Below are 115343 nucleotides of genomic sequence, written 5' to 3'. Positions count from 1 at the left end.
ATTCAAACTTGACGAAAGACCTATTTTCACATCACCACCAATATTAAATTCAGATTTATAACCTGTTTCATCAACATCTTCAAAATCTCTTAAACCACCTGCAATCATGTACGGAATAAATGAAAGATTCTTGCCAGGATCCGCCAAAGGTTTATCCCAAACAATATCTGCCATATAATTCAGATTCATTAAATTATTTTCTCTAGGAATATTAATAAAACAGCTAGTTTCATTGGTTTGAGCATCATTTCGGTAACTATTAAAACGCCACTTGGTAGTACCTTCTTTATAGCGAATAGTACTAAACGGAATAGCCAATTCACATATCCAATAATCATCATACATTTTTGCGTTACCAGCCCATTTATTGTCCCACGAATTATCTAGTGCATCACTAGATTTACCTCCACTAGATATAAGTCCTTCTTTCTGAACGCCAATTGCGTTTATACTAAATTGATAAGCGTTTGTATTGTCATTATAGGTGTCAAAAATGAAGTTAATGTTATCATTTCTAGCAAAACTAAAATCGCGTTTTAAAGATTCTATTCTAAAATTGTTTCCAGTAGAATAACATTTAGCTGCTATATAAAAATGACTTTCATCATAGCTCATATAAATTTCTGTATCACCAATAGCAGGTATACTATCGGTAGGGAAGTATTGACTAAATTGGGAATTTTTCTCCGCTTTTAGCCAAGTATCTTCATTCAAAATACCATCTAATACAATATTATCAGACTTTTTTTGTAGATGGATTTGCAGAGGGTTGCCATCTTCTAAAATGACATTTGTATCTTGAGAAAATACATTTCTACCTAGAAAAACAAATAAAATTAGAATTAAAAACCGCATGACAATTCTACATTAATATCAATAATTGATTATTCTATATATTTAAAATTTTGGGGATGTCTTTTTCAGTTTATATTTCAAATTACTCCTTATTTTTTTAGCCATTATAGCCTCAAAACAGATCTAATTAATCTCACACTAGATCTAGTTTTTTATATATCAATATGCAACTGACTCTTTTTTATTGGACTAAATATTAATGCACCGATTGAAATTCAATACCTGTCCACCGACCTCTAGAATATGCAAATCCGTCCCCTTCTGGAATTTTATCATTCGAATGAGAATTGAATTTGATAGTTATATCCTGACCTTTTTCTAGTTGTACATTTTCTAAAGTATAAGTATTCACTTCATAATCTATTGTAGTTTCTGGATTTTGAAAAGCCCCTATTTCTTTTCCATTCACGATTATTTTATACGTTGATTCTCCATCTAACTCCATAAGACTTGTAAATTTCACATCATAATTACCACTTTCACCAGTAAATTTTACTGTGGCAGATGAAAATACACCTTTGTAATCAACTGCATTTATCGCTAGTGCATTTCTAACACTATCTCTATAAAATGGAACACTGTTATCATCTGCTTTAAACTCAAAATCTTCTAAAGCATTATAAACAACCTTTGTAGTTGTTGTTTGGATAGAGCTTTCTTTCTTTTCTTCTTTTTTCGGTTTACATGATAAGGCAATTAACCCTCCTAGAACCATAACCGTAATTAATTTTTGTAGTTTCATTTTGTAGTTTCTTTATGCTAATTAATATTTAATAACCATTTTTAAATAAACTCATATATAGTATAATTTTGTTTACTAATATGCTTTATGAGCTGATGACACCCTATTAAATTTTACCCTAAACATATCCAAGTTACCTCACCTGTAGTACTCAGACCATGTTCAACCCATGGATCAAGGATGATAAGATCATTTGCTTCCACTTCAAACTCTACTCCATCAAGAATCACAGTGCCTTTTCCGCTCGAAATAAACCATAATTCAGATTGTTCATGTTTATGTGGTTTAAAAGGATTTTCGGGAGTAGTTTTACGTACTGCAAAATGTTTAGTGCTAATTTCACGCCCTGCCAAATCATAAGCTCGTCGGCCCTTTAACATTTCAATAGACCCTCCTTTAATTATTCTTGGTGATACTGATGCGTTGGTTTCACTTTTATTCTCTTTCTTTAAATCTTGTGATTTACAGGATTGCGTTACAATTACACTTAAAACTAAGATTATAAATATTTGATACTGCTTCATTGTTTTGTTCTTTACTGTTAATTACTAAAATTTGCTCCCTCAATATTGTTATTTGTGTATGAATGTTTTGATCAACTTACTGCTTATTTTAGACCCAAATTTTTCTTAAGCCATCTGTTGCACCCAAGAGTGGATCAGCACTAGGTATTGGCAAAGCAGCAATATTTTCATCGGCTTTTGGCCGTTCACCTGGCAGACCTTTTTTTATATCCCAACTGCGCCCATCAGGATAAGCACCTACCACACCTAAATTTTTACCACCTAAATTCTTATGCCCCACGCCAGCAGGAATAATTATGATATCACCAGCTTCTACATTAACTTTTTCACCTTGTTCACCACCCAAATGCACCAGAGCACTTCCCGAATAAACACCCAACACCTCGTGTGAGGTACTGTGATAATGATGAAATGAATAAATTCCATTTCGCCAGGAATTTGTCCAATTGTTTTCTGCAAACTTTTTCTCTAACCACGAAGCACCACTATTAGATCTTTCTTTAAATGCATTTTTATACAACAGCAATGGATATTTACTATTTGGTATTTTGCCGTCATCATCAAAAAGCAACTGCTCTGATTGCTGGTCAGTTGCCCAAGTGCTTGTAGGTAGAAAAATAGCCAAACCTAACTGGCCCGCAGTGGTTATAAATTTTTTACGATTCATATCAGCTTTTTTTAAGGATTAATCTAGATGAAACACAATCTCAATTATCAATAAATTCACTATTACAAAGTTCCCACACCTTTCAAAGGTTGATCAAATGCTGTTCATAGTGCATCACAAGCGTATGTATATAAAAGCAAAACAGCTATGATTTGCGTGAAATTTATTTTAAGGCAGCATACGAAACTTTATAAGTCACTCCTGACTCTATATCAAGCTCATATCGATTTCCATTTATTTTTCTGATTGTTCCAAAATCAGAAGATGGTTTTCTCTTACTTTCGAACACCAACAACCCTTGCCCATTGGCACCTGTTATTTTTATTTCTTTCTCAGAACAGTAAACCGCTACATCACCTTTTGGCGTAGGCACTTTTCCTTCTAACCATTTTAACCCACCTAAGTGTGGTTCAATTTCATACTTCTCATAGCCAGGTGCTGTTGGTTTTACACCTAGATAATATTTACCAAATAGATAAATAGGACTAGCACCCCATGCATGGCACAAACTCTTTCCATAAGGTCTACCGTACATAGCAAGATGTTCTACTCCCTTTTCTGAAGGATTGTATTTTTCCCAAAATGATGTCGCTCCTAATTTTAACATATCACCCCAATAAGAACGAACCTCATCGAGTACAAACTCATGCTCACCCATTGCACAAAGCGCCTCCAATTCATAGAAACGCATATAAGGGGTTGTGATCTTTTGAATATCATCATTCAATAACACATGTTCTTTAACTCCTTGCTTTTGAGCTTCCGTAAAATAATCGAAAAAGATACCAAACATATTAGCATAGCGGGTTACGTTATCTAACACCTTTCCTTCTACTCGTTGGTGCATCAATGCCTCCTTTTCATCAGACCAAAAAACATCAAAAAGTTTTGTTCGCAATTCATCAGCTAATTCATTGTACTCTTTTTTTCCATCTTCATCACCCGAAATTCCTGCACTAACAGCCATAGCTTCTAAACTTCTCGCCAATAGCATTTGCTCAAAACTCACTTCACCAGTTTTACCTAAACCATCAGCCCAATCAATAAAAACCCAATCACCAGGAAGTGGTGACAACATTCCATCTTCATTACGTCGTGCAAGACAGAAATCCATCATACTTTTCATCCGTGGATAAAAATTCTTGATAAAATCTTCATCTCCTGTATAGAGGTAATAATCATAGATACCAACAAACCAATAGAGCGAATAGTCCATAATGGTATTTATGTGCGCTGTAACCGGTTCTTTACCGCGAAGAGCTAACAAAGTTCTACGGACTGATGGTGAGTCAAAAAACAAATAGTAGTTCATCAAATAACTTTGATGTGCATCACCTGACCATATCCATCGATCACGTTTTATACCATCTAGAAAAAATTCACGTGTATTTAAATGCAGTGTATAGGCTGAAACATCCCATATTTCATTCAATTGTTCGTCTGAAGATTTAAACTCTCCTCGGTAATCTACCGGCAAATATTCATAAAGCATTGATATAGAATCAAACTGCACTCCACTGTCAGCTTGCACCTGTACATAGCGAAAAGCCTTTGATTTATCTACTGTAAATTCAGATTCTTGATTGCCATCAAAGTTTAAATAATCAAGTGTTTCACACCGTAATGAATCTAAAGCTTCTTCTCTTGATTCACCATAATACAAAGCTATTTTCCCTTTACCCTTTACACCATGCAACTTAACATAACCAAAGGTTTCCTTTCCAAAATCGACCAATTGCCCTGACCCAACAGGTTCTATTTTTTTTGCATTCCAAAGTTCTGTATTAAGTTTAAATTCAGATGGCTTACTTTCGGGAGTATTAAAATTCCAAGTACCGACTTGAACCCATGGGGTTCCTGATTGATGCGGCACTCCATTTTCATCTATCCATTGTTTATCTTCATGTGTTGCCACCCAAGAGCTATCCGATCTTAGGTGCTTTCCTTTTACATAAATTGAAGGTACCGCTTCTTGATTAAAAACTCGTAATACAATTTTATGCTTGCCAGCTGACAGTGAAAACTTTTTGGGTTGACCATGAACCAAAACATCATCTATTAAAAGCATAAACGAACCCTCTGTTTGCAGTATTACTTCATCAGCTTCAGGCAAGTCTAATTCTTTCTGAAAAGTCACTAATGAATACGGACTATATAATCGCCAAAGTGGTGGAAGAACAGCCTCTCTTTCAGTTCTTCTAGCTTGCATATTATTGCTTAACCAAATTTCATAGTCACCAGAATACCATATCCATGTAGCATCTTGTTCTGTTTCTTGTGCAGGCAGGGAACTGGGACAAAAAAACATGAATGAAAGCACCCAAAAAGATATCATAGAAAGTAGTACTGGAACTTTATTTGTAAGCATATTGGTCATTCTATTCTAAAAATTTTCAGCTTCTATTTTTAATAATTAAAGCCATAATCTATTATCAAATTTCTATTCAAAACCTTCACTAACTAAAACACACAAAACTAATCGTTCTTGTTTCTAATAAGTTCTAGCCATACTGCATAAGAATCAAATATTTCAGCTGAATCTTTATTAGGAATATAGGTTTCTAATCCTTCATAAGCGGGCTTTGGCAACTCTTCTAGGTTCTGCCAAAATTCTACACCTATTCCTGAAATTAAGGCTGCACCTCTTGCTGAAACATCGGTAATGCCGATATTAGTTACAGGTGTTTGTAAAATATCAGCTAAATATTGCATCAAAAATAGATTTGAAGTAATACCACCATCTACTTTTAATTCTTTCAATTTCTCTTGAGTTTCACTTTCAATAGCACCAACAACATCTTTAATTTGAAAAGCGATAGATTCTAAGCCCGCTCTAATGAGATGGGCTTTTGTAGAATTAAAGGTTAAACCATGAATTGAAGCTTTCCAATCTTTTTTCCAATGCGGCGCACCCATACCACTGAATGCCGGAATGACATAAACACCTTCGTTACTCAGGACCGATGTAGCCATTGCTTCAATCTCATCATTAGATGTAAAAAGCCCGAGTTGCTTTTTCATCCATTCTAAAGTAGAGCCGCAACTTACAATGACACCTTCAAGCGCATAATGTACATTATCATGCATACTCCAACCTATTGTTGTCAAGATTCCATTTTTATCTTGCTTGGCAACTTGGCCAGTATTCCAAATAATAGATGACCCGGTACCTAGGGTGGCTTTAGCCATACCTGATGTAAAGCATTCTTCACCAAAGAAAGCAGCATGTGAATCTCCTATCAATGCAGTAATAGGAATTTTATTTGGTAAAGACCCTTCAAAATCTGATTCACCATAATTTACTGAAGAACATTTGACCTCAGGAAGATTCAATCCCTTAAGATTAAATATTTCGAGTAATTCTTCATCCCATTTTAAATCGAAACTATTGAAAAACAAAGTTCGAGATGCATTCGTATGATCCGTACAATATTTTTTATGGCCTGTTAGTTTGAATAACAACCATGTGTCGATGGTTCCGAAATAAGCATTCCCTTTTTTTATTGCCTCATCTATTGAGGCATCATTTTGTTGAAGCCACATCATTTTTGTAGCCGAAAAATAGGGGTCTATGGTCAGTCCTGTTTTGGCGTTGACTAATTTCTCATGACCATCTTCTCTCAGTTCATCACAGATAGCCACTGACCGTTTACATTGCCATACTACTGCATTAAAAAGTGGTTCACCATTATTATCCCAAACAACAAATGTTTCTCGTTGGTTTGATATGCCACATGATATTATACTTGAAGCATCTCCTCCATAAACATTGATAAACTCTTTATAGCATTTTTCAACAGCTGTAAGAACATTTTCATAAATCTCTTGAGGATCTTGTTCAACAAAACCAGGTAACGGATAGTAAGATTTTAAGGTTGCTGTAGCCTTTACTACAATTTCTCCATTTTGATCAAAAATAATAGCTTTTGTGCCGCTGGTACCTTGATCAATGGATAAAATATAAGATTTAGACATTCTTTTAAAATTGGTTAATTCTTGGCTTTATTCTTCGTTCGGATGATTAATTCTATCAAGGATTACAGCTATGAGTATTACAAACCCTTTGATAATTTGCTGCCAGAAAGGCGAAACATTCAATAAAACCAAACCACTGTTTAATACACCAATTATAAGTGCCCCTTGAACTGTTCCCATAATGGAACCTCTTCCTCCAGAAAGAGATGTACCCCCAATGACTACAGCAGCAATCGAATCAAGTTCATAGCTAATACCTGCATTGGGCTGCGCAGAATCTAAACGCGAGGTCAAAATAATTCCACCTACCGCAGCTAAAATACCAGCAAGGGCATATACCCAAACCTTTATTTTTGTAATGTTTAAGCCAGATAAGCGAGCTGCACTTTCATTTCCGCCAATGGCGTAAATATATCTTCCGAATTTTGTTCTTTTGGTTACCACAACTGCGATAGCTACTACTACAATGGTTATCCAAACTGGCATAGGTACACCCAAAAACCATCCGGTGCCGATAAATGCAAAGTTATCTCCTAGTCCGGTTATAGGGAATCCTCCAGTCCATAACATTGTTGCTCCGCGCGCAATGGTAAGCATCGCCAATGTTGCTACAAAAGATGGCACTTTGAATTTAGTAATCATCCAGCCATTGAAAAAACCTAATCCTCCGCCCACAAATAATCCCGACAAAATTGCTCCGAATACCGTAAATCCAATATAAAGATTCATGGAAGGCAAATCTATGCCGAACTTAAGAAGGCCTGCAGCAACAGCTCCACTTAAAGCCAATATTGAACCTACAGACAAATCAATACCTCGCGTTAAAATCACAAGTGTCATTCCTACCGAAATACATACATTCACTGAAATTTGACGCATAATATTCCACCCGTTTTCAGGGGTAAGAAACTTATCAGAAAGTATCGCCAAAACAATGCAAAGCACCAATAGGGCGATAATGGACTGAAATTTTATTAAAGTGTTTTTTATATCCATGATATTAGGCAATTGCAGCTTTCATTATTTTATCTTCATTGGCTTCACTTTGGGTGAATTCGCCGGTGATTCGCGATTCACTCATCACAATAATTCGATCACTAATCGCCATAATCTCAGGCAACTCTGAAGAAACCACCAAAACCCCAAGTCCGTTTTTAGCTAAATTATTTATCACATGATAGATTTCGTTTTTTGCATTAACATCTATACCACGTGTGGGTTCATCTAAAAACAAAATTTTTGGTGCTGTGGCTAACCATTTTGACAACACAACTTTTTGTTGATTTCCGCCACTGAGATTCTTAGCACTTTCATTATAAGAAGGCGTTTTTATTCTTAAGTCATCTATATACTTTTTAGCTAGTTCGCTTTCCGTCTGTGCATTCAAAAATCCATTTTTTACCACCTGGTTGACACTTGCCATGCTAATGTTTTTAAAAATTTCCATCGGCAACACTAGACCATCTTCTTTTCGATCTTCAGGTACTAGTCCCATACCATTTTCCACAGCGTTCATCACTGATTTAATTTTCACCTCTTTACCCGCTATATAAATTGTACCAGTCATTACCTTGGGGTGGAGACCAAAAATTGTTTCTAACAATTCCGTTCTCCCGGCACCCATCAAACCAAATATTCCTAACACTTCACCCTGGCGTATTGTAAAACTGACATCCTTCACCAAGAATTCTGATTTATCATATATTTTCGGAAGTGAAATACCATCAACTCGTAGCACCTCATCACCGAAGTCAGTTGATTCTTTCACGTACATGTTTTTGATATCTCTACCCACCATCAGACGAATTAAATCATCTTTGCTTGCTTCAGATACGTTTTCGATTGTACCAACCATTTTACCATCGCGCAAGCCAATAAAACGATCTGCTATTATAAAAAGTTCGTCTAATTTATGCGAGATATATAGAATAGAAACTTGTTGTTCTTTAAGGGACTGAATTATTCTAAACAGCACTTCAATTTCAGAATCTGTAATTGCAGAAGTTGGCTCATCCATAATCAGAACTTTAGCATCTTCTAAAAGTGCTTTAGCTATTTCTACTAGTTGTTGTTGCCCAACCCGTAATTCAGAAACCAATGTTCGTGGAGATATATCACATTCCAGGCGTTCTAAAAGATTTTTGGTCACTCGATTCATCTCCTTGAAATCTAGTATTCCAAAAGAATTTACGATTTCACGACCTAGAAAAATGTTTGCGGTTATACTTAAGTAAGGGATAAGATTTAATTCTTGATGAATGATTGCTATACCCTTTTTCATTGCTTCTTTAGGATTAGCGAAATTCACCTCTTCACCTCGCAACAGTAAAGCACCTTCATAATCTGGATAAACACCAGATAAGATTTTCATTAAAGTAGATTTACCCGCACCATTTTCGCCCACAATCACATTTACTTTACCAGTATGGACATCCAAATTCACCCCATCAAGTGCCGTAACGCCGGTAAACTTTTTGGTAATATTCTCTGCCCGTAATATGATGTGTTCTTCTGCCAACTACCTATTGTTTTATGTTTAAAACTAAGGGGACAATTCGCAACTTTTCTATGCTGGGTGACTTTACATTCACTTTTACAGCGCCTTTAAAATAGATTTCATCACCTGCTTTCACTTTGGATACAAAAGGAGGTATAATATTATCTCGTATACTATTATTAAGTTCTACTGATATATTATTAAAGTCCATTGTATTTTGATAATCACCTATTTCCGCAGCCACTGTAGCTTCACGTATGGTATTTCCGAATATAAAATCTGTTGCAATGTTCATTTCATCTTCTGAACCATCTTTTATTTTGACTACAACATTCTCGGCCTCTATTGCAAGCACAATTGCTTCACCTTCTACTGTAAAATAGTAATCATTACTTATACCTAGTTTCTTTCCTTTTTCGGAGGTTGTCTTATTTAAATCGATTTTGAGTTCATCTAATAAAGTGCCAGCATTGAATGCCTCAACACTGCTAATTTTATTCTCAACAAAATCTTTAGCATACAAAGCAGCATCAAAAACACCTTCACTCTGTGTCTTTTTCACTTCATCTAAAGGTTTAAAATACACCGAATTATACAGCGCTAGACCTATGATGATTATTGATACTACGTATTTTATTGCTTTATTCATTTTATTGAGTAGTGCTGTATTCAGAGATATTCTCTTGCGTTATTACTTCAACAGCAATCGGCATTTTTTTACTAATATCTCGTTCTCCCTTAATATATTTATCGGCTAATTCTGCAGCAATTTTTGCCATAAACTTTGGCGATTGCATGGCCGTAGCTTTAATTTTATTTGCCTTAATAGCATCCATTACATCTTGCTCACCATCAAACCCAAAAACCATTACACTGTCTTGCTTACCAGCTGACACAAGTGCTTGGTATGCACCCATTGCCATGGCATCATTACCACAAAAAACAGCTTTTATATCAGGATCTGATTGCATTACTGATTCTAAAACCTCCATAGCTTTACTTCGGTCAAAATCGGCACTCTGTTGCGCTACCATTTCTAACTCAGGAAAATGATCAACTACACTATGAAACCCTTTTGAACGGTTCCACGTATTATTATCACCAACCAAACCTAAAAGCTCAACATATTTTCCTTTTTTATCCATCTGACGTACAAAATATTCACCCAATTCAACACAACCGGAAAAGCTATCAGAAATAATTTGTGAAACAGGACCATCCATCGAATTTACTTCACGATCCATACAAAAAGTTGGAATTCCGGCCAGCTTTGCTCTATTGACATTACTTACGGATCCATCTGCATCAGTAGGGTTAAACAATATGGCATCAAAACCTGCGGCAATTAGATTTTCAAAATGTTCCGCTTCTTTAGCTGTGTTGTTCTGAGAATCAAAAATAGTAGTCTCATAGCCGAGTTCTTGTGCTCTATTTGCAGCTGACTCGCCCAATACAACAAACCATGGATTGTTCAGGGTTGAAATAACCACAGCAATTTTTTTTGGTGCATTCTTATTTCTTTCAGCACAACCGAAAAGTATCATTGCAAATGCAACAATGGTGATATATCTTATAATTTTAAACTTCGATTGCTTAACCATTTACTTTGAATATTGCGACATCATTTCTTTGCCCTGATTAAATAAACCTTCTTCTGAAATTCCATAATGACTAAATATCTCTACTTGTGAACCAGTTACGGTATATTCATCAGGAATACCAACTATATGAAATGGATTTCTACTACCTTTCTGAAAAAGATACGAGGCGCAAGCATCACCTAAACCACCATTAACCATGTGTTCTTCAACCGTGATAATTGGTCTGCCGTTAGCAGAAATTCTATCTAACAAATCAGTATCAAGTGGTTTAATGGTATGCATACTGACCACTGTGGTTTTAATACCTAATTCATTTTCTAATTTCTTAGCAGCTAACCATGCTGGGTAAACTGTTTCGCCAATTGCAATAATCGCTAAATCATCACCTTCTCTAACCACTCGCCCCTTGCCAAATTCGAAAGTTTTATCTGCTTCGTTCAGAAATGGCATTTCCTTTTTTCCTAATCGGATATATACAGGTTTCTTTAAAGCCGCAGCATGACGTACCGCTTGTTCCGTTTCAAAATTATCAGCAGGGGCAACAACAACTATATTATTGATAGCTCTTAGCACTGCATAATCATGTAGACTATGATGTGTGGTACCCAAAGCTCCATAGCTTACGCCGGCACTTATACCAACAAGAATTACCGGATTATCTGAATATGTAACATCGTTTTTTATTTGCTCTAAAGCTCTAGCACTAAGAAAACATGCTGGTGAAACAGCAAAGGCTTTTTTACCTGCAGCTGCTAAACCAGCCGCAACCCCTACTAAATTTTGTTCCGCAATACCAACTTCTACAATCTGATTGGGATACTTTTCACCAAATGGAACTAATTTTCCGGAACCTCTAGAATCACTAGTTACAGCAATAATTGAAGTATCATTTGCTGCCAACTCTTGCAATGTTTCTGAAAACACTACTTGATTGGCTTTTCCTAACTTCAACTCTGTTTCGTTTATTTTATCCAATTCCATAATTAGCTGATTAATGCTTGCATTTCATTTAATTCAGACATTGCTAAAGCATACTGCTCTTCGCTTGGTACACCATGATGCCATTTTAAAACACCTTCCATATAACTTATTCCTTTTCCTTTAGTAGTATGGGCAATTATAAAATTTGGTTTACCCTCTTCAAAAGCTCCACTATTTAAAGCATCTTCTAATTGTTCAAGGTTATGACCGTCAACTTCCTTTACCGCCCATCCGAAGGATTCTAATTTTTCTCTCACCGAATCGGTGTTCATTACGTCTTTGTTGCTACCGGTAATTTGCTGTTTGTTATAATCTAAAATTGCATATAAATTATCCAGCTTATAGTGCGATGCTGACAAAAATGCTTCCCAATTTGAACCCTCTGGCAACTCTCCGTCACCTAATAAAGTAAAAACACGATGCTTTTTATTGTCCAATTTTGCAGCAATTGCTTCACCTACACAAATTGGCAGACCATGACCCAACGCACCAGTGTTCTGCTCAACGCCATGCACTTTTTTCGTTGGATGCCCAATATAATGTGATTGATACTGGCATAAAGTTTCTAAATCAGATTCAGGAAAAAAACCTCGATCTGCCAAAGTAACAAACAGTGCCTCTACACAATGCCCTTTACTTTGTATATAGCGATCACGATTTGGGTTTTTAAAATCATCCGGATTAACATTTAAAACTCTATTATATAGCACATTCAAAATATCTACGCATGATAAACTTCCACCGGTATGACCTGCTTTAGCTATGTAGATATACTTGAGAAGATTCTTTCTCAGAAATACCGATTTTAAATTTAATTCTTTGTTTGTCATTATTTACTTACTCAAATTACACGCCTTTTCAATACTGAAAGCACTGAGGCATAAATCAGGTCAATATTGTTTTATTAATTAGAATTGTTATGATTGTACACATCCCACCCCATATAATTACCTAGAGCCTCCTCTAAAATTGCACCAGTTTTAGATGCATTCATTACAACATGATGTTCAAAACCATTTCTACATATGTGTTTCATTAAACCTTGTAAATCTGAAATTTCGGCTACTGCTCTATTTCCAAAAGTTTTTAAGGGGTCATCAGTTAACTCGCCTTCACCTAAGTATGCTTTAATAATCCCTTTAGGATCATCTGTACTTATCCTTCCATAAGTAAGTGGATTTGCCGGTGTTCTTCCGTCGAGAGCACCATAAGTATTTTCGACTCCTACAGTTGTTCCTAAAATTGGAGCGGTATCCATTTTTATATCTGGTAAAAATGATTTAGCCCAATTACCACAATGAAACAAAACGCACTTATTTGGATCATCAGCATAATTATTATTCCAATCTACTAATGCACTTGGTGACCCTGAGGCCAATTGCATAGCATACATAGTCAAAGTACCAGTAACATCTACCTCACATGCTGATGGCAACATATTTTCAGACATAATACTCATGCTAGTACAAACATTACAGCCATAATTTTGCTGTAGTGATGTCCAACATTGAATTGCAGTAGCATCCAAAGCGTATTCTTCCATAAAATCTTTTAGAACCACATCTAATTTTGCAATTTGCAACATTGCCTCATTAGGAGTTTTACCCTGAGGTACATAAGCATTTATTGATTCTATATGTTGCTTAACTGAAGCATCGTCTTTAGTAAGCTTATTTGCTTTTCCTAAAATTTCAGACAAGTCAACAGTGGTTACGGTTATACCATTACGTTGCAATATTTTTTCAGAATAACGTACTGTATTAAATGCACCAGGCCTAGCCCCTACAGCACCAATTCTAACATTTTTTAATCCTTTTACTACTCTACATACAGCTACAAAATCATTTAAATCATTCTGAAAAAGCGCATCAGAAGGAAAAGAAACATGTTGACTTGTCAACGAATATTTGATACCATATTGATACAGATTATTACAAACCGATATTTTACCACACCATGAATCGCGACGATTCACGACGTTCATCTTAGATAATTCATCAGGATAAGCCTGAACTAAAACTGGAACATTGAGGTTTGCCAACTTCAAGGTATCGGCCACACCTTTCTCATCACCAAAATTCGGCAGCAATACTAATACACCCGCTATTTCTTCACTGTGTTTTTTAAATAATTCAGCACATTTTTGAGCTTCTTTGTATGTCTCAACACCACCGAGTTTAGTGTCTGTTGTATCTAATAAAATTGGTTTTATGTTTAGCTTAGAAAAAACTTCGATAATTTCTGTTCTTGCTTTCTCTACTAAACTATCAGGGAAAAAATCACGATTCCCTATTATTACCCCAATACTCATTACTGCTTCTGACATATGTACTATATATTATTCTATTTTAATTATTACTTAGGCTAAAATCACTTCAATTTCATTGTCCTTAAAAACCTCTTTATCCTTTTCTTTCATACCTGAATCAGTAATGAAATAATCTATTAACGAAAGCGCACCCAAACTAGCCAAAGCATTAACTCCTATTTTAGTACTATCAGCTACTAAATATGAAACATTCGCAGCGTCTAACATTGCTTTTTTCACAACTAAATCACTAATACTGGGGTATGTTAAACCAGATTTTAAAGAAATACCTGCTGTAGCCAAAAACAACTTCTGCACATTCAATCCTTCAAAAAAATCAGCTGCTTTTTGACCTGTCAATGATAAAGTGGGCGGTTTAAATTCACCACCTGTCATTATCACCTCTATACCTGGCTCTGTACCTAACATCAATGCGATATTTAAAGCATTTGTAATAACAGTTAGATTTTTAAAACCTACTAATTTCTTCGCTATTTCAGTAGTTGTACTACCAGAGTCTAAAATAATAGTGTCACCCATTTCAATAAAATCGAGACACTTAAGTGCTATAGCTTCTTTTAATTCTAAATTTTCTTGGTTTGTTAATGAAAAATTTCGCACTTGATCCTCCATATTCTTAAGAAAAGCCCCACCGTGCTCTCTAACAATCAAACCTTTTTTTTCTAATTTTTCTAAATCTTGCCGAACTGTAACCTCGGTAACCTTAAACAATTTTGCCAAGTCCGCAACTTTTGCGGATCCATCTTCCTTTAATAATTCTAAAATTTTTTCTTTACGTTGATTCGCTAGCATGTAAGTTTTAAATTTAAAAGTTCAAATATAGGTAATTCCGTTTATTTTTCTTTATTTTCGTTTACTTTGTTTTTAATATTGCAATTAAAGCCAAAGCTAAATTACTTTACAATAAAGGAAAAATAATTTGTAACATAGTATATTTTAAGTATTTCATCGTTAAATCGAAATTTATGTCTTTTAAATACTTGACAAAGAAGAGTAGACTTTGTCTTATCACAATAGTGGCGTCACTATCATTGATTCAATGTGGTAATTCTGAAGAGAAAAAACTAAAACCACGTATTTTAATTAGCTCTGATATTGGAGGAACAGATCCTGACGATTTTCAGTCAATGATACACCTATTAATGTATGCTGATCTTTTTCAAATAGAAGGCCTCGTTTCATCACCCTATGGACCCGGTAGAAAAAAAGATTTTTTAGATATGATTGACCTCTATGAGCAAGATTTGAACATGCTTACTGAACATTCAGATGACTTTCCTCAACCCTATTCTCTTCGAGATGTTTGCAAACAGGGAGCTATTTCTGGGGCACCATATAAAGGTTTCAGTACTGCAACCAAAGGATCAGACTGGATTATCAAAAGCGCTAAAACACCAAGTGATCAACCTTTATGGGTTTTGGTTTGGGGTGGTTTGGAAGACATTGCCCAAGCTTTACACGACGCACCTGAAATAAAGGAAAATATTAGGGTCTATTGGATTGGAGGCCCTAATAAAAAATGGAGCGTAAATGCATATGCATACATCGCAGAAAACCATCCTGACCTATATATGATAGAAGCCAATGCTACCTATAGAGGCTGGTTTATGGATCCAGATTCACCTAAAAATATAAAAAGCAAAGCTTACTATGACAACTTTATTCAAGGTCGCGGCGCAATGGGTGAAAATTTCAAAAACCATTATGAGGGCGAAATAAAAATGGGTGATACACCATCACTTGCCTATGTGATGAACGGTGATGTAAATGATCCTACTAGCGAAAGTTGGGGTGGTAGCTTCACTTCAATCAATCGTAGTTCTCGTCATATTTTTGAAGGCAATACAACAACGAATGATACTGTATCTGCTTATGCAGTACTAGAATGGAGATTCAAAGGACCTGAATTAGACATACCACAAGACTCTACGTGCTTTACAATGGAAATATCGAATCAGATTTGGCCTGGATATTATCTCGGAAATGGTGAATATGGCGTACGCTATTCTTCAAAAAAACCAGAAACGGGTTCTTATACAACAAAAAGTAGTATTGCTGAATTGGATGGACAAACTGGTCAATACGTAAGCACGAATCCTTGGCCAGGAAAACCTTCTCCTGATGATTATTCAGTAGGGCCTAATTGGTATGGAGATAAAACAGAATTAGAATTATACATTGACGAACAACAAGGTGCAAAAACAGTTGCTAATCATCGGCAAGCCTTTTTAATGGATTGGGCAAAAAGATGGGAATGGTTCACTAAATAAATGAAAAAATGAAAATTATTAAACTCGTAGTAAAGCTTTTTATAGTACTAATAACAATTACCAGTACTGCTCAAGAAAAACCAAGAATTTTTGTGCTAACTGATATAGAAAACGAACCCGATGATGCAATGTCTTTGGTTCGCTTTTTGGTATACGCCAACCAATATGATGTAGAAGGATTAGCAGCAACAACTTCAATTCATCAACAACATGAAGTTGCAACGTATCGCATTAAAGAAATAGTTGATGCGTATAGCAAAGTCAGAAATAACCTCGAAAAACATGAGTCGGGTTTTCCGACTGGAGATTTTATGAAATCAATTATTACTGAAGGACTCCCTGAATATGGGATGAAAGCTGTTGGTGCAGGAAAAGATTCACCAGCCTCTGAACTTTTAATAAAATCTGTTGATAAAAACGATTCTAGACCGTTATGGGTTACTGCATGGGGCGGACCAAATGTATTAGGACAAGCATTATGGAAGGTAAGAGAAACACGTTCAAAAAAAGAACTTGCTACTTTCATAAGTAAAATTCGTGTTTATACTATTTCTGATCAAGATGATAGTGGTCCATGGATTCGTAAAGAATTTCCTGAATTATTTTATGTAGCTAGTCCAGGATTCAATGCTGGTGGCGGTTATCATCATGCAACTTGGAGTGGTATTAGTGGGGACTTTTTTCACGCGCGATGCGATGGCGCAAATGCTGCAGTTGTATCAAATGAGTGGTTAGACAAAAATGTTAGAACCAAAGGTCCTTTAGGTGCTGAGTATCCGTTATGGGAATTTTTAATGGAGGGTGACACCCCTTCGTTTCTAAACCTTATAAACAATGGATTAAACAATCATGATCACCCTGAATGGGGTGGCTGGGGAGGTCGATATGAGTTATACACTCCGAGAATGCAAAAATGGTTTCTTCATCCAGAAAGTAGACCTTTCTATTCTGATGCCGTCGATGAAGTTTTAGGCACCGATGGTAGATGGCATTCTGGTAACCACGAAACAATATGGAGATGGAGAGAAGCATTTCAAAACGATTTTTCAGCTCGAATGGATTGGACAATCAAGGAAAAGAATGAGGCAAACCACGCACCTATTGCTAAAGTGGCACACGCAACTAAACTTTCTGCAAAAAAGGGAGAAAAAGTTCTTTTAAGCGCCAAAGGCTCTAGCGACCCAGATGGTGATGCCATTTCTTACAATTGGTTTTTATATGAAGAAGCTGGTACTTTTTCTGTATCAAGTGCACGAAGCGGACAACCCTTAGAAATACACAACTTTGATCAATCTGAAGCTTGGTTTACAGTGCCTACCAGTAGACTGGGAGGCGACGGAACAGGAACTATGCACATCATTTTAGCCGTTACGGATCATGGAGCTCCAAGATTAACTCGCTATCAACGTATTATAGTCAACATTGAATAATTGTAAAATGAAAAAAATAGCACCCATATTTTTTGCGCTTGTACTTTTCACAATTCAATTTAAAGTACATGCGCAAAATCAAAAACCTAGAATAATTGTAACCTCTGATGGTGAAATAGATGATGAATGTTCAATGGTTCGTTTTCTATTATATTCCAATGAATGGGATGTAGAAGGCATAGTCACTTCAAGTTCACAATACCATTGGCATGGGCATAAATGGGCAGGTGATGATTGGATTGATCGTTTTCTGGATGCCTATGAAGAAATTCATCCGAATTTAATTAAGCATGACAAAGCATATCCCACAGCAGCATATTTAAGATCCATCAACTTTCTTGGTAATGTAGAAACTGAAGGTGAAATGGAAAAAATCACTCCAGGATCCGAACACATTGTTAAGGTTCTTTTAGATGAATCAGATAATAATCCGATATGGCTTCAAGCTTGGGGCGGTACAAATACTATTGCCCGTGCATTAAAATCTATTGAAGAAAATCATCCTGAAAAAATGGAAGAGGTCGCCAAAAAACTTCGTTTTTTCTTTATCTGGGAGCAAGATGAAACATATCAAACTTACATTAAACCTCATTGGGGTAAATACAACATAGAAACCATCATCTGTGATCAGTTTTGGGCAGTAGCTTATCAATGGGATAAAATAATACCAGCCGATAAATTACCATACTTTAAAAGTGATTGGATAAAATCGAATATTTTAGAAAACCATGGTCCACTCTGCTCTTTATACGAAGCCTATAAAGGTGGTGACGACAATGAAGGTTTTTTAGCTGAAGAAGGCAAAGCCAAAGGCGATTTCAGATCCGAAGGTGATTCACCTGCATTTTTCTATACTATTCCAACAGGATTACGATCACTAGAATCTCCAGATTATGGAGGTTGGGGAGGCCGCTACTTGAATGTTCGTGAGAATACTTGGCTTGATTCGGTTCCTGAGTCAAATTATAATTATCCTGAAGGCAGATGGTATACAAAAACGGCATGGGGTAGAAATTATATGCGAAATGTATATCCTGAAAATAAAAACTTAATGACAAAGTATTTTACGCCCATAACTCGCTGGACAGATGCATTGCAAAATGATTTTGCAGCGCGCGCTGATTGGTCGGTAAAATCGTTTGATGAAGCAAACCACCCCCCAATAGTTAAGTCATCAAATAAATTAGACATAGATTCAAAACCGGGCAGTACAATTAAACTAGACACCAAAGGAACAGTTGACCCTGATGGTGATGATTTAACTTTCTCTTGGTGGCAATATCATGAAGTTGATTCGTATCCAAGAAAAGTAAACCTATTAAATGCAGCAAATAAAAAAGTTGAATTTGTTGTTCCAAAAGATGCTAAAAAAGGCGAAACGATTCATATTATTTGTGAAGTAACTGACAATGGTTCTCCTAAACTTACTAGATACCAACGCATAATTATAACTATCAAGTAAGTAGAAGAATTGGTATTTTAATGATTGCTAAACTGGAAATTGCAATAAGACGATGAAGTGTCGAACAATTCTTAAACTCTTTGTTACCCTTGTTTACATCAACGTAGGTGCGCAAAACGATATTTCACCTTCTCACACTAATATAGTGTACGGTAATGCCGCGAATGAAAAACTGCATTTAGATATTTACGAACCTAAAGGTGACGGTCCGTTTCCTATTGCAATTTACATTCATGGTGGTGGATGGACGGTTGGTGACAAAGCCAATCCTGATGATGCTCCAGCAATTGAAATACTTCAAAAAGCTGGATTCATCGCTTTCTCAATAAACTATCGTCTTGCGCCTGAACATCGATGGCCTTCTTGTTTAGATGATATTAAAACTGCAATTAGGTGGGTTAAAGCTAATGCAGTGAATTATAATGGTGACCCCTCTACCATGGTACTTGCAGGATATTCAGCAGGTGGTCATTTGGCAACTTTTACCGCAACCTTAGTTGATGAAAGTATTGCTGTAAAAGCAGTAATTGGTTTGGCACCACTCACCGATTTTGTTCAAGAACTACCTAAACGAGGAAATATTCTTGGTAGAGCTCAGCGTGGACTTTTAAATAGACCGCAAGAAATAACTCCCGAATCTCTCGGCATGCTGAAAGCAATTTCACCTATCAATTATGTTCGACCAGGGTTACCCCCTTTTTTATTACTACATGGTGACAAAGATCAATCGGTACCTTTTGAACAATCAATACTATTTCAAAAAAAACTACAAGATAATGGTGTGCAGTGCGATATCATTACAATTCCCGGAGCGCCACATCGACTAACCGAATGGAATGACTTCCTACCTGACTATAGTGGTCAGATTATCAAATGGTTAAATAAATATATTACTAATAAATAAAAGAAAACTCACTATATTAATGGGTAATCAATATAAAACAGAGTACCATATGCTAAAAAAGTTATATTTCTTCATTCTGGTTTGCACAACAATAACCATAAACGCACAAGCACCTTGGCAACAGGGTGAACTTGAAGTTTCATCGAATGGACATTATATTCAACACAAAAATGGAAATCCTTTTCTATGGGTCGGTGATACTGGTTGGGGAATGATTCAACAACTTACAAGAGAAGAAATAGATCAGTATTTAGACAACCGAAAAGCAGCTGGGTTTACCGTCATTCAAACCGTTGCACATTGGTCGCCTCATGGTGGAGGCATGAAAAGAAGTCCTGATAATGCAGCCAATGCCTACGGGCATCGTCCTTTTACTGGAGATGAAAAATCACCAAATACATCAGAACCTTTAGTAGTAAAGGGTGGTAGATCTGTTGCACCCAATGATTATTGGGATCATATGGATTATGCTGTTGAAGCTGTTAAAAAACGCAATATGTATCTCGCTCTTCTGCCTTGTTGGGCGTCTGAACTTGTTACGAATACAAAGGAATATACCGCTGATGAAGCTAAGTCTTTTGGTACATTTTTAGGCAACCGTTACAATAAAGAACCTAATATTATTTGGGTAATGGGTGGTGATACAAAAGCACAATTTGCTGCTTATGATAAAAATCAAAAGTACAGTGAATATGATTTTCGAGCTATTTACCGAGCAATGGCAGAAGGCATCGTAAAAGGTGTTACAGGCAAAAGTCCAGCTTGGAATGAAAAACATTCTGCTTGGGATAAGGTGTTTTTAACGTATCATCCAAATGGAGATTCCCCTTATGGCTCATCACAATGGTTTCATGAAGATGTATGGCAAGATGTAAACGGTGTAGAAGTATGGAAAGAAGTAGACGATGTTTACAGAATGATGCTAAACGATTATCAATTAAAAAGCCCAAAACCTAGTTTATTTTTAGAAGGCTCGTACGAATATGGAACGTATCGCCATGAATGTGGATGGGTTACACCTGTTCGCGTTCGAAGACAATTTTACCAAACATTTTTTGCTGGCGGAGCGGGACATACCTATGGTGCTGGACCAATTTGGGCAATGCGCGGAAATGAAGGCGATTATAATTGTGGATATACTTGGCAACAAGCTTTGGATTTTCCAGGAGCTAAACATGTTGCTGAGATTGGTAAGCAATTTTTAATACATCATAAATGGAGCGAATGGGTGCCAAACGGAAATGTAATTTCGAATGTTGGTGAAAGCGAAAGCCTAAAGACAGCAGTTACTACAGAATCAAATAATATGGCTCTTGTCTATTTTGCGAATAATTCAGCCTGTACAGTAACCAACATTTTAAAAAATGAAGCAAAAGCCTATTGGTTTTATCCTAGAAATGGAAAGAAAGTAAACATAACATCTTTTAAAGAAAATGAATCACGTGATATGATTCCACCCAATAAATGGGAAGATGCAATATTGGTACTTCAAAGTGACATGTAAGGCCAAAATTGAATACTGATGTTAATAGAATAGCACAAAGCAAACTATAAACATGTTATGAAAATTTTAGTTGTAGAAGACGAACCTGAAATGAAAGAATTGATAAAACAATTCTTAGAAGGTGAGAATTATGTGGTGGAAACTGCTACTAATTTTCACTCTGGTTTAGATAAAATCGTTTCCTACGACTACGACTGTATTCTTTTAGATATTTCTTTACCAGACGGAAATGGTCTTGACTTATTACAAGAATTAAAGAATCTAGATAAAGAAGATAGTGTAATAATCATATCTGCAAAAGATTCAATTGAAGACAAGGTAAAAGGACTGAATCTTGGTGCTGATGACTACCTCATAAAACCTTTTCATATTACCGAATTAAACGCTCGAATAAAATCTGTTATTCGGCGAAAAAAATCTGATGGGCGAACGCTTCTAGAGTTGGAAAATGTAAAAATCAATATAGAAGAACGTTTAGTATTAATCAACGACCAACCAGTAGAACTCAACAGAAAAGAATTTGATATCCTCGTTTTTTTTACAATGAATAAATCGCGGATTGTAAGTAAAGCTGCAATTGCCGAAAATATTTGGGGCGATTATATTGACCAGGCTAACGACTTCGATTTTATTTATTCTCAAATTAAAAATCTACGAAAAAAACTTCGCGCACATAATGCTGAAATTGATATCAATTCGGTGTATGGAATGGGCTATAAATTAAGCTTGAAATGAAGTTAATAAATCACACTTTATTAATTCTTTCCACCATACTTTTTACTACAGTGGGGCTTTGGGCTTTTCTTTTTTTTTTCCAACTTTTTGACCAAGTAAAAAACACAATTGATGAAGGTCTTTCAAATCATAAAATTGCCATTATTGACAATTTAATAAACGAGAATTCTATTGCCGATCAAATTAGTTTTCAAGACAAAAGTTATAGCATAAAAAACATTAACGAAACGTATGCACTTCAAATTAGGGATACGTATACCGATACTTTAATCTTTTCTAATCTCAAGAATAGCAACTATGAAGCGCGTTTATTAACCACCGCATTTGTTGCTTCTGATGGTAATTACTATGAGTTAAAAGTGCTTTCTCATGAAATAAATAAAGGGAATTTGATTGAAAAAATAATTACCTCGTTGCTCTGGCTTTTTCTGTTTTTAATTATTAGCACCTTGTTTGTAAACAGATTTGTCTTAAAAAATACATGGAAACCTTTTTATGAAATATTGAACTTTCTGAATGATTTTAGAATTGACAAAAAAGTTCCCCAAGAACTGACTAAGACGAATATAAAAGAATTTAACTTACTCAATAAATCGGTTAAGAATCTACTAAATAAAAACGTTGAAATATTTAACAGTCAAAAACAATTTATAGAAAACGCATCCCACGAATTACAAACACCACTAGCAATTGGCATAAACAAACTTGAACTACTTGCCGAAGAACCTAGTTTATCGCCTGAACAAATCAATAAAATTGGTCAAATAACCGAATCATTTCAACGACTGTCTGGCTTAAACAAATCACTTCTATTACTTTCAAAAATAGAGAACCAACAGTTTAATCTTACTGAAGAAGTAAATTTCAACAAGCTCATAAGCCGAGTGATTCGTGATTTTTCAGATTTTACAGCCCACCAAAATATAAAAATCACCCATCTTCAAGAAGGAGACTGGATAGTGAAAATAAACAAAAGTCTTGCTGAAATGCTGGTCTTAAACTTGATTAAAAATGCAATTGTTCATAACCAAAAAGACGGCGAAATAATAATTCAATCTACATCATCCTCTTTTATGATTAAAAACCAAAGTGAATTAAAAGAAATTCCTTCCGATAAGATTTTCATGAGGTTTAATAAGAATTCAAATCAGAAAAATTCAACAGGTTTAGGGTTGGCCATTGTCAAATCAATCACCGAAGTATCAAACTTGGTAATTACTTATTATTACAATGGGAGGCATGTATTTAAAGTATCTGAAATTTAGTTTAAAGACAGCTTAAAATAGCGAGCTTATTACTCCAAATATTGGACGAAATAGAATTAGAAATCACGCATATATTCAGCATAATAAAGCACATAAAAAAATTATTCTTATAAAATAAAAACTAGAATTGAAATGGAAAAATTAATCGCAAAGCTTCATTATTTACAATTTTTTACTATAAAGAAACATACTATACAATACACATTTAAGAACTTACTATTTGTATTTATTGCGCTTACAGCAGGTTCATCTATAGCACAAGAAAAAAATCGTCTAGTAGTTTTAACGGATATTGGTGGTGATCCAGATGATCAAATGTCAATGATACGTTTATTGACCTATGCCAATCAATTTGACATTGAAGGACTAATTGCTACCCCATATGGATCAGAGAATGCTGTTGAAAAAGTATATCTCCATAAAATAGTTAATGCATATGGAAAAATTCAAAATAACCTGGAAATTCATGAAAAAGGCTATCCAAGCGAAACACAATTATCAGCAAGTATTTCAGAGGGAATTCCGTTTCGTGGCATGGATGGTGTAGGTGAAGGAAAAGATTCTCCAGGTTCGAACCAACTAATACAAGTTGTTGACAAAGAAGATAAGAGGCCTTTATGGGTAACAGTCTGGGGTGGTCCAAATGTATTGGCTCAGGCTCTATGGAAAGTGCGTATGACAAGATCAGCTAGTGAGGTAGCCAAATTTGTAGCAAAACTTCGCGTTTATGCAATATCAGATCAAGATAATAGCGGCCCATGGATACGCAAAGAATTCCCAAACTTATTTTATATTGTAACACCAGGTGTTAATGCGGGTGGAGGTTTTCACCATGCAACATGGATTGCTATTGGAGGCGATAAATTTCATGGACGATTCGACGGGGCTGATTTTTCTTTAGTTACAAATGAATGGCTCGATAAAAATGTACGAAGTAAAGGCCCGTTAGGTGCTATGTATCCGCATTGGAAATTTATGATGGAAGGAGATACACCATCCTTTTTCAATCTAATAAACAATGGCTTAAGCAATCCCGAGCGCCCAGATTGGGGTGGATGGGGTGGCCGTTATGAACTATATACCCCTAAAAACGAAAAATGGTTTTTAGAACCAGAAACAAGACCAATTTGGACGAATGTTCAGGATGAAGTTTTTGGCTTTGATGGTGAATGGCACACCACCAATCATGCAACAATCTGGAGATGGCGTAGTGCTTATCAAAATGATTTCGCTGCACGAATGGATTGGACCATAAAATCATACAACGAAGCAAATCACCCACCTGTGGTTCAATTGGACCATCCAGAATATATAATAGCAAAACCTGGTGACCGAATAGAACTTAGCGCTACAAGTTCAACGGATCCTGATGGTGACGCACTTTCGTTTGAATGGTTTTGTTATGAAGAAGCAGGTACTCGCGCTATGTCAAACTCCAACACAGGAATAAAGCATAATATTAATAGCTATGATCAATCCAAAGCTTGGTTAAAAATAAAAAGGAGTCGAGTGATGGCCCCGGGTACTGGAACCATGCATATTATATTAGCGGTAACAGACCACGGTACTCCTCGCCTTACAAGATATAAACGCATTATAATTGATGTTCAAAAATAAGATTTAACAACATTACTACAATCTTGTTTTATAACAAGTAAATTCAAGGTTAAAAGTCAACTATTTTGGCTTGTTAATTTTGACCGCAACAAAATGTTCGGAACAAATTACTAAAGTTGAATGTTTTTAATTTGGCTTGGAAAGGTATATTTTGCGAATTATTGTTGCATAAATTTATTCTACTTTACGTACTAATGAATCATTGAAAACAACTACCACAAACTCTTGTTCTACATTTAAACTTAAGTAGTACTATAACTAATTTAACAATTCCAGATTGTTTCCAGAATCTTTCCCAATTGTTTCCAAATTCGTGTTGTTCATTTGTTTTAAATTAAATAGGACAGATGAACAGATCATTTACATTTCTAGCAATGTTACTCTTTAGTATAAGTGCATTCACGCAGAAAATCGACCAAAATAATGTACCCGCAGTAATATTAAATTCATTTCACTTAAAGTTCCCAAACGCCAAAGAAGCCGAATGGAAAATGGATGGCGGCTTCTACAAAATCGCATATGAGGTAAATGGTAAGTCGCACAATTTAAAAATGGATTCTAGAGGTAGCATATTGGAGCATTCACAAGATTTATATGTGAGCGAAATACCAAAATCAGTTTTAAAAACTATTCGTGACAGAGCTGTTTATTTTGATGTGAATGATGCGGACAGATATGAAAGAGATAGTAGGATTACTTACGAAGTTAAATTCAAAATTGACGGAAAATACCAATTCTTTTGGGTAAACGAAAAGGGCAAATTACTTAAATATAGAAAAGAATTAAAAGATAGTGAAGTTCCTAAATTGATTGTAGATGTTATTACAAACAACCATGGCCAGATTGATATAGATTATTCTAAATATGTAGAAGAAGGAAACAAAAACATCTACATCATAAGAGGTGAAATCAATGATTCAGACTACAATTTTACCATTGACGACAAAGGAAAAATACTGAAATACACCCAAGACCTCAAACAAGCAGAAATTCCACAGGCTATATTGAATACTTTATCTAGTGATTATAAGGATTATGATATTCGGGATGCAGACCTCAAAAAAGAAAATGGAAAAGCAACTTATGTCTTAAGAATAAGAAAATCAAAAGATCAGATGTATGTGACTTTTGGCGAAAATGGAAAAGTACTGAAAGTAAAAAAACGATGATAGTATAGAAATTTGCACTGCATATCTATTCAAAAACTAACCTTTTACTCCAAAACAATTAGATCAATTTAAATAGTCACTCCGTACCTAAACACAACCATGAAACCATTATTTTTAAATATTCTATTTGCTTTTATATCCATATTCGGCTATTCACAAATTGATTCTAACAATGAATTTTCTGATGAACCAACAAATGGAAAAATCAAGATTTACCTTGATTGTAATGATTGTGATTCTTCATTCTTTCGCAATAATCTCGAGATTACAGATTTTGTCAGAGACCAAAAATTAGCCGACATCCATCTTTTTGTAACAGAACAAGGTGCAGGAGGTAGTGGAACCGAATACACTATAAATTTTATCGGCGCAAATCAGTTCTCAGATTTAAACTATAAATTAAAAGTAATGTCTCCACAAGATGACACCGATATTCTAAATTGGGAACGTTTATTAAAGTTAATCAATATTGGTCTTCTACCTTATTTGTCTAGAACCTCAGACATTTCTGAAATAGAAATTCAACATCATATCGAAGAAACTCATGAACTTGAAGAAGAACTTGACCCATGGGACTATTGGATTTTTCGCACTGAGATAGGCACTGAATTTGAAGGGGAAAAAACTAAAAAAGAATATTCTTTTAGTACTGCTTTAAAGGCTGATCGAGTTAATGATTTGTACAAATTTAAGTCGGAAATATCATATGATTTAGACGTTGAAATTTTTAGTGATAATGATGAAGAAATAACAAGTAAAAGAGAAGAAGCTGAACTAAAATCTAGATTAATATATTCAATTGACCCACGATGGTCTGTGGGTATTTTTGGAGAACTTTCAACCTCATCTTATCTTAACATTAATACTGAAACCACTTTTCAACCTGCCATAGAATATAATATTTTTCCTTGGGATAAATCAGACAATAAAGTGTTTACGTTTGCTTATCATCTTAAGGCCAGTTATTTAAATTATAACGAAATAACGATTTACGATAAATATGAGGAGTGGCTAGCCTCCGAAGCTCTTAGAATATCATTGATACTCCGACAACCCTGGGGCGCAATTGAAAGTCAACTAGAAGGTTCGCATTACTTTCATGATTTTTCAAAAAACAGATTATCCTTTGAAACAGATATTTCGGTAAGGGTCGCAAGAGGGTTGTCCTTTTTCGTAGAACTAGAGACTGATTTAATTCATGACCAATTATACCTTCCTGCAGGTGAAACATCAAGAGATGACATACTGTTGCAGCAAAGAAAATTAGCAACCAATTTTGAAATGTCTTATGAGCTCGGAATACGATATACTTTTGGATCTAATTACAATAACATCGTCAATCTAAGATTATAAACCATATAACTATCATCAAAAAAACAACTCTTATGAAATTCTTCTCTTTTACTACACTTACATTTTTATTATTTTTTACGACCACTTGGTCTCAACAAATCGCATTTCCAACTGCTGAAGGGTATGGAAAATTTACCGTTGGAGGACGTGGTGGTGACGTATACGAAGTCACTAATCTTAATGACTCAGGTGAAGGAAGTCTTCGCGCTGCAGTTGAAGCTTCTGGTCCAAGAACCGTTGTATTTAAATTATCTGGAACCATTGACTTAAAAAGTGATTTAGAAATTAAGAATCCAAACATCACGATAGCGGGACAAACTGCACCCGGAGATGGAATAACTTTAAAAGGACGACCATTGATGATTCGTGCAGATGAAGTAATCATCCGCTACATTCGGGTAAGACTTGGCGATGAGTCTGGTGACGCAACAGATGCTATATCTAGCAGGTATACCAACAATATAATATTAGACCATGTTTCGGCAAGTTGGAGCATTGATGAAACACTATCGATTTACCATTGTAAAAACGTAACCGTACAATGGTCGGTAATCTCAGAAAGTCTTTATGAATCTAACCACACTAAAGGTAGTGATCACGGTTATGGAGGAATTTGGGGGTCTGACTATAGCACCTACCACCACAATTTAATTGCCAACCATTCTAGTCGAAATCCGCGTTTCGCTTCGGGCTGTGGCAATACTGATTATCGAAATAATGTGGTGTACAATTGGGGATACAAAAGCACCTATGGTGGAGAAGTTGTACAATTGAAAGCAGAAGACCGTTTTAATTTCACCAATATAAATATGGTGGCAAATTATTACAAACCAGGACCTGCCACTGTAGTGGGAGAAGTTTCATACCAGTTAGCCAACCCATGGTCTCGTAATGGGGATAAAGATTATGGCAAATGGTATATCGCTGAAAATGTAATGGAAGGCAGCCAAGAAGTTACTAAAGATAACTGGAAAGGCGTTGTTCCGTCATTAACAGCAATCAAAGGCATACAAGAATCCAAAGCTCGAAATCTAGATGCAATTCCTGGTTTAAAACTCAATAAACCATGGCCAGCAATGCCAATCAAACAGCAAAAACCTGAAGATGCTTATAATTCAGTTCTTGAACATGCCGGAAGTAGTTTGCCTAAAAGAGATGCTGTAGACCTTCGTATCATTGACGAAGTTAAAAATGGATTTGCCACTTTTGAAGGACCAACATATGAAACCGACCACAAAGTAAAAGACGCATCTAAAAATTCGGGTATTATTGATTCTCAAGATAATGTAGGTGGGTGGCCAAAACTGAAAAGTATCTCTGCTCCTACTGACACAGATCATGATGGTATGCCAGATAATTGGGAAAAGAAAAACAAGCTCAATCCAAAAGACGCTAAAGACGGAAACAAAATTGGCAAAGACGGATATACGATGCTAGAAATATATTTAAATAGTATTAACTAATAGACTCCAACCTTATGGTCGATAAATAATCAAGAGTCATTTGAATAGTTAGTATAACACAACAAAATATTTTAAAATGAAAAAATTAGGTTTCAGTATTATACTATTTCTAATTGGAGTCAATTTTTATGCTCAACAATTAGCATTTCCTACAGCCGAAGGATTTGGCGCTTACGCTAAGGGCGGACGAGGTGGTCAAGTTTTTTACGTTACCAATCTAAATGATAATGGGCCGGGTAGTCTGAGATGGGCGATTGAAAAAGAGGGGCCACGTACCATCGTTTTTGGCATATCAGGCACTATTGAACTAAAGCAAAGATTAGATATCAAAAACCCTTATATAACTATAGCAGGCCAAACAGCACCTGGCGATGGAATTTGCTTAAAAGGTGAAACCTTGAAAATTTTGACACATGATGTTCTCGTACGATATATTCGTGTTCGACCGGGAGATGAAAAATTTGGAGCGGGCGGTACTAATCAAGGTAAAGATGCAATCGATATATCTGTTGGAGAAGATATTATAGTTGATCATTGCTCAGCTAGTTGGAGTTTAGATGAAGCTGTTTCTACTTCTACTAGAAATCCAACATTAACCCGTGTTACAGTTCAATGGTGCTTTATTACCGAAGGTTTGAATGTTGACAACCATGGTTATGGATCATTAATTCGTGGAACTGGGGATGCTAAATACAGTTATTTACATAATCTCTATGCGAATAATCATGGTCGAAACCCTAGACCAGGAAATTATAATGTGAATTCGTATGACAAAGACCCCATGGGATTGTTACTAGATTTCCGAAATAACGTTATTTATAATTGGGGTGGTAATCATGCGGGTTATAACCAGGATTCTATTAGTGTTACTCGTCTAAATTATGTTGGAAATTATTTAATACCAGGATACGATTCAAAAGATACAGGAATTGCTTATTTAACAGGATCAACTTATAACAAGGCCTATTTTGATGGAAATTACTACAATGAAAAAATTCCTACCAACCAATGGAACTTAGTAAAGTTTCGTGATCATTGGACAAATGAAAACATTGAAAATTATAAGCAAATAAACCTATTCGAAACTGGCATTGTAAATAAAGAAGATGCTACTGTATCGTACCAACGCGTATTAAAAGAAGGAGGTGCTATTCTACCCAAACGTGATGCTGTTGATACGCGTATTGTAAACAACGTAAAAAACCGTACGGGCAAAATCATTAAAAGTCAGGATGACATTGGTGGATGGCCCGTTTTAAAATCACTTCCAGCTCCGATTGATTCTGATAAAGACGGAATCCCAGATGATTGGGAAAAGAAAAACAGTCTCAATCCTAATGATGCTTCAGATAGAAACAAAATTGGCAAAGATGGATATACTATGCTAGAAACTTATTTGAACGATTTTAAAAACTAATCAATAAAATTACTTCCAGTCGTTCGGGTCAAAAATTGTAGCGGCAATATATCGGTACGGTTTTGACCCTTCAATCAGCGTATTATTCCAATAATATACCAATATCAACTTACCGTCTGCCCTTTGTGCTATTCTCGGATAACCAACATCTCTATTTGCCCCTTCACCACTACGAAGTGTAATTTCATCACTCCAAGATTCTCCGTTGTCGTCACTAAATCTAACGTGTACACGAGAGCCATATTCACTTCGATTAATATAACCCAAAGCCAATCGGCCGTCTTTCAATTTGGTTAATGCTGGTGGCGAACCTCCTCTACCAGTGTCTGGAGCTGGATCTTTTAGTCGTTTCCAAGTTTTACCGTTGTCATTTGATTTATAGCTAGAAATTAGGTTCAATCCGTTTTTCATTCGACTTCTAATAGTGGTTAATAATTCCGATTCTGAAAGTCGAATTGAAGAAGGCATAATATCAAACCCTTCGTGCTCTGGTGTAATATACGATACCAAATTCCAGGTAAGACCGCCGTCCGTGGTTCTAACTAATGCAACTCTACCTTCCCTTTTATTTGATTTTGCTGTTGTTACAAAAACGCTTAATGATTGTTTTCCGTCCACAACATAATCTGTACGGTTTGCAATTCCCGGCAATCCTACATTAGGAAACTTAAAAGCCCCCTCCCACGACAAGCCTTTATTGTTAGAAAAATAGAAATGAGAAGGTCCGTCGTGATTATTATGCCTTAGAAAAGTTAGTAGAAATTCTGGGTTTGTAAAATCCTTTATCGGCTTTGTTAACACAACAGGATCCACAGCTTTTTCTGGAACTATATCATTATCATGACCCCAAGCTTTCTGTCCTATTTTATAGGCATCGGTAATTTTCCAAGTAACACCACCATCCAAACTACGAGCATATCTATTTCTAGAAGAAGGAATTTCATAGGTATGCAAACCTTTAGTAGACTCATTATAATCAGCCAAAACAAAACCAATTAAAATTTCATCTCCCCATGACCAAACACCATGATTTGCTGGCCATCCGGCATATTTTCCATCTTCTGCAAAAACAATCTCATGCTGAATTTGTTTACCATCGGTTTGCCCAAAAACATTAAAGCTACTAGACATAACAATTACAAATATCAGGCTTACTAATTGCAATTTCTTTGGTTGATTCTCTCTATACATTTACATACAATTTTGTCCAATTATTATTTACCTAAAAAAACACTTTCGGAGGGAATATTTAAATATACTGTTATTTTATTTTCAATTAGAATTTATAATTCCCACTACTTAAATACCTTTTCTAAAAAATCATCTATTCCTTTTACCATTGGCTCAAACCAAGGATGATATAACACAAAAGAATGCGGTGCTGTATCAAAAGAAATAATTTCAGAATAGATGTTATTCTCCGTCAAAACCTTTATAAAATCTTCTCTTCCTGCATGCATTCTAGCTACTGAACTATTTATAAATAATGTCGGTGGAGTTTTAGAATTTACATAACTTAAAGGGGAAGCTGCTTTCCATAATACTGGATTTTCTTTTTTTGAATAACCAAACCAGTGGGTGGCAGCAGAAATTCTACGACTATCATCACCCTCACCACTCTCTTGATGTACAAAAGACAAAGTTCCATCCATATCAATAATGGCATTTACGTGTGATGAAATTTCACCATCGCAACCTGCACCTTCAAAAAGAGGCATGTTTGCAGTTGTTCCTAAAAAAGCAGCTAATTCACCCCCAGCAGAGAAACCTGAAACAACTATCTTCTCAGGGTCTATTCTATATTTTTTTGAATTTTTACGAATCCAACGAATTGCCGATTTTAAATCATGAATCGCAGCTGGAAATAAAGCTTCAGTAGACAATCTATATTCAGGGGTGAAACATACATATCCTAAATTAGCTAGCTTTTGCGCTAAAGGATAATGTTGTGTTCGGTTACCTGTGCGCCACCCACCTCCGTGAATGATAATAACCGCAGTTCGCAAACTGTCTTGTTCACCAATATTTTGGAACATATCTAATTGCAGTTTTCGATTACCAACTGAACAATAGGTGATATTTTTTTCTTCCCCGACCATTTCAAAATCAAATGCCTCTACTACTTTAATATCAGGATGCTTTTTTACATCATTTTGAAATGCAGAGGCAGTAGTATATGAAGTATCACGTATACCAGTAACACCTTTATAATTTTGAGATTGAACAGTGTTTAGGCCAAAAACTAGTATAATAATTATACCATAAAATGAAATTTTCAACTTCATAAAATTAGTTTAGAAACAATAGTTATCATTTCAATTCTATTGTCTTATTAATTTAGCTAAAGGAAGATTTAAAGCGGTAATTTCTTTTATAACTAAATCAGAAATTGCTAAAGCTCCTTCTTTCGACAAATGTGTATTATCTTCTTTTCCGTCTGGATAATATTGATGTTCCCCTGGCTTAAAATGAAGGTGTAACTTTTTTGATTCATATGGCCCATATGAAGTCTCTAACACTTCTGTCAAATACTGTAAATCTATAAATGGCACCTCCATTTCTAGCGCTACTAACCTTGCCTCTAATGGATATGCACCGTGTGTATCTATTAAGGTACCATGCTCATTAAAATTTCTACGAACGATTGATGAAAAAAGAATGGGAGTAGCTCCTTTTTGACGAGTTTCATTTACAAAACGTATTAAATTATGACGATATGTTGTATGCGGATTAGTGTATCGACTTGAATCTTTTACCTTCTGATCATTATGACCAAACTGAATAAAAACATAATCTTGAGGTTTTAAAATTGAATAGACTGAATCCCATTTTTTCTCAGTGATAAAACTTTTTGTACTTCTCCCGTTTACTGCTCTATTATCAACAGAAACTTCATCGGTAAAAAACTGAGGCAAAACTTGCGCCCAACCATGTTCTGGGTTAATTTCTGGATTTTCCTTATCAGACATTGTGGAATCACCAATACAATAAATGGTAGTCTGTTGCGCATTACAAACGACAGATAAAAACATGAATAGAATAAAGACGATTTTCATAATGTTACTTTTCTAATTGAAGATACCAAGTTCTTTCTGTTGCGATGTTATCACCTAAAATATTTTCAATGGAATATTTTTGTACTTCTGAATTCGTTAATTGATGTGACCATGAAACCCGTTTTGAAGAATTACTACCCGGACCACTACTAGCATATTCTGCATATAAAGTCTCCTTTTCTGCATTCTTATTTCCCCAATTATTCCAACCTTCCTCACTAATATGCTTATCTAAGTAGCAATTTATAAAAACTGTTTTAGCATAGGTACGCCATGGTCTTCCTAAATACACTTTTGAAATACCATTATCAGCAATTAATTTGCAATTCATAAATACATAACCAAAGTCTATTCTTTTTGGGGTTGAGGCAGCTGTTATATAAGATTCTGACTTACTCTTGATACTGCAATTTTCAAACAAAGCAGTTGCTTGACCAAAAATAAAATCGGTTGTACCTTCTATGTGACAATCTTTATAGTATTGTTTAAACCCCTCACCAGTTGCATATAATGTATCTTGATTACCTACAATTGAACAATTCTCAACCATCACTCTATTGGCATTTACTGATAGCGCTATCGCCTGCCCGACTTCGCCTGCAGAATTTTCAATTGTAATATTTGCCAAATAACAATCATTGCCTTGCACTAAAAAAGTTGGTGTATGAAAAGTGCTATTTCTACCTAAATTTAACTTATCAAAATAATCATCATAGGTTACAATTGTCTTTTCTCGATCTTCACCGATGATACTCATTTTAGAATTCCATTCGTAGACCTCAACTTTCTCTTTATAAACTCCATTTTTCACTTTAATCGTAACACGCCTATCAGGAAATCCTTTAGCACTATTTATCGCAGCTTGAATGGTATTAAAATCACCCGAACCATCTTTAGCCACTACAATATTGTAGATATCAAGTTTAACAGCTATAAAATCACTTTCTTGTTCTTTACAATCGTCTTTTTCACTCAAAGATGAAATATGGTTTTTAGATGTCACCATATCTTTCAAAGAAACCTCGAAATTTTGGTAATGAAAAGTAAACAAGCATGCAGAAAAAACAATTAAATAAAGGTGGAATTTCAAAAGTGGAATTTTAGGTTTTACTTCAAACTAAATCAGCAGCAATTTTAATCAACCCTTTTAACTCTTTTATTTCATCTTGATTTGGCATTTCTAAAGGCAGCCTAACATCCCCGGCTGGTTTTCCGATTAAATGCGCACCTGCTTTTATTAAACTTACTGCATACCCTGCCTTTTTACTTCTTAATCTTATAAATGGAATAAAAAATGATTTGATTATTTCTTGAACTCTAGCCGCATCACCTTTACGTAGCGCCTTATAATATGAAACTGCCAAATCAGGTACAAAATTAAAAACTGCTGATGAATAGGTATTTACCCCAATACTTAAATAGGCTTCAGAAATAATTTCTGCTGTAGGTACACCGCCAATATAAGTCAAGCGATTACCAACCGTTTTTATAGTTTCATTAAGCTCTTGCATATTACCTGTACCGTCTTTTAAAGCGATGAAATTAGGACAAGCATCAGCTAATTGCTTTACTGAATCACTCGTTAAAATTCCATTGGCTCTATTATAATATACAACGGGTAATTTAGTGTTTTCCATGATGGTCTTCGCATAGGCAATAAGACCACTTTGAGGGCAACCCGTTAAATACGGAGGCATCAATAATAATCCATCAATTCCGGCTTCTTCAGCAATTTTAGCAAACTCAATAGCTTCTGGAATACTTCGACCTACACTTGATATTACCGGAGCTTTACCACCTACTGTTTTTGCTGAAATCTTAACAATCTGTTGGTACTCATCTTTTGAAATAGAAAAAAATTCTCCTGTACCACCAGCCACAAAAACTGCTGATATTTCATGCTGCATAAACCAATTAACTCTATCTGTAAAACTATCAGAATCAAAATTACCATTAGCATCCATATCCGTAATTGGGAATGAAAGCAAACCATCACCTAAAGCCCCTTTAATTTCATCAAACATAATCTCGTAATTTTATTTTATTTCAAATTGAATGTAGTTCTCTCTTGTATAAATAATTACACCTAATTTATAAAAACACATTGACAATTAAGAACTAAATATTAAGTCAACGGCCCTGGGTTAAATAACACCAGATCATTATGTAGCCCTAATTTATCACAAGCCACTTCTGTTTTTCCGCTAGCTACATCGATAATAAGATGGAATAACTCCCAACCCAATTCTTCAATAGTAGCCTGACCAGTAGCTACTTTTCCGGCATCAAAATCAATTAAGTCATACCAACGATTAGACAATTCAGAATTGGAAGAAACTTTAATAACGGGAACCATTGATAGACCGTATGGCGTTCCACGGCCGGTCATAAAAACATGTACGTTCATTCCGGCAGCTAATTGTAGCGTTCCGCAAACAAAATCACCAGCTGGTGTTGCTGCAAAATTGAGACCCTTTTTCTTCAATTTATCACCTGGTGGAATAACGTCTACAATAGGACTCGTACCTGATTTAGCAATGGAGCCGAGTGATTTTTCAACTATGGTACTCAAGCCTCCTTTTTTATTACCAGGCGAGGTATTTTCACTTCGATCAACTTGACCAGCTAACAAATATTCATCATACCATTTCATTTCGTTTAACAAAGCCCTACTTACTTCCGGTTCAGTAGTTCTAGGTACTAATAAATGTACAGCATCTCGTACTTCGGTTACTTCTGAAAACAAGACGCTACCGCCAGCTCGCACAATAAGGTCTGAAGCAAAACCAGCTACTGGATTTGCTGTAATTCCAGAAAATGCATCACTTCCACCACATTGCATACCTACAACTAAATTGGAAATGGGATAGGTTTCTCGTTTTCGCTGATTTAATTTTCGCAAATGGTTTTCTGCTATTTTCATTATGCCCTTTACCATTTCTGAGAAACCATGAAAATTTTCATCTTGCATATACAAAATAGTACTCGCCCCTTCTTCGTTTTTATTTTCTGGAACGATACTTTCTGGCCGTAGTTTTTCACATCCTAAACCTAAGACCATTACTTCACCTCCAAAATTTGGGTTGGTTGCAATATTTTTAATGGTACGAATGGGAATAATTGCAGCGGGCGCGTTAATAGCAACTCCACAACCATATGAATGTGTAAGACCAACTACGTCATCTACATTAGAGTACTTAGATAAAAGCTCTTTTTTAATTTTTGAAACAACATATTCTGTAAGGCCCGCAACACATTGCACACTTGTAGTTATGCCAAGAACGTTTTTTGTACCTACTGAACCATCCTTATTCAGGTACCCTTCAAAAGTATATCCGGTTAACTTTTCAATTTTTGGAAACGAATTTTCTCCGATGGAAATTAAATCTAAAATTGGCGGATCAGGTAACGATATATTGAGTTCATTTACCCAACTTCCTGCTTTTAAGGTTTTGATGGCATAGGCAATCTTTTGACCATAGCGTATAATCTCACCACCTGCTTGTATATCTTTTAGTGCAACTTTATGTCCCATCGGAACATACTCCAACAATTTTAAACCGTCAGCAACTACATCATTTACTTGCAAACCTTTTGGGTTTACAACAATACCGACATTGTCAGCATCAGATGCTTTTATAAGAATGTCGTTGCTTGCAACCATTAAACGAAAGGTAATAATTTTGATAAGATCATAACAGCGAACAAACCAGAAAAACCCATAACCATCAACAGAATTGAAAAAAATCGAATTGTTTCCTTTTCTTCCATCCCACTCATTTTAGTTATAATCCAAAAGGCGCTATCATTCATCCAAGCAAATATTTTTGAGCCACAACCAATTGCCAAGGCCAAATAAACTGGGTGAAATGCCAAATCAGCTTGACCTATACTACCAATTACTCCAATAGCAGTTACCATTGCCACTGTTGCAGAACCTTGTGCTGTTCGCACACCTGCAGTTATAAAAAAAGCTAGTGGAAGAATTGCCATTTGATAATTGGCTGCCAATTCTCCTACGCGAATTCCGATACCTGTCTGCTGTAACATTTGACCAAAAGCACCGCCAGCTGAGGTAATCAATATAATCATACCCGCTCCGCTTAAGGCCTCATAAATAAATTTTTTAAATAAGACCATATCCTTTAAACGTTTCCACAGCAAATACAAAACGATAATTGTAGAAATAAACAATGCAATATTAGCATCACCTAATGTTGAAAATATACTGGCAATTTGACGTTGTAAATCACTCGCTTGATTACCTGCGGAATCTAAAGCCATTCGTGAAAATGTATTTCCGGTAATGAGTAAGATTGGTAAAAGAACTGGCAAAAGCGATAACCATAACGAAGGTAGTTCTTCAGATGTTTTTTCTGAAAATTGTTTTAAATCATCAATTTTCATTTCAGGCGTATCGCGCATGGGAAGATCCCACCGTTTGTTAGCCCAGATTGCATATATATAACCACAGATTACTGTAATTGCACCAACACAAAGACCCCCGATAATCATGGCCCCTAAATCTATGCCCATTTCTTCAGCTACAAATAGCGGGCCTGGCGTTGGCGGAATCAGAGAATGTGCCATTACACCACCTGCAATTATGGTCATTAAATACAGCCCGAATTTTTTAGGATTTCGCACACCTACCGCTTTAACCAATGGAATCATCAGATAAAATACAGTATCAAAAAACACCGGAATAGCCAAAGCAAAACTACCTGAAAGTAGTGCCACTGATGTATTTTTCTTTCCGAATAACTTCAATAGTGCCCTAATGATTTTTTCCGCTCCACCACTTCGCATGAGCCCTGCACCTATAATAGAAGCTAATGCTATAAGAATTCCTATTTTACCACTTGTATTACCAAATGCCGAAGCAAGTCGCTTACCCAAACTCATATTCATTAAAGCTTGAGCTTCCTTTTCTCCCATTTCTTGATACGTAGCAAATGCCATGATTTGCTCTGGGGAAGTCAATAGTGCGGTAATCAGTGCGGCGAATAGTAGCGATACAGCCGCATGTAGTTTTAATTTAATTATACAAATAAGAACCGTTGCTGTACCTATTAAAATAATCAATAACGGATCCATGGTTTGTTATTTTTACTATAAATCTAACTCTTTTGCTGCCATCATAAAAGGTCCAGTACCTTTAGGGTCATTTGAGCGAATAATTTCATTTATATAATAATCATATGTACCGTCTCTATAAGGATCTCCGCCCAATCCGGCTACACCACAACATTTGTTTAAATTTATAACTCCATTACTTTCTATGCTAATAAATTGATCTATAATTCCTTCAAAGCCTTTTTTAGCATACGCTAAATAATCATTTGAAATATAACCTTTGTTTGCTCCTTTTGCCAATGTATAGGTAAACATACAAGTACCTGTAGCTTCTAAATAGTTGCCTTCACGATTGGGAAAATTTAAGACCTGCCACCAAGCACCACCTTCATCTTGATATTTTACGATTGCTTCTGCATAGCCATTAAGATAACCAATTATACGCTCTCTACCTGGGTGACTTTCAGGTAAATAATCTAATATATCAACCAAAGCCATACCATACCAACCCATGCCGCGAGACCAAAAATGCTTTGATAGACCCGTTTCTTTATCTGCCCATCTTTGCTCTTTACTTTCATCCCAAGCATGATAATACAATCCCGTTTCAGAACTTTTAGCATACTTCTCTATTAAGTCAAATTGCAATACAATTTTATCTAACACTTTATTCGCCTCATCACCTTCTAAATACTCAAGCGCATACTTCGCATGGAATGGCTCAGCCATAAAAACACCATCTAACCACATTTGATGTGGATATCTTTTTTTATGCCAATATCCGCCTTCTGAGGTTTCAGGCTGATCTTCTAATTGTTGATGCAACGTATCCATAGCCATTTTAAATCTTGGGGTTGGATTTTTCTGCTGAAGCCAAAATATAATATCTCCAGATTTAATCATGTCTAAATTATAATTGGAAATTTTATACGTTTCAATTGTTCCATCCTCTTTGATCATTCTATTTGCATAATCATAGATGTAATCGTAAATTTTTTGATCTCCAGTTTCCTCATACACTTTTGCCATTGCTTGTAATACAAGACCATTGGTATAGCTCCATCTTGATTTCTTCTGAAAATCTAATAAGGTTGGATCTGGAAAACGATATATTTCAGAAAGTGCCATACGTTCTGACCACTTAGCATCTTTTGAAACAACTTCTGTTGTTTTAGATTCTGCCTCGGTGACTGTTTCTTTCTTTGCTTGTTTACAACTAACAAAAGCGAAAGTCAAAATTATAATTGCTATTGAATAATATCTGGCTCTAGTTTTCATTTTTTACTATTTATTACTTAAAATTACTGGTATAATTTGACTATCGAATGGATATATCTTTTATAAGTTGACTGAATTTAAATAATATATTTATTACTCAGTTTCTTTTTGTTGATACTTTTTAATGACAAGGTATTTAAGCATTGTATCACCTACATTACTTATACCATGCATTGAATTGGACGGACAATATAAACTCGTATATGGCCCAACTTTTTTAGTTTTTCCATCTAGAAAAAATTCCGCTGTTCCTTCTAAGACAAAAAAGAATTCATCTTCAGGATGTTGGTGAGGCGCATGTGTAGACTTGTGTGGTTCAACTACACTCATTTTTAAAGTTCTACCGTCAAGAAAATCTTTATCAGCAAACCAATATTGATATCCTACTTTCGTAGGCTTACTGTCATCTACATTAAATTCATTAACGCAATCTTCAAAGGTAAAATCTTTATCTTGAGCATATAAACTGGTACATGCTACGAATAAAAATGCAAATACAATTTTGGTCATAATAGTGGTTATTAATTATTCAATAGGTTCAACTGTTCATCTATATAAGCTATGAATTCAGCTTCGGTTTTGATTCCGTTTTTTTCTTTCTCCCATGCTGCTGCAAAAGAATAGGTAATTGGTAATGCAGTTGGCTTGAAAACTATTAAATGGTCAAACTCAGATTCAGCAAGAGTTTCCACCTCTTCAATTTTATAAAAAATAACCATTCCTAAATTATCAGGAATTAAAGTCTGCTCTCCGTATGTTGCTATATAACCCCAACCGTTTTCATGCTCCTTCTTTAAAAGTTCTATTCCTTCAAACTTTACAAATCCAGTACTAAGTCCGTTAGATTCTACTGAAGGTGTCAAAGTAGCTTTAGTTATACGCGAATCAGGCGCAATAGTAAGATTGCACTTTAAATCAATTTTTTGATCTAACGCTGACCATCCATAATAATTGACGGTAATTCCTGAACTAGTTTCCGAATTATGAATTTGAACAGTGCGTGATTCAAGTTCTTTAAAATGTTCAACATTTTTCTCACCGTCAAACCGACCATAAGAACCAAGACCTAAAGATTTACCAGCTTTCAATATATCTAGCCCCCAAGGAGCTTCTTCATGATATGAATCATAATTATCTAACCCAACTTTTGAAAGTACCATAGTATCAACTTTCTTCCCGAAAATATCAATGGCATTTCGCCAATCAAAATACAAGCGATACCCAACTTTATTACTTTCCCATCCAGGACCTTCATATCGAACAAAATAGGAATGGTCCGTTAAACTATCAGGTGCCTTTAAAAAATCAACATTTTTAAAACTAAAATTATCACCTATATACTCTGTTCCTTCCCAGCTACCACCTTCTTTTATAGAAATTTCGGCATATGTTTTGGCAACTTTTGCAATCTCATCTTTGATGCTTTGCACATCTTGCTTTTTAGATTTCTCTTTACATGAAATTGTTACTAACAAAATCAATACTAAATATAGTGTTCGGTTGTAAATCATTAATGTTGGTATTTTGAACATTTAGGTTTAAAATCTAATTTAAGATTGTACTACTCTAATAAAATGTAAGGGCTAAAAAAAGGGGTTCGACTAAGATTCTCCCGTCAAACCCCATCACAAACTAACTTAAAGAAACTTTCTTCAATTTTATATTATCCAGAACTTCATGAAATTTCAATGTCCACCAATTGGATGAAAGGACTTTTCTAGTTCTAAGATTTGATTAGTTACAGTATATTTTAATAATTATTAATGCAATCGATTACAATCACATTCAAATATAATAGAAATATTAATATAAAACCTAAAATATATTATAAATAATGATTTTTAACAATTGGGATGCAAATTCAAGTTTATTCTCCTACACTACAGTACACTCAATAATATCTTGTAGTATTTATCAATATATTAAGCAATTACATTAATAAATGAAAATTATCATTTCTAAATAAAAATCTTGAATTGCTATTTTAGTACAACTACCCTCTACTATCAACTATTTATTTCAAAACAAAATACTACGAAAAATATTACTGTAATCGATTACTATCAATTCAACATACTTATAATCAACATGTTAAATAATCATATAAGATATATTTATCAAGAATAATGTTTCGATTACAGGAGAAAACTGAAAATTGCCTTCATTTATTCAATAAAAATCATCATTAAGTTGTTTATAATGAGTGATTTTAAATGCTTTCTTTTCAGCCTAACAAAATTCAAGTTGATTCTAGTACAAGAACTAACAATTAGCAATCAGACTATTCCAAAAAAATTCACTAAATAATTAATAGTGCTTATCCTTTTAATTAGTGCATAATTAGAAATGTAAATGTCTCAATCAAACTTTAACTGCAATAAGGTTGGTGAATTTTGTAAAAAATGTTTAGCAGTATTTCTGTCTATATCACCATTAATTTCCATTCCCGTGAAAGATCCTAAAAGTAATTCTGGAAAATTATTTTGATCCAAATCAGTTGTTTCCATAATTAGCCATCTTCCTGAACTAGCTTTATTAAAAGATTTGAGGTCGAATTGAATAACATCGTTAACACTTATATTTTCCATAAAAACAAAACCTTCTTTTGGAGAGTTGACTAAATCCGGAAAATAAGAGGTAAGTGCTATATCAATATCTCCATCTTTATCAAAATCAAAAATTATCGCCTTGTATGCACCATTTTGTTGCTGAAAGAATGTTTCTTGAAAATTATTATCACCATCATTTAAAAATATTCTTAGCCCATGATATGGCTTCGGAAACCTCGAATAATCGGCATTATCTCCATTAACATAAATAATATCTTCATGCCCATCTTTATTCCAATCAACCATAGAAAAAGAAACAGAGCCATATACCGCCGGAAACTCTAATAGCGTTTCAACTTTAAAATCACCTTCACCTTGATTATAGTAAACATCTATTCGCTCTTTACCTTGACTCATCAAGACTACCATATCCTTTAAGCCATCATCATTTATATCTTTAATTTCTACTGCTGCAGATCCAGGGTCAGAATTTAAAACCCGTTTCTCATATTGTCCATTCTTGCTATTAACAAAAAGACTTAATTTTCCCGTATGATTACCATATTCACAAACAATAATATCCTCAAAATTATCTTCATTTATATCAACAAAAGTACTTTGAACAGGTCTTTGAAGGTTTCGTAAAATTGTTTTAAAACCTTTATACTCTTTATCCCCAGGCCTTTTAAAAATTTTAACCAGACTACCTGACGGATTATCTGAGGGTGTAAAACTACCCATCAAAGTAGCTATTATAGTGTCAGATTTATAGTCTATGTGAGAGATAGGCGATGGCAATGCCAAAGTGTTAATTGAATGAAGATTTTTATCTAAAATATTTATAGTGCTAAAATCTGCTTTGGTATCAGCAACCAACACTTCATTCAAATCTGCATTAAATTTAATTGCAGTTACCATTGGTGGCGAAATATGAAAATCAGGTACTTCTACTTTTAACCCACGAATTTTATCTTTTAATTTTTTACTTTCTATTTTAAGCGAGTCAGGAGCACTTTCTATGTAATAATCTTGAATCAATTGCCATTCTTTATCATTTACCAAAGGTTGCTCAGGAAAAATATTATTTCGCTTTACCAGTTCGCCCCCTGCATTTGATTCTATTAGACTTTGTCTTGTAACATCATCGTATATACCCATTCTATGCGCCATTTGAGGTAGCAACCCATATTTCCAAGTTTTTTTGGATAATAATTTAGGTTCTGGAAACAAATGACAACTTGCGCAATATGCTTTTGCTAGACTTTCTCCAGACAAAGACGTAACAGATGCATTCTCTATATTAGAACTATTATTTTCTTTAGCTTTTTCTTTACATGAAATAGTAAGAAAAGCGATTAGAACTAAAAAAACGAGAAGCCTGTACAACATGGTACTTGTTTTGCAGTAGTTGTAAATGTAAAGAAGCTATAAATAAAAATGAAATTAATTATAAACTACTCATATTCTCAATAAATACCCTTCATACTTTAAAAGTATATTATAAAATAAGTGAGTAGAAAGCACAAAAAAGGGGAGATAAACTCCCCCCTCATTTTTATAGTTATATTTTATTGCGGATAACCCGGGTTCTGCGCAAGATTTGGATTTTTATCCAGTGCATCTTGAGGAAGAGGAAAAATGGTATTCCATTCATCCACCTCATAGAACTCTAAGTCTGGCTGATAACGCGCTATACGATCTAAAAGCGCTTGATTTGGAACGAAAACGTTACCATCATCATCAAACATAGGTGGTACCGTATACGTAGCGTAGGCCTCCTTATTTTCAAAAAACTTGCCTTGTCTGACCAATTCTTCATAATCTTGACCTTCGTAGCAAAGTTCTTTTCTAAATTCAAGATAAATAGAATCTCTCAACTGTTCTTTGCTTAACCCCGATAAATCAGGTAAACCAGCTCTATTTCGCACCCTATTCACATATTGATAAGCATTACCTGGCCCTTCAGCTTCATTGGTCGCTTCAGCTGCTGTCAATAATACATCAGCAAAACGTAATACTTTAATGTTATAAGCCATACCATCACTAACCTTATTCAAAGGATCACGGTATTTGTTCACATGCGGGACAGGATATGTATTCTCATACCATTGAACAATAGTATCACCCTCTAAACTTGGAAATTCAGTTAACCATGTAGCCTCTTTTCTTTTGTCATTTTCATCAAACTTGTTGTACCACCACAAGCTACCAATTATTGTACCCCACTGGCCTGGTCCATAACCGTTACTATTTGGTTCAAAATTATTTCCTAATTGATGCCCTTGAGGAGAAACGCCATTATATTGCACTTCAAAAATGCTTTCAATGTTGTTATCTACGTTTCCATTTGATTGCCAATAATTATCTTTTGGATCAGGCATTAAGTCTAAACCAGAAGGTGAATTAATTACTGCAACAGCATTAGTTTTTGCATTGGCCCAATCTTGCCTGTACAATTGAACTTTTGCAAGAAGACCTTGCGCAGCTTCTTTAGATGCACGACCAACATCGTTACCAGAATAGTCTCCAATGTTTGGCAATGACTGCATTGCCTCTGTTAGATCAATTATTATTTGAACATAAACCTCATCAGCTGTATTTCTAGAAACTTGTAATTCACCTATATCAGAAGTTACTGTTTCAGATAAAATTAGCGGAACTCCACCCCATCTTCTTACCATATTAAAATAGGTTAAAGCTCTCAAAAACTTTGCTTCACCAAGAATTCTTGTTTTCAAAGATTCATCCATTTCAATTTCTGGCACATTATCTAACACAGCGTTCGCGCGATTAACAGCCTGCCAAACAGCACCCCAAATAGCTATATTATAACGACTACTTGTTACCATACCAGCATCATTCATTGTAATGATTTGACCACGATCAGAAGTAGCACTTAATCGCGAGAAACACCCATCAGATGCAAGTGTGCTTGAAGTTATCCAGTACCTAGAATAATAATCATTTACCCTTAAGGCAGCATACGCCCCATTTACAGCGGCAACTGCATCTTCTTCTGACTGATAAAAGTTAACAGGAGATATTGAATCTTTAGGGATTTCTTCAAGGTAATCTTCGCACCCCGTAAAGACGGTTGCCAGACATACCAATAGTAAATATATTGAATTTTTCATTTTTTTGATTTTATATTAGAAGTCTAGTTTTAATCCCATTAATATTGTTTGTGCCAATGGATAAGAACTAATGTCCCAACCAAAAGAACCTCTTACATTAGCACGACCATTTGTATCAGGATTATAACCTAAATAGTCAGTAATAGTAAACAAATTCTGCCCAGTCACATATATTGATCCACCAACATCACCGAGAAAATTTTCTGGAAAATTATATGTAAGTGTAATTTCTCTCATTCTTAAGTAGCTAGCGTCTTCAAGAAAAAAATCAGATTCCCCAATATTTCCTGAACCACCTACTAAAGGAGCATTTTGATAAGGCGTTGGCCAAACTGCATCAGTATTTTGAGTAGTCCAATAATCTGCTCGTTCACTTAAAACATTTTGCCCTCTTGTAATGGTTGTGTTAAACCTACGCATGGCGTTGTAAACCAAACCACCTTTTTGACCTTGGAAGAAAGTTCTTAGTTCCAAGTTTTTATAGGTGAAGCTGGTATTAAAACCATATATCAAATCTGGGTGTGGACTACCAAGCACTGTTCGATCCTTACTATCTAAAACATTATCTTGTTCAACATCTACGTATCTAACCATACCAGGTAACACACCATCTTGAAGCACTTGACCTGCATCAGCCTCTGCTTGACTGCGATACAATCCGTCAGTTTTATATCCAAAAAATACCCCTGTTGGTTGCCCAACAGCAACATATGACCTTGGTGTAGATCCTGCAAACGTTGGTTGTGCAATTTCATACGACTGATCGCCATCACCCACTTTGCTAGAATCACCCAAAGAGGTAACTTCGTTTTTATTACCAGACATGTTGAATCCTAAATTCCATCTAAAATTTTCAGTGTCGATAACTGTTCCATCCATAGAAAGTTCCCATCCTACATTCTCCATTTCACCTAAATTTTGAACTGAAGGATCAATAATTCCTGAAGTTTCAGGTAATCTAACCTCTAGTAATAAATCTTCGGTCTTCTTAATATAATAGTCAAATGTTGCATTGACTCTTCCTTTCAAAACAGAAGCATCTAAACCAAAGTTAGCTTGGCTAGTTATTTCCCAAGTCAAATCAGGAACTGGTACTCTAAGTGGTGAAAATCCATTCACATTAGATCCATCTCCAAAATTGTATGGTGCAGATTGCAAAAGTGCTAAAGACCTGTATGTTGGAAGCTCTTGGTTACCTACTTGCCCCCAACCAGCTCTGAACTTTAAATTATCAAAAAAGTCAGATTCAGCCATGAAATCTTCGTTTGAAACTCTCCATGCTACCGCAGCAGATGGGAAGAATGCCCACTTATTGTTTTCAGCAAACTTTGACGAACCATCTCGACGCCCTGTAACAGTTATTAAATAACGGTCGTCAAAATTGTAGTTTATCCTTCCGAGAAATGACATAATACTGAACTCAGCATAGCGCGAATCTACATTTGGCACTACTGATCCACCGCCTAAATCATATGGTCCGGTGATATCAGTTGCAAAACCTTTACTCGAAATTAATCTAAACTCTTCTGTTTCTTTTTGCATTGTAAAACCACCCAACAACTGCAGGTTGTGGTTGCCAAAAGTTTTGTTGTAATTAAGGGTATTCTCATTCAAGAGTGAACTTCTATTAACAGAACTAACATCAGCAGAGTTCAACGGGTTTTCATTGTTGAACTTTGAAGTTCTATATACGTGTCGATCTCTATTCTCAATGTCTGTACCAACGCTCACTTTAAATTTTAAATCATCTACTAGTTCATACTCTCCAAACAGCGTTCCTAATATTCGTGTATTAACACTTTCATCAGAAAATTCATTTATAAATGCAACAGGATTTAAACTTCCTTGAGCATCTGGAGCGTTCTCAACAAACCTGTTACTTGAATATGTACCATCAGGCTGAAAAATAGGTAAAATTGGCGATGTTGAAAGCGCTAAAGCAGTAATACTATTAGTAGCTTCACCTTCTGTTTCAGCGGCATTATTTATAGACCTAGAAATATTTAAGGAAGTACCTATTTTGAATTTTTCACTTGCCTTAATATCTAAATTTGCTCTTAAGGAATACCTTGTAAAATCAGACCCCTTAATAATACCCTCTTGCTCAAACATGCTTCCTGAAAGATTGTATTGTACAGATTCAGAACCACCATTCACACTTAATTGATGATTTTGAATTAAGGCGCTTCTGAAAATTTCATCTTGCCAATCTGTATCATATGCCGGAGCACCAGCAAATACAACTGGATCATTACTATTTGCAGCAGTCATATTATAAATATCTTGATACTCTTGAGCATTCAACATATCCATTTTATTTGAAACCGTCTGTATACCACCATAACCATTATATGATATTCTTGGAGCACCTGTTTGACCTCTTTTTGTTGTTATCAAAATAACACCATTCGCACCTCTTACCCCATAAATTGCAGCAGCAGATGCATCCTTAAGCACTTCAATAGACTGTATATCAGAAGGGTTTAAAGATGATAAAGGATTTTGATTTACAGTATAATCAGTACCTGTACTACTATCTTGCCCCCTACCAGCACTTGTTGAGAATTGTGATTGACCAGTTACTGGAAATCCATCAATTACATACAACGGTTCATTACCGTTCAATATAGAAGTTGTTCCTCTAATCTTCACACTAATTCCACCACCAGGTGCAGATGAATTATTAGTTATATTAACACCTGCTATCTTACCTTGCATACCCTGCTCCATTGATGTAATTGGCTGAGAATTTAGCTCATCAGCTGATATAGAAGCAACTGACCCAGTAAGGTCACTTTTTTTCTGCGTACCATATCCAACTACAATCACTTCACTTAGTTCACTAGCATCTTCAATCATAGCCACATCAATATTTGATTGGTTATTAACTGCTATTTCCTGAGTTTTAAACCCAATGTAACTAAAGACTAAAACATCATCAGAGCTAGCTTTGATACTGTATTTACCATCAAAGTCTGTTGCCGCTCCAGTTGAAGAGTTCTTTATAATTACGGTTACACCCGGCAAAGGTACCCCAGTTCCATCTGAAACTACACCATTAATTGTAGACTCACTTTGCCCATAAAACGATGTGGACAATAGTACTCCAAACAAGAGGAGATAAAATTTAATTCTGGTCTTCATACTTCATAATTTAGGTTGCTATAAAAGTTTTGACTTATTTATTCGTTTAGCAATTCTTTAATAAATATGTATTCTCGCCAATTACGAATAACTTAATGTAATCGATTGCGCAATATAATAATTAATATGATACAGACAAAACTTAACATCAAAATATATTGATTCAGTAATTTTAATCTAAAATTATTCCTACTTTAACAAAATGATTAGCCAAGCCTATTCTTCAGACATGGAAAATTTATGTTTAAAGCATCTTAAAAAATAGTAGTAGATCGTTTTATTTATTTCCTATTCGTCAAACAGCTTTAGTTTATATTAGCGCCACAAATTTTATTTAGTATTTTATAATAGTGCTTAATGAGTAAAAAAACGACGATTTATGACATAGCGAAAGCATTGGACATTACTGCTGCAACAGTATCTCGGGCACTTAACAATAACCCGCGTATTAGTGCAGACACCAAAAAACTTGTTTTAGATACTGCAGAGAAACTTAATTATAAAAGAAATGGGCTAGCTGCAGCACTAAAAAGTGGTAAGAGTAATAATGTTGGCGTAATACTACCATTTATTAATAGAAATTTTTTCTCTACAGTCATAAGAGGTATTGAGGAAGAACTTATACCTAAAGGTTATCATATTATTATATGTCAAACTCATGAAGATGAGAAAAAAGAAATGGAAACTGTTCAAAATCTATTGAATGCACAAGTAGATGGTATTCTCATTTCGCTATCGCGGCAAACTGATAATATTGAACATTTTACGCAAGTATTGAAAAAAAATGTACCGCTCATTTTCTTTGACAGAAAAATGGATATACGGGGAGCAAGCTCAGTGACACTAGATGATTACCAAGGCGCATACAATGCAACACAACACCTTATTGAACAGGGCTGCACTAAAATTGCACATATGACAGTAGATCCTTCGCTGCTAATTTATAAAAATAGATATGAAGGCTACAGAAACGCTTTATTAGACAATGAGCTTGAAGTTTACCCTGAATTCACAGTAAATTTAAAAAGTGAAATTGAAGCAGGTAGAGAAGCTGCAAGAAAACTAATGGATTTAGAAAATCCGCCAGATGCTATATTTTCAGCTACTGATTTAGGAGCTTTGGGTGCCATACAACATCTGAAAAGTATTAATGTTAAAATTCCAGAAGATTTTTGTGTTGTAGGATTCAGTAATGAACCTTTCACCCAATTTATGGAATTACCAATTAGCTCTGTAGACCAATCCCCATTATTAATGGGAAAAACAGCTGCTAAAGTATTCTTAGAACAAATGGATTCTAAAGATGTGAAAATACAAAAAAGCATGGTGCTTACACCAACATTGATGATACGACAATCTTCTACAAAGCTAAAATCATAAGTATATCAATCTTACAATAATATCGATTTAAATATATAGAAGTTTACGAATTTCTAGCAATTTACTTACCTACAAAAAAAGCCTAGTTCTCATTTGATGGCTTACCAATAGTAGCTAAAATACCACCATCAACATAGACAATTTGTCCGTTTACAAAATCACTAGATTTAGAAGCTAAAAATACAGCAGTACCTGCTAAATCTTCTGGGTCACCCCATCTTGCTGCTGGTGTTCGATTGATAATAAATTCATTAAAAGGATGTCCATCAACCCTAATTGGGGCGGTTTGACTAGTTGCAAAATATCCGGGACCTATACCATTGACTTGCACATTATGTTTTGCCCATTCAGTTGCTAAGTTTCGTGTAAGCATTTTAAGTCCTCCTTTTGCAGCTGCGTATGCCGAAACACTATTCCGGCCTAATTCGCTCATCATAGAACAAATATTAATTATTTTTCCGCCACCTTGCTTAATCATTAAATTACCAACTAATTGAGACATAATAAAAGCGCCAACCAAGTCAACTTCTATTACTCTTCTAAAGTCATCTATTGGCATCGTAGTAGCCAATTCTCTTTTAATAATACCAGCATTATTTACTAGAATATCTATCTGACCACCTTCAGCTATGATTTCATCAACCTTTTTAGAAGCTAATTTATCATCTGTTATATCAAAAATATAACCGGTAGCAGTAAATCCTTTTTCTTTATAATACGCTAGTGCATCCTTCATTTTTTCAGGCGTAGTACCCGTAATAACTAATTCAGCACCCGCATTAGCTAAGCCTTCAGCCATTGCCATTCCCAGACCGTGTGTACCACCAGTTACTAAAGCCCTTTTACCTGTAAGATCGAACAATTTCATTTGTATACTATTTAAGTTCGTTTGGAGCAAAGACATCCATATCACTATAATCTAAGTTTTCACCAGCCATACCCCAAACAAAAGAATAACTACAGGTACCGGCGCCAGAATGAATAGACCATTCCGGTGATAATACCGCCTGATTATTCTGCATAAAAATGTGTCTTGTATTTTGAGGTTCACCCATAAAGTGGCAAATAGTTTGCTCTGGTTCTAAATCAAAATAAAAGTATGCTTCCATTCTACGATCATGAGTATGCGCAGGCATGGTATTCCATACATTACCTGGCAAAAGTTCTGTCATACCCATCTGTAACTGACATGTCTCTACAGTGCTATTGACAATAAGTTTTCGCAATACTCTTTTATTTGCAAACTTTTCATCACCAAGATGCACTACTTCAGCACTTTCAGTATCTATTTTTTTACTAGGATAGCTTTTATGCGCTGGTGCAGAATTTATATAAAACAAAGGTTGCTCATCACCTAATTTTGAAAACAAAACTTCTTTTGAGCCACGGCCTACATAAAGAGCCTCTTTACTGTTCAATTCATATGTGGTACCATCTACTACTACCTTACCCTTACCACCGACATTTACAATACCTAATTCCCTACGATCTAGAAAATTTTCAGATTTCAGATATGGAATGGTTTCCAATTTCAACACATTATCAACTGGCATCACCCCTCCTACTATATATCGATCATACATTGAATAGGTTATTTGTATTTCGTCTTTTACAAATAACTTATTTATTAAAAATTCTTTCCTAAGTTCTTCCGTTCCGTAGCTTTTAACATCCTTTGGATTTGCGGCGTACCTAAATTCATGGTTTATCATCGTGCTTATTTATATGTAATCGATTACGCAAATATAATTAATTAATTGTAGCTTCAAAAATATATTTCTTTTCACCTAATTGCTTCAACAAATATGCTTTTCTATAGTTACTATACCCTCCTAATTCACAGAATTAAATCAATTAATATCACACACATTATACGAGCGATATAGAATTAATAGGAAGCATATTTTAAAGTTCTTATAAACCTTTTCACTTGTGTATTAAACATTTGGATGAAAATGTTTGGACTTTAAAATCGACAATAGCATATATTAGAACTATCAATCTAAGATGAGCATATCTTGCAGAATAACCCGCTATGCAAAATGAATGAATTAAACCTAAAAAGAGATGGTTTCGCCATCTCTTTTTAGGTTTAAATAAGGCTGCGCTTATTCTATGACGATAAACTCAGACCTTCTATTTTCTTGATGATTTGCTTCAGAGCAATTTACATTTTTACCACAATCAAATACCAAACGTTTTTCTCCAAAGCCTTTACTTGAAATTCTAGAAGGCTCTATGCCTAATTCAATCATATATGAACTGGTGCTCTCTGCTCGCTTTTGTGACAAAGCTTCATTATAATCATCATCACCTCTAATATCAGTATGCGATTGTACTTCTACTTTTATTTCAGGATAAGCCTTCATATAATCTATAACCTTCCTAATTGATATAGATGCATCGTCTCTGATGTTCCATTTATCAAAGTCAAAATATATTGGTTCTAAATTCAAGTATTTAGTTAAGTCTGTACCTATTGGGGCAGATTTTCTTTCTGGCGCTAAATAAACTACCACATTCTCAACGTCTTCGGTCAAATGTACACTATACATTTTCTCACCTTCTAGATAATCTACTTTAGAGGCAATAGCCTTATAATCACCGTTTTCACAATCGCCCTGCATTGCAAAATTGCCTTCTTCATCAGATAGGCCTTCAGAAATTATAGTGCCAGTTGCATTTAACAACATCACCTTTGCATTACTAATTATCTTATCACTTAGTTGATCTTTTACAACACCTGCTACGTTGACATGGCAATCTAATTCAAGTTCTCTAGTTTGAACAATACCATAGATATCGTCACTACCTTTACCACCAGGTCTATTTGAGGCAAAAAAACCTTTTTGAGTATCACTATTGAAGATAAACGAAAAATCATCTTCTTTTGTGTTAATTGGTTTGCCCAAATTCACAATGAAAGGGGTATTTAGTTGCGTTAATCTAGTAACGAATATATCTAACCCCCCTAAACCTGGATGACCGTCTGAAGAAAAGTAGAGTAAATCTTCTTTTGATACATACGGAAATGTTTCTCGACTCTCTGTATTGATACCAGGTCCTAAATTCTTTGGTGTACTAAAACTTCCATCCTCATTGATATCAACAACAAAAATATCTGACTCACCTATTGTACCTTTCATATCTGAAGCAAAATAGAGCCTACGTTCATCTGAAGAAAGAGTAGGATGCGCCACAGAATGATTTTCACTATTAAAAGGCAATTCTATAATATCAGTCCATTCATCATTCATTAGCGTAGCCCTATAAATTTTTAAGCGACTAACACCTTTATCATCTCTTGCGAAATTACCATTGATAGAATTATTTCTAGTAAAATAGACTGTTTTACCATCTTTGGTATAGGCGGTTGATGATTCATGCGTTTTTTTATTGAAAATTTTTGGTAATTTTTCTACGCTGGTAAAATCACCATTATCATTTGCCAGGGCCTTATAAAGATTGGTAAACGATTCTCCATTCCATGAATGTATATTACGACGGGTTATTCCGCTATCACGTGAAGTAGAGAAAATTAAATCCTGACCTTTAAAAGAAGGAGCAAAATCTGATCGATTTGAATTTATTGCAAGATTTTCAATTTTAAATGTACCTGAATTTTCTTCAATTTTAGTTAGGTAATCGGGCTCTGCTTCTAGTTTTATTGCTCGAACATCATCATTCTTTGCAATCATATACTTATTCATCCAAACTTTAGAATCTTTATAATTACCTGTAGATTTTAAAGACTGAGCATATCGATACATTAATTCTGATTCTACCTCTATTTGGTCTACATTAAAGAGTTTTTCATACCATTGTGACGCCTCTGAATACCTAGCATTTTGATAATTAGCGTTACCCAAATCTTTGTAAATCTGTTCATCTGAATATCCGTCAGCTACAAGTTTCTCATAAGAATCAATTGCAAGAATGTAATCATAGTTGTTATAATCACTCTCTGCTTTTTCTTTCTTTTTGTCTTGTGCGTTTATAAATGTGCACAACAATGACAAACAGAATAATGTATATATTGATTTCTTATTCATGATACCTTTTTAAATTAAAAGAACCTTGGCGCTATAACCCTTCTATACCTGCTTTTAAATTCATATCTTAAAAGCACCTCAAATGATCCATCATTAAAGGCGGTATTACCTAATTCCGTAGTTTCTTTATCATATGCAAGACCAATTAAAAATTGATCAGACACTTGAAAACCAAACATTGCACTTACGGCAGCATCCCACCTATACGCTAAACCCAAATTAAACTTGTCATTCAATAAAAAATTAGCCGATAAATCAACTTGTAAAGGAGCACCACTTACAGCTTTTATTAAAGCTGCTGGTTTAAATTTTAAATTTTGATTTAAATCAAATACATAACCTGTTATGAAGTAGAAATTCATTCGCTCTTGGGCAATTGTTGCACTAGCATTATCAAAATGTTTTGTCTGTAAAAAATTTGGCACTGATAAACCTGCATAAAATTGCTCGGTATGATAATAAACACCAGCTCCAAAATTTGGAGAAAACTTCTTATCAATATTTGACGCACCAATAGAGACTACTTCATTATTGTAATTACGGAGTTTATTAAAATCTAAGTTTAAAAGGTGTCCGCCTGCTTTTACACCAAAAGATAACTTACCGGTATCTGATGTATTGATAGTATACGATACTACGCCATCAAAATACGTGTCTTGATTTGTGCCGTTACCTATTTCGTCATTTACAATTGAAAGTCCTAAACCTACACCTCTACCTACAGGTGAACTTATATTTAAAGTTTGTGTTGTAGGTGCACCATCCAATCCAACCCACTGTGAGCGATGAAGAGCTGTAATACCTAAAACACCTCGTGATCCTGCATAAGCCGGATTTACCGCCATTGTATTGTACATGTACTGGGTGTATTGAGCATCTTGCTGTGCCTTTAAACCCCATAAGGAAAGGACAATAAACAAACCCGATATAACTACTTTTTTCATGTTTTTCTTGAATTGTTATTATTTGATTATTGACCTATTCTTTACTATTTATGTTTTAATGCACGTATTTCACCTTATCACATCATTGTTACTAAAATCGATTTAGTGAAAATTTCAAATAATATATGAACACATATTCCGCAAATAATTCAATTATTTATCTCGTTGTTTAAGGTAAATATTGGCAAGTAGCTCATAGAATAATTGACCAATCTTAAAAACTTAGTTCGCCCATTAATTATTGAAATGCTCTATTATACTTTCTGAAAACGAAATTAAAATTCAACTTTTTAGAATTTCAGTTTAATACTTAAATATCAATTTGCATTATAGGTATACAAAGAATAGATTTCTTTATACTTTATCGAAAATTTTGTTGTGATTAGCACATTTAAATGATGTGAAACACCTCTTTTTTGTTACGTAACAATTTGTAAATAATGTAAATATCATATTTCAATATGTGTAAGATTATTCTTTCGAATGTTAAATATGATTCCTTTTACCACAAAATCATTTATTAATATGCTACGAAAAGATGTTTTGAACATCTTTAATATAGTATAGCTGTGATTCACAGCTATATGATTTGTCTATAAAAATACCAATGGGTATTAATATTTTATCTTTGTAAATCATTAAATAAATTCAAAATTTACGTTTTGGATGATGAGTTGTATTAATTGCCATAATCTGAGTCACACCTAGTATATAAATTGATTCTTTTAATATTACTTCGTTTTAGCAGTTAATCATCATCATCAACTTATCGATTACATAGGTAATTTAAAGACAAAATCTATTTCAGTCTTACATTTTGCATACCTTTCATTCCCCTATTTTATCTAAAAATTACAAAAACAGCTTTTCATGGGTAAATCAGTCGCCAATTCAAAGGAAAAAAAGAATGGCTCTAAACAAGTTATTTCACAAAACAATATTGTCCTAAACAAAGTATTGACAGACTTTAATGACACTAATGTTAGTTTCCCTATTGATAAGACGGTTATCGATTTTTTTATAGAACAAGTTGAACAAAACCCAAATAAATTAGCTGTTGTTTATGGCACAAATCAATTAACATTCAAAGAATTAGATGAATTATCTAACAGATTAGCCAATTCAATTAATCATAAAGTATCTAAAAAAGAAAGTTTTATTGGGGTTTTCATGAACCGTTCAGCCGAGATGATTATTGCTATACTAGGCATATTAAAATCTGGAGCTGCTTACGCGCCAATAGACCCAAAATACCCTAAAGATCGAATAAATTATATTTTAAAAGATTCACAAATCGATTTAATAATATCAGATTCTGATAATTCTGAATATTTAAAGTCCATTTCTGACAACGAGGTAATTGAATTAAATAAAAATTGGTTCGCTTCAAATAACGAACCAATCGAAAAATCTATACAAAGAACTTCACCAAATGATTTAGCATATATTATTTATACTTCAGGTAGCACTGGAAATCCAAAGGGAGTTATAAATCGACATGCTAGTCTTTTAAATTACCTTTTAGCCAGTAGTAGCTACATTGATAAAAATTCGGATTCATCAGGATCTTTTGCCCATCTTTCTTTATCATTTGATGCTAGTATTACAGAAATGTTTCTACCTCTCATTACAGGTAAATGTTTGGTTCTTAGTACCGGAACTGGACTAGCTATTTTTGAGGATCCCAATTTAATCAAATACGCACCTTTCGATTTTATAAAATTAACTCCCGCTCACACAGCATTATTGGCTCCTGTTTTACAAAAAGAACCAAAAAACCAACTTGCTTATAATTACATATTTGGTGGTGAGGCTTTATATAACTATCATATCGATTATTTTAGAGCATCACAAATTGATGCTACAATTATTAACGAATACGGCCCAACTGAAGCTACTGTTGGTTGTTGTATTTATAAATTCAACACCTTAGACGAGGCATATTCTAATGAAAATATACCAATAGGTATGCCAATTGCAAATACTCAAATTTACATTCTAGACCAAAAACAAAACAAACTACCATTTGGTGATACTGGTGAAATATGCATTGGCGGAAAAGGTTTGGCCAACGGATATCTTAATAGAGAAACATTGACCGAAGAGAAATTTTGCACCAATCCGTTTGACTCAAATACGCGAATCTATCGTACGGGTGATTTAGGAAGGTTTTTACCCGATGGTAATCTTGAATTTATGGGTCGTCAAGATGAACAAGTAAAAATTAGTGGTCATCGTATTGAACTTGGTGAAATAGAGGCCGCCTTAATTGCCATACCGGAGATCAAACTAGCAGCAGTGACAGTACATCGCAACCCTGCAACAGTTTCGCGTCTTATTGCATATTTACAACCTGAAGGTGCCAAGCTAGAACTTAACATTATTCGCAAAGTTCTAGCTGATACTTTACCTGATTTTATGCTACCCTCTAATTATATATGGGTTACTGATTTTCCGTTGACACCAAATGGAAAAATTGATAAGAAAAATTTACCTTCTCAAGAGTATGTACGACCTGATTCAGCACCACTATTAAAAAAGCCCAGAACAAAACTTGAAAAGGATATAGCTAAAATCTGGAGTGAACAACTTCAAGTACCAGTTATTGGAATTGACGATAACTTTTTTGAGATGGGTGGTAGCTCATTGTTATCACAGATGGTGGCAAACGCATTGAAACAACAGCTAAAGTTAGAAATACCTGTTGCTAAAATATATCAATATCCTACCATTAAAAGTTTAGCAAATTATATAAAACCCACTAATAAGAAGACTCAAAATTTCTCTGAATTATCAAAAAATAAAACAAAAAAAACTAGTGCCGATGTTGCCATAATTGGCATGGCTGGAAGATTTCCTGGCGCTCAATCAATTGAAGAATTATGGGAAGTTTTAAGTGAAGGAAAAGAAACTATTTCTTTTTTCTCTCCAGAAGAATTAGACTCAGCTATTCCTGAAATACTGCGAAATGATCCATTATATGTGAGCGCTCGTGGCATAGTACCTTCAGCAGAAACTTTTGATGCTAAATTTTTTGGTTTAAATCCGAAAGTTGCATCAGTAATGGATCCCCAAATAAGACTCTTCTTAGAAATTTCTTGGGAAGTACTTGAAAAATCAGGCCACCTACCTAAACATTTTAATGGAAGTATTGGTGTCTACGCCGGTACAGGAACAAATACATATTTCAATAACAACGTACTACCCAATAATGAATTAATAAATCAGGTGGGGTTACTTCAAGCGAACACCCTTAATGACAAAGATTATATAGCTTCGCGAATATCTTATCATTTGAATCTTAAAGGACCTGCTGTTAGTGTTCATTCTGCCTGCTCTACTTCTTTACTGGCAATTGCAGAAGCCACAGAGGCTATACGTAATGGTCAATGTGAAATTGCACTCGCAGGTGGCTCAAACATTACTGCTCCCATGTTTAGTGGGCATCTCTATCAAGAAGGCTCCATGTTAAGCCCAGATGGACATAGTCGCTCTTTTGATGCAGATGCTAAAGGAACCGTTTTTAGTGATGGTGCTGGGGTAGTTTTACTCAAAAGCTTGGAAGCAGCTGAGAAAGATGGAGATATTATTTACGGAATAGTCAAAGGTGTTGGCATAAACAATGATGGTGGTGGTAAAGGAAGTTTCACTGCACCTAGCGTTGAAGGTCAAGCTGATGCCATTTCACGAGCTTTATATGACGCTAAAGTTCCAGCCTCTAGTATAAGCTATATTGAAACACATGGCACTGCTACACCCTTAGGTGATCCTATTGAAATGGAAGGTCTTCATATGGCCTTCGGCGAACAAGAAAAGAAAGGCTATTGCGCTATTGGATCCATTAAAAGTAATATGGGTCATTGTACGGCAGCAGCAGGCGTTGCAGGTTTAATGAAAACTGTTTTAGCAATGAACCATCGTCAGATACCAGCTTCATTGGGTTATGAAAAACCAAACCCTGAAATTGATTTTGAAAACGGTCCGTTTTTCGTTAATGCAGCACTGAATGATTGGAAAATAGACAAGGGCAATCGAAGAGCTGGTATTAGTTCATTTGGCGTTGGTGGTACAAACGTGCACATCGTTGTTGAAGAATATCCTATTAAACCAAAGAAATCAGATTTAGGTAGGCCGGTTCAATTATTACCATGGTCAGCAAAATCAGAAAATAGTTTAAACCAGTATAGCATTGATTTAGGTAATTATATAAAATCAAACTCTGTGCATTCACTTGCCGAAGTATCGTACTCACTTAAAATGACGCGTGATGATTTTAATCATAGACGATTTATTATTGCAAATGATAGTGAAGAGGCAGCTGAACAACTACTGAACCAAGAATTAAATAAAATCAACCTATCAAATTTAAAGGTAGAACCAAGTGAAGTTGCATTTTTATTTCCAGGCCAAGGCGCACAGTATTTACAAATGGGCAAAGCACTTTATACCCATGAAACCGTATATAAGAATGCAATTGATGTTTGCGCAGAAATACTAAAGAAAGACTTAGAATTAGATATACGTGATATAATTTTTCCTGAATCATCAAATGATGCCGCTGAACTAAAACTAAAAGACACTCGTTTTACTCAACCCGCATTATTTGTAACTGAATATGCATTAGCCCAATTATGGATGAGCTGGGGTATAAAACCTACACTAGTCTGTGGGCATAGTATCGGAGAGTTTGTGGCAGCACATTTAGCTGGAGTCTTTAGCTTGGAAGACGCATTACACATAATTGCAACTCGTGGTCGTTTAATTAGTGAACTTCCGGGTGGTAGTATGTTGTCTGTACGTTTGGCAAGTGAGCAACTAGTTCAATTACTTCCTGAGAGACTTTCAATTGCCGCTATCAATTCTGATAGTTTATGTGTTGTATCTGGTCCGGATGTTGAAATTGAAAATTTCAGCAAAACACTAAAAGATCAAAATGTTCCAAATCGATTATTAATTACGAGTCATGCATTTCATTCTTCAATGATGGATCCGGCACTAGATTCCTTCAAAAAAGAAATTGAATTATTAAAACTAAAAACACCTAGGTTACCAATTGTTTCCACCGTTACTGGTGATTGGCTTACCGATAAAGAGGCTACCAGTGCTGATTATTGGACTAACCACCTAAGAGCATCGGTTTGTTTTTCAAATGCAATGGATACCATTTTAGCATTAGATGATGTTTTACTATTAGAAGTAGGTCCTGGTAAAGCACTTACTACTTTGGCACGACAAAAGAAAGCCGCCAAGTCGAAACCCATTATTTCTAGTTTACCAATACCAAAAGAAGATCAAAGTGCATATCATAATGTTTTAAACGCTTTAGGTCAATTATGGCTTAATGGTTTAGAACCTGATTGGCAAGCATTTTATAAAGAACAAGTACAACAAAAAATTGTTCTCCCTTCCTATGCATTTGACCGCAAACCCTGCTGGATTAAACCAATTACTACCCAACCGTTAATCTCGGTTTCAACTTCAGAAGAGAATAGTACAGCCAACACACCAATAGAAGCTCCTATTGTTGAAAATATAAACACTGAATTAGGTAGAGAATCTACTATTCTCAAAAAGATTTCGGCGGTAATTTTAAATGCATCAGGTATTGAAGTTGAAACTGAAGATTACAGCTTAAACTTTCTAGAACTTGGATTAGACTCTTTAATTCTAACACAAATTGCAACTACCTGTAAAAGAGAATTCAACATACCAATTACATTTCGTCAGTTAAATGAGGAATTTGACACCCCGCATCTATTGGCCAAATACCTAGATAAAAGTCTTCCCCCAGAAATTAGTGCGCCAGTACCCAACAAAATCTTACATGGCACTATAGATGGTGATTTGCAAAAAGTAAAAGATAGTATTTCGACGTTTTCTGGTAATAATAACCAAGAATCGAAATTAGAACTAATTCTTAATCAACTTGAGCAATTAAATAAACGTATAGACACATTACAAGAAAATGGTATAATTCAATCCAAAGCCTCAACATTAACTCAGAATAATGGTTTAAATGGGCATTATAAAAATGAAACTACCGAAACTCATTTTACTATTAATGGAAATGCCAATTTTAAAACTTACTCTGATAAATTGAATACTCCGCCAGTAGCTGGTGCCAAATTAGGGCGCGATGAAAATGGAGATCCTGCATGGTTTATATTAGACGATAAAAATGAAGATGAATTCATAAAAATTGATTTGCAGTAAATTATAGCAAAGTAGTTCACTTGAATAATTCTTAAAAAAAAATTCTTTCGAGTATAATAAAAGCACAGGTAGTAAAAATCGCTTAAAATGAAACAATTAACGACCATACCAAAAAAGACCAAATTTGATCCGTTTGAAGGACCCGAAATTGTTCGTGTCATTCATACAACACAATCTCAAGAAGAAATTTGGGCCGATTGTCAGTTAGGTGGCCCAGATGCAAATAGAGCTTATAATTTATCTATTTCACTTTATTTAAAAGGTGAATTAAACTATAAAGCGATTGAACAAGCAATAGAAACTCTTGTTCAACGTCACGAGTCTTTACGTGCAGTTTTTAGTACTGATGGTCGTTATATGAGCATCTTTAAAAACATAGAAACAAAGCTCGATTATCTAGATGCCGCTCATCTTCAAGGGGATGAAAAAAAAGAAACTATAAATACTCATCTTCGAGAAGAAGCTTATCATATTTTTGATTTGGTAAAAGGGCCTTTGGTGAAAGCAGGCTTGATTAAAATTAATGATGGCGATTATCAATTAGTTTTGACAGCACATCATATTATTTGTGACGGATGGTCATTAGGAATAATAATTCAAGAGTTAGGAGCACTATATTCAGCCAATGTCAATGGTGATACTTCAAAAATTCCTGTAGCAGAAAGTTTTAGTGCATTTGCTGACGAACGTAGAGCATTAATAGAAAGTATAGATTATTCAAAGATTGAAAATTATTGGCTGCAACAATATAAAGATTCGATTCCACAGCTAGATATACCTACTGATTTCAAGCGACCAACCCAGCGCACTTACAGGAGTAATCGACTTGATTTTCAATTAGATCCTGAATTACTAAATGCACTTAAAAAAACTGGTTGGCAGGCTGGTTGTAGCTTTGTAAGCACCCTAATGGCGGCTTTTGAAGTGTTTTTGTATCAACTTACAGGGCAAGATAAAATAGTGCTAGGTTTACCAGCAGCTGGGCAATCTGCGGCAGACATGAATCAGCTAATTGGTGATTGTGTAAACCTATTGCCCATTCAAAGTCAACTCTACCCAAATTCATCTTTTAATTCATATTTAAAAGAAAGAAAAACATACTTATTAGATGCCTATGAACATCAACAGCTCAGCTTCGGTTATCTACTTCAAAAACTAGCTATAGCTAGAGACCCATCAAGAATTCCATTAGCACCAGTAATTTTCAATGTTGACTTAGGTATGTCAAATGGTGTAGCTTTTGCCGGACTTGATTTTGAACTAAAAAGTAATCACAGAGCGTTTACCACATTTGAAATTTTTCTAAACGCTAGCGGAACGCAAGACAACCTTGTTTTAGAATGGTCTTATAACAAAGCTCTCTTCAAACAAGAGACAATTGAGAAGATGATGCATTCTTTCGAAGAAGTAATGCGAAGATTAACTGCAGAGCCAACTGAATTACTCACTAATATTACGGATGCTGATAACACCACAGCATATATAGATTTAAACGCAACAAAAGTCACATATACTGACTTAGCCTTACCTGAATTACTATCAAACCAAGCTTTGGTTACTCCACTCAAATGTGCTTTAAAGTTTAAGGATACTGAAATCTCATATAAAGATTTGCAAAAGCAAACCAACCAATTGGCAAATTACTTTAAAGCCAAAGGTGTAGAACCTGGTGATTTTATTGGAGTTTCTATTTCACGATCTTCTGAAATGGTAATTACAATTCTGGCAATTTTACAATGTGGAGCTGCATACCTTCCGTTAGACCCTGCATATCCAAAATCTAGATTAGAATTCATGCTCAATGATTCAGAAGCCAAATTTTTGATAACCACGAAGGCTATTTCTGACACTTTAGATGCCCAGACGGAAATCTTGTTCATTGAAGAGATACAACAAGGTCTTTCTAAATATACTAATGAACCTCTTTCTGTCGATATTTCATCAAACGACGTTGCATATCTACTTTATACTTCTGGATCTACTGGTAAGCCTAAAGGGGTATCAATAACCCATATGAATTTGGTTAATTTTCTAGAAAGTATGGCTATTGAGCCTGGTATTTCAGAGAATGACATATTATTATCCATTACAACTATTTCATTTGATATTGCAGGCCTAGAGCTCTTTTTACCATTATTGAAAGGAGCTACACTTGTAATGACCGAAGATATTATTGCTAAAGATAGTCGCTTATTACTCGAGCTACTTGAGAAAGAAAAATCCACTATACTGCAAGCAACACCTACCACATGGCAAATGTTATTAGACTCAGGGTGGGAGCATCCATTACCGCTCAAAGCATTATGCGGCGGTGAACCATTACCCACAAAACTTGCCAAACAACTTCTGAATTTATGTGATGAATTGTGGAATATGTACGGCCCCACCGAAACAACAATTTGGTCTACTATTAAAAAAATAGAGGTTGATGATCCGATAATTACAATAGGTCGGCCTATTGCAAATACCCAAGTGTATTTATTAAATGAAAATGGAAAACTTGTGGCACCAGGTCGCATAGGCGAAATATGTATCGGCGGTGACGGAGTAGCTCAAGGGTATTGGAAACGCCCAGACCTTACATCCGAGAAATTTATTACCAATCCTATTAATTTAGATGATAAATTACCGATATACCGAACTGGAGATTTAGGCCAATTATTAGATTCTGGTGAAATTCAGTGTTTAGGGCGAATAGACCAACAGGTAAAAATACGAGGGCATCGTATTGAACTAGGTGAAATTGAACAAGCTCTTTCAGATCTAAGCGAAATTCAATCTGCAGTAGTTTTAGCACACAACAACCAACTAATAGCTTATGTTGTACCGCTGACTTCACATGCATCTTTTAGTGAACAAATTCTAGAATGGCGTAAAGCATTGGGTGTAAGTTTACCCGCTACATTAATTCCCCAAGAATTTAAAATTTTAACAACCTTGCCAACAACACCAAATGGCAAATTAGACCGTAAGAAACTACTTGACTCATCTATTGCTGAAAAAGGCAATCAAAATAATAACACCGTAGCTCGTACTAAAGTTGAAAAATTAGTTGCAGAAATATGGCAAAAGTGTCTTAACATTCCAGAAGTTGACATTTTTAGCAACTTCTTTGAAATGGGTGGACACTCTATAATTGCCGTTAAAGTAATGATCTTAATCGAGAAGCAGACCGGTGTAAGGCTTCCATTATCAACACTATTTGAACATTCAACCGTTGAAAAATTAGCTGCATTATTAGAAGATAACATCGATGTATCTTCCAATGATAATCTCGTACCAATAAAACCTAACGGAAGTAAAAAACCGCTGTATATAATTCACGGAGCGGGACTCAATGTTTTAATATTCAATTCCTTAGCACATCATCTTGATGACAATCAACCCGTTTATGGCATTGAAGGAAATGATTTATTTAGTGAAGATGGGCCTTTGCCTACCATAGAAGAAGTTGCCGCCAAATACATACAATATATCATCAATGCTGATCCAGTAGGGCCATATTCGTTAGCTGGATATTCTTTAGGAGGATACATAGCCTATGAAATGGCTCGCCAACTAAAAAAGTTAGGAAAAAAAGTAACTATGCTTACTTTATTTGACACATATGCAGCACCTCATTATTACTATTCTTCACCTTTTCGAAAACAAATGGCTGTATTAGGCTATCATTTTGAGAGACTCTCAATTCTATTTAAAGAAATGATTAGTAGCTGGGGAAATTTCAGATATCACATTAACCGAAAAATAGAAGGTCTAAAAGCAAGAAATTCTGACCAAGCTGAAACTGAACAAGCACTTTTGGAAGGTCAAGGGCACTTTAAAGAAGATCCAAGGGTTGAAAAAATATTGAAAAAGTATCAACTTATACCTGATGATATTGAAATTGATTTATTGAGAGTTGAAAATAAAACCTTCCATTTACATGATCCAATTCATTTAGGTTGGAATAAAATCGCATTAAAAGGAGTAAAAGTATATGATGTTCCGGGTGACCACTTAGATATGTTTATTGCCCCAAATGATGCAATTGCAGGGCGTGTTTTACAAAAAGTAATAGATATTAGAAATTCACAATAAGAAGCAATTATCTAATAAAACAAAAATTTACTTAGAATTCAATACTCGTTCTATGTGAAAAATAACGGCCTATTTATCAGGTATAAGTTTAGCTGCGTTTTTTAGAAAATATACTGTAGTTTTTTAATGAAAAATTCGGTCTGTACATTAGTCGATTTTTTAAGTCGTTTATCGATCAACATTAAATCTTGCAGATAAAATAATTATTAGATAAAATAATTCACAAAAACTCCTAAAACCCTGTTATTTAATATGATTTAACCCTATTACCCATTAAACATAAAGCCATATAATCAGAATAAAACAACATAATAATTTTATTCAATTGTGTGGTTTAACACTAATATATACCTTCGTGTAAAATCAGTAAATACCTTTCCCCAAAACTCCAAGAAACCCTACAGCTTTACGGTCTGATTATTGACAAAAAAACCATTTAAGCATAATTAATTTGGCTCTAAATTAAAATTACAAAGCCATTTATAGAGACACCCTTTTAACTCAGATTATTGTAGGCTGAAATATGAAACAGTATAAAAATTCAGACTTTATAATTCCTATTTCCGTAGTAATACATTTATGTATTATTAATGGAATTCTGGCCTACCTTACACCAGACACCTATTTCAATGTTTATCACATCTTATATTATAATTTATCATGGATCTTTATAATAAATGGGGTTAAATACTACCCAATTGGGCGTAAAGATCGATTTACAACAAAGCTTAATAGTATGCTTCAACTCTATCTTGTCTATGGGTTGGCTTATTTTGCATTGTTTGCGTTTATTGGAAAAATTGAAGATTCAGTGCAATATCACCTACTAGTTTATGCGCTGATTTGCCTCGCATTACTAACCTACAGAGCACTATTCTTTTGGCTCATGAGCACCTATAGAACTGGAGGGGGAAACTCAGCAAAACTTGTTGTAATAGGCGGCAATGGCAACCTTGAAAAGGTAAAAAAGGTATTTGACGAACCAGATTTAGGCTATCGCTTTTTAGGATTTTTTAGTGACAAGCAGTCAAATAATGAAAATTATTTAGGCAAGGTAGAAAATTGCTTTCTATATATACTTGAAAATGATATTGATGAAATTTACTGCGAAGCATCTGAGTTTAACGCTCTAGAACTAAAAAACCTAATTGGCTTTGCTGATAATAATTTAATAAAATTCAAGGTATTACTTGATAATAAAGAAATGTTTTCAAGAGCAATGTCAATTGAATTGTATGATAACATACCCGTATTAAATCTAAGAAACGTACCATTAGACACTGAATATGCCCGTATTACTAAACGAACATTTGATTTGTTTTTCTCATCACTGGTCATAATTACAATTTTATCATGGCTAAGCCCACTATTGTATATATTGATACGATTTGAATCTAAAGGGAGCCTTTATTTTAAACAAAAAAGACATGGCTTTAAACGACGTGTATTTTGGTGTTACAAGTTTAGATCCATGGTTTGCAATCAAAGTTCTGATACTCAAATGGCAATTAAAAATGACCTAAGAGTAACAAGAATAGGAAACTTTTTAAGAAAAACGAGTATTGATGAATTACCGCAATTCTTCAATGTGTTTTTGGGTGATATGAGTGTTGTTGGCCCTAGACCACATATGGAATTACATACGGATCATTATGAAAACTCAGTAGACAAATACCTTGTTCGCCATTTTGTCAAACCAGGTATTACGGGGCTCGCCCAAACAAGAGGTTATAGAGGAGAAATTGAGAATAATCATGACATTGAAAGTAGAGTACGCCTTGATATTTTTTACGTTGAAAAATGGTCGTTATGGCTTGATTTGGCAATAATATTTAATACTATTGCAAATTTTTTCAAAAAAGAAGAAAAGGCATATTGATCATATTTTTAATTATAACTGAAGGACAAGCCATAAATCGTCGCGTTTGACGATCTTATTTTGGACGATTGAGGCGAATGCTTTTATTTGTCTATTGCGGAAAAATGAAAAAACTAAAAAAAATACTGTATTAAAAGAACAAAATGAAAAAGAACTCTATCAATTACGAAACAAAAATTGGGTATATATATCGATTCATTAGAAAAGCATTATTTATTCTAGCTGCCTCTGTGGTATTAGCATCTTGTGGAAGCACTAAAGATGCAACTTACTTCTTTGATACACCTGACACACAATTTACTGTTAAAAATGAAAATCTTGAGCCTATAATTCAAGAAAATGATCTTTTAAGTATTACAGTTAGTAGTATTAACCCTGAAGCAGCTGAAATGTTTAACAAAGCGAACATTTCTGAAGCACAAACAGCAAATGCAGTAGGTAATGTAGCAAACATCTCAGGGTACTTAGTTGACCAAGATGGGTTTATTAGATTTCCAGTTTTAGGTAAGATAAAATCCGCAGGCAAAACAAAGAAGGCTCTTAGAGAAGAAATCACTTCAATCTTAGACGATAGAAAATTACTTATTGACCCAATTGTTGATATTCGGTACTTAAATTATAAAGTATCAGTTTTAGGAGAAGTTAAGAACCCAACTGTTTTGACAGTACCCAGCGAGAAAATTTCAATTTTTGAGGCTTTAGGTCTAGCTGGTGACATCACTATTTATGGTGTAAAAGAAAATGTGGTAATTATTAGAGAAGAAGCTGGTATTAAAAAGTTGAGTAGAGTTGACCTTACAACCGATGAAATTTTTAGCTCACCCTACTACTACCTGAAATCGAATGATGTTGTTTATGTTGAAGCAAATAAAACTAGAATTTCAAGTTCAAGCCAGGCAACCCTATGGGTTCCTGTTTTACTAAGTGCCATTTCATTAGGCATAGTCGCAATTGTAAACTTTAAATAAAAAAAATGGCAGCTTTTCAAAAAAATAAACTAAACGAAGAGGAAAATTTCTTGAGTGAACTATTCTCAAGGTTTTTACCGTTTTGGCCGTTATATGTTTTAATCGCATTGATTGGACTTTTTGGCGCTTGGACCTATTTAAAGTTTACAACACCAATCTATGAAGCTTCTGCAACTTTGCTTATCAAAGATGAAAACAAAGGTGTTGATGATGCTAAAATGATGGAGGCTATTGACCCTTTTGATTCAAAGAAAATTGTTGAAAATGAAATTGAGGTTATTCAATCAAGGTCGCTAATGGACCAAGTAACCAAAGAATTGCATTTGTACGCACCCGTTATGAAAGAGAAATCTTTTGGTGAAGCTTCTGCTTATTCAATTTCTCCAATTTCTATCGAACTCAAAGACCCCGACAATATTCCGTTATACTCAGAAGATGAGCCCGTAAAATTTTATTTTACATATAACGCGAATAAAAAATCAGTACTCGTAAATGGTAAAGAATACCCTACTGATGAATGGGTAACCGTTGCTGACGGAAGCGTTATTAAATATAACACAACCAACAAAATATCATTAGATAATAAAAGCAAATTGTATTATACCTTATACAATCCAAGGCTCATTACTGACTCTATGATAAACAACTTGTTAGCTGGTGCTACAACTAAGCTGTCTACGGTTGTTAAAGTAACATTTAGAGATCCTGACCCAAAAAGAGGTGAAGATATTCTTAATGCCTTGATTCATGCATACAATCAAAAAGCAGTAGATGAACGCAACAAATTAGCATCTAACACTCTTTCGTTCATTGAAGAACGCATGAATAAAGTAAAAACTGAATTAGATGATCTTGAACAAGAAATACAAGAGTTTAGATCAACAAAAGGCGCCATTGATTTAAGTGAACAAGGCAAGCTTTACCTGCAAGACATGGGCGCATATGATCGTCAAATTTCATCTGCCAGACAACAAATTGCAGTTCTTGATCAGGTTGAAAATTATATTCAATCCAATAATATTCAAGGGGGTATAGTACCTTCAAGTTTAGGGGTAAATGATCCAGCGTTAACGCAATTGCTTAATAAATTGTATGACTCTGAAATTCAATACGAAAAGCTACGCAAGACCACAGGTGAAAACAACCCTATTTTATCGTCAGTTGCCAACGAGATTAAGAAGATTAGACCTAGTATACTTGAAAATGTTCAAAACCAAAAAAGTAACCTAGAGGCAAGTTTAAGTAACTTAAATCGAAGTTCTGGATCATCAAGACATGAATTAACAGCTATTCCTGAAAAAGAAAAAGAACTACTTGAAATTACCAGAAGAAAAGCTATTAAAGGCAACCTATTCGCATTTTTACAACAAAAAAGAGAAGAGACTGCACTCACATATGCACCTAGTGACCGAGCAAGCCAAGTAGTCGACTTAGCACAATCTTCTTTTGACCCTGTAAGCCCAAATAGAACTCTAATATATTTAATGGCGTTGGCATTTTCGCTCGCATTAGGTATTTTATATGTTATAGTTAAGGAGTTTTTAAATAGAAGAATACTTTTCCGTTCAGAAATCGAAAGATACACTTCAATTCCGATTATTGCTGAAATTCCGAATATAGAAGAAAAAGACAAGGTTTCAATAATCCTCAAAGAGTTTACTGACATTAAAAAAACAGAAAAAAAGAAAGGATTTAAAAAGACAAAAGAATTAGATAGCTCTTCTGTTTTAGTAGTTCAAGAACAAGCCCTACAAGATCACTTTAGACAATTGGGTGCATCCTTAGGATTGTATAGTAGAAGCTTTACTAAAAAGAGCATTTTAGCAACCTCGAGTATTTCAGGTGAAGGAAAGAGTTTTGTTTGCGCCAATTTAGCGAATTGCATTGCTAAATCTGGCAAAAGAGTTGTATTGGTTGATGTTGATTTTATTAGACCGAACACAACAAAACAATTTAACTTACTAAAAAACAGAGGTGTTTTAGATTACTTAAGAGGAAAATGCGGACTTTCTGAAGTCGTTAATGTTACAACTATAAATAAAAATTTAAGTGTAGTACCTGTTGGTTTACGCGATGGAGAAGACCACACTGATTTATTACTAAATGGTAAACTTGATTTATTATTTGAGTATTTAAAGAATAAGTTCGATTTTGTTATAATGGATGCACCACCAATAGATTTGGTAGCTGATGTAAACCTTTTAGCTGAATATTGTGATGAATCTTTATTAATGGTTAGACATGGTCATACACCAAAACAAGTAGTTAAGCATTTTGAAGATTCGCATATCTTAAAAAGATTAAAAAGTGTTTCAATTGTATTTAATGGCATTAAAAAAAGAGGTGCATTAAATAAAGAAATTGGTTACGGATATGGTTATTCAAACAAATATGGGCATGCATATGAATATATGCCCGATGAATAATTAATTAAATCAACCCTAATCTAAGCAACTGAATTGCCTATATAAAAACACAGCAACTAAAAGCAAGTTCAACATTTTAAAATTATTATGGGCTTTAAAGAAAATTCAAAAGCATCTATAAAAAAACAAAGTTGGCTTACTAAATTATTTCGAAATTACAGAGATGGATATCTCTTTACAAAAACATACCATCGAAATATAAGTGGCAATAACAATACGTTAAAAATTAGTGCTTCAGCTAGACTTATTAATTGCGAATTTGAAATTAACGGCAACAACAATACCATTACTATTGGGGCTGACGCATTTTTTAAAAACGTAAAATTCTTTATTGTTGGTGACGCAAATTCAATTGAAATTTCATCAAATGTAAGTTTCAATGAAGGAGGATCATTATGGATTGAAGATGAAAATTGCGAGATTAACATTGGCATGAACAGTACATTTGAAAACGCCCATTTAGCTGCTACAGAATCTGATTCAAAAATTAATATTGGCAATGATTGTATGTTCGCTTATGACATTGATGTAAGAACTGGTGATTCTCATGCTATTTATGATGAACACACCAATAAACGAATTAATTTTGCGCAAAATGTAACAATAGGAGATCACGTTTGGATAGGCGCACATGCCTCCATTTTAAAAGGTGTAACAATTGGTTCAAATAGTATAGTAGCTACGCGATCGGTAGTAACTAAAAAATATAATAATGAAAACATAATATTGGCAGGCTCACCTGCTAAAATCATAAAAGAAAACATCAAGTGGACAAGGGATCGAAAACCTGATTAAGATAAGGCACTTATCAAAATAATCGAAAACACTAAACCATTAAAATCCGATTAACTTGTTTGACCCATTAAAAAATAGATTCATATCACCCTTATCTAATTTTATTAGAGATAAGATGGGTGGTGGTCATGAACGTAGTGTAAAAGCAAAAAAGAATATAGCTGGATCACTAATAATAAAAGTAGTGAGTATCGCTATTAGCTTAATTGTTGTGCCTCTTACACTTAATTATGTTAATCCTTCTCGTTATGGTATTTGGTTAACCTTAAGCTCAATTGTTGCTTGGTTCAGTTTCTTTGATATTGGTATTACCCATGGCCTACGTAATAAATTTGCTGAAGCTAAAGCCAAAGGTGATCATGATAGTGCTCAAATATATGTTAGTACAACCTACGGAATACTAGCCATAGTTTTTTGCTCAGTTTGGTTGATTTTTCTTCTCGTTAATCCTTTTTTAGATTGGTCTTCCATACTTAAATTATCACCAGAATACGCTGCTGACGTTTCTAAGCTGGCATTAATTGTCTTTACTTATTTTTGTTTACAATTTGTACTACAAACAATTACCACAGTAATCACAGCTGATCAAGAGCCCGCACAGGCATCATTGATTAATGTCATTGGTCAAATAATCACTTTAATTGTAATTGTAATTTTAGTAAAAACCACTGAAGGTTCTTTAGTAAAACTAGGTCTAGCACTTTGTGCCTCACCTTTAATAGCTTTGATTGGGGCTAACTTTTTCTTTTTCAAAGGAAAATACAAAGCATACAGACCCAAAATATCTAAAATAAAGTTTACCCATGCCAAAGGCCTATTTAATCTCGGTGTAATCTTCTTTGTCATTCAAATTGCCGGTTTGGTACAATATGAATCAGCAAATATTATTATTTCAAGAAGCTTCGGCCCCAGTGAAGTCACGTCATACAATATTGTTTATAAATATTTCAATATTCTAAGTATGGGCTTTATGATATTTTTGGCCCCATTTTGGTCTGCCTCGACTGAAGCTTTTATGAAAAAAGAAATCGATTGGATAAAAAACAGCATGAAGAAATACAATTACCTCAATATTGCTTTTTTAGGCGGAGGTATAGTCATGCTCTTGGCATCAGAAACTATATATACACTGTGGCTTGGTAAAGATGTAGTTGATATTAATTTTACACTCTCATTTTGGGGATTTGCATTTTTTATGGTATCTCTATTTGGCTCTAAATATGTTAGTTTTTTAAATGGAATTAGCGCATTACGACTCCAATTTTGGGCTAGTATTTTCAGTCCTGTTTTATACTTAATATTAGCCTATTTGATGATTGATTATTTTAACATGGGCGTGCATGCAATGTTTATTGCTGCCATACTAGCGAATTTCAATGGTTTCATTTTGGCACCACTACAATATCATATGATTATTAATAAAAAGAAGCAAGGCATCTGGATTAGATAAAAAAGCTTCACCGTACAAATGAAATTGAACAATTTTAAAAATAGACTTAAAGGTAAAATCTGGCGCAACATAAAAAATTACTTTTATGATGAGCGTATTGAAGATAGTGCCTTGGTGCAGAACATTAATTTAACAACTACGCGCAATCAAAAAAAGGCCATTATAAGCTATGTAACTTTTAGCCATTTTGCAGATTGGGAAAACAATAATATAGGTCGAACACAACCTTTTGAGATACTCTCAATTGTAAAAGTTCTTATTGATAATGATTATGCTATTGATATCGTAGACTGTCATGACTTAAAAACATTAGAGTACTTAAAAAACAAGAAGTATGATTTAATATTTGGCTTTGGCGAAACTTTTTATCAGTTAACCTTATTACACCCAAGTGCGATAACAGTGTTATACATGACGGAGCATCATCCTGATGTTTCAAAAATTGAAGAACAAAAACGCCTAGATTATTTCTATGAACGAAAAAAAGTAGAAGCAAAAATAGTACGGTCAGGTCACTATTATTGGGACCATCACATGCTTAAAAAATATTCTCATGTTCTAACCATGAGCGAAGTTGAACCTTTTCTCAAAGATTACGCCAAACCCATCAATATTTTTCCAACGGGTATAAAAAACACCTCTTTTGAATTCACGGCTAAGAACCATGATTTAACAAAAAAACATTTTTTATGGTTTGGCTCCTACGGTGCTATTCACAAGGGCTTAGACTTATTATTCGATGTGTTTGAGAATCGAGAAGATATTATACTTCATGTAGCTGGATTTTATGAAGATGACAGAAAACTTATTGGTTTTCCTGATAAAAAAAACATTATCGACCATGGCTACATTGATATCAAATCAGACCAATTTACTTTTCTAATGAAGCAATGCACATTTTGCATTCTACCTTCATGTTCTGAAGGGTTTTCTACAGCGGTTAGCACAACTATGCTACATGGTCTAATTCCGATTGTAATGAGAAACACCGGATTTAATAGACTAAAAGATAATGCCATTTTTCTGAATGATTTCAGTATAGAATACATAGATCAACAGCTTACAGACATTTCAAACAAAGACAGCGAATTTTTAAGGATTTTAGGTGAAAATGTCTTTTATTTTGCGCAGGAAAATTTTTCAATTCAAGCTTTTGAAAATAGGTTTAATTCTATTATGAAAGAAATACATAATTCAAAAACCAATGACTAGGGTTCTACACTTACAAACACACTTGCCCTCATCGGGTAATGCAGCGTTCAGACTACATAGAGCACTCAATCAGCATGGTGTACACTCTACGATGCTTACACTTACATCAGAGATTGAATGGGATAAAAATGTAGAATCACTAGGATTAAAAAATCAAATAGTATCTGCTATAAATGGTAAATTCTATTTACAACAAAGCAAGAAAACAGTGCCAGAATTCGGTCTCTTTTCTTATCCGATTTTAGGAAACAATATTTCAAAGCACCCACTTGTTGAACAGGCAGATATCATTTATTTTCATTGGACACTTGCTGGCTTTTTAAGCATTAAAAACATGAAGCAGCTAGCAAAATTAGGCAAGCCGATAATTGTATTTATGCATGATGTATGGTACATCACTGGGGGCTGTCATTACAATTTTACCTGTGATAATTATCAAACAAATTGTGGCGATTGTCAAGTTTTTTCTGAAGGCAATCAGAATTCTTTATCTGTGAAAGGTTTTCAGAAAAAGAATAAATTTTATTCTGAATTTGAAAATTTGAACTTTGTGGCTCCTAGTAGCTGGCTAACTAATATGGCAAAAAAGTCGGGCCTAACAAAAAACAAACCTGTTTATCACATTCCTAACGTGATTGACCATTCGGTTTTTAAACCAATTGACAAAAATCAAGCGCGTAAGATATTGAATTTAAATGCAGATGAGACCATAATTTCTTTTGGCGCTGCATCACCAAATAGCCCTTATAAAGGTTGGAGTTATTTAAAAGATGCTCTTGGTGTTCTGGCTACTCAAATGGACCCAAGCAAAACATCAATACTACTCTTTGGTAGCGACTATGACCAAAACGTTGTAGACGCAGTTCCGTTTAAGGTGAATTTTTTAGGATACATGAAAGATGATCGCGCAACGGCTTTAGTTTATAACGCAGCTGATGTTTTTGTTGCACCATCAATGGCAGATAATTTACCCACAACAGTAATGGAAAGTTTATGTTGTGGCACACCGGTAACAGGTTTTGATATAGGTGGAATTCCTGACATGATACATCATAAAAAAAATGGATATCTCGCAGAATATAAAAATTCTGAAGATTTAGCTGAAGGAATTTTATACTGTTTAAACAACGAAGTAAAAGGCTACGCACCTAATCAATTTGACACAGAACCTATTATAAATAGACATATAGAATTCCATACTGAACTACTTTCAAAAAAACCGACTGACTAATATGGAACATGAAGAAGAAATCTTTGACCAATTATTAGCGTCAAGAAATTCATATAAGAATCGCCAATTACTAAATGTTTTTTGGATCGGTTTTATAATATATATTTTTGGCTATACGCTTTCTGTAGGACCAGATCCAAATTACATGATTTGTGATCTTTTAAGGCTTGTTGGCATAACCTTGTTTGTAATCTCGTCTACACTAATGATTGCCCTCAAATTTGAAAGTAAATACCTCGCTCTACTATTTCACTTATTTATTTTCTGGCAATTTTTTGTTGTTCTTAGAGGGGTTGAAATGGGTTATGAAGAAATAAAAAACATCTTATTTAACCCACTAAATGGTATGTTTCTATACATAACACCTCTAATATTATTGTTTCCAAGAAATCCACATTCGCTAAAAATCATATTTAAAGTAATAGCGGCTTTCGGTATCCTATTTTTTGTTGGATTTGTGCTAATGTATGCACCCATCATTGATCGAGATAATGTTGATGGTAGAGATATATTTGAAGTGTTAGTTAAAGTTATGGCTTTTCCAACAGCATTTTTGTTGATGACCTATAATTTTCAGTCTAATAACAAAAAATTATTGGCGATAGCTGTGATTTTAGTAAGCTTAGCATTGGCCGCTTTTCGTGTGAGAAGAGGACTAATTTTCATTATCGGATGTGCGCTAATTCTTACTTTCTTGATTTTTCTATATATAAACAAAAGGCAGTCTGTTCTGGTAATACTATCAATCTTCGCAGGATTTCTAATGTCAATTATAGGCTTGGGTGCCTTTGGTAATAGTGACATTGAATTTGTAAATAGAATTAAAGAAAGACTAGAAGAAGATACCAGAAGTGAAGTTGAGCTATATTATTATGCTGACATGGAAGCCAAAGATTGGTTAATTGGCAGAGGTATGAGTGGTTTGGTTGCCGCACCACCCGGAATTGATTCATCTGGCGACACTTCTGGCTATAGAGATGGAATTGAAACAGATTACCTTAATACTATTTTAAAAGGTGGCAGTATAGGGTTAGGACTTCTACTATTAATTGCGGTTCCTGCAATGCTAAATGGTCTATTTTTTTCAAACAATTCATTAGCAAAAGCTGCTGGTTTTTGGATATTATTATGGATTATTTCTTTGTACCCTACTACAGTAACTACTTTCAGTATGAACTATATTTTGGTTTGGGTTTCAATTGGCATCTGCTACTCGCCAATATATAGACGACTAAGCGAAGAAACCCTAATAAATTATTTCAAAGGAAAATTTGAGCCAATTTTAGACGAGCAAAACACTATTCAGTTAAACGATAAATCAACTTAAATGTCTTCTCCTAAAGTATTAATATTAAATCAGCCTTTTGTGTCTGACACAGGTGGTGGCATTACGCTTTCTAATCTCTTTTCAAAATGGAGTAGTGAGCAAATCGCAGTTGCCTGCTCTGGTTATTTATTAAAAGGAGAAATAGAAAGTACAAAATGTAATAAATATTACCAATTGGGTTCTGATGAGCGAAAATGGATATTTCCGTTAAACCTAATACGTCGTAAATATCAAAGCGGAGAAGTTCGATTTACGGATCAGACAAAAGATAAAGTAGTTGCTGAAGAAGATAAATCAGTATCAAGAACAAACTTTACAACAAAATATGTAGAACCGTTCTTTTATTATTTTGGCCTCACACATTTCATTTCTAAAACTATATTATCACCGCAAATACGTGAATGGCTCACCAATTTTAACCCTGACGTTATATACGCCCAAAGTACTTCAAGAGAAGAAATTTTGTTTTGTATCGCTGTTCAAGAATATTTAAAAAAACCCATGGTATTTCATAAAATGGATGACTGGCTGACCTTGTCTGGCAATAAGTCTTTCATGAAAAACTATTGGAGAAAAAAAATTAATAAAGAATTTAAGCAGTTACTCAATCACTCTAAACTTGTAATGAGTATAAGTGATTATATGGGTGAAGAATATCAGAAAAGATATAACAAAGAATTTATCACTTTTCATAACCCAATTGATATCGACTTTTGGAAAACAGGTCAACGTTTATCATACGAATTAAGTTCAAGCCCAACAATTATGTATGCGGGCAGAATTGGCTTAGGTATTGACAATTCATTAATGACAATTGCAGCTGCCATTGATAAAGTAAATGATGAATTGAATATGTCAATTAATTTCATGCTTCAAGCACCCGGATCCCCAGAATGGCTTGGCAATTACAAGTGTACTAAATTTAAAAAGTTTGTACCCTATTCTGAATTACCCAGTGTTTTTGGCGGTGCTGACTTTATGATATTACCGTATGATTTTGATCCAAACGGCTTAGCTTTTATTAAATATTCAATGCCTACAAAAGCTTCAGAATATATGGCTAGCGGAACACCCATAATCATTTTCGCCCCAGAAGACACAGCTCTTGTGCAATACGCTAAGAAAAAATCTTGGGCTGCAGTAGTTACAAATAATGACTGTGATGAACTCGCTAATAAGATAAAAAAACTAGTAGTAGACCTACCATTACGTGAAAATTTTGCGATAACAGCAAAGAAATTAGCTGAAGAAAGACACAACACTGATTTAGTTGCAACTGAATTTCGCGCATGTATTGAAAGTGTAATAAAATAAAACATTACTGAATAATTATTCAGCTTAACCTAGTGAAGTATAAGTTATGAATCATCTAGTAATTGGTATACCAACATACAAAAGGCCAGCAATGCTAGCCAAATTGGTTGATAGCATTTACCAATGTAATATTGACGGCAAGCTTATACAAACTATTGATATTCTAGTTGTTGATAATGATTCAGAAAGGTCAGCAGCAGAAACAGCACAAATATTGAAGAAAAATTGCCCTTTAAATTTCAATTTTATTTACCACAACTATGCTATAAAAGGTTTATCGCATGTTAGAAATGAAATTTTGGCAAAGGCTATTCAATTAAATTCTGATTATATCATTTTTGTTGATGATGATGAATTTGTGACAAAAGATTGGCTGAACGAATTAGTAGGTCTTGCTGATAAAAATAAAGCTGACATTGTTCAAGGACCAAATATTCCTGTGTTTGAAGATAAAATAAAAGACAGTATCGCTGTAAACTTTTCTTATCTTGATTTTGACCATAATCAAGCAATATCAGATTTTGAAAGCAACAATGTATTGCTCAAAACACAATTTATAATTGAAAACGATTTAACTTTTGACGAACGTTTTAATATTACAGGTGGTGAAGATTCTTATTTTGGTGTTGTAGCCACGCAAAAAAAGGCCAAAAATTATTGGTCAAAAAAGGCCATCGTCTATGAAACCATTCCCAGTAATCGGGCAAATTTAAAATGGCTGATTAAACGGACTTTTAGAGGTGCGTCAACCTATACATATATTTTAAAATTGAAGAAAGATTTCATGCAAATGGTTAAAAAGTTTTTTATCAGCCTAGCGTATTTACTAACTGGTATTATAACCCTACCATTAGCCCTAATTCCCTTTAACAAAAGATACTGGGGTATTTTGGCTATTGCTGATAGTTTAGGTGCATTAGCTGGTATGTTTAGCTTGAGGTATAATGAATATTCGTAATAGATAAATATTAAAAAAAGAAAAATAAAATGTGCGGTATTAATGGTATTGTTTCACTCTCAAGCGCTGAAGGCCAAAAGCCTAAGGATACCTTATTGAGTAGAATCAATACCATGAATGATAAAATTGTTCATAGGGGACCAGATTCTGATGGATGTTTTATTGAACACCCCGTAGCTTTTGGCTTCAGAAGATTAAGTATTATTGATTTAGATAATCATGCAAATCGGCGAAGGATTATCAGTAACAACACTATTGATTTTATAGCTAAGAGCAGTATTATAAAACAGAAAATTAAGCTTGTTTCTACGGCTAAAATCTACAATAGCGTGATAAAGCAAATGGCAGTAAAATTAAACGTACGAACAAGAAGGTCTTGTGAACTAAAAATATATTTTTAAAGTTATCAACCTATGCGCACTGCTCTCATTACAAATATACCTGCTCCATATCGATTACCGATGTACGAAATTCTTAATCAAAAATATGGTAAAGATTTCATAGTAATTTACTGCGCGAATACGGAATCTAATAGAAGCTGGAACCTGAATGACCTGCAATTCAATCATACCTTTTTAAAAGAAAACGTGAGACTTAAAAAAGACGGTTTCAATTATGTTCATAATAACCCAGAAATATTTAAAGTATTAAAACAATACAACCCAGACATTGTTATTGCCACAGGCTTTAACCCAACTCATTTATATGGTTGGATTCACACCTTACTTTATCGCAAAAAATTCATTCCTATGACCGATGGTTGGTTAGGGTCTGAAAAAGACTTGTCTTGGGTACATAAGTTTATTCGTAAATCTGTATTTAAAACTTCATCAGCCTATATAGGGGCTAGTAAAAATAGTTTAAAGCTTTTTCAATACTACGGAGTTAAAAAAGAACATATTTTTCAAAGTGCATTGTGCATTCATAATTCAAAGTTTGAAAATGATAAAAAGTTCAATATCAGAAAGTATCACATTATGTATTCAGGTCAGTTTACTGAACGTAAACTGCCATTTTTTTTCGCAGATGTGGTAATAAAACTAGCACAAAAAATTGACGGATTTAAAGTTTTGATATTAGGTAGCGGACCCTTACAAGAAGAATTATTTTCAAAGTTAGATGCGCATAATATTGATTATGATTTTCCTGGGTTTATTTCTCAAGAGAAATTACCAGAATATTATTCAGACGCTAAGCTTTTTTTATTCACAACAAGAATGGACCCGTGGGGAGTTGTTGCAAATGAAGCTATGGCTAGTGGTACGCCCGTAATTACTTCTCCATATGCTGGAATAGTAAATGACCTTCTTGTTGATGACAATACTGGTTTTGCAATTAAAATTGATAGTGACCTGTGGGCGAATAAAGCCTTCGAAATATTAAGCAATAGTGATGAATGGAATAGATTAAGCAAAAATGCAAAAGGCAAGGTACAAGAATTGAATTTTGAGAGTTCAGCGAAAGGTGTAATTGACGCTATTGATCATGTAAGTAAAACCAATTCAAAACAGAACAACAATACATTACAACACGCAACAATTAAATAATGAAATCAAAAATACTATTCATATTACATTTACCACCACCCATTCATGGGGCTTCTATGGTGAGTAAACGTATTAAGGATAGTAGCATAATTAACACAACTTTTTCTGCAGACTATCTTAATCTAGCAACATCATTTAGCCTTGATGACATTGGCAAACGCGGTCAAGGAAAAATTTCTGCTCTTTTTAATATTCTAAAAAATACAACTAAAGCATTAATTAAAACGAAATATGATTTATGTTATATGACCTTAACTGCAAAAGGTCCGGGGTTTTACAAAGATGTTTTTGTAGTTCTGTTGCTTAAATTATTTAGAAAAAAAATAGTTTATCATTTTCATAATAAAGGTGTTAAGGCAAATAGCTATAGCTGGTTAAAGCGACTTTGCTATCGAATTGTATTTCGAAAAACTAAATCAATATTACTTTCCCCTTTGCTTTATGATGATATTTCAATGTATGTTAAAAGTAAAGATGTTTTTTTCTGTCCTAACGGAATACCTGAAGTAGAAACATCAATTAAAAAACAGGATACTACTGACTCATGTAGCTTTCTATTTTTATCTAATATGATGCAAGATAAAGGTGTTTACTCACTTTTACATGCTTGTGAAATTCTATCAAAGAAAGACTTGAATTTTGAATGTCATTTTGTTGGTGATTGGTCTGATATTGATGAAGAATCATTTCATAATATAGTAGACCAATTAGCTATTTCAGAACAGGTATTTGCACATGGTAAAAAATATGGAACAGATAAAAATCCGTTTATGACGAATGCAGATGTCTTTGTACATCCTACTCATGAGGATTGCTTTCCATTGGTTTTATTAGAGGCAATGCAAAATAGTTTACCAATAATTGCTTCGGATGAAGGGGCTATTCCAGAAATGGTAATTAATAACAAATCAGGGTATTTAGTTCTAAAAAAGGATGCTGTAGATTTGGCCAGCAAAATGGAAAAAATCATCAATAACAAAGAGCATGGTATTGAAATGGGCAAAGAAAGTAGACTCAGATATAATGAGTTATTTACCTTTCAAATCTTTGAAAAAAATTTGATTTCAATTCTTAGCGAAATAAACTCAACAGTTAAATAACGTTATGAAAATAGCAGTAATAACAGATGATTTAAATAATTTAGCCAACTGGCAAATGCGTATACTACAGCATTTACTAGTCAGTAAAGAGCTAGAATTATCAGCGCTAATTACTGTTCAAAAAACAACTTGCGAGCATTATCACGAATTAAAAACTCCAAAAAACAACCTCGCTAAGTTCTTTTTAAAATTACAATGGTCACTTGAAAGAAAATTCTTTTTTAAAAAACTAAAAACCATTAAAGCTTCTCAATTATCTGAGCGTTTAAGTCAGGTAAATAAATTTGAGATTAATGAAAATTCTACGAGTAATTCTAAAGATATAGAACAACTTAAATTGCACAATTTAGACCTAATTCTAAAACTGGAAGACACTATACATTGTAAAGAATTATCTGGTTTAGCAAAACATGGTACATGGTCTTTAAAACATAATGCCAAGCATATCACAAATCATAGTCCTACTGGGTTCTGGGAAATAATGAATAAAGAAGCAACAGTGGTAGTTTCGCTTTTAAAAGTTAGTAAAACAGAGGCCCAACCATTGCTACTTGACCAAGCACATTTTAACAAACATTGGTCTTTAGTTAAAACTACTGATATGGTCTTAGAATCTTCAGTGGCACTACTAACTAAAAACTTAAAATCAGTTGCAACATTAGAGCCAACTGAACAAGCATCAACTAAAACGCAAACAATACTAGCCCAACCTAATGCGTTGCAAATAGTTGATTACATGCTAAAATTTTACACTAAAGTAACTACCAAAATTTTAGAGCGATTGGCATCTAAAATTTTAAATTGGAGATATCAATGTTTCACGCTATTCATTGCTAAAGGGCAGTTTAATACTACAGATTTATCAACATTAGAACCAATTAAATTACCAAAAGATGAATTTTGGGCGGACCCGTTTTTGTTTGATTATAAAAATGAAACGTATGTGTTTTTTGAAAATTATCCTTACTCTACCAAACGTGGCAAAATTTCATGTGGTCGATTAAAAAACAACCAAATAGTGGATGTAATTGATATATTAGATTTCGATTACCACTTGTCATACCCGTATGTTTTTGAGGAGAATGGGGAAATTTATCTAATGCCTGAAAGTTCTGAAAACAAAAAATTAGAGATATATAAATGCACCCATTTTCCTGATCAATGGGAACTACACTCTACAGCTTTTGAAGGTGAATTAATTGCAGACGCTTTTTTCTTTGATGATGAAAACAACGAAAAATGGTTGTTTTTAAATAAGGCTGCGACAACAACAGTTCCACTAGAAAATGAACTTTACATATATAAAGTTTCATCAACTGATTTATTAAAAAAACTGATTCCTCATAAACAAAACCCAGTATTAATTGACTCAAGAACTGCTAGAAACGGTGGAGCCATTTTTTCTTATAAAAATAAAATTTACAGACCATCGCAAGCTAATGATCAAGGTGTTTATGGGCGTGCATTAAACATTAATAGAATTACAAATTTAACCCTTGAAGAATATTCTGAGGAAACAATTGAAACCGTAGAGCCTGATTTTTATGAAGGATTAATGTCAGTTCACCATCTTCATCAAACAGATGATCGTTTTGTAATTGATGCTGCTTATAAAAGACATTAGATAGTTTATTACCATACATATGCAAAAAGAACAACATATTGATTGTTTGGGTTACCAAGTTTTTGAAGGAGAATTGTCTAGTGCTTTTTCTTCTCAAAAGACCCTTGTCAATACTATAAATCAATATTCATATTGTATCGCAAAAAAAGATGATGATTTTAGCGAAGCTTTAAAACAAAGTGATATTCTATTACCAGACGGTGTTGGAATTGTTATTGCAGCGAAATTACTTTATGGTAAAAAAATAAGAAAAATAGCTGGGGCAGACATTCATCAATTTTTGCTAAATAAACTAAACTCTGAACATGGTTCTTGTTTTTACTTAGGATCATCAGAAAACACACTATCTTTAATTAACACCAGACTTTCAAAAGAATATCCGAATATAAAATCAGGTTTTTATTCGCCACCTTATAAAGCTAAGTTTTCAGCTGAAGACAATGCTCAAATGACAGAAGCTGTAAACAAATTTAAACCCGATGTGCTTTTTGTTGGTATGACAGCTCCTAAGCAAGAAAAATGGTCGTATGAAAATAAAGAAGCACTTGACACTTCAATTATTTGCTCAATAGGTGCCGTTTTCGATTTTTACGCCGGCACCATGAAAAGACCAAATAAAATATGGATAGATTTCGGTCTTGAATGGTTAGGACGTTTATTTAAAGAACCAAAACGTATGTGGAAAAGGTATATCTATTATGGTGCTGTTTTCGCATGGCACTTAACCAAAGCCCTCTTCAAAAAAGTTTTTTAAAAGATCAAAAGTTCTCCGCTTTTTTTGAATTAGTCAACATGCCTTGTTCAGAATCAACTTTCCAACTTCATTTTTAGTTTAAATTTTTATTAAATCAACATGATTTTATTACATTTCTTAGTTTAAACAAAAAAATAGACCTGTAAAATTTAACTATCATTAATTCTTACTATATTAAATGCCCTTAGGTGAAATGCATTTTTTTCATCTAATGATTTGCTTAAATAATTTTCTTGAAAACCTATTCAAACTTTTGTGTTTTTCAAGAATGTATTAAAAAACAACACTATAACGTTTGCGTAGTTAAATCTTTTACATCATAAACCAACTGAAAATGAAAAACAATTTAAAAGAACTTATTTCAAAAAACAAACAAGAAGAAAAAGCATATGCAGATGCTCGAAAGGCCGAAATTAACAACCCTAAAACTGGTGACAAAAGACGCGATTTTTTAAAGAAAACAGCCTTAGGCGGTATTGCGTTATCTAGTTTCATGGGCTATTCTTTTGAGGATACTGTTGCTGAGACTACTTCAAAAGTAAATCGTTCGTCATCACCATCTGAACTTAAAATTACTGATATGCGCTATGCTTTAACCGCTGTAATGGGCGGCACTGCAATTATTAGAATTGACACCAACCAAGGTATTTATGGCTTGGGAGAAGTGAGAGATGCGGCAGATGTACGATATGCATTAATGCTTAAAGCTAGAATTTTAGGTAAGAATCCTTGCAATGTTGAAAAAATATTCAAAAGTATAAAGCAATTTGGTGGCCCTTCTAGGCAAGCTGGTGGTGTATGTGCTGTAGAAATGGCTTTATGGGATCTTTGCGGAAAGGCATATAACGTGCCAGCATGGCAATTATTAGGCGGTAGATATAGAGATAAAGTTCGACTTTATGCAGATACTCCTGAAGCTAGTTCACCAGAAGAACAACAGCGACTAATAAACTTTAGAGTGAAAGAACAAGGGTATACTTGGTTAAAAATGGATGTATCTATTGGTGAACTTAAAGGCATACCTGGTACTGTAGTAAATGGAAAATTTTGGGAAGACAACAAGGGCAGCTTAAATCAATGGGGCGACCAAAGAAATTATATGTCTTATGGAAACACTGCACACCCTTTTACTCAAATACAAATCACAGAAAAAGGATTGGAACATTTACAACAAGTAGTTGAAAATGTTAGAAATATGGTTGGATATGAAATTCCTATATCAACAGATCATTATGGACATTTTGATCTTAACAACGGAATTCGCCTAGCAAAAGCATTAGATAAATATCGATTAGCTTGGTTTGAAGATATGATACCTTGGCAACACACTGAGCAATGGAAAACCATTTCAGATGCCATTGAAACACCAACCACAACAGGTGAAGATATTCACTATTTAGAAAACTTCAAACCATTAATTCACAACAGATCTGTTGACATTGTACATCCTGATTTAGCTAGCTCGGGTGGCCTTTTAGAAACAAAACGGATTGCAGATTATGCTGAAGAATTCGGAATTGCTATGGCCATGCATCAAGCTGGTACGCCAGTTTCTTTTATGGCAAATGTACATTGTGCAGCAGCAACTCAAAATTTCTTAGCATTAGAACATCACTCTGTAGATTTACCTTGGTGGGAAAGTTTAGTGAAAATGACCGGAAAAGAGAAAATGATTGATAAAGGCTTCTCCCCTGTTCCACTTGATTCTCCTGGACTTGGTATTGAATTAAATTTAGATGTTATCAAAGAACATTTAGATCCGAGAGATAAATCATTCTTTGCGCCAACTGATGAATGGAACGAGCTAAGATCACATGACAGAACATATAGTTAGGTCAATTAAAATAATAGAACACTTATAAAAAAGCATAATGTATAAAAAAGTAATTTTAATGATTGCGGTTGTTGTATTAAGTATACAAACAACCCAATCGCAAGAAGTAGGTTCAAGCCCAGAATATATTAAAGCGCTAACTTCACAGTGGCAAGGAGAACGTTTTGATGATGGCCGCCCGAAAGTTTCAGATGCCCTTTTGAAACGTATGAAAAACATACAAATAGAAGAAGCATGGGGTTACCTTAGAAATAAGGGATACCATGGTCAATATGAGGGTGGATGGAAAATAATTCATCCAGAAGAAGTCATGACGGGTCGCGTAGTAACAGCACAATACATGCCACTTAGACCCGATTATGAACAACTCATAAAGATTACTGGAGGTAAAGAAAAACGAGATACAATTGGAGGAAGTAATTCATGGCCGATTGAAATTTTAAAACCTGGTGATGTTTATGTAGCTGATGGGTATGGAAAAATTATTGATGGCACTTTAATTGGATCAAATCTTGGTAATGCTATCTATGCAAATTCAGGTAATGGTGTAATTTTTGACGGCGGCATACGTGATTTAGCTGGCCTATTAGATATAGAAGGTTTTAATGGCTGGTATAGAGATGAGGACCCTTCATATATTCAAAATCAAATGTTGTCTTCTATCAATGCACCCATAAGAATTGGACGAGCAACTGTTCTACCTGGTGATGTTGTTTTAGCCAATAGACATGGTACCATATTTGTTCCTGCCCATTTGGTTGCTCATCTAGTAATTTCTTCAGAAGTTGTTGGACTACGAGATCAATTCGGATTTCAAAGACTTCGTGAAAAAAAGTTTACACCCGGACAAATAGATATGCGATGGACCAAAGAAATTAAAGCTGATTTTGACAATTGGTTAAAAAATTATCCTGATGAAAAATTACCAATGACCAGAAAAGAATTAAATGATTATCTAAAAACTCAAAAAAAATAACTTTGATTATAATAGATTTCCATTTAATAAATCAAGAAAATAAATTATGAGAAAAATTAAATACTTATTTATAATATTCGTTGCATGCGGATTCGCAGCAACTGCCCAAACTTCAAAAACTAATAACACCGAAATACTTGAAGTTGAAAAAACTATTGACAAACTTAGTCAAGCTATGGTTGATAGAGATGGCAAAACATTACGAGAACTTACGATGGATGAATTGACTTATGGTCATTCTAGTGGTACACTTGAAAATAAACAACAATTTATTGACCAAGTAGTAAATGGTGAATTTGATTTTATCACGCTGAACACTGAAGAGCAAACTATTTTTATTTCTGGAGACGACACTGCTGTAGCCAGACATTTTTTCGTTACCGATGCCAAAAGTGAAGGTAAAGATGTACACGTCAAAATAGGTAACATGATGATTCTAAAAAAGAACAATGGTAAATGGAAAGTTTTAGCTAGACAGGCGTATAAATTATAAGCCTGAATTAATAAACACTGATTATATCAATTAAAATTAGATTAATAGCCTTGTATTTATTACAAAGGCTATTTTTTTATTATCAACTACTTACGATTTTACATAAACTCTAACAACCATTTTGAAATTAAATATGGCGTAGTAATTCGTTTTACATTCTAATGCGAAAATTATGCTTCAAATTTCATACGAATTGCTTCAAATATTATAACACAATACCTTAAAGCAATGTTAATTTTGGATGAAATGTTCACTCGTTTTAACTCGGACGAGATTATTTTCAACTTAATTAATCTAACTAAAAACACTATTTCATGATTAAATTTAAAATGGTATTCTTTTTGCTTTTAGCAATTGGTATCCAAAATGTTTATTCACAATCGAATAGCATTAACGGCACAGTACTAGACGACCAGGGTGTTCCTCTCCCAGGAGCTTCAGTGATTGAAAAAGGAACATCAAACGGTACTCAAACTGATTTTGATGGTAATTTCAACATATCTGTGAATGCAAATGCTGTATTAGTTGTCAGCTATATAGGCTTTGTTACGCAAGAAGCTTCAGTCGGTAATCAATCAAATATTTCTATACAATTAGACACTGACACCAACCTATTAGACGAAGTTGTTGTAGTGGGTTATGGCACACAATCTCGTGCAGAAGTGTCAGGAGCCATCTCAACTATTAAATCTGAAGAACTCACAGCAACACCGGTTACTAATGCAGAATCTGCATTACAAGGTAGAGCAGCAGGTGTGACCGTAATAAGCAACGGTTCACCAGGCTCCGCACCAGAAGTAAGAATTCGAGGTTTAGGAACAATGAACAATAGTTCTCCTCTTTTTGTTATTGACGGGGTTATTTCTACTACAGGATTAGCAGGATTAAACCCAGGAGATATCGATAATATTAACATTCTTAAAGATGCATCAACTACAGCAATTTATGGTTCATTAGGTTCAAACGGTGTGGTAATGGTTACCACCAAAAAAGGGACTAAATCGAATCAGGTTACTGTAAATTTTGAATCGTATACAGGAATCCAATTTATCACAAACAGATATGATGTACTTAATACAGATCAATATCTCCAATACGCAAATGATGCTTATGGTATAACACCAAATACACCAGGAAGCAGATCAGGTTTAAATACAAATTGGCAAGATGAACTGTTTACAACTGGTATCATGCAAAATTATGATTTAAGCATAGCCGGTGGTAATGAAAATAGTAATTATAGATTTTCAGGCAACTTCCAGGATCAAGATGGAGCCGTTATTGAGACTGGTTATAAAAGGTATTCGTTTAGAGCAAATAGTAATTTCACTGTCGGTAAATTAAGTTTAGGCGAAACATTAGCGGTGTCTTTTGACAGACAAACACCAGAAGGTAGTCTTGGCACAGGAAGATCCTTAATTGAACATGCGATAAAAATGCCACCATATTTATCTGTATATAATAGTTCAAATTTAGGAGGTTTTCAAGGGCCAAGTAGTGCAAATGATGGTCAAGATGCTGAAAACCCAGTTAGAATTCAAAGGTTAGGCGAATATGCTAATAAGGGTATTAATATTAATGGTAGTGTTTTTGGTGATTATGAAATTTTAGAAGGTTTGAAATTTAAATCTCAACTTGGGCTAATTTATCAAAACTACCTTAACGAATCATTCACACCTGCTTATAATGATGATAGTGAAAATTCGGGTACAGGAACTCAAGTTTATGCAGGTATTGTAAAGAATACTGGTATTACTAAAGATGTGATATTTACGAATAGTTTAAATTATACGAAATCGTTTAATGATGTTCATAATCTAGATTTTTTACTATTATATGAAAGACAAGACGGAAGCAGGTCTAACATTAACACAAGTAGTAGAAATGAATTAAGCAACACAATCAATGAAATTTCTAATCAAGATTCGCAAATTTCATCACAATCATTTGAATATACACGAGTTAGCTTTCTAGGAAGGTTGAATTATAATTTTGATCAGCGCTATATTTTTGCAGCCTCAATGCGTAGAGATGCCTCTAGTAGGTTTGGTGCTAATAATAGATGGGGATGGTTTCCATCTTTAGCAGCTGGTTGGAATATTGCTAAAGAATCGTTTCTTGAAGATTCATCATTTAGCACCTTAAAACTAAGAGGTAGTTGGGGTGTTGTGGGGAATGATAGAATTAGAGATTACGCCTATACTTCATCACTATCACCTAATTTTAATTATCCTTTTGATGGCGGAAATTCTGTTGGTGTTACAGTTGAAGGAATTGCAAACGCTGATATCAAATGGGAAGAAACCAATATGACTAACATAGGCTTAGATATTGGATTAATGAATGAAAAGGTAACCATGGCCTTAGAATATTACAACAACAGAAGTAATGATCTATTAATGGATTTACAATTACCAGATTCTCACGGATTTTTGGTTAATTCAATTTCTTCTAATGTTGGTTCTGTTGAAACTAAAGGTTTTGAGCTTTCATTAGGTTTTAATGATTTTGAAGGTGACTTTACTTGGTCTGCCAATCTTAATTTAGGAACAGCGAAAAATGAAACTATCTCATTAGGTGGACTTGAAGAAGTTCCTGGTGGTAGCTTTGAAAACGAAAACCTTACACGTTTAGCACCTGGGGAATCACTTTTTCATTTTTACGGTAAAGTAACTGATGGAGTATACGATACCCAAGCTGAAGTAGATGAAGTGTTCTGGTCAAATACAGGTCAAACTGGAGTTCAACCAGGAGATATTCGATTTAAAGACATAAACAATGATGGAGATATAAATGCAGATGATAGAACTGTATTAGGTAATGCCTTTCCTGATTTAACTTACGGTTTAAATTTATCAGCAGCTTATAAAAGCTGGGATTTCAACGCATTCATTAGTGGCGTATCTGGCAATAGCATTTACAATACAAACATCTATGACCTAGAAGGTATGCCACGTCTTTTTAATTCTGGTACAGCAGTTTTAAACCGTTGGACCGGGCCAGGAACTTCAAATACAGTACCACGTGCATTTGGGTCAACACAGAACGTATCTGCTTCAGATCGCTTTATTGAAGATGGTTCATATACTAGACTTAAAAACATCTCAATTGGTTACACAATTAAAAATACTGCTCTTAATGAATACATTAGTAAATTAAGAGTGTACTTGAGCGCACAAAACATGTTGACATTCACTAATTATTCTGGCTTAGACCCTGAAATTGGAAATCCGAATGTTGCTAACGGAGGCACAAATTTTGAGGTTGGTATTGACCGTGGAAATTACCCTCAACCAAAATCAATATTAACTGGTATTCAAGTATCATTTTAAAATAAAAACAATGAAAAAATATAAATATATAACTGCAATTGTTTTTAGTCTACTATTCATAAATTCATGTGATGATAGTGGTCTTGAACTAATTAACGAAAACAACATAGCTCCGGAAACCTTCTTTGCAGATCAAAAGCAAGTGGAAGCTTCGGTAACAGCTATTTATGCTAACCTGCAAACACAAGGACTATATACACGTCACATGTTCTTTATGATGGATAATATGTCTCATGAAAATGCAGGCAATCCTCAATTGGAAGCCGATAAAAGAGAATACTTAGATTTTGCTTTTAATTCCGCACATGGGGCCATTGGACAATATTGGACAAGTTGTTATAAAGGAATCAACAAAGCTAATTTTGTGATAAGCAACCAAGAGAAAATAAATGAGTTGTCTGACAACTTATTATCTCAAGAATTAAAAAATAAATATATCGGGGAAGCAAAATTTATGAGAGCCCTTTATTATTTCTTTTTAGTGACACGATATGGAGATGTGCCATTAATTACTGAAATTCCAGTAGATAATGTTGGTAATCCTAGAAGTCCAAAAGAAGATGTATATCAACAAATAATTACTGATTTAACTGATGCATCTAACACACTATTAGCAAAAGGTGTAGAGGTTAAAGGACGAGCAACTAAAGAAACTGCGTTGGCTTTTTTAGGCAAGGTTCATTTATTTAGAGGCGAACATCAGCTTGCATTAACCAATTTTGAGAAAATTTACAATAAGTATTCATTGGAAGATAATTATTTTGACAACTTTAGAGCTGATACCGAATATGGTGAAGAATCTATATTTGAAGTAGCATATGATGAAGCAATTGGCGGTTCTGGCTGGGGAGATGGTGTCTCTGGTGATCGTTTAAATGAAATTACATTTAGAGGCCAAGAATATGGTTTTAATGATTGGTTCAATGTTTACCCATCAGACGATTTAGTAAACGAATACGAGGTTGACGATCCGCGTCTTAATGATGTTTTTTATAGTGAAGGTGCTGTTTTTCCTGGTGGCACTATTAAATCTGGCACACCACCTGAGGAAGTACCAGAAGGAGAAGTGTATATTCCTTTAAACAGAACACATGTTTGGAAAAAATATCAAAATTATTATCAACGAGATCATGAAAACCAAGCTTCTGGGATCAACTTCAAAGTATTAAGATATGCAGATGTGCTTTTAATGATGGCTGAATGCGAAAACGAAGTAGGTACACAAGCAAAAGCAGTAGGCTATATTAACGAAGTTAGAGCAAGACCAAGTGTTAGTATGCCGGCATTGTCTACTGGTTTATCTAAACCAGCAGTTTTTGATGCTATTGTACATGAGCGTAAAGTTGAATTGGCAGGTGAACAGATTCGATTTAATGATTTAATTCGTTGGGGTAAAGCGGCAGAGTTTTTAGCAGGCACAGGTTTTCAGGCTGGTAAAAGCGAACTTTTCCCAATACCACTTTCTGAAATAACTGCAAATGAAAACATTAGTTCTTCAGATCAAAATCCTGGTTATTAAGAATTCATGATTCATTTTTATAAATATTCAAAGAAGCTACCCTTTTCAGGTAGCTTCTTTTTATTTTATTTAGAATAGCTTAATTTCAAGCACTTATAATAAACATCAACTTATGATTATTGTTAGGTTTTAATTACTATTGAATATGCATCTAAAACAATCAATCTCATAGCTCTCAATTATGTACACTTTAATGCTAGGCAAAGGAAATAATAAAGTATTAATACTTTTCATTTTCTATTTTACCCTACTTACTACTTCATGTAAAAAAAATGAATTTCAGTTATTCACTAAAATATCATCTAATGAATCTGGCATCACATTTAACAATAAAATTGTAGAAACTGACAGCTTCAATATTCTAACCAGTGAATATATATTTAATGGTGGTGGTGTGGCTATCGGTGATTTCAATAACGATAAAAAACCAGATGTTTTTTTTACGGGCAATCAAACACCCAATAAACTTTATTTAAACAAAGGTGATTTTAAGTTTGAAGACGTTTCAAATAAAGCAGGGATTGAAGCTGACAAATATTGGAATACTGGTGTGGCACTTGTAGACATTAACAACGATAACTTACTAGACATCTACCTTTGTTCTGCCATGTTGCCCACTGAAAAAGAACGGCAAAATTTGCTCTTTATAAATCAGGGTATTGATAAAGATGGTAATCCTAGTTTTAAAGAAATGTCTCAACAATATGGTATAGCTGATTATGAAAATAGCATGGGTGCAACTTTCTTTGATTATAATAAAGATGGATTTTTAGACCTATACGTTCTTAATAATGTTGACGTCCACATACTACCAACGAATTATAGAGCAAAAATTACTGATGGCACTGCATTAAGCAATGATAAATTATACCGTAACAATGGTGACGGTACGTTTACTGATGTATCAATAGAAGCTGGTATTACCATCGAAGGTTACGGCTTAGGCTTGGCTATATCAGATTTAAATTATGATGGCTGGCCAGATATCTATGTAAGTAATGATTACCTCTCAAACGACCTCCTTTACATAAATAACCAAGACGGAACTTTTTCAAATCAAATACAGAATTTCATTAAACATCAAAGCAAATTCTCGATGGGATCTGACATTTCTGATTATGATAATGATGGAAATTTAGACATCATAACACTTGATATGTTGGGTGAAACCAATCAAAGATTAAAAACTACGATATCAAATAATTCATATACAAGCTACCAACTAAATGAATCTTTTGGCTATGAATATCAATACAGCCGAAACATGCTTCAAAAAGGTAACGGACCCAATACTCCTTTTAGCGAAATTGGACTCATGGCAGGCATTGCACGAACAGATTGGAGTTGGTCTCCACTATTTGTAGATATGGACAATGATGGCTTTAAAGACATACTCATTTCAAATGGTTTTCCGAGAGACATTACAGACACTGATTTCGGTGATTTTAGATTTAATATGAGTCGATATTTAAGTACTGCAAAAATATTAGATTCTATTCCACAAGTTAAAATTCCTAATTACGCCTACCATAATGATGGTGTTGGCAGGTTTAAAGATGTTGGTGAAGAATGGGGCCTTAATATACCTTCATTCTCTAATGGTGCAGCGTACGCAGATTTAGACAACGATGGAGATTTAGATTATATAGTCAACAATATTAATGATGAAGCTTTTATATTTAAAAACAACATTAACGATATTACTAACAGTAAGCACAACTATATATCTCTAAATTTAGTTGGCCCAAAGTCTAACATAAAAGGTATTGGTGCTAAAGTTGTTCTCAGACTAGAAAATGATGCTATAAAATTTCATGAATATTTCCTTAACAGAGGCTATATGTCAACCGTTCAAGATATAGTTCATTTCGGATTAGGTTCCACAGAAAAAATCAGTGCAGTTGAAATTTTATGGCCTAACGGCAAATACCAAAAAATAGATAATGTTCTAGCAAATCAAACTTTAACTATACAATATAATGATGCCATAAAAACCAATATTGACGCACTCAATTTCCCACTTACGGATAATAAAAACAAAACAATATTTAACGAGATTTCAGAAGAATTAGGTGTTGAATATGTTCATCAAGAAAAAGATATCGTAGACTACTATGTGCAGCCAATTTTGCCGCATAAGTTTACACAAAACGGACCATGTTTAGTAAAAGGTGATTTAAATGGTGATGGTACTGAAGACTTTATCGTCGGAAGCTCCTCTCGTTTTTCCCCCCAAGTTTTTACTCAAAATGAAGACGGTACTTTTAATCAATCCTCGCTAGTAGCAGATGCGGAGAGCATGATTTATGAAGAAGAAGATTTAATTCTTTTTGACTTAGAAAATGATGGTGATTTAGATTTGTATTTAATATCTGGCAGTAACGAATCTATGACGCAAAATGATAGATTGATGTTAAATGATGGCAAGGGTAATTTTGAACTTGCCCAAAATAAAATGCCAGACATCAATGCAAGTGGATCTGTTGCTACCGCATATGATTATGATAATGATGGCTTTGTAGATTTATTTATTGGCGGAAGAACTCCCTATAGCAAATTTCCACTTCCTGAAAAGAGTTTCTTACTTAAAAATGAGAATGGTATATTAAAAGATGTTACCGATTCTGTTGCTCCTGAATTACGAAAAATTGGTATGGTTACTGATGCTATTTGGGCTGATATAGATTCTGATAATATAAAAGACTTAATTGTTATTGGCGAATACATGCCGATAACAATTTTCAAAAATGACCATTCACAATTAAGGCAATTAAAAAACACCAATTTAGATGATTTATTTGGGTGGTGGGAAACCATAGAAACTGCAGATTTTGATGGTGATGGCGATGCTGATTTTATTGTAGGAAATTTGGGAGCAAATAATTTATATCAACCATCAAAGGATAGACCTGTTACTTTAATATCTAAAGATTTTGATACAAATGGCACAATTGACCCCGTAATGTTCGCCTATTTTAAAAATGATTTTAAAAGATCAACATATGAACCTTTCCCTGTAAATTTTTGGGGAGATTTAAATAAACAAAGTCCATTATTTAGATCAAAATTCAACTCGTATAACCACTATGCAAAAGCTACACAGCTAACAATGTTTGATAAAAATGAATTGGACGATGCACATATATTGACGGGTAACTATGATAAAAGTATTTATTTAGAAAATATTGGTGATGGTAAATTTAAATATTCTCAACTACCTTGGGAGGCGCAAATTGCTCCTATTAATAGTATTGTAATTACAGATTATAATGATGATAATAATCTTGATGTAATTCTAATTGGTAATGACTACGGAAACGAAATATTCATTGGCAGATATGATGCATTTAACGGCTGTGTATTACAAGGAAATGGCAACGGAGCATTTACTGCTGTTAAAACGAGTGTATCTGGCTTTAATGTTAACGGTGATGCAAAAGACCTTATAAGTGTCAATAGCAATGAAGAAAAAAAACCATATTATATTGCCTCTCAAAATAGAGGCGAATTATTGATTTTTCAACAAAACTAAAAACAAAATAAAACTCGTATTACCATATTAGTTTATAGCACTATTCTATTAGACTTAATTATAGCCTTGTATTCGTTACAAAGGCTATTTTTTTACTATCAGGTGACCAACTAGGCACATTAATAGTACCTTGACCACCATAGATGTAACCAATCACTTTAGGCTCTCCTCCTTCATAAGGCATAATTCTTAATAGGCAATGTTTGTAAAATGGATGATCATTTGGATCAATATCTGAAGGAAATGAAATAAATGCAATCCATTTTTTATCTGGACTTACATGCGGAAACCAATCATTGTATTTATCAAAAGTCAACTGCGTTTGCTTTTTTCCATTAGCTTTCATGCGCCATAGTTGCATTGTACCAGTTCTAGCAGAATTGAAAAAAATATGTTTTCCGTCAGGACTATATTCGGGACCATCATCAAGCGTAGTCAAATCTGTTAATTTCTCTTCTTTTCCAGAGTCAACATCAACAGTATGAATATTATATGCACCCCCTCGATTTCCTGTAAACACCATTTTTTTATTGTCTGGTGACCAACCATGAAAGTATGATGCCCCTACCCCTTTTTTAGTAACCAACTTAGGCAATGAATCCCCTTCGGTTGGTAAATAATAAATTGCTGAAGTACCTCCATCATCTTGATTATGATTGCTAATTCCCAACAATTTTCCATCAAAAGTTAAAACATGATCATTATTATTATTCACTGCAAATCCCGTATTCAGACTAGAAATCGAATGTGTAGCTAACTCATAATTATACAAGCGTCCTTTTGAATTATATATTAATTTCTTTCCGTCTACTGTCCAGTTAGGTGCTTGTATAGAATGTGCAGATTGATAAATAATTTCTCGCTGACCTGTTTCAACGTCCATTATTTCAAGATTACTACCAATATAATCTCGATATGGTTTAAAGTCTGGCTCGACAGGTTTTATGATTCGAACATTTCTATAGATAGCACTCTCAACAACTTCTGGGTTATGTGAACACATATAAATTCCTATATAAACTTCTGTATCTAATTGAACCGCATCTAGCGTAACACTTGTAAATTCTTCTCCAAACTTGGCGGTAGACATTATAAACGTATTACCCTTTCGCTCTAATTGAATAACATCTGGATGGGTTGCTGTAGAAACCACCTCTTCGGTATCTGCCCCAATCTCTTTTCTGTATTGCAAAGATGTTAGTCCATCACCATGTGTAGATGCATTCACGTGCTTCGAATTAGGGTCCAGACTATTTTTCACTATCCAACCAACTTTTCTATGAGGATCAACACCCTCACCTACAAACGCCACTTCAGTTCTAAGAATAAAATCACCCTGAATTGTTGTCCATAAATATTGAAACTCATCTGAACCAAACCACATATTTGTTCCCGAACCACTAAGGGTGTATGTCTGGTTATCTTCTGAATATGCTACTTTCCCTTCATGTTTACAATCGCCAATAGCTGTGCTTCGATCAAATTGTCCAATTTTGTTTTGTGCTGATACAATTGACCAACTTAATAGTAAAATTAAAAATGCACTTAATTTAATAGTTTTCATATTTCTTGTTTATGGTTGGCTAATTAGTTATTAATTCCATCTGGGGCGAATACCTGGAGCAAAAGGGAATTTTAATGATTGATAATACTCTAGTGTTTCTTTAGGTTTCTCTACACCTTCAGGCAATTCTCTTTGTGAAAAAGTTTGAAAATAAAGTAAGCATGCATCTCGCCACCATTTTGCTTCTTTCAACTGAATTTTTAAAAGCATTACTACTTCGTTAAACTCCTCTTCCGAAAGAAATGATTTCGCATTTTCCCAAGTCGTAATCATAGCCTCAACTTGATGTACACCTTCTTGATATTTTAAGGCAATTCCATCCCATAGTGTATGTCCGTTTTTAAGCTTATAGTCCCACGGCAAATGGTGAAACCATAATAAATATTCCTCTGGTATTGTTTTTGGATTATTGTACAATTTTTCTATTTCCTTAGCATACTGTTCAGTGGCATTACTTCCAGAAGGAGTACGATCAAAACCGATTCCTTCTGTATCCGCTTTATGATAATAAACAGGATTCCAATCAGGTCGACTTAAATTATTAACCCAAGGCCCAGGACCATAATGATGCCCCGTATCAAAAATATGATGTAACCCCAATGGATCCATATAATTTACAACTGCTTCTCGCGAGCTCAACATCATTTTTTTAATTGGCTCTACAAATTCTTTATTAGTTGTATACGTTGCTTTTATCCATTCATCAGCTATAGTATTGGAACTCAAATACGGATCCCATGCCAAGCGACCAAAGCCATACCAATTTGCTTGAGCAAAGGGATGGCCTGTCCAATTTAAATCTGTTCCTATATTAGCAACACCTGCTACTCCCGTTATTTTATTATTATGTAAGGAGCCATCAATTACTTTTGCAACTGTTGAACCTTTCCCTTTTTGATAGGTATCTGAATCTAATACTTCTTCAAAAAGTTTTGGAAGAAAAACTAAATGAGTACTAAAACCAGTATATTCTTGGGTGATTTGAAACTCCATCATTAATGGCGTTTTTTCCATTGCACCGAACATGGGATGAAAAGGTTCTCTTGGTTGAAAATCGATTGCTCCATTTTTAACTTGCACCAAAACATTATCCTTAAACCTACCATCATAAGGCACAAATTCTGCATAAGCTTGCTTTGCTCTGTCTGTATCATCATGTTCAGAATAAACAAAGGCACGCCATATTACATTACCTTTATACGGACTTAAAGCCGTTGCTAACATATTAGCTCCATCTACATGATTTCTTCCATAGTTTTGAGGACCGGGTTGCCCTTCTGAATTCGCTTTTACTAAAAAGCCACCAAAATCAGGAATCTCCTTATAAATTTCACTGACTTTAGTATTCCACCACGTTTGAACCGACGCATTTAATGGGTCAGCAGTTTCAAGACCGCCAATTTCAATTGGAGCCGAAAATCGTGCTGTCAAATAAACCTTAATACCATAATTTCTAAAAACATTAGCTAACGCTTTTACTTTCTCAATATACATTGGCGTCAAAATCAATGCATTTGCATTCACATTTGTTAAGGATACCGCATTGATACCGATTGAGGCATTTGCCCGCGCATAATCAATATAACGTTGATCAATATACTCTGGTAATTTTTGCCAATTCCAAAGTGAAAAACCAGCATAACCACGTTCTACTGTTCGGTCAAGATTATCCCAATGATTAAGCATGCGGATATCGACTTTAGGCGCATCAATTAAATTTATTTCACTTAATGATACCTGTGTTCGCATTAAATGCAGTAATCTAAAAACACCATACAGTATACCGTTATCACTATTTGCGCTCACCAATAATACTTTTCTACCCTTTACTTTAATTGTTTTTATAATAAAGCCTTCTTCACCAAGTTTATCAAAATCACTAGAAATTGAATTTAATATTTCCGTTTTAAGTGCATTTTTCTTGGCTACAATTAGTGTAGAATTCGAATTTAATTCTTTGGTAAAATCTAGCGACTGCCCAAGCATTTTTTCAAGACCGTTTTTCATTTCTTGTTCGGCAACCGTTAACATCTCAGAATCACTTTGAAAATATACTGAAGTAGTAAACGTCTTATATTCTTTTTCAAATTCAGAAACTTCTATGGCTGAGTTACCCAACCATAAATCATATCCATCTGGTGATTGAGCCTGTAATTGAATTGATATTACTGCAAAAAACAGTACAATAAATTTTAATGATTTCATTTTCATATTCAGTTAATAATCATCAAGATACTTATTAAAATAAACTTATTTGCCAACTCCATTTTGAGAAAACAAATTAGTTTGAATTTGTCATATTATATCGTTTTTTATAATCTAGAGGAGTTCTATTAGTTATTGTTTTAAACTGCCTATTAAAATTTGACATGGTCTGAAAACCACTTTCATAACATACTTGCGAGGCATTCATTTTTTTTTCAATAAGTAATTTACAAGCATGACCTATGCGTATTTCACTAACAAATTCTGAAAAGGTTTTGTTTGCATGAGTTTTAAAATATCGGCTAAAAGAAGTTGGTGTCATATTTGTTAGGGTGGCCAGTTCAGCAATAGGAATTTTTCTTTTAAAATGCTTCATCACATAGGCATACACTTTATTCATACGTTCAGTATCACCCTCTCTTAAAGTATTTGTATAGCCTGAACTTGCTAAAAGTTTTATATCGTCAGATTGAGAAAGTAAATTTAAAATATGCATCAAACCAAGAACAGCATCAAAACCTTCAAGTTTTGGCAATTCTAAAATCATCCTACTAATAATATCTGCCGTTTTATTTGTCACATCAAAACCACGTAAACCTTTTCTAAAAAGTTTACGTAACAATATACCTTCCTCTTTATATAACAATGTGTCTCCAATAAAATTCTCATTAAAGTAAACAACAATACCTTCTGCTCCATTTTCACTCTCTTCAGTATCACTTCGCCATAAATGTGGCAAATCTGGACCTAAAAAAGTAATATCGCCGGGTTGAAATGACTTTACGTGATCCCCAATAAATCGAGTTCCTTTTCCTTTTAAAACCATAAATAATTGATATTCCGGGTGAAAATGCCAATTAGGATCAAAAATTGTTTGCCTTAATGACTGAACCACAAAGGCATGCGTTTTAGGGATGGGAGATTTCTGTAAGGCTGATTTCAACTTTTAAAGCTATTTTTAGAATTAGAACAACACTAATCTATCTATAAAAATAGACATTTTACAATTTTGTGATATAATAAAGTCAATATATGCAATAAGACAGTCCTATTTGTGCGATATTAATACTTAAAATTGATAAATATTTAGACCAGAACATTATGAAGACTTTTTTAAGAGGAATTTTCGGTGGCGTATTAACAGTTGTATTATTTATAGGATGCAATAATAAAGCGCCAAAAACCATTGCCGCTGACGATCAACCTAGAAGAATTGAAATGTTATTTCTAGGACACGAATTAGAACATCATAATTCAAAAGAATATTTTCCAATTTTGGCTTCTGCCCTAACCAAAGACGGAATCAATATTACATACACAGAAAATGTAGCTGACCTCAATGCTGATAATTTAAATTTATATGACGGTCTTATTATTTATGCTAATCATGAAAGTATTGAACCCGCTCAAGAAACTGCCTTATTAGATTATGTTTCTGACGGACATGCTTTTATCCCATTACACTGCGCTAGTTTTTGTTTTAAAAATTCACCGGAGTATATCGATATGGTAGGCGGGCAATTTTTAACGCACGAGAAAGGTACTTTTACCGCCAATATTGTTGCCAATCAACATCCGTCAATGAAAAATGTTGAAGAGTTTTCTACTTGGGATGAAACGTATGTACACGATAAAATTGCCGATGATATTGAAGTTTTAATGGAACGTGTTGAAGGTGATCATAAAGAATCTTGGACATGGGTTAAAAATTACGGCAAAGGAAAAGTATTTTATACTGCTTACGGTCATGATGAACGCACATGGAATCAACCTGGTTTTCAACAATTAGTTAAAGAAGGTATTCTGTGGGCTGTTGATGATAATGCAAAGAAAAACTGGGAAGCTTATTCGAAAGACATTCCAACTTTAATGTATGAAGAACGTGATGGTATTCCAAATTATGAAAAACGTGATCCTCCATTAAAATATCAAATGCCTTTATCGCCTGAAGAATCGGCAAAACTAATTCAAGTGCCAGCCGGATTTGATTTACAACTTTTTGCATCAGAGCCAGATATCATCAACCCAATTGCAATGAACTGGGACGAAAGAGGAAGACTTTGGGTTATTGAGACTGTTGATTACCCAAATACTGTAAGAGATGAAAATGGTGTTGGCGATGACATGGTGAAAATTTTAGAAGACACCGACAATGATGGTAAAGCTGACAAGGTTACAATCTTTGCAGACAAACTAAATATACCCACAAGTTTTGCATTTTATGATGGTGGAATTATAGTTTCGCAAGCACCTCATTTTCTGTTTTTAAAAGATACGGATGGTGACGATAAGGCAGATATTAGAGAAATAGCCATTGATGGTTGGGGAACTTATGATACTCACGCCGGCCCTTCAAATCTTCAAAATGGAATAGACAACAACCTGTACGGTGTTGTTGGTTATTCTGGCTTTAAGGGCAATGCATATGGTCAAGATCTTGACTTCAATAAAAATATGTATCGTTTTAATCCGAAGAAAAAATACTTCGAGGTTTTAACAAATACCAGTAACAATACTTGGGGTCTAGGCATTACTGAAGACAATTCACTTTTTGCGTCAACTGCAAACAATACCCACAGTGTTTATTTAGGCATTCCTAATAGAATTATGACGGGTTTAGCTGGTATTCCTGCGCAAGGAAGTTTAAAGATTGATGGGCATTATGCGATGCAACCACTAACACCAAATATTAGACAAGTTGATGTTTTTGGAGGATTTACAGCTGCTGCCGGACATCACTTTTATACGGCAAGAAATTACCCAAGTGAATACTGGAATACGATTGCTTTTGTTTGCGAACCTACAGGTGGTTTGGTGCATATTGCCAAAATTGAGAATGACGGAGCTGGTTATATCGAAAAAGATGGCGGCAACTTCTTTGCAAGTTCTGATGAATGGGTTTCACCTGTTGAAGCCAAAGTAGGACCTGACGGAAATGTTTGGGTAGCTGATTGGTACAACTTTATTATTCAACACAACCCAACACCAAAAAAAGAACGTGGTGGATTTGACGCAACAAACGGAAAAGGAAATGCTTATGAAAATCCGTTGCGTGACAAATCTAGAGGTCGTATTTGGCGTGTAGTTCCTAAAAATTTAGAAACTCAAGATCCCATAGTTTTAAATAAAAATGAGCCAGAAGAATTAATTGAAGCATTTACCAACGATAATATGTTTTGGCGTATGACAGCTCAACGCCTATTAGTAGATAGTGGAAATAGTGATGTGTTACCTGAACTTTTTAAACTAGCCAATAATTCTAAAGTAGATGAAATGGGGATGAATCCTGCTGCGCTACATGCACTTTGGACTATTGCTGGTTTGGTAGATTTAAACACAAACACAGACGCTTATAATGTTGTTAACGGAGCATTACATCATCCTTCTTATGCTGTACGTAAAGCAGCATTGCAAATACTACCTAAAAATGAAACAACAGATGCATCTATTTTAGATTCAAATGTTCTTGAGGATAAAAATCCATTAGTACGAATGGAAGCCCTTCTCTATTTTGCTGAAAGACCTTCCTCTGAAACCATAGGAAAAAAACTATTTGATTTTAGTCAAGAAGATGCAATTGCTAAAGACAACTGGTTGTCAAAAGCTATATATGCTACGGCAAGTAATCACGCTTCAGGTTTCATGAACGCCTATACTGCCGCAAATCCTGATTTTGATTTAAAAGTAGAAGGTGCCAAACAGAGACAAGCTGTAGACTATGATGATAGCAAATGGAAAACCATGAAATTGCCTCAATTTATAGAAGACGCTGGGCTTGATATGGATGGAATTATTTGGTTCAGAAAAGATTTCAATTTTAATGCTACCGGTGCTAGTTACATATCTTTAGGCCCAATTGATGATTCTGATGTTGTATACATTAATGGCCAGCAAATTGGAGCTACGGAGAAAGATTATGCGCGAAATCGGCGTTATAACATTCCTGATAACGTTTTAAAGAAAGGTCGCAATTCTATTGCCATTCGGGTTGAAGACACCGGAGGCGGTGGTGGAATTTATGGTGAGCCAGATCAACTTTTTATACGCTCTGGCAGCAACTCAACCAAGCTGTCAGGTGTATGGAAATATGAAGTTGAAACTGACTTTTCACAACGTGCAATGAATGCGTTTGGTGAAATACCAATTGCCGATGTTTTTGCAAAAAATTATAGTAATGTGAGCACCAATGCTGATAACAATCTAAATGCTACTGACCAAAATAGTACCGTAATCAACATCAAAACAGTTAAAAATGAGATGAAATTTGATATTACAGAATTTACTGTAAAAACTGGCGAATCTATTGAATTGGTATTGGAGAATGTTGATTTCATGCAACACAACCTTATTATCATAGAACCTGGCTCTACAGAAAAAGTAGGTGCAGCAGCAGATAAATTAGCTCAAGATCCTAAAGGGGCTGACTTAAACTACGTTCCTCAATTAACTGAAGTGCTATTCGCTACAGCTTTAGTAAATCCACAAGAAACGGTAACCTTGAAATTCACGGCACCAAGTGAGCCCGGTATATATCCTTTTATTTGTACTTTCCCTGGGCACTGGCGTATTATGAAAGGCGTAATGAAAGTAGTTTCTAAATAAAATCGAAATAAATAATGCAAAATAAAATTTCATACGGTGTAAGCACTTGGCTTTGGCAATCACCATTTACAACAGCATCTATTTCATTATTCCCGAAAATTAAAGCAATGGGTTTTGACGTTGTTGAAATTCCTGTTGAAGACCCAAAATTAATTGATGGCACCATTGTAAAAAAAGCACTAGATGACAACGGATTAACTCCAACTGTTTGCGGTGTTTTTGGACCAACAAAAGATTTAACTTCAGACGATGTCGCTTTACATAAAAATTGTTTCACTTATGTAGAACAGTGTTTTGAGCTTGGTTCTATTTTAGAAGTTGATTTTTTAGCTGGCCCCATGTACTCTGCGGTAGGCAAAGCGAGAATGGTAACTGATGAGCAGCGAAATAATGAATGGGAACTTGCAGTTAGCAATCTGTATAAGGTATGTGAAATAGCAAAAAAATTTAACCAATACATAGCAATTGAACCACTGAATCGATTTGAATCAGATTTAGTAAACACAGCTGAAGATGTAATGTGTCTCGTAGATGATATTAATCATGAAAACGCCAAGGTGTTATTAGATGGATTTCATATGACTATTGAAGAAAAAAACATTCGCGAAGCCATTAATTCAGTTGGTGACAAATTAATTCATGTACAAGTTTCAGAAAATCATCGTGGAATTCCTGGCACAGGTTTAACCCCTTGGAATGATTTTAAAATGGGCTTAGAAGACATCAATTATTCTGGCGCCATGGTCATTGAAAGTTTTACACCTGAGATTAAAGAATTAGCAGGTGCCGTGTGTATCTGGAAGCATCTTGCAAATAGCCAAGATGAATTTGCATCAGAGGGACTTAAATTTTTAAAACAAACATTCAATTCTTAAACCTATAAAAATGAGTGATAAAAAAATTAATATAGCTATCGTTGGACTTGGTTTTGGCGCTGAGTTTATTCCTATTTATCAAAAACATCCGAATGCAAATCTGATTGCAATTTGTCAACGAAACGAATCTAAGTTGAATGAGTTAGGAGACCTTTTTAAGATTGAAAAGATATATACTTCATATGACGAATTACTAAAAGATCCAGATGTTGATGCTGTTCACATAAATACACCTATTCCAAATCATGGTGAACAATCAATAAAAGCGCTTAAAGCTGGCAAGCATGTTGCTTGTACGGTACCAATGGCTACCTCAGTTGAGGAATGTGAAGAAATTGTTCGTTTGTGCGAAACAACAGGCCTAACCTACATGATGATGGAAACTGTAGTGTACGCGCGTGAATTTTTGTACATGAAAGAACTTTATGAAAATGGTGATCTTGGTAAAGTGCAGTTTCTAAAAGCAAGCCATCAGCAAGATATGGATGGATGGCCAAACTACTGGCCTGGCTTACCACCTATGCATTACGCTACACATTGTGTTGGCCCCGTTTTAGGTTTAACCCAATCAGAAGCTGAATATGTTTCTTGCTTTGGATCTGGTACTATTCGTGAAGAGTTAATAAAAGAATACAACTCGCCTTTTGCAGTAGAAACTACTCATATTAAATTCAGAAATTCAGATTTGAGCGCTCAAGTTTATCGATCTCTTTTTGATGTTGCACGTCAGTATCGTGAAAGTTTTGAAGTATATGGTTCTAAAAAATCTGTAGAATGGCCATTAATTGAAGGCAAACCATTAGTGGTTCATACTGCTAAAAAGCCTGAGCCAGAAATACCTAAGGAAACTGAATGCCCTGATTTCGCAAAATTACTTCCAAAAGAAATTCAGCATTTTACAACTAAAGGAGTCTATGATGACGATGAGCATCAACATTTATCATTTACACAAGGTGCTGGCCATGGTGGCTCACATCCACATTTGGTACATGAATTTGTAAATGCTCTAATCACAAAATCGGCACCCTACCCAAATGCTAAACAATCAGCAAATATGACCTGTGTGGGTATTTTATCTCATGAGTCTGCTATGAAGGGTGGTGAGTTAATGAAACTACCAGACTTTACTTTTTCTGATTAAATTTTTAGATTTTTTCGAAATCTAATTCCAAAAAATCAGCAACATAATTCACCCAGAAATTTTGCACAAAAGCAATATGTTCTGGGTGTTTGTTATAAGTATTATAGGCTTCTAGATTATTAAATTGCATGAAGATGCCATAATCATATGTATTCTTTGTACTTATTTGGCGCAAACATTCAAAATTTTGAACCCCCTCAATTAATCGTAGTTTTTCAACCTCAGCAAGAAATATTTTTTCTTCAGAAGAACCAACCGCATACTTCAACTTAAAAACAACACTATGCCGAATCATAATTAATTATTTAATGAAGGGCTTACTTTATCTTTCTGAATTATTCTACTAAAAACCAAAAACAATCCCCCACAAAGTAACCAAGCAGGAAGTGTTACAAACGACAGAAAAACATCAAATTGAACGGATATAAAATAAAATAATCCAAAGCTTATAGCCCATGCAAAAAACACGGCTTTGTTGAATTTGATATTCGCTACCTCAGCATAATTTTTGACAATACCAGCTTGCTTGTGATAAAAATGTTCAAAAACAATTACTGCTCCAAAGGGTGCTAAAATAAATCCGTACAACGCTACAAATCCTAATAATTTCATTGCGAATGCTGGAAATAATCCGGCAATGGTAGCAACAGTTCCAGCAAGTATGGTAACCCAAAAAGTAGACAACTTCGGTAGTATTGCTTGAAAAGCAAGTCCGGCTCTGTAAATTGTCGGGTTAGCGGTAGTCCATCCAGCAAGAACAACAGCAATAATTCCAAAAATACCAATGGCATTATGTGCCAACGGACCTGGAGCTACTGGTGGCGCCTCTCCACTTGATAAAAATGCTTGAGCTTCAGGTGATTTTAAATATACTGCATATAAAAGGGCAGCGGCAATCCAAGCCATATAATGCCCTACATACATACCAGCAGCGGTTGTCCACCCAGAACTTTCTTTTTTCGCAAAACGGAAAACCGATAAATCTGACATACCAATATGCATTGCCGCGTTTGCAAACCAAGACCAAATAAGCACATGCCAAAAAGTATATTTTAATTGGCCTGGAAAAGGTTCAGAACCCTCACCCCAAATATTCCAAAAGTCAGAAAAGCTTTTAACTCCTAATTGACTAAGAGCTACTATTCCACATGCTATAAATGCGAGTACAATAACAGGTGACATCCAATTCGCAGCTTTCGAAACGGTATCATACCCCTTTGATGCGATGAGCGAAATAACTGCACCAAGAATAAGAACAATTACCACCCATGTCATTCCATTTGGCATGGTATCCGTTAATTTAGGCATCTCCATTCCAAACGGAATTCCTACTGCAGTAGCAGAAACAGTAATCATAGATCCCGCCAAGAAACAAAACAAAATTCCATTCGCAAGGTTATAACCGATAACTAATTTTTTTCCTGATATTTTTTCTAATTGATAATAAAGCGTTAGTCTATTTTCAACTGCAATTTTTGCGGTTAAAAATCGCCAACTTAAAACAGCTAAAAGATTACCTAATAAAAGACCTACAATTAAATCGAAGGCGCTTACACCAGCAGTTAAAAACAATGGGCCAATCATAAATTCTGTACCCGCAGCATGTTCACCAGCATACATTCCTAAAAAACTTTTCCAGCTTTTTAATTTACTTTGTGGCACAGGTGTACGTTCAAATTCACCCCCAGCTATCTCTTCAATTTCCTGTTCAATATTGTATTCACTCATGGTTTGGTTGTTGGTTATTGTATCAAATGTTTTGGCAGGTCTTCTACTCGTTCACAGCAAAGCTGATCCATAACTTGTTTGAATTGGGTTTTTAACATTCCTATAGTATGGTCTCCTCCTTTATTTCCAAGTGCTCCTACGCCATACATAAATGAACGCCCCATAAATGTGAACTTAGCACCACTAGCCATTACTCTAGCAATATCTGGCCCTGAACGTAATCCACTATCTAACATAATCTCAATCTGGTGACTATATTTACCTACTACATCTTGTAATGTACCAATAGTAGACTGTGCAGCATCTAATTGTCTTCCGCCGTGATTTGATAATATAATACCATCAAAACCCATCTTAATGGCATCTTGGGTATCTTGCTCAGAAGCAACACCTTTTAAAACTAATTTCCCTTTCCATTTATCACGAATGGGTTTAATTTTTTCTGCGTTCAAGGTTCCTGAGAATGTTTTATCCATAAAGGCACCTAGTTGTTTTAAGTTGAGACCTTCAGGGGTATATGGTTTTAAATTTTCAAAGGTAGGCTGTCCGTATTTTAATGTATTGTAGGCCCAAGTTGGTTTGCCAAGAATCTGCATAATATTACGCACTGACATTTTAGGAGGTAGCGCTAATCCATTTCTAAAATCTCTAGGTCTAAAACCAAAAGTTGGCACATCACATAACAAAACCAAAACTGGGCAACCTGCTGCTTGTGCACGATCAATTACATCATCGCGAATAGCATCATCAACCGGATTATACAATTGAAACCACGCATTACCTTCTGTTAATTCGCTTGCCTTTTCTATATTCATTGTAGTAACTGTACTTAGAATAAAAGGCACATTATGCTTGTGGGCAGCTTGTGCTAAAATAGCTGGAGAATTTGGCCACATCAAACCTTGTAACCCTACTGGAGCTATTCCGAAAGGAGCATCAAATTCCATCCCTAAAACCGTAGTTTTTGTTGAACTTGAACCAAAGTTTCGAAGGTAACGTGGCTGTAATTGCACCTTTCTGATATCTTCAGTATTTCTAGCAATGCTCACATCTTCATTACATCCACCATCTAAATATTCAAAGGCAAAACTTGGTACTCTTGATTTTGCTTTGCTTCTCAAATCAGCCATTGATGGATAATCTGTATTGAAATTCTGAGCCATATTTTATTTATCTATAAATGGAACCTGTTTTTTTAAACTATAATTCTTCTTTAAAAATTTCGGTTTTAATGTTTTATCCGAAATAACAATGGCAGCTCCTAAGGCTGAACCAAGAGACGAATCTGTAGTCTTTAATTTCATTTGTGGCAAATAGTGCGTCAACAATTGAATATAGACATCATTGTCACTAAAACCACCATCTACAAAAATTCGTTTAACATTAGTACTGCTGTTGGCTGATTTAATACTTGCCACTTGTAATAATAATAATTCTATCATCAATTGGTGATATGCATACTCAAATTTATCATAAGACAATTTAGTTTCCGACGGCATGTCTTTACTTATTATGCCGCACCAATGAAACATACATTCAAAATCTTTATCAATTTCCGAAAAAATATTTTTATCAAATTTTATGGTCTTATGATAATCTTCAGGAACATTGTAATGCGATGACAAAACTTTCATCTGAAGCTTATATTCGTTTCCTAAAAACAGTCTTGAAACTTTTGTCGGTTTACCATCAACTCGCATATTAAAAAAACACTCATTTATTATATCTGTTTCGGATAACATGTCTGTTGCAAACGGATTTATTGAAATACTCCAGGTACCCGTAGAAACAAGTACGAATGTTTTTTTTGAACTACGTACATACGGCAAAAGTGCTGAAGAACTATCATGAATACCGACGCCCATTTTAATGGTTTTGCCATTATATGTTGTAAAAATGATATTATCGGCCGTCATGATTGGCGCTAATTTCTCATCTAACCCCTCTTTGCAAACCCAATTATGGTAAGCATTCTTTTCATAATCCCACAATAATGTATGACAACCAATACTTGTATTATCACTAACTGGAACTCCTGTAAAAAGGTAACTTATGTATTGTGGTAGATGTAACGAATATTTAATTTTTTTAAAAACCTCAGGCTTCGTTTGCTTAATCCAATAGAGTTGCATACCTGAATTCAACATATCAAACTTTGGTGATCCGGTAACTCTTGTTAGTTCATTTTCAGGTCCATATTTATTATAAAAAGTTTCAGAAATTTCTTTTGGCAATGGTTTAAGGTAATTATACAGCGGAAGTATTGCTTTACCATTTTCATCAATATGCACCATACTTGCACCATAAGATGAAAAATTGACCTTTTGAATATCGTACTCTTTAGAATTCAACATTCTATCTAAGACCTCTTTTGTCCAATTCTCAAGTGCTTCTAGATTTTCTGCAGGAAAACCGTCTTCATCTTCAATTTCGTCAAGGCGAATATATTCTCTGTAAACCTCCCTAAAATTCTTATCAAAAAGAAAAAATTTTTTGTTGGTTCTACCAATGTCAAATATCGCCGTTACCTTCTTTTTCATGCTTCAGAAATTAAAGTCCTGTTGCAATAGAATTTTTTCCTCTTTCTTTTATCAAGCTTTCACGAACCTTTAAATTTCGATATGTATTTAATGGACTTAATGCGCCACTATTTTCTAATCTAGCACGCTCTAAAAGTGGACGAACGTCAGTTCTGTATGCATTTTGAAGAATCTCTTGACATAGTGTTACGTCATTTTCTTGTTGCGCCATTTTCAATTGTTCTTGATCAATTAATAAGGCCTTTGCATATGCTTCTTGAATTGCTTCTAATGATTGCATTAAATCTTCCATTGGATCTTTAATGTTATGACTTGCATCAATCATCCAAGCCGGATATGGGTTTTGAGGATTATTCTGCATTCCATAAACCAATTCATTAAAAATTAAAAACAATGCATATGGCTTAACACTGCCTACGGTACTGTCATCATCGCCATACTTACTATCATTAAAGTGAAAACCACCCAATTTACCCTTAAGCATTAAGGTTGAAACAATTTGCTCAATATTTGTATTCGGTAAGTGATGACCTAAATCTACCAATGTATACGCCTTTTCACCACAAGCATTAGCCAACATAAAAGATGTACCCCAATCTTGAATCACCGTACTATAAAAATTAGGCTCATACGGCTTGTATTCAATAAAGAGTTTCCAATCATCTGCCAATGTATCGTAAATTTCTTTTAAACTATTTTCAGTATTTATAAGTGCACTTTGAAAATTATCTTGCCCCGGAAAATTAGAGCCATCGGCCAACCAAACGGTTAAACTTTTTGAACCTAGCTTTTCTCCGATTTTTATAACATCTATATTATGTTGAACAGCTTGATCACGCACAGCTTTACTTCTATTAGAAAGCGAACCGAAGCGATAACTTTCTTTAGCATCTTTTTGATCTTGAAACGTATTTGAATTTACCGCATCAAAAATCAAATCATTAGCTGATGCCAACTCTTTTATTGCATTGTAATCTTCTGGAATATCCCAAGGGATATGTAATGAAATTGCACCCGCTGTTTTAGTTAGCGCATGTAAAATTCCAACATCTTCTATTTTCTGCTCTAAGCTTGCAGGTTCACCATAAAATGAAAATCTTCCGAATCTTGTACCACCTGCGCCCAATGCCCAACTAGGGATAGCGACTTGAAAATCTGAGAGCTGTTTTACAACTTTATCAACATCTAACCCTTTTTTGGTTAATGTATTTGATAGAAAATCAAAACCATCATTATGGGTAGATCTGTTCTTTTGATTTTCTGATTGTATCTGTTCTTTATCTATTCTCATACCTTGAAATTATCAGCGTAATTCTATTAAAAGATACCTGTCCGATTTTATAACCTAGACAGGTATATTTTATCTAATTTAAAAGTTATCTCACAAATGCATTGGCCATTCCGCCATCTACATTAATAATATTTCCTGTAGTTTTTTCTAAAATTGCCACACATGCAAAAACACCATTAGCAATATCTGCAGGGTAAATAATTTCATTAAGCAAATTGCGCTTTGCATAATGCGCTGGCAGTTCTTCTACAGTAATTCCGTACGCTTTCGCTCTACCTTCAGCCCATTCGCCTTCCCAAATTTTGCTTCCTACTATTACACCATCAGGATTAACAGTATTCACTCTAATTTTATCGTTGCCTAATTCAGCAGCTAATAATCTTGACATGTGTTGTTGTGCCGCCTTAGCCGTACCGTATGCAACATTATTTGGACCAGAAACCAAACCATTCTTACTTGCAATACTAATAAAATCGCCTCCTTGACCCTGTTTACGCATTACAGCCACGGCTTGTTTAGCCAACTCAAATTGCCCTTTTACTAATACATCTTGTAATATGTTCCAATCTTTTTCTGTGGTATCTTCTAAAGGTTTAGAAATAGCCAAACCTGCACTATGTACAACTATATCTACACCGCCAAACTCTAAACATGCTTTCTTATAAGATTCTGCAATAGATTCACTTTTTATAACATCACAAACAGCATAACTAGCGGTATCTTTTGCGTATGTTCCTACAGCTTCTTTCAACCTATCCTCAGCAATATCAGTCAAGACAACATTAGCACCTTCTTCTGCTAATTTATCAGCAATTGCCTTTCCAATTCCGCCACCCGCACCAGTAACTAAAGCTACCTTTCTTGATAATGGTTTTTCCTTAGGCATGCGTTGTAATTTGGCTTCTTCTAGCAACCAATATTCTATATCAAAAGCCTCTTGTCGTGGCAATGATGTGTATTCTGTTAGCGCCTCAGCGCCACGCATTACATTAATAGCATTTACATAAAACTCATTAGCTACTCTTGTGGTTTGCTTGTTTTTTGCAAAACTGAACATTCCTACACCAGGATAAATTATAATTACCGGATTTGCATCACGCACAGCCGGACTATTATCTTTCTTGCAAGTATTATAATAATCGCGGTACTCTTTTCGGTATTGCTCAAATGCTGGTTTTAGTTTTTCAAGCACTTGATCTGCATCTGTCAAATCTTCATTCGCATCTAATTGTAAAACTAAAGGCTGAATTTTTGTTCTCAAGAAATGATCAGGACATGAAGTACCCATTGGCGCTAAACGTTCAAGGTCATTACTATTAATAAATTCCATTACCACATCGGTATCGGTAAAATGGCCAATCATTCGCGCTTCAGAAGAACACAAACCACGAAGCAACGGCATTAACTGCGACGCTTTCTCTTTACGCTCGTCTGATGGCAATGATTGTATTTTTTGACCCCCGAAAACACTTCCGTTTTCTTTTATCTTTTTTTCAATAAACTCTGAGGCCATTTCAATGACTTCAAGGCTATTCATATATGACTCATATGATGTATCTCCCCAAGTAAAAAGTCCGTGACTTCCTAAAACAATACCTCTAATACCAGGGTTATCATTTAAACATTTTTCTAATTGTAGCCCTAAATCAAAACCTGGGCGCTGCCATGGAACCCAACCCATTGTGTCTCCCCATATTTCTTTGGTAACCTTCTCACTATCTTTTGCCGCAGCAACTGCTATTAAGGCATCTGGATGCAAGTGATCGATATGTTTAAAAGGTAGCAACCCATGTAACGGCGTATCAATTGATGGTGCTTTACTGTCTAAATCATAAATGCAATGATTGAAAAGACCTACCATTCGATCCTCATCAGCAAGTCCGCCATAAACATTCTTTAAGTTTCGTAGTCTTTCAGTATAAAGTCCGGCAATACCAGCTTTTGTTAACGTACCAATGTCGCCACCAGAACCTTTAATCCACATAACTTCTACTTCTTCATTTGTTAATGGGTCTTTTTCAATGGTTTTACAACTGGTGTTTCCACCGCCATAATTGGTTATTCTTAAATCAGCTCCTAAAATATTAGAACGATATAAAAACAGGGCCACTTGATCATCTCCTAAGGCAGCTGCCTTTTGATCATCCCATAAATAATCTACGTGCTTGAAGTTTTTAGTACTCATAAAATTATGTCTTGTTTATGAAACAAAGCTAATTATGCATGAGCGAAAAAGCGTTCTGTACAGTTCTGATAAATGAAAAATAGTTTTAAATTTTGGTTTTATCAGTGATTACTACTAAAGTGATTTTCTTGAAATCACATAAAACGGATTTTCAATTTGCACTTTTTGTTTGTTAAGTATTAATTGAGCGGCTTGTGAACCCAATTGTTCAAAATCCGTAGAAATTACTGTGATGCCATCTAAAAGAATCTCTTTTAATGGAGTATCATTATATGAGATAATACCCACATCGTTTCCTAAAATATAATTCGAAGATTTTATTTTTTTAATGAGAACAACAAGATCGTTTTCTGAAAGATTGATATAAGCCGTATTTTTCTCAATTTGCTCATTTTCTATTTTCTCAATCACCTTAAAATCATAAGCATATTCAGCACAAAACTTCACAAAACCTTTTTTTATTTCTAACGGATGATATGTTCTGTTTCTAAGAAGAAGTTTTAATTGCTTGTACTTTGTTAATTGTGGATTTAACTCGACTAAAGCAGAGTAAATATCTTTTTCAAAATCTTGATAAACGCACGCCACTTTTGAACCCAGGTGGTCGACCTTCTTATCTAGGATCATCAATTTATCTTGTGGAATGCTATCATTTACAAAATCTACTAAATCATCTCCGCCCTCTTCAAAATGACAAATAATCACATAGTGGGTATATTCCCTCAACTTGCTGGCTTCAATGAGGTTTTTAAATTGACGATAATTATTTTCATAAATAAAAAAATCGACCGTGGCATTATCGCCTAATTCCTTGGCAAATGCATCATAGATTATTTTTTTGTGCGGACTCAATTTATTGAAGAGCAAGAACACTTTTGCCTTTAATACTAAATCATCCTTCTTTATGTAATAACCCTTTCCTGGCACCGATTCAATTAGACCTATTTGTTTCAAATGATCATAAGCCCTTACAATGGTATCTCTTGAAATATCGAACTCAATCAAAAGTTCATTTACAGAAGGTAATTTATCGTTGATTTTGAGATAGCCATTTTCAATAGCCGTAAAAACAGAATTAATAATCTGTTTGTACTTGGGTATTTTAGAATCTTCTATTATTTCAATTAAGTGCAGCATATATTAAATTCTAATCTAAGTGGAAAACTGGAAGCAATGCTTTTTCTAGTGGCGAATTATCATCATTTACTTCCATTATATCAGCCATATAGGCCCACCATTTTTTAACTATAGGATGATTTGGCAATGCTGAAGTAT

At 34.5% G+C, this 115343-nt stretch carries 81 protein-coding genes (2 of these 81 running past the window's edge); 39 read left to right on the top strand and 42 right to left on the bottom strand.

Annotation, left to right across the window (positions count from 1 at the left end; translation table 11 throughout):
* The 14 genes from JQC67_RS06955 to JQC67_RS06890 form a co-directional block, all read right to left on the bottom strand.
* Positions 1-855: the start of a DUF5916 domain-containing protein gene (locus JQC67_RS06955; RefSeq protein WP_203252106.1), read on the bottom strand. Its footprint begins 1407 nt before the window's first position; only the first 855 of its 2262 coding nucleotides appear in the window; it begins with the start codon at positions 853-855; its stop codon lies off the left edge, out of view.
* Positions 856-1051: 196 nt separating this feature from the next.
* Positions 1052-1597, bottom strand: coding sequence for a hypothetical protein (locus tag JQC67_RS06950; protein WP_203252105.1), 546 nt, complete (start codon positions 1595-1597; stop codon positions 1052-1054).
* A 113-nt stretch (positions 1598-1710) separates the two neighbouring features.
* Entirely contained in the window at positions 1711-2121 is a 411-nt protein-coding gene (locus JQC67_RS06945) for a cupin domain-containing protein (RefSeq protein ID WP_203252104.1), read from the bottom strand.
* A gap of 88 nt (positions 2122-2209) precedes the next feature.
* The gene (locus JQC67_RS06940; protein ID WP_203252103.1) at positions 2210-2788 is read right to left on the bottom strand and encodes a cupin domain-containing protein; all 579 of its coding nucleotides are present in this window, start codon (positions 2786-2788) and stop codon (positions 2210-2212) included.
* 163 nt (positions 2789-2951) lie between these two features.
* A complete protein-coding gene (locus JQC67_RS06935) occupies positions 2952-5165 on the bottom strand; it encodes an alpha-L-rhamnosidase-related protein (RefSeq protein ID WP_238934513.1) in 2214 nt (737 codons plus the stop codon).
* Positions 5166-5263: 98 nt separating this feature from the next.
* Positions 5264-6763, bottom strand: a complete 1500-nt coding sequence (locus tag JQC67_RS06930; RefSeq protein WP_203252102.1) for an FGGY family carbohydrate kinase — start codon at positions 6761-6763, stop codon at positions 5264-5266.
* A gap of 27 nt (positions 6764-6790) precedes the next feature.
* Positions 6791-7759 (bottom strand): ABC transporter permease, encoded by a 969-nt coding sequence (locus JQC67_RS06925; protein WP_203252101.1) that lies wholly within the window; start codon positions 7757-7759, stop codon positions 6791-6793.
* Between the two features lie 4 nt (positions 7760-7763).
* Positions 7764-9281, bottom strand: a complete 1518-nt coding sequence (locus JQC67_RS06920; RefSeq protein ID WP_203252100.1) for a sugar ABC transporter ATP-binding protein — start codon at positions 9279-9281, stop codon at positions 7764-7766.
* A gap of 4 nt (positions 9282-9285) precedes the next feature.
* Positions 9286-9909 (bottom strand): DUF2291 family protein, encoded by a 624-nt coding sequence (locus JQC67_RS06915; protein WP_203252099.1) that lies wholly within the window; start codon positions 9907-9909, stop codon positions 9286-9288.
* 1 nt (position 9910) lies between these two features.
* The gene (locus JQC67_RS06910) at positions 9911-10861 is read right to left on the bottom strand and encodes a D-ribose ABC transporter substrate-binding protein (protein WP_203252098.1); all 951 of its coding nucleotides are present in this window, start codon (positions 10859-10861) and stop codon (positions 9911-9913) included.
* The gene (locus tag JQC67_RS06905; RefSeq protein ID WP_203252097.1) at positions 10862-11842 is read right to left on the bottom strand and encodes a transketolase family protein; all 981 of its coding nucleotides are present in this window, start codon (positions 11840-11842) and stop codon (positions 10862-10864) included.
* Positions 11843-11844: 2 nt separating this feature from the next.
* A complete protein-coding gene (locus JQC67_RS06900; protein WP_203252096.1) occupies positions 11845-12672 on the bottom strand; it encodes a transketolase in 828 nt (275 codons plus the stop codon).
* A 74-nt stretch (positions 12673-12746) separates the two neighbouring features.
* Positions 12747-14168: an L-fucose/L-arabinose isomerase family protein gene (locus JQC67_RS06895; RefSeq protein WP_203252095.1), complete on the bottom strand. Its 1422-nt coding sequence runs from the start codon at positions 14166-14168 to the stop codon at positions 12747-12749.
* Between the two features lie 33 nt (positions 14169-14201).
* Positions 14202-14963 carry a DeoR/GlpR family DNA-binding transcription regulator gene (locus tag JQC67_RS06890; RefSeq protein WP_203252094.1) on the bottom strand — a complete coding sequence of 254 codons (762 nt, stop codon included), beginning with the start codon at positions 14961-14963 and terminating at the stop codon, positions 14202-14204.
* Between the two features lie 173 nt (positions 14964-15136).
* Here JQC67_RS06890 and JQC67_RS06885 point away from each other — a divergent pair, with 173 nt between their 5' ends.
* From JQC67_RS06885 to JQC67_RS06830, 12 genes are all read left to right on the top strand, one after another.
* The gene (locus JQC67_RS06885; RefSeq protein WP_203252093.1) at positions 15137-16441 is read left to right on the top strand and encodes a nucleoside hydrolase-like domain-containing protein; all 1305 of its coding nucleotides are present in this window, start codon (positions 15137-15139) and stop codon (positions 16439-16441) included.
* 8 nt (positions 16442-16449) lie between these two features.
* Positions 16450-17871 carry a DUF1593 domain-containing protein gene (locus JQC67_RS06880; protein ID WP_203252092.1) on the top strand — a complete coding sequence of 474 codons (1422 nt, stop codon included), beginning with the start codon at positions 16450-16452 and terminating at the stop codon, positions 17869-17871.
* A 7-nt stretch (positions 17872-17878) separates the two neighbouring features.
* A complete protein-coding gene (locus JQC67_RS06875; RefSeq protein WP_203252091.1) occupies positions 17879-19333 on the top strand; it encodes a DUF1593 domain-containing protein in 1455 nt (484 codons plus the stop codon).
* 52 nt (positions 19334-19385) lie between these two features.
* Positions 19386-20237 (top strand): alpha/beta hydrolase, encoded by an 852-nt coding sequence (locus tag JQC67_RS06870; RefSeq protein ID WP_203252090.1) that lies wholly within the window; start codon positions 19386-19388, stop codon positions 20235-20237.
* A gap of 49 nt (positions 20238-20286) precedes the next feature.
* Positions 20287-21741: an apiosidase-like domain-containing protein gene (locus tag JQC67_RS06865; protein ID WP_203252089.1), complete on the top strand. Its 1455-nt coding sequence runs from the start codon at positions 20287-20289 to the stop codon at positions 21739-21741.
* Between the two features lie 57 nt (positions 21742-21798).
* Complete coding sequence (locus tag JQC67_RS06860; RefSeq protein WP_203252088.1) at positions 21799-22476, top strand: response regulator transcription factor; 678 nt, start codon at positions 21799-21801, stop codon at positions 22474-22476.
* A complete protein-coding gene (locus tag JQC67_RS06855; RefSeq protein ID WP_203252087.1) occupies positions 22473-23741 on the top strand; it encodes a sensor histidine kinase in 1269 nt (422 codons plus the stop codon). The genes JQC67_RS06860 and JQC67_RS06855 overlap by 4 nt, the downstream gene beginning before the upstream one ends.
* A 132-nt stretch (positions 23742-23873) precedes the next feature.
* The gene (locus tag JQC67_RS06850; protein ID WP_203252086.1) at positions 23874-25358 is read left to right on the top strand and encodes a nucleoside hydrolase-like domain-containing protein; all 1485 of its coding nucleotides are present in this window, start codon (positions 23874-23876) and stop codon (positions 25356-25358) included.
* Positions 25359-25705: 347 nt separating this feature from the next.
* Positions 25706-26527, top strand: a complete 822-nt coding sequence (locus JQC67_RS06845; RefSeq protein ID WP_203252085.1) for a type 1 periplasmic-binding domain-containing protein — start codon at positions 25706-25708, stop codon at positions 26525-26527.
* A 99-nt stretch (positions 26528-26626) separates the two neighbouring features.
* The gene (locus JQC67_RS06840; RefSeq protein WP_203252084.1) at positions 26627-27880 is read left to right on the top strand and encodes a hypothetical protein; all 1254 of its coding nucleotides are present in this window, start codon (positions 26627-26629) and stop codon (positions 27878-27880) included.
* Positions 27881-27912: 32 nt separating this feature from the next.
* Positions 27913-29343 carry a pectate lyase family protein gene (locus JQC67_RS06835; RefSeq protein ID WP_203252083.1) on the top strand — a complete coding sequence of 477 codons (1431 nt, stop codon included), beginning with the start codon at positions 27913-27915 and terminating at the stop codon, positions 29341-29343.
* Positions 29344-29419: 76 nt separating this feature from the next.
* Entirely contained in the window at positions 29420-30760 is a 1341-nt protein-coding gene (locus JQC67_RS06830; protein WP_203252082.1) for a pectate lyase family protein, read from the top strand.
* 9 nt (positions 30761-30769) lie between these two features.
* Here JQC67_RS06830 and JQC67_RS06825 read toward each other — a convergent pair whose 3' ends face one another.
* From JQC67_RS06825 to JQC67_RS06765, 13 genes are all read right to left on the bottom strand, one after another.
* Entirely contained in the window at positions 30770-31951 is a 1182-nt protein-coding gene (locus tag JQC67_RS06825; RefSeq protein WP_203252081.1) for a sialidase family protein, read from the bottom strand.
* A 104-nt stretch (positions 31952-32055) separates the two neighbouring features.
* Complete coding sequence (locus tag JQC67_RS06820; protein ID WP_203252080.1) at positions 32056-33045, bottom strand: alpha/beta hydrolase; 990 nt, start codon at positions 33043-33045, stop codon at positions 32056-32058.
* Positions 33046-33081: 36 nt separating this feature from the next.
* Complete coding sequence (locus JQC67_RS06815; RefSeq protein ID WP_203252079.1) at positions 33082-33816, bottom strand: rhamnogalacturonan acetylesterase; 735 nt, start codon at positions 33814-33816, stop codon at positions 33082-33084.
* A 4-nt stretch (positions 33817-33820) separates the two neighbouring features.
* Entirely contained in the window at positions 33821-34906 is a 1086-nt protein-coding gene (locus JQC67_RS06810; RefSeq protein WP_238934512.1) for a pectinesterase family protein, read from the bottom strand.
* A 22-nt stretch (positions 34907-34928) separates the two neighbouring features.
* Positions 34929-35840, bottom strand: a complete 912-nt coding sequence (kdgD, locus tag JQC67_RS06805; RefSeq protein ID WP_203252078.1) for a 5-dehydro-4-deoxyglucarate dehydratase — start codon at positions 35838-35840, stop codon at positions 34929-34931.
* Between the two features lie 101 nt (positions 35841-35941).
* Entirely contained in the window at positions 35942-37480 is a 1539-nt protein-coding gene (garD, locus tag JQC67_RS06800; protein WP_203252077.1) for a galactarate dehydratase, read from the bottom strand.
* Positions 37480-38913 (bottom strand): GntP family permease, encoded by a 1434-nt coding sequence (locus JQC67_RS06795; RefSeq protein ID WP_203252076.1) that lies wholly within the window; start codon positions 38911-38913, stop codon positions 37480-37482. Before JQC67_RS06795 ends, garD begins: the two co-directional genes overlap by 1 nt.
* A 15-nt stretch (positions 38914-38928) precedes the next feature.
* Entirely contained in the window at positions 38929-40170 is a 1242-nt protein-coding gene (locus JQC67_RS06790; RefSeq protein WP_203252075.1) for a glycoside hydrolase family 88/105 protein, read from the bottom strand.
* Between the two features lie 93 nt (positions 40171-40263).
* Entirely contained in the window at positions 40264-40680 is a 417-nt protein-coding gene (locus JQC67_RS06785; protein ID WP_203252074.1) for a cupin domain-containing protein, read from the bottom strand.
* Between the two features lie 11 nt (positions 40681-40691).
* A complete protein-coding gene (locus JQC67_RS06780; RefSeq protein WP_203252073.1) occupies positions 40692-41681 on the bottom strand; it encodes a DUF4861 family protein in 990 nt (329 codons plus the stop codon).
* An 846-nt stretch (positions 41682-42527) separates the two neighbouring features.
* On the bottom strand, positions 42528-44108 hold the full coding sequence (locus JQC67_RS06775; protein WP_203252072.1) for an FG-GAP repeat domain-containing protein: 1581 nt from the start codon (positions 44106-44108) through the stop codon (positions 42528-42530).
* A gap of 179 nt (positions 44109-44287) precedes the next feature.
* Positions 44288-45853: a RagB/SusD family nutrient uptake outer membrane protein gene (locus tag JQC67_RS06770; RefSeq protein ID WP_203252071.1), complete on the bottom strand. Its 1566-nt coding sequence runs from the start codon at positions 45851-45853 to the stop codon at positions 44288-44290.
* Positions 45854-45868: 15 nt separating this feature from the next.
* On the bottom strand, positions 45869-48997 hold the full coding sequence (locus JQC67_RS06765) for a SusC/RagA family TonB-linked outer membrane protein (protein ID WP_203252070.1): 3129 nt from the start codon (positions 48995-48997) through the stop codon (positions 45869-45871).
* A gap of 357 nt (positions 48998-49354) precedes the next feature.
* Between JQC67_RS06765 and JQC67_RS06760 the strand changes: the two genes are divergently transcribed.
* Positions 49355-50377, top strand: a complete 1023-nt coding sequence (locus JQC67_RS06760) for a LacI family DNA-binding transcriptional regulator (protein ID WP_203252069.1) — start codon at positions 49355-49357, stop codon at positions 50375-50377.
* Positions 50378-50459: 82 nt separating this feature from the next.
* Here the strand turns inward: JQC67_RS06760 and JQC67_RS06755 are convergent, their stop codons facing one another.
* The 4 genes from JQC67_RS06755 to JQC67_RS06740 all read right to left on the bottom strand — a co-directional run bounded on the left by JQC67_RS06755 (position 50460) and on the right by JQC67_RS06740 (position 55373).
* Positions 50460-51245, bottom strand: coding sequence for a gluconate 5-dehydrogenase (locus JQC67_RS06755; RefSeq protein WP_203252068.1), 786 nt, complete (start codon positions 51243-51245; stop codon positions 50460-50462).
* Between the two features lie 7 nt (positions 51246-51252).
* Positions 51253-52089, bottom strand: a complete 837-nt coding sequence (kduI, locus tag JQC67_RS06750; protein ID WP_203252067.1) for a 5-dehydro-4-deoxy-D-glucuronate isomerase — start codon at positions 52087-52089, stop codon at positions 51253-51255.
* Between the two features lie 396 nt (positions 52090-52485).
* Entirely contained in the window at positions 52486-54429 is a 1944-nt protein-coding gene (locus tag JQC67_RS06745) for an OmpA family protein (RefSeq protein WP_203252066.1), read from the bottom strand.
* Between the two features lie 14 nt (positions 54430-54443).
* Positions 54444-55373: a PorP/SprF family type IX secretion system membrane protein gene (locus tag JQC67_RS06740; protein WP_203252065.1), complete on the bottom strand. Its 930-nt coding sequence runs from the start codon at positions 55371-55373 to the stop codon at positions 54444-54446.
* Between the two features lie 870 nt (positions 55374-56243).
* Between JQC67_RS06740 and JQC67_RS06735 the strand changes: the two genes are divergently transcribed.
* The 23 genes from JQC67_RS06735 to JQC67_RS06625 all read left to right on the top strand — a co-directional run bounded on the left by JQC67_RS06735 (position 56244) and on the right by JQC67_RS06625 (position 95937).
* Positions 56244-61586 (top strand): polyketide synthase, encoded by a 5343-nt coding sequence (locus tag JQC67_RS06735; protein WP_203252064.1) that lies wholly within the window; start codon positions 56244-56246, stop codon positions 61584-61586.
* An 87-nt stretch (positions 61587-61673) separates the two neighbouring features.
* On the top strand, positions 61674-65666 hold the full coding sequence (locus JQC67_RS06730; protein WP_203252063.1) for a non-ribosomal peptide synthetase: 3993 nt from the start codon (positions 61674-61676) through the stop codon (positions 65664-65666).
* 523 nt (positions 65667-66189) lie between these two features.
* A complete protein-coding gene (locus JQC67_RS06725; protein WP_203252062.1) occupies positions 66190-67545 on the top strand; it encodes an exopolysaccharide biosynthesis polyprenyl glycosylphosphotransferase in 1356 nt (451 codons plus the stop codon).
* Between the two features lie 143 nt (positions 67546-67688).
* Positions 67689-68513, top strand: coding sequence for a polysaccharide biosynthesis/export family protein (locus JQC67_RS06720; RefSeq protein WP_203252061.1), 825 nt, complete (start codon positions 67689-67691; stop codon positions 68511-68513).
* Positions 68514-68518: 5 nt separating this feature from the next.
* A complete protein-coding gene (locus tag JQC67_RS06715; RefSeq protein WP_203252060.1) occupies positions 68519-70939 on the top strand; it encodes a GumC family protein in 2421 nt (806 codons plus the stop codon).
* A gap of 87 nt (positions 70940-71026) precedes the next feature.
* The gene (locus JQC67_RS06710) at positions 71027-71734 is read left to right on the top strand and encodes an acyltransferase (RefSeq protein WP_203252059.1); all 708 of its coding nucleotides are present in this window, start codon (positions 71027-71029) and stop codon (positions 71732-71734) included.
* Positions 71735-71789: 55 nt separating this feature from the next.
* On the top strand, positions 71790-73184 hold the full coding sequence (locus tag JQC67_RS06705; protein WP_203252058.1) for a lipopolysaccharide biosynthesis protein: 1395 nt from the start codon (positions 71790-71792) through the stop codon (positions 73182-73184).
* Between the two features lie 18 nt (positions 73185-73202).
* A complete protein-coding gene (locus JQC67_RS06700) occupies positions 73203-74396 on the top strand; it encodes a glycosyltransferase (RefSeq protein WP_203252057.1) in 1194 nt (397 codons plus the stop codon).
* Positions 74389-75627 (top strand): glycosyltransferase, encoded by a 1239-nt coding sequence (locus tag JQC67_RS06695; RefSeq protein WP_203252056.1) that lies wholly within the window; start codon positions 74389-74391, stop codon positions 75625-75627. Before JQC67_RS06700 ends, JQC67_RS06695 begins: the two co-directional genes overlap by 8 nt.
* Position 75628: 1 nt before the next feature.
* Positions 75629-76954 (top strand): hypothetical protein, encoded by a 1326-nt coding sequence (locus JQC67_RS06690; RefSeq protein WP_203252055.1) that lies wholly within the window; start codon positions 75629-75631, stop codon positions 76952-76954.
* Positions 76955-78268, top strand: coding sequence for a glycosyltransferase (locus JQC67_RS06685; RefSeq protein ID WP_203252054.1), 1314 nt, complete (start codon positions 76955-76957; stop codon positions 78266-78268). It abuts the gene before it with no gap.
* 46 nt (positions 78269-78314) lie between these two features.
* Entirely contained in the window at positions 78315-79226 is a 912-nt protein-coding gene (locus JQC67_RS06680) for a glycosyltransferase family 2 protein (protein ID WP_203252053.1), read from the top strand.
* Positions 79227-79255: 29 nt separating this feature from the next.
* A complete protein-coding gene (locus JQC67_RS06675) occupies positions 79256-79627 on the top strand; it encodes a hypothetical protein (protein ID WP_203252052.1) in 372 nt (123 codons plus the stop codon).
* A gap of 12 nt (positions 79628-79639) precedes the next feature.
* Positions 79640-80773: a glycosyltransferase family 4 protein gene (locus tag JQC67_RS06670; RefSeq protein WP_203252051.1), complete on the top strand. Its 1134-nt coding sequence runs from the start codon at positions 79640-79642 to the stop codon at positions 80771-80773.
* Positions 80773-81873 (top strand): glycosyltransferase, encoded by a 1101-nt coding sequence (locus JQC67_RS06665; protein WP_203252050.1) that lies wholly within the window; start codon positions 80773-80775, stop codon positions 81871-81873. Before JQC67_RS06670 ends, JQC67_RS06665 begins: the two co-directional genes overlap by 1 nt.
* 4 nt (positions 81874-81877) lie before the next feature.
* A complete protein-coding gene (locus JQC67_RS06660) occupies positions 81878-83497 on the top strand; it encodes a glucosamine inositolphosphorylceramide transferase family protein (RefSeq protein WP_203252049.1) in 1620 nt (539 codons plus the stop codon).
* Between the two features lie 19 nt (positions 83498-83516).
* The gene (locus JQC67_RS06655; protein ID WP_203252048.1) at positions 83517-84251 is read left to right on the top strand and encodes a WecB/TagA/CpsF family glycosyltransferase; all 735 of its coding nucleotides are present in this window, start codon (positions 83517-83519) and stop codon (positions 84249-84251) included.
* 334 nt (positions 84252-84585) lie between these two features.
* Positions 84586-86085 (top strand): mandelate racemase/muconate lactonizing enzyme family protein, encoded by a 1500-nt coding sequence (locus tag JQC67_RS06650; protein WP_203252047.1) that lies wholly within the window; start codon positions 84586-84588, stop codon positions 86083-86085.
* A gap of 37 nt (positions 86086-86122) precedes the next feature.
* Positions 86123-87061, top strand: a complete 939-nt coding sequence (locus JQC67_RS06645; RefSeq protein WP_203252046.1) for an RraA family protein — start codon at positions 86123-86125, stop codon at positions 87059-87061.
* A 46-nt stretch (positions 87062-87107) separates the two neighbouring features.
* Positions 87108-87554: a nuclear transport factor 2 family protein gene (locus tag JQC67_RS06640; protein WP_203252045.1), complete on the top strand. Its 447-nt coding sequence runs from the start codon at positions 87108-87110 to the stop codon at positions 87552-87554.
* Positions 87555-87868: 314 nt separating this feature from the next.
* Positions 87869-90886, top strand: a complete 3018-nt coding sequence (locus JQC67_RS06635) for a SusC/RagA family TonB-linked outer membrane protein (RefSeq protein WP_203252044.1) — start codon at positions 87869-87871, stop codon at positions 90884-90886.
* A 10-nt stretch (positions 90887-90896) separates the two neighbouring features.
* A complete protein-coding gene (locus JQC67_RS06630) occupies positions 90897-92405 on the top strand; it encodes a RagB/SusD family nutrient uptake outer membrane protein (RefSeq protein ID WP_203252043.1) in 1509 nt (502 codons plus the stop codon).
* 181 nt (positions 92406-92586) lie between these two features.
* On the top strand, positions 92587-95937 hold the full coding sequence (locus JQC67_RS06625) for a VCBS repeat-containing protein (protein ID WP_238934510.1): 3351 nt from the start codon (positions 92587-92589) through the stop codon (positions 95935-95937).
* Positions 95938-95995: 58 nt separating this feature from the next.
* Here the strand turns inward: JQC67_RS06625 and JQC67_RS06620 are convergent, their stop codons facing one another.
* The 3 genes from JQC67_RS06620 to JQC67_RS06610 all read right to left on the bottom strand — a co-directional run bounded on the left by JQC67_RS06620 (position 95996) and on the right by JQC67_RS06610 (position 100649).
* Entirely contained in the window at positions 95996-97501 is a 1506-nt protein-coding gene (locus JQC67_RS06620; RefSeq protein ID WP_203252041.1) for a TolB family protein, read from the bottom strand.
* Between the two features lie 30 nt (positions 97502-97531).
* Entirely contained in the window at positions 97532-99706 is a 2175-nt protein-coding gene (locus JQC67_RS06615) for an alpha-glucuronidase family glycosyl hydrolase (protein ID WP_203252040.1), read from the bottom strand.
* 76 nt (positions 99707-99782) lie between these two features.
* Positions 99783-100649 (bottom strand): AraC family transcriptional regulator, encoded by an 867-nt coding sequence (locus tag JQC67_RS06610; protein WP_203252039.1) that lies wholly within the window; start codon positions 100647-100649, stop codon positions 99783-99785.
* A gap of 158 nt (positions 100650-100807) precedes the next feature.
* On the opposite strand from JQC67_RS06610, the gene JQC67_RS06605 reads away from it, so the two are divergent.
* Genes JQC67_RS06605 through JQC67_RS06595 form a run of 3 tightly spaced genes read left to right on the top strand, consistent with a single transcriptional unit; the run spans position 100808 to position 106324 of the window.
* Positions 100808-104308 (top strand): PVC-type heme-binding CxxCH protein, encoded by a 3501-nt coding sequence (locus JQC67_RS06605; RefSeq protein ID WP_203252038.1) that lies wholly within the window; start codon positions 100808-100810, stop codon positions 104306-104308.
* A gap of 14 nt (positions 104309-104322) precedes the next feature.
* Positions 104323-105183 carry a sugar phosphate isomerase/epimerase family protein gene (locus tag JQC67_RS06600; protein WP_203252037.1) on the top strand — a complete coding sequence of 287 codons (861 nt, stop codon included), beginning with the start codon at positions 104323-104325 and terminating at the stop codon, positions 105181-105183.
* 10 nt (positions 105184-105193) lie between these two features.
* The gene (locus JQC67_RS06595; protein ID WP_203252036.1) at positions 105194-106324 is read left to right on the top strand and encodes a Gfo/Idh/MocA family protein; all 1131 of its coding nucleotides are present in this window, start codon (positions 105194-105196) and stop codon (positions 106322-106324) included.
* Between the two features lie 4 nt (positions 106325-106328).
* Here the strand turns inward: JQC67_RS06595 and JQC67_RS06590 are convergent, their stop codons facing one another.
* The 8 genes from JQC67_RS06590 to rhaM all read right to left on the bottom strand — a co-directional run.
* Positions 106329-106619: a Dabb family protein gene (locus tag JQC67_RS06590; protein ID WP_203252035.1), complete on the bottom strand. Its 291-nt coding sequence runs from the start codon at positions 106617-106619 to the stop codon at positions 106329-106331.
* A 2-nt stretch (positions 106620-106621) separates the two neighbouring features.
* Positions 106622-108052: a purine-cytosine permease family protein gene (locus JQC67_RS06585; protein WP_203252034.1), complete on the bottom strand. Its 1431-nt coding sequence runs from the start codon at positions 108050-108052 to the stop codon at positions 106622-106624.
* A 14-nt stretch (positions 108053-108066) separates the two neighbouring features.
* The gene (locus JQC67_RS06580) at positions 108067-109215 is read right to left on the bottom strand and encodes an alpha-hydroxy acid oxidase (RefSeq protein WP_203252033.1); all 1149 of its coding nucleotides are present in this window, start codon (positions 109213-109215) and stop codon (positions 108067-108069) included.
* Positions 109216-109218: 3 nt separating this feature from the next.
* Entirely contained in the window at positions 109219-110592 is a 1374-nt protein-coding gene (locus tag JQC67_RS06575) for an FGGY-family carbohydrate kinase (RefSeq protein WP_203252032.1), read from the bottom strand.
* Between the two features lie 10 nt (positions 110593-110602).
* Entirely contained in the window at positions 110603-111883 is a 1281-nt protein-coding gene (locus tag JQC67_RS06570) for a sugar isomerase (protein ID WP_203252031.1), read from the bottom strand.
* Between the two features lie 85 nt (positions 111884-111968).
* Positions 111969-114068 carry a bifunctional aldolase/short-chain dehydrogenase gene (locus tag JQC67_RS06565; RefSeq protein ID WP_203252030.1) on the bottom strand — a complete coding sequence of 700 codons (2100 nt, stop codon included), beginning with the start codon at positions 114066-114068 and terminating at the stop codon, positions 111969-111971.
* 114 nt (positions 114069-114182) lie between these two features.
* Entirely contained in the window at positions 114183-115205 is a 1023-nt protein-coding gene (locus JQC67_RS06560) for a GntR family transcriptional regulator (protein ID WP_203252029.1), read from the bottom strand.
* A 10-nt stretch (positions 115206-115215) separates the two neighbouring features.
* Positions 115216-115343, bottom strand: the end of a protein-coding gene (gene rhaM / locus JQC67_RS06555) for an L-rhamnose mutarotase (RefSeq protein ID WP_203252028.1). It continues 187 nt past the right edge of the window; the window shows 128 of its 315 coding nt (coding positions 188-315); its start codon lies off the right edge, out of view — the gene reads right to left on this strand; it ends in the stop codon at positions 115216-115218.

The organism is Aurantibacter crassamenti, from assembly GCF_016811105.1.
Taxonomy (GTDB): Bacteria; Bacteroidota; Bacteroidia; order Flavobacteriales; family Flavobacteriaceae; genus Aurantibacter_A; species Aurantibacter_A crassamenti.
The sequence above is the reverse complement of the archived record's forward strand: the minus strand, read 5'-3'. Positions and strand labels throughout refer to the sequence as shown.

Bases quoted from the DNA above. Each gene is read 5' to 3' on its own strand.
- JQC67_RS06795 (WP_203252076.1), bottom strand. From the start codon at position 38,913: ATGGATCCGTTATTGATTATTTTAATAGGTACAGCAACGGTTCTTATT.
- JQC67_RS06770 (WP_203252071.1), bottom strand. From the start codon at position 45,853: ATGAAAAATTCAATATATTTACTATTGGTATGTCTGGCAACCGTCTTT.
- kduI (WP_203252067.1), bottom strand. From the start codon at position 52,089: ATGATAAACCATGAATTTAGGTACGCCGCAAATCCAAAGGATGTTAAA.
- JQC67_RS06875 (WP_203252091.1), top strand. From the start codon at position 17,879: ATGAAAAAAATAGCACCCATATTTTTTGCGCTTGTACTTTTCACAATT.
- JQC67_RS06760 (WP_203252069.1), top strand. From the start codon at position 49,355: ATGAGTAAAAAAACGACGATTTATGACATAGCGAAAGCATTGGACATT.
- JQC67_RS06685 (WP_203252054.1), top strand. From the start codon at position 76,955: ATGTCTTCTCCTAAAGTATTAATATTAAATCAGCCTTTTGTGTCTGAC.
- JQC67_RS06820 (WP_203252080.1), bottom strand. From the start codon at position 33,045: ATGAAGTTGAAAATTTCATTTTATGGTATAATTATTATACTAGTTTTT.
- JQC67_RS06630 (WP_203252043.1), top strand. From the start codon at position 90,897: ATGAAAAAATATAAATATATAACTGCAATTGTTTTTAGTCTACTATTC.
- JQC67_RS06575 (WP_203252032.1), bottom strand. From the start codon at position 110,592: ATGAAAAAGAAGGTAACGGCGATATTTGACATTGGTAGAACCAACAAA.
- JQC67_RS06905 (WP_203252097.1), bottom strand. From the start codon at position 11,842: ATGGAATTGGATAAAATAAACGAAACAGAGTTGAAGTTAGGAAAAGCC.
- JQC67_RS06620 (WP_203252041.1), bottom strand. From the start codon at position 97,501: ATGAAAACTATTAAATTAAGTGCATTTTTAATTTTACTATTAAGTTGG.
- garD (WP_203252077.1), bottom strand. From the start codon at position 37,480: ATGGTTGCAAGCAACGACATTCTTATAAAAGCATCTGATGCTGACAAT.
- JQC67_RS06670 (WP_203252051.1), top strand. From the start codon at position 79,640: ATGCGCACTGCTCTCATTACAAATATACCTGCTCCATATCGATTACCG.
- JQC67_RS06745 (WP_203252066.1), bottom strand. From the start codon at position 54,429: ATGAATAAGAAATCAATATATACATTATTCTGTTTGTCATTGTTGTGC.
- JQC67_RS06690 (WP_203252055.1), top strand. From the start codon at position 75,629: ATGGAACATGAAGAAGAAATCTTTGACCAATTATTAGCGTCAAGAAAT.
- JQC67_RS06730 (WP_203252063.1), top strand. From the start codon at position 61,674: ATGAAACAATTAACGACCATACCAAAAAAGACCAAATTTGATCCGTTT.
- JQC67_RS06930 (WP_203252102.1), bottom strand. From the start codon at position 6,763: ATGTCTAAATCTTATATTTTATCCATTGATCAAGGTACCAGCGGCACA.
- JQC67_RS06710 (WP_203252059.1), top strand. From the start codon at position 71,027: ATGGGCTTTAAAGAAAATTCAAAAGCATCTATAAAAAAACAAAGTTGG.
- JQC67_RS06715 (WP_203252060.1), top strand. From the start codon at position 68,519: ATGGCAGCTTTTCAAAAAAATAAACTAAACGAAGAGGAAAATTTCTTG.
- JQC67_RS06950 (WP_203252105.1), bottom strand. From the start codon at position 1,597: ATGAAACTACAAAAATTAATTACGGTTATGGTTCTAGGAGGGTTAATT.
- JQC67_RS06835 (WP_203252083.1), top strand. From the start codon at position 27,913: ATGAAATTCTTCTCTTTTACTACACTTACATTTTTATTATTTTTTACG.
- JQC67_RS06870 (WP_203252090.1), top strand. From the start codon at position 19,386: ATGAAGTGTCGAACAATTCTTAAACTCTTTGTTACCCTTGTTTACATC.
- JQC67_RS06755 (WP_203252068.1), bottom strand. From the start codon at position 51,245: ATGAAATTGTTCGATCTTACAGGTAAAAGGGCTTTAGTAACTGGTGGT.
- JQC67_RS06890 (WP_203252094.1), bottom strand. From the start codon at position 14,963: ATGCTAGCGAATCAACGTAAAGAAAAAATTTTAGAATTATTAAAGGAA.
- JQC67_RS06860 (WP_203252088.1), top strand. From the start codon at position 21,799: ATGAAAATTTTAGTTGTAGAAGACGAACCTGAAATGAAAGAATTGATA.
- JQC67_RS06650 (WP_203252047.1), top strand. From the start codon at position 84,586: ATGAAAAACAATTTAAAAGAACTTATTTCAAAAAACAAACAAGAAGAA.
- JQC67_RS06825 (WP_203252081.1), bottom strand. From the start codon at position 31,951: ATGTATAGAGAGAATCAACCAAAGAAATTGCAATTAGTAAGCCTGATA.
- JQC67_RS06925 (WP_203252101.1), bottom strand. From the start codon at position 7,759: ATGGATATAAAAAACACTTTAATAAAATTTCAGTCCATTATCGCCCTA.
- JQC67_RS06775 (WP_203252072.1), bottom strand. From the start codon at position 44,108: ATGTTGTACAGGCTTCTCGTTTTTTTAGTTCTAATCGCTTTTCTTACT.
- JQC67_RS06815 (WP_203252079.1), bottom strand. From the start codon at position 33,816: ATGAAAATCGTCTTTATTCTATTCATGTTTTTATCTGTCGTTTGTAAT.
- JQC67_RS06740 (WP_203252065.1), bottom strand. From the start codon at position 55,373: ATGAAAAAAGTAGTTATATCGGGTTTGTTTATTGTCCTTTCCTTATGG.
- JQC67_RS06605 (WP_203252038.1), top strand. From the start codon at position 100,808: ATGAAGACTTTTTTAAGAGGAATTTTCGGTGGCGTATTAACAGTTGTA.
- JQC67_RS06590 (WP_203252035.1), bottom strand. From the start codon at position 106,619: ATGATTCGGCATAGTGTTGTTTTTAAGTTGAAGTATGCGGTTGGTTCT.
- JQC67_RS06560 (WP_203252029.1), bottom strand. From the start codon at position 115,205: ATGCTGCACTTAATTGAAATAATAGAAGATTCTAAAATACCCAAGTAC.
- JQC67_RS06895 (WP_203252095.1), bottom strand. From the start codon at position 14,168: ATGTCAGAAGCAGTAATGAGTATTGGGGTAATAATAGGGAATCGTGAT.
- JQC67_RS06830 (WP_203252082.1), top strand. From the start codon at position 29,420: ATGAAAAAATTAGGTTTCAGTATTATACTATTTCTAATTGGAGTCAAT.
- JQC67_RS06945 (WP_203252104.1), bottom strand. From the start codon at position 2,121: ATGAAGCAGTATCAAATATTTATAATCTTAGTTTTAAGTGTAATTGTA.
- JQC67_RS06640 (WP_203252045.1), top strand. From the start codon at position 87,108: ATGAGAAAAATTAAATACTTATTTATAATATTCGTTGCATGCGGATTC.
- JQC67_RS06660 (WP_203252049.1), top strand. From the start codon at position 81,878: ATGAAAATAGCAGTAATAACAGATGATTTAAATAATTTAGCCAACTGG.
- JQC67_RS06845 (WP_203252085.1), top strand. From the start codon at position 25,706: ATGAACAGATCATTTACATTTCTAGCAATGTTACTCTTTAGTATAAGT.
- JQC67_RS06720 (WP_203252061.1), top strand. From the start codon at position 67,689: ATGAAAAAGAACTCTATCAATTACGAAACAAAAATTGGGTATATATAT.
- JQC67_RS06600 (WP_203252037.1), top strand. From the start codon at position 104,323: ATGCAAAATAAAATTTCATACGGTGTAAGCACTTGGCTTTGGCAATCA.
- JQC67_RS06580 (WP_203252033.1), bottom strand. From the start codon at position 109,215: ATGGCTCAGAATTTCAATACAGATTATCCATCAATGGCTGATTTGAGA.
- JQC67_RS06675 (WP_203252052.1), top strand. From the start codon at position 79,256: ATGTGCGGTATTAATGGTATTGTTTCACTCTCAAGCGCTGAAGGCCAA.
- JQC67_RS06725 (WP_203252062.1), top strand. From the start codon at position 66,190: ATGAAACAGTATAAAAATTCAGACTTTATAATTCCTATTTCCGTAGTA.
- JQC67_RS06700 (WP_203252057.1), top strand. From the start codon at position 73,203: ATGAAATTGAACAATTTTAAAAATAGACTTAAAGGTAAAATCTGGCGC.
- JQC67_RS06840 (WP_203252084.1), top strand. From the start codon at position 26,627: ATGAAACCATTATTTTTAAATATTCTATTTGCTTTTATATCCATATTC.
- JQC67_RS06790 (WP_203252075.1), bottom strand. From the start codon at position 40,170: ATGAAAACTAGAGCCAGATATTATTCAATAGCAATTATAATTTTGACT.
- JQC67_RS06585 (WP_203252034.1), bottom strand. From the start codon at position 108,052: ATGAGTGAATACAATATTGAACAGGAAATTGAAGAGATAGCTGGGGGT.
- JQC67_RS06680 (WP_203252053.1), top strand. From the start codon at position 78,315: ATGAATCATCTAGTAATTGGTATACCAACATACAAAAGGCCAGCAATG.
- JQC67_RS06665 (WP_203252050.1), top strand. From the start codon at position 80,773: ATGAAATCAAAAATACTATTCATATTACATTTACCACCACCCATTCAT.
- JQC67_RS06885 (WP_203252093.1), top strand. From the start codon at position 15,137: ATGTCTTTTAAATACTTGACAAAGAAGAGTAGACTTTGTCTTATCACA.
- JQC67_RS06635 (WP_203252044.1), top strand. From the start codon at position 87,869: ATGATTAAATTTAAAATGGTATTCTTTTTGCTTTTAGCAATTGGTATC.
- JQC67_RS06695 (WP_203252056.1), top strand. From the start codon at position 74,389: ATGACTAGGGTTCTACACTTACAAACACACTTGCCCTCATCGGGTAAT.
- JQC67_RS06735 (WP_203252064.1), top strand. From the start codon at position 56,244: ATGGGTAAATCAGTCGCCAATTCAAAGGAAAAAAAGAATGGCTCTAAA.
- JQC67_RS06780 (WP_203252073.1), bottom strand. From the start codon at position 41,681: ATGATTTACAACCGAACACTATATTTAGTATTGATTTTGTTAGTAACA.
- JQC67_RS06900 (WP_203252096.1), bottom strand. From the start codon at position 12,672: ATGACAAACAAAGAATTAAATTTAAAATCGGTATTTCTGAGAAAGAAT.
- JQC67_RS06565 (WP_203252030.1), bottom strand. From the start codon at position 114,068: ATGAGTACTAAAAACTTCAAGCACGTAGATTATTTATGGGATGATCAA.
- JQC67_RS06935 (WP_238934513.1), bottom strand. From the start codon at position 5,165: ATGACCAATATGCTTACAAATAAAGTTCCAGTACTACTTTCTATGATA.
- JQC67_RS06615 (WP_203252040.1), bottom strand. From the start codon at position 99,706: ATGAAATCATTAAAATTTATTGTACTGTTTTTTGCAGTAATATCAATT.
- kdgD (WP_203252078.1), bottom strand. From the start codon at position 35,840: ATGTTTGATGAAATTAAAGGGGCTTTAGGTGATGGTTTGCTTTCATTC.
- JQC67_RS06645 (WP_203252046.1), top strand. From the start codon at position 86,123: ATGTATAAAAAAGTAATTTTAATGATTGCGGTTGTTGTATTAAGTATA.
- JQC67_RS06940 (WP_203252103.1), bottom strand. From the start codon at position 2,788: ATGAATCGTAAAAAATTTATAACCACTGCGGGCCAGTTAGGTTTGGCT.
- JQC67_RS06850 (WP_203252086.1), top strand. From the start codon at position 23,874: ATGGAAAAATTAATCGCAAAGCTTCATTATTTACAATTTTTTACTATA.
- JQC67_RS06655 (WP_203252048.1), top strand. From the start codon at position 83,517: ATGCAAAAAGAACAACATATTGATTGTTTGGGTTACCAAGTTTTTGAA.
- JQC67_RS06915 (WP_203252099.1), bottom strand. From the start codon at position 9,909: ATGAATAAAGCAATAAAATACGTAGTATCAATAATCATCATAGGTCTA.
- JQC67_RS06865 (WP_203252089.1), top strand. From the start codon at position 20,287: ATGCTAAAAAAGTTATATTTCTTCATTCTGGTTTGCACAACAATAACC.
- JQC67_RS06570 (WP_203252031.1), bottom strand. From the start codon at position 111,883: ATGAGAATAGATAAAGAACAGATACAATCAGAAAATCAAAAGAACAGA.
- JQC67_RS06765 (WP_203252070.1), bottom strand. From the start codon at position 48,997: ATGAAGACCAGAATTAAATTTTATCTCCTCTTGTTTGGAGTACTATTG.
- JQC67_RS06625 (WP_238934510.1), top strand. From the start codon at position 92,587: ATGTACACTTTAATGCTAGGCAAAGGAAATAATAAAGTATTAATACTT.
- JQC67_RS06595 (WP_203252036.1), top strand. From the start codon at position 105,194: ATGAGTGATAAAAAAATTAATATAGCTATCGTTGGACTTGGTTTTGGC.
- JQC67_RS06910 (WP_203252098.1), bottom strand. From the start codon at position 10,861: ATGGTTAAGCAATCGAAGTTTAAAATTATAAGATATATCACCATTGTT.
- JQC67_RS06785 (WP_203252074.1), bottom strand. From the start codon at position 40,680: ATGACCAAAATTGTATTTGCATTTTTATTCGTAGCATGTACCAGTTTA.
- JQC67_RS06880 (WP_203252092.1), top strand. From the start codon at position 16,450: ATGAAAATTATTAAACTCGTAGTAAAGCTTTTTATAGTACTAATAACA.
- JQC67_RS06855 (WP_203252087.1), top strand. From the start codon at position 22,473: ATGAAGTTAATAAATCACACTTTATTAATTCTTTCCACCATACTTTTT.